Raw genomic sequence first — 115,343 nt, forward strand, 5'->3', positions numbered from 1 at the left:
TTGTGGCTGGTACGTCCAAGCAATTCAACTTGATGGATTTGAATGCTTCGTATTTGCTGGACAAGGACCTCGGTCTGGCAAGCAAATATACAGATCCTGATAAGAGGATTAGCTATCCTTCCCTTCCGCAGCTTGCTTTCAAGCGAAAGAAAAGGATGGAAGCCATTTCTGAAGAAATGAGGGTATTGTATGTGGCACTCACACGGGCCAAAGAGAAGCTGTTCCTGATCGGTACGGTAAAGAGCTTCGAGAAATCCGTGAAGAAATGGAAAAGTACCATGAAAGAGAGCGGATGGCTGCTTCCTGATTATGACCGGGCCGGTGCTTCATCTTATCTTGATTGGATAGGCCCTGCTCTTGTCCGTCATTCTCACTGCATCGAAATCCATGAAGGGGAACTGGGAGGGACCGGGCAAAACGAAGACATACAACTTCACCCTTCCTGCTGGAATGTGACAAAGATTCACAAATCCGACTTGAACCCTGAACAGGATGCCCCTGAGGAAATTGAAGATGACTGGAGAAAAGCAGTCAGGGACGGCAAAAAGGTTGCATCAGAATCTCTTCATAAGGAAGAGGTGTTTGAACGCCTTCTATGGAAATATCCCAATATGCGCGCAGCCAGCCTGCGTTCAAAACAGTCGGTGTCGGAATTGAAACGAATGTATGAAATAAGGGATGAATCCGCAAGTGTCGAGCTGCTCAGACGCCAGCAGAAGCCTGTTTATAACCGCCCTGCTTTCATGCAGGCAAAGGAGCTGTCACCTGCAGAGAAAGGGACGGCCATGCATACGGTCATGCAGCATATTTCATTTGAAGATGGCAAGCCGGATGAAGAGGCAGTCTCATCCCTATTGGAGGAGCTCGTTCAAAAAGAGATCATGACCGAGGAACAGCGAAAGTCCATTTCCGTCAGGAACATCCTTCGGTTCTTTGACAATGAACTGGGTGAGAGAATGGTGAAAGCAGATGAGATCCAAAGGGAGATCCCATTCAGTATGAGTGTTCCGCTGAAAGAAATTTCTGATACGGGTGAAGAGGCTGTGGAGGAAACCATCCTTGTGCAGGGTGTGATAGACTGTGTTTTCAGGGATGAAAACGGCCTTGTTCTCTTGGATTATAAAACAGACGGCATACATGACAGGTATAAAAACGGATTTGAAGAAGCGAAAGAAATACTTGAAAACCGCTACAAAGTGCAAATTGAGCTCTATACAAGAGCACTTGAATCAATATGGAAAGAATCAGTATCCGAAAAATACCTCTACTTCTTTGACGGAGGTCATTTACTGGAGTTGTAGCAGAAAAGCCGCCGCGGGATGGAATCATCCTGTGAGCGGCTTGTTTGATCTTAAATAGGGAACGATAGGAAACAAATACTGGACAGGGAATTGATATGATATGAAGAATAAAACGACGGGAACATGTGAACTTTGTGCACGGCAGCAAGTCGCTGTAACCGTGCACCATTTGACCCCGAAAGAAGTCGGAGGTGCATACATGCCGACTGCGGAAATATGCATTCCATGCCATAAACAAATCCACTCACTCTACACCAATGAAGAACTTGGAGCCAGATTGAATTCTATCGAAGTATTAAGACAGGATGAGAAAATCGGAAAATTCATCAAATGGATCCGCAAGCAGCCGTCATCAAAATTAGTCAAGACGAAAAAAAGCAATGATCGCAGGAATAGGAAGAGGCAGTGAAAAACTGCGGGAGGTTTAAAGGATAAAACAAAAAGCAAAAAGCCTTGGCACAGACTTTTTGCTCCTTAGTTATTTCCTGTTATAGGCTGATCTACGACATTGCAATCAAATGTATTCGTGATACTGAAGACATTATAGCTCAATTGGAATGGACCTGTGTTGAAACCGCCTGAACCGCCAAACGTTTTTGAGGCAGACTTCGGTGAAATGATGGCAGTATCCCCAAATTGAACATTTCCGCCGCCGACGCTCAGAATGGAAACCGGACCAATTATCGCAGGCATAATAAAACATCCTTCTTTAGTAGTCTACACTTTTAATCTATGTGATAAAGTTGAGAGCGTTCATTCATCTTCATTCCCGTTAATACTCAATGAATTCGACCGGTTCTCCTTCTGACGCAGCTTGAGCTTTTTCCTCCTCGATCATCGCTAACTCTTCTTCACTGTATTCCGCCTCACCTTCAAGCTGGCGCACGTGTTTTACCCTTGAGTCCATATAGACATTGCATGTGTTTCCGATGTGTACGACCGAAGAAAAAGCGGTTGCCAGTACGTGCATGCAGTTTACTTTAATGGGCGATAGATTCAATCTGCTCACAGAGATCCTTGGATTTATCGGCGGAAGTTCAACGAGCTGGTTAAATACCTCTGCATCAAACCGTCCTTCACTGCCGAGGAAAAACTCTCTTTCACGCTGCACGGCGAATGCTTTTGTCGTTGAAAAAATGGATTGAGAATCGCCCAGCTGATAGACGGAAGAGAAGGAAAGTGTCTCTCCTCTCAGTTCATTCACCATTGAATATCTTTTGAACATAGACCCGTCAACCTTTCGGAGTGAGTGGAACGAATGGGCCGATTAATAATGACTCTGGGGGAGTATCGAAAGCTGATGCAAGCTGGATGATATCAGCATCCCCGATCAGTACGAGGGAGGCACTGGCAACCCCTTGAATATCGATGTTCCCGACTGATAATTCCCGGTTAATCACTTGTAGGTTCATGATTGTTCATCCCTTCCATATTATCAGGCATTTGAGACATGAATGAAAAGAGGGCGGACTGAATATCCTGCTTGATCTTGGAGAGGATCTTCCCGGTCCACTCTTCATCCGTGTGCTTTCCTTCGATAAAAGGAATATTATTCACATAGAAATCGATCCGCTGCGGCATTTGATTCATGAGATCCTGCTGTATCATGTTGAGATATGAGGGATCGATCGACCGCTGCAGCTGCACTTCATTATCGGAAATAAGTGAGGGGAGATCGTTTTTGATGTATGAAGTCACTTCATCCGTTATCTTATCCTTGTATGGTGTTATCTCCTTTACCGCCTTTTTCTTCCCATTTGGAGCCACGGCGAAGTCCTCGATTTCTTCACTCATCCCCCCGGGGTTCAAGCCGATATTGAGCGTTCCGTCCAATGATTCAACTTTTAATTGATCGAACTTGTATTCTATTTTTTCTACATTTATTTTGGGAGTGTCTTTGACAGTGGTAAGTTCTTCTGTGAGTTTATTGACCTTTTGTTCCAGCGCGACAACTTTCTTATTCAATTGTTCGATATATTGATAGAGCTGTTCCGGGGTCATGTAATATTGTTTCATGCTTCCACCTCTTTCTTTCGCCGCTGGCTAAGCTGTGCCGGGGGTCTGCAAAGGAACGAGTGGAGAGGCGGAAGGCCCCCCGGCTTCTGCTGCTCCTGCCTCTCCACTTTTTTTAGCTGCAGGTGCGGGCTCGGTAAACCCGCCGGTATTATATAGGTAACTCTTTGAATTGATCTGTCCGCAAGCACCGATTTGAAGTACGGAGGAATTTGTCATTCCCCCTATTTTGATGAATCGGATCTGGATGGTTTGCTGAAGGTAGTAATTCATTTGAATCACCCTCACAGGTTAAAGTTAATGCCTTGGTCCATGACTTCATCATCCACCGTATAGGTCAATGAACTTTCGTTATATACCGAAATCCCCCTGCCTGTAACGAAGGAACCGGCTCCGGCAAAGGTTTTTGCAGTTGAAATCGGATTGATTGTAAACACATCCCCAATATGGAACACACCGCTTGATCCGACGCTGACAACTTGAGCTATTCCGACGATTGCGGGCATTGGCACTCACACCTTTAAGACTAGGATAATTATTGTTATTCTATGTGAAAGGAGGAAAATGAGTGATAATCGCCTAAATCGCCGTTCTCATGTACAATGGAATAGTACTAATTGCTGGAGGAAAAAATGAATGAACACATTATCGCCGATTGAACGATCAGAACGTATTGTCAGCCTGGATGTCATAAGGGGAGTTTCCCTTTTGGGCATATTCATCATCAACATGATCTCTTTTCATTCCCCGTTTCTTTATATGGACCCTTACGTGTGGTGGAAGACACCGGATGATGCAGCATTATACCCATGGATCGATGTGTTGGTACAGGCAAGCTTCTATCCTTTGTTTGCCATGCTGTTCGGTTATGGTCTTTCCATTCAACAGGAACGGGCCAGTCAAAAAGGAATGTCTTTTTATTCATTTGGAGTGAGGAGACTTATAGTTTTACTGCTCATTGGTTCCATCCACGCTTTTTTGATTTGGTCGGGAGACATTTTAATCAACTATGCCGTTTTCGGGCTGCTGCTATTATTATTTATGAGAATGACAGGAAAGAGCCTTTTGATGCTCGGGAGCTTACTGCTGCTGATACCTCAATTGTTTTTTAGTATTCTTTTAGTTTTGATGACATATTCTGATCCTGCAGGGGTTGCTCACTATACGAATATCACTGCAGTGCAGGATTCAGTCGCAGCCTACGCTTCAGGCAGCTTCACTGATATTATGAAACAGCGATTCAGTGATTGGTATGCGGTGAACTCACCAGGAAACCTTCTTTTCCTGACACTTTCCATACTGCCGGTCATGATGATCGGTGCAGGTGCCGGAAAATTGAAGCTGCTTGAGAAAGCTGCGGAATTCAAAAGAAGCTGGCTGCTGCTCGGTTCCGGCCTGCTTATCGCCAGTATCGGAATAAAGCTGCTTCCTATATTAATAGAAGCGAATACTGCCTATTCCTACATACAGGATTATTTAGGAGGTCCTTTCTTATCAGTATCTTATGCAATAATCCTGGCTTTATTATTAGAGAATGAAAATGTGAAAAAATGGAGCAGGCCCCTTGCATCTGCCGGCAGGATGTCCCTGTCCAATTATCTTATGCAATCAATCATAGGAACATTGATTTTCTATTCATACGGTTTGGGTCTATATGGGGAAGTGACATTGACGACAGGAACCCTTTTAGCCGCCGGGATCTTCGTCATCCAGATGCTTCTTTCTGAAATCTGGCTGTCAAGATTCAGGTTTGGACCTGCAGAAAAGCTGTGGAGGGTCCTTAGCTATGGAAGAGGTTCTGTGAAAAAGTCGGAAGGTTAAATTACTATTTTACTATTGAAGAAAAGGGGACGGGAAGCGGATGAAGATAACCAGTTTTGAAGTGAATGGAAGATCCACGTACGGTGTTGTGGAAGGAGAAGTCGTTATCGATCTAATAGGTTTGGCAGCGGACCTGGATAAGGAGTTCCCTTCAAGTGTACAAAAGCTCATCGAAGACGGGGAAGGGGCTCTTCACAAAGTGGAAGAGCTTTTAGAACGATGCCGGGAGGGAAACGATTTCGCAGAATACCAGTACTCAGTGGATGAAGTCAACTGGCTGGCCCCGATACCGCATGTGAAAAGGAATATCATGTGCGTGGGCAAGAACTACCGGGAGCACGCCATTGAAATGGGTAGTGAACAAGACATCCCAAAAAATATCATGATCTTCACCAAAGCCACAAATACCGTGACAGGACACAACCAAAGCATACCCCTCCATGAAAATGTAACGGAAGAGCTTGATTATGAAGGTGAGCTTGCCGTCGTAATCGGTAAAAGAGGAAGGGCGATCTCATCTGATGAAGCGATGGATCATATTTTTGGCTACACCATCCTCAATGACCTTACAGCAAGGGATCTCCAGAAGAAACACGGTCAGTTCTTCATAGGCAAAAGCTTGGATTCAAGCTGTCCGATCGGTCCGTATATCGTGACAAAAGAAGAAATAGATGACCCGCATCAGCTGGAAATCCGGACGAGTGTCAATGGTGAGGTACGTCAGTCTTCAAGCACGGAACTCATGATATTTTCCATCCCCGAAATCATCTCCATCCTATCAAAAGGGATGACCCTGGAACCGGGCGATATCATTGCAACGGGTACTCCTGCCGGGGTTGGGAAAGGCTTTAAACCGCCCCGTTTCCTGAAAGCGGGGGACACTGTCGACATCGAAGTCCGCGGAATCGGAATTTTGACAAATCGGTTACAGTGAGTGGTTACATTTTCTGTTACCGCAGTGCTTGTGGTAATATATGATGAGCATTAATATTTTTGCATTGGGAGGTTCACTATGTTTGATAACACACATGCACATATCACGACGTGGGTGATTGCGATCATCCTTTTCTTTGTAGCGGTATGGCTTCATAATGCCGGCAAAGCGAAAGGCATGAAAGTGGTTCACATGATCCTGCGTTTGTTCTATCTTCTCATCATCCTGACAGGTGCTTTGCTGTTCTGGAAACATCAGGGCATCAATCCTGCCTTATACGGGATCAAGGCGCTGGTAGGTGTCTGGGTGATCGGTATGTTTGAAATGATCCTTGTACGGATGAACAAAGGGAAAAGCACAAAAACGTTCTGGATCCTGTTCGTTATTTCCCTCATCATCGTCTTCATCCTCGGATACAGCCTGCCGCTTTAATAGGTCCATGAGAAAAAGTCTGCTTACGCAGGCTTTTTTTATTGGATCAAAGAATATTCGCCAACTTGCGGAAAACGTAGTCTTCAACAGAAATCAAAAGCGTATCCATTGAAGTGAAAAAATAAATATCCAAAACTGTCGAATTGTGGTATTTTTGTAGTATCATGTCTTTTCAGAGTGGGTGTAGAATATGATTACTTCCTTTCAATGCATATATAAAGACGAAAACTCATTAAAGAAATTCATTAAAGAAAATGATTTGGATTTGTTTCCTTCTCTCCTCGTTCAAGCCTTCACAGGTCATTCCTCCATTGACTTCATCACTTCTCTTCAAAAAGAAGTGGCTGCTTCATTACCCCGGGCAACGCTGATCGGCTGCAGTTCAAATGGTCAAATATTCGAAGGCAGGGTGCTGTCTGAGGTAATACTTACATTTACGGCATTCGAGAAGACGGAGCTGAATTCTTTTCTCGTGGATGGCGGACATCAAGGGAAAATGGATGGCGAACAGTTATACGATGAACTGATTCGTTATGATACGAAAGCAGTGATCCTTCTCGTCAGTCATCTCAAAATGGACATACCCGGAATCCTGCAGGGGGTATCCCCGCGCAATGATGAATTCAAAATTGTCGGGGGAGTCTGCGCGGATGATCCCGCAAACAGGCCGTCAATAGTATTTACAGGTGACGAAATATCACAGAGCGGTCTGGCAGCCGTTTCGTTGAATCATTCAGATCTGCATGTTCACTCATATGCCCTTGAACATTGGCAGGAGGTTGGGCCTTCCTTTGAAATAACGAAATCTGAAGGGAATGTCATTTATAAAATAAATGATAAAAAACCACTTCATGTGCTCGAGAGGTATTTGGGAAAGTCGTTCGTAAAGGAACTGCCGGACTCTTCGATCGAATTTCCTTTTCTGTATCAACACGGAAATGAAAAAACTGCTGTCTATGTCATAAATATTTTGCCGCAGGGAGCTATAGAGGTCAGCAGGGAAATGGATGAAGGAGACAGGGTCAACTTCGGATTTGTGAATGTTCAGGAACTGCTGGAGTCCACTGCGAAGCAGTTGAATAAATTGAAGCGTAGTCCGGTCGAGACCCATTATGTGTTCAATTGCATAGCGCGTAAAAGGTATATTCGGGATTTCACTACGCAGGAACTTGCCAAGTTGAATGAAATTTCAGCGGTCACCGGCTTTTTTTCTTATGGTGAGTTTGGATATGATTCATCCAATAAGCCTAAGCTGATTGCACATTCGATGACCTATCTTGGTATATCAGAAGAGGTGAGGGAACCGCTTCAGGACTTCAAACCGGAATTTCATCTGGCCCCTGAGGCTAATGCGATGATGACATTGACAAATTTGATCAATACTGCATCAAGTGACATCAGGGAGCTCACACAAAATATAGAGGTATCAGAAGAATATTACCGTTCTCTTTTCGATAATAATACAGATTTTGTATACAGCACCGACTTGAAGGGGCGGTTCACTTCTCTCAATCCTTCATTTATCAAAACGTTCGGTTACAGTGAAAGTGAGCTCATCGGCAGGAATGCATTGAATTATATAATGCATGTAGACCGGCAGAGGGTAAGAAGACATTTCTATCGCGCAATGGACGGCAGGGAACAGTATTATGATCTTCCCATATCAACCAAGGATGGCAGAATCAATCACTTTCAAATAAAAAATATTCCAATCACCGTAAACGGTCAATGTGTAGGCATATTTGGGATAGGCAAAGACGTCACCCAGCAGCGGCAGTCGGAAAAGAAAATCACCCAGCTGGCATACTTTGATGGGGATACTGATCTGCCGAACAAACAGAAGTTCCGTGAAATCATCGATGAACATATCCAGCGGGCGAAAAAGAAAAAAAGGGAGCTGGCAGTGCTGTTCATGGACATCGACAGATTTAAGATCATCAATGATACACTGGGGCACAGGGCAGGCGACCTCGTAATTAAAGAACTTGCCGGGCGTCTCGGGGGTGCCCTTCCAAAAGGTGCGTACCTCGGACGATTCAGCGGGGATAAATTCACTGTACTTCTATCAAAAAATGTGAATGAGGAAAGCATCTCTTCGTTAACGGACGCTATCTTAAAGACCATTAAAGAACCTTTCTCCTATAACGGCAAGGATTTTTATATGACTGTAAGCATCGGTGTAGGAATCTTCCCGAGAGACGGAGACAAGTCATCAGAAGTATTGCGAAATGCGGATGCAGCGTTGAATCATGCAAAATCGCGAGGTGGGAATAATACAGTATACTTCTCTAGGGATATGAATGAAGAAACGCTGAGAAAAGTGGAAATGGAAGCACAGTTGCGCAAGGCTATTGCAAAAAATGATTTGTATATTGCTTATCAGCCTATCATTGACGTACCGAATGAGACACTGATTGGATGTGAAGCACTTCTCCGGTGGGAGCATGAAGAAATGGGGTCAGTCTCCCCGGCCGAATTCATCCCGCTTGCTGAAGAGGCAGGGTTGATACAGGAACTTGGAAAGTGGGTACTGACGGGAGCCTGTGAGCAGCTGAAAACATGGATGGACACAAGACTGGGGAAATTCTACGTATCGGTGAATGTATCGGCAATCCAATTTCAGCATCCTGCTTTCGTGAGCGATGTAAAGGAAGCGTTAAAAGTTTCAGGACTGCCTCCTGAGTACCTGTGCCTGGAACTGACAGAAACCATCATGCTTCACGATGAATCTTATTCAGTTGAAGTCATGAGGGAACTCTCACAGTTGGGCATAAAACTTGCGATTGATGATTTCGGTACCGGCTATTCATCGTTGAGCTATTTGAAACATTTACCGATTGATATTTTAAAAATTGACAGGTCATTCGTGCGCAATATGAGTGACCATTCCCCGGATGTCGCAATCGTTCAGTCCGTTTCGATGATGGGAAGGGGACTGAACTTGAAAGTGGTGGCTGAAGGGGTGGAAACTACCCAGCAGCTTAAACTGCTAAAGGGATTAGGGTGTGATTATGCTCAAGGGTTCTTAATTGAAAAACCGATGCCTCCCTGCAAAATGGGCGAATTTTTAATGAAGCAGGATTTGGCTGCCGTGCAGGGGAGCTAGCATGGACAAAATAAAAAAATCGTGTTTGCCGCTGTTTGCCGGTGAACACGATTTTTTTACCTTTGCATCATAAATTGAAATTTTCAATTACGATCCGTTTTCCGGTGCTGAGGGTGAATTCAAAGCGGTCCCGCTTCTTTTTGAAATAAGAAAAATGATGCTGGACCGCACATACTTCATCGCCATTGTCAAAATTGATGAAGTTAACACCCTGCTTCATTTTCTGACCACTCAGGAAAACAAGATGATTGTGACAGAATATACAATCATAAAGAGAATAATTTAAGTTGTTTAAGGTAGTGATGAATTGAAGAAAAGCATCGTCAGAAATATCTTCGATTAAATTTTCCAAAGAAAAGAGAATGTTCTTCTTAATCTGGATCCTGTCCCCGTCCAGCATCCTGATGCGTTCATATGGAGTAGCGAGTATGCCGTTTTCCAAAAGCACACCGGTGATCCATGCGTCCTCCCTTAAAAGCCTTATTTCGTGATTGATATAAAATTCAAGCTCGGATTCTTCCTCTGCATCTATTTCAAAGAAAAACCATGTATCTTCATCAACTAGGACGGTTCCTTCTGAAAATGCCCTCTTTTGGGATTTTAGGATGTTTGAACGATATATATTACTCAAATGAATATCCCTCCTTAACTACATTTCTTATCATAATTATCATATTTCATTCATGTGAAGATTGAGTGAGGCAATTAACCATTTATCCTGAAATGCATAAGATAATCTATGTGTCAGAGAGCCCAGTTTGTTTGACCAGAAAGTGAGGATGATCATCATGTGCGGTATTACAGGTTGGATTCATTATAAACGAAATCTTACAAACCAGGAAAATATAGTCGGAAAAATGGCAGAAAAGCTGTCTAAGAGGGGCCCGGATGAGACGAATACCTGGGTCAGTCCACATGCAGTATTTGGTCATAAACGGCTGATCGTGGTGGATCCCGAAGGCGGGAGGCAGCCGATGAGCATTACTCATCAGGGCCATATGTATACGATCTGCTACAACGGCGAGTTATATAATACTGAAGATCTGCGAGCAGTGTTAAGGGGAAAAGGATATACATTCAACGGCCACTCAGATACAGAAGTCTTATTGATTTCCTATATAGAATGGCGTGAAGAATGTGTCAATCATTTAAACGGAATTTTTGCCTTTTCCGTCTGGGACAGTCAAAAGGAACATGTCTTCATCGGAAGGGACCGTATGGGTGTAAAACCGTTATTTTATTCCGAGAAAGACGGTGGTTTTTTATTCGGCTCTGAAATCAAAGCATTGCTTGCCCATCCAGATGTGAAACCGGAAGTTACACACGGGGGCCTCTCGGAAGTCCTTGGCCTCGGTCCGTCCCGCACTCCGGGTGAAGGGGTCTTTAAGGGAGTCAAGGAGCTCCGGCCGGCCCATGCCATGACCTTCTCGAAAGACGGTCTGAAAATCTGGAGGTACTGGAATGTGAAGAGCGAGAAGCACGCGGATTCGTTTGCAGATACGGTGTCCAATGTGCGCTTCTTGTTGTCTGATGCGATAAAACGGCAGCTGGTATCAGACGTTCCACTTTGTTCCTTCCTGTCAGGAGGGGTGGACTCGAGTGCCATTACGGCAATAGCGGCCAATACCTACCGCGATGAAGGGAAGGGCAGGCTTCATACCTATTCGATCGATTACGAAGAAAATGATCAATATTTCACGAAGAGTGACTTTCAGCCTAATTCTGATGCTCCTTGGATCGAGAAAATGTCTTCAGAATTCAATACGATCCACCACAGATGTGTGATCAGCCAGCAGGAACTGAAGGATTACTTGATAGAGGCCGTACATGTCAGGGATCTTCCGGGAATGGCGGATGTGGATTCTTCACTTTTATGGTTCTGTAAAGAAATAAAGGAGGAGTTTACCGTCGGGCTCTCTGGGGAGTGTGCCGATGAGATATTCGGGGGATATCCTTGGTTTCACCGTGAAGATGATTTCAACAGAAGGGGTTTTCCGTGGATGCGTTCTGTCGATGAAAGGCAGGGATTACTGAAGGATGACTGGAAGAAAAAGTTGAACCTTCAGGAATACGTGTTGACGCAATATGATAAGACAGTGGCGGAAACACCTTTATTGGACGGAGAAAATGAAATCGAAACGAAGAGAAGACAGTTATTCTACCTGAATCTGATCTGGTTCATGACGACGCTCTTAGATCGTAAAGACCGTATGAGCATGGGAGCGAGCCTTGAGGTCAGGGTTCCTTTTGCCGATCATAGATTGGTAGAGTATGTATGGAATATCCCTTGGGAAATGAAGATGCATGAGAACAGGGAAAAAGGTATCCTGAGAAAGGCTCTGGAAGGTATTTTGCCAAATGAAGTGCTTTATCGTAAGAAGAGCCCTTATCCAAAGACGCACCATCCTGTCTATACGAAATTGGTGAGTGACTGGCTGGAAGAAATTCTGGCAGACAGATCGAGTGTCCTGTACGAACTTTTCAACGAGCAAAAGCTGAAAGAAATCGTGAAAACAGGCGGCTCTGCTTTCAAGGTCCCCTGGTACGGCCAATTGATGACCGGGCCGCAGTTACTGGCACACCTTGGGCAGATACATGTGTGGTTTAAGGATTATAATATACAGATAGTGGAGTAGAAAAGGTTTCAATGATTCAATGAAAAGACCCGTCCGTGTACACGGACGGGTCTTTATATGAAGAGGCATCAAACCGTATTGCGATGATCCACGTTATTCATGCTGCTGCTGCCAATCGAATTTAACCGGTCCACAAGTTCTGTTCCGAACGGGGAAGGGGCTGAATTCGATTCAAGTACAGTATCTTTCAATTCATAAGCATTCGATCCATGTTCGGTGAAATCAAGACCTGATAACTCTTCTTCCCTGGAGACGCGGATGCTTGAAATTCTGGTGACGGCGAACAGGAAGCCTCCAACGGTGACGGATGTCCACAGAATGACAGCTCCCACTCCAATCATTTGTACCCCAAGCAGGGAGGCGCCGCCGCCGTAGAATAATCCATTCTGGATATCGAATAATCCAACAGCCGCTGTTCCCCAAATTCCGCAGATACCATGTACAGCGATTGCTCCCACCGGGTCATCGATTTTGAACTTCGAATCAAGGATGGTGACAGATTCTACAAGAATGATGCCTGCAATAAGACCGATGATAAGTGACCCTGTCAATGAGACGTTCGCGCACCCCGCGGTGATCCCGACTAAACCGCCCAAGGCTCCGTTCAGAGTAAGCGAGGGATCCACTCTTTTAAACCTGGCCAACGTGTAAAGGGCCGATGAAAGGATGGCTGCTGATGCAGAAAATAATGTAGTGGTGATGACGTGAGGGACAAGTTCCGGGTCTGCTGCCAGGCTGCTCCCGCCGTTAAAGCCGAACCAGCCGAACCATAGGATGAAAACGCCCAGTGCTCCCAGCGGGATATTATGCCCTGGGATGGCATTCGCTTTTCCTTTTGAATATTTGCCTATGCGGGCACCGAGGAACAATACCGTGATCAATGCTCCTACAGCTCCTGTTAAATGAACGACAGTGGATCCGGCAAAATCGACAAATCCCAATTCCGAAATCCATCCTCCGCCCCAGACCCAGTGACCGACAATAGGATAAATCAGTCCTGTCATGACAATGGTAAGCAGGATATAACTTTTTAATTTCATGCGTTCGGCGACTGCACCTGAGATGATCGTTGCACAAGTGGCGGCAAATACGGATTGGAACAAGAAGAAACCGATATCTTCACGGCCGGAGAGGAAAAAACCATCCATACCGGCAAATCCGCCTGCACTTGAACCGAACATCAAGCCAAACCCTATGAAGAAATAGAGAACGGAGGCAATCGAAACCGTCAGGAAATTCTTCATTAAGATATTCAGTGCATTTTTGGCACGGGTAAATCCGGTTTCAACCATTGCGAATCCCGCATGCATGAAGAAAACAAGAAACGCGGCAATCATGACCCACATTGAGTCCAAAGATGCTTGAACGGTATCGGCTGTGGGGGAAGCGGCCATTGCGGAAGTACTAATTCCAAGTGACAGAAGAAGCAATACAGTAATTTTTTTAATCAATGTTATCCCTCCGATTAATAATGAATGATTAATAGAATTGAGCAAATGTAAAGAAATGTTATAAAACGGCTTGTTTTCCGCGTTCTCCAGTACGGATCCTTACCACCTCTTCTACAGGGTAAATAAAGATCTTTCCGTCCCCGACAGTTTCGGTACTGCACTGTTCTACAATCAGGTCGATGATTCCTTCAACCTGATCATCGTCGACGACCATTTCAACTTTTACGCGAGGGACCAGGTTGATTTCGAACTTATTGCCGCGGAAGATCCCCTGCTTCCCTTTTTGCTTGCCGCATCCTGCTGCTTCTGAAACGGTAAGGCCGCTGAATCCCCGCAGACTCAATGCTTCACGTAATGAAATGAATGCTTCTGCCCTGATGATCGCTTCCACTTTTTTCATGGAATTTCCTCCTTAAAGATTACTTATTAATTTGATGTTAGATTTTATAACATCAATTAGTTATGTTATTTATCATATTCAGAAAATAACAAAATATCAAGTACTAATTTTAAGTGAAAACGCTTTTATGTTAAAAAACCTTACATTTATTTTATTGAAGTGAAAAAGATACTTGCAAAACTATAAAACTACCGTCTAAAGATGAACAATTTAGAGACGATTCTAAATAACGCTAATGATTTCCGTGCAAGACTTCGCTTTCCGGGGGCGATTGGTGAGCCTCCTTCGTATTCTCGCGGCAGATCCTGTCCAGCTCCGGCGGCTAGCCCCTTGAGGTCATAAGCTAAACGGACCAAAAAGGCAAAAAACGCCTTTCCGGCCCATTCATCTTATGCTTGTCGGGGCTGAGCAAGCCGCCTCCGCTTTTCTATTGTCCAGCTTTAGGGCTTAGAGGCACATGAATTAAGTCAACACGTCCAAGAAGGCAAAGAACGCCTTCGTGGACGATTCGTCTTATGCCTCACGTCCAAGCTCTTCCGCATTTCTGATTGGAGTCTTCGTCTTGCAATCCAATCAATCCCTGGAAAGTTCAAACATCTACTTATCCTATAAAACTAAAAACCCGAATTAACTTGCCGTTTTAAAGGCGAATTAATTCGGGTTTTACTTAGGATCAAAGACTTTTGTCCCAATCTCGTCACGATTCATGTGCAAATTTGTTTTCGTCGATTTCTTTCTTCCCGGTTACAAAACCTTTCTTTATCCAGACTTTAGAACGCCAGCGTTTCAGCATGATCAATCCCCGCAGCCACTCATCTGCTATGAAGGAGATCCAAATGCCGATAAGCCCCAGGCCAAACCAGATTCCTAGAATATAAGATAGGGTGACACTGACACCCCACATGGACAGAATTCCCATGTAGACAGGGAAGCTGACATCGCCGGCTGCCCTGAGGGAGTTGATGACTACCAGGTTGAAGCTTCTGCCTGGTTCAAGGAAGATGGTTAAATAGATAAGTATTTTCCCGAGCGAAATGATCTGTTCATTGTCAGTGAAAATCCTTAACAGCGGATCTGCGAAGATCGAAAAGAGCCCTGCCATAATGAGAGAAATGATAATGGCAATCTTTAAGCTTTTCAGGCATCTTTCGTATGCATTTTCATATTCCCCTGCACCTATCAAGTGTCCGATCAGGATTTGGGTGCCTTGACTGATTGCCACGCTGAACAAGAAGATGAACATCATAAGGTTCTGTGCGTACACTTTCGTTGTCAGCGCATGTGTGCCGATGCTTGCAATGAAGTAGGTAATGACCATTTGTGAACCATTATAGGATAAATGCTCTCCGGCTGAAGGAATACCGATTCGAAGAAGGTTCTTCACATGCGCAACCGGAAGCTTGAACAGCCTTTTTACTTGCAGAGCGCCGGGGATTCTCTTCATGATTACGACAATACAAACGGTAAGTCCGATCATCCTGGAAGTGATGGTCGAAATGGCCACGCCTTCAACCCCTAATACAGGAATTCCGAAAGGACCGAAAATGAACAGGTAATTACCGATGACGTTAATGATATTCATTCCAATCGTGATATACATGGCATCCTTCGTGAACCCGTAACTCCTCATGACGGCTCCTGCAGTCATGATCAAAGCCTGGATGAAAGCAAAGCCTCCAACAATCTTCAAATAGGAGGAAGCCTCGTCCATCAAGGATCGAGGCAGATCCATGGAAGCGAGAATGGGCTCCGTGAAGAAAACGAGAGAAATACTTAATATCAAACCGAAAATAAGATTCACCGCAAGGGAGACAATTGAAATTTCTCCTGCTGATGTTTCTTCTTTTGCACCTAAGTGCTGCGCCACAAGAATCGCAGTACCTGTGGCGACAAAGCCGAACATTACAATGATAAGGGATAGGATTTGGTTTGAAACTCCGACTGCTGCCACTGAATTATCCGAGTATTGGCTGAGCATCAGTGTATCGGCATTACCCATTAGCATGTGAAGGAAGATTTCAAAGAAGATCGGCCATGTGAGGGCAAACAAGGTCATCTTCTTCTGTGTTTTGTTCATGATCATTACTCCTTGTTATGAAAAGTTCTGAAAAAGAGAGAAGGGGACCAACTCAGTCCAATGAGTCAGTCCCGCTGTATGCAAGGAATCATTATGAAAGCTGAAGGATGGCAAATCCATACTCTTCAAGTTCAACTTCGATGTTTTCTGCTTCCGCAGCAAATTCTTCCCCTGTCCATAGATTCAATATTTTTTTTCCTTTCAAATCAAAAGGAAGGGAGTATGAGGACGGTTCCTCTTTGCAGTTCATCAGGATGAAGAGCGTATCTTCCCCGTTGGATTTAGTGAAAGCGATAAACCCATCATTCAAGTCGGAAGGCAAGAAAGAGAGGTTTCCTTCGTTGGCAAGTAAAGGATGGCTGCGTCTGAGTGAAATATGTTTTTTAACATGGTGGAATAGTTCTTCGTTATGAGCATCCTGTTCCCACGGGAAACATTTTCTGCATCCGGGGTCCTGCTCGCCAGTCATGCCGATTTCATCTCCGTAGTATATACATGGTGTCCCTGGAAAAGAAAGCATAAAGCTGAAAATCTGTTTCAGCTTGCGGATATCTTCCCCGCATTCAGTCAGGATCCTTGGTGTGTCATGACTTCCCACAAGATTGAAGTTCACTTCAGTGACAGTCTTGGGGTACATGTGGATCACGCTGGTTAAATTTTCAATGAATCGGGCAGGCGTTATCGATTGTTTCGCGAACAGGTTGATCATATTGGTGGTGAACGGATAATTCATGACGGCATCGAACTGATCCCCGCGCAGCCAGGGCATAGAATCATGCCATATTTCCCCAAGGATGTACAAATCGGGTTTTACTGCCTTCACTTCTTTCCTGAAGTCCCTCCAGAACTGGTGATCTACTTCGTTTGCGACATCAAGACGCCAGCCGTCAATATCGAATTCCTTCACCCAGTAGCGTCCGACTTCTAATAAATATGACCTTACATCTTTATTTTCTGTGTTCAATTTGGGCATGGAAGCTTCAAATGCAAAAGTATCATAATTAGGGGGAGTGCTTTTCGTATCCAATGGAAATTCCTTTGTGTGAAACCAATTACTGTATGGTGAATCTGCACCTTTTTCAAGGACGTCCTGGAATTGAGGGAAGTAAAATCCGCTGTGATTGAACACGGCATCCAGCATGACCTTCATTCCGTTTTCGTGGCATTTGGCAATCAGTTCCTTTAACGTTTCTTTTGTCCCGAATTGCGGGTCGATTTCGAAATAGTCGATGGTATCGTATTTATGATTTGAAAATGCTTTGAAAATCGGTGTGAAATATATTCCTGATATCCCCAGTTCCTTTAGGTAGGGGATATTCTCGATGACACCTTCTAAATCGCCGCCGAAGAAGTTTGACCTTGAGGGCTCTGCGCTTCCCCATTCAAGTGTTCCTGAAGGGTCATTCTCCCTGTTACCGTTGGCGAATCTCTCAGGGAAAATCTGATACCATACTGTATCTTTCACCCAGTCAGGAGCTTTGAAAACATCGATTGGATTTAAAAAGGGAAAACAGAAGTAATCACCGATATCCAATGATGGATCTTGTGAAAATCCTTTTTCCCCATAGAAGATCTCCTCATTTTCATCATTCAGCATGAAGCCGTAACGGAGGCGCCTGAATGGGGGAGTCAAGGAAGCGAACCAGTAATCGAATAGTTGATCGGTACCTGTCAGGGTCATGTCCTTCTTTTCATAGATCCATTCTCCACTTTCCCAATGATATGGATCTCCATGAAGAAGTGAAGCGGTTTTGATATCATTTTTCTTGGTTCTGATCCTTATGTGAATTTCACTTTCAGTGCAAGCGTATGCATAGTTATCTTTTGGGCGATGATAAATCGCTTCAAGAATCATATGTATCCCCCTTCAGCCGTTTTTATTTCAAGAGTAGTCTACTGGAGTGCTGTTGTCAATAATACAATCCATGGCTGTGGAAGCGTTTTTTATTTTTCTATTAAACTTAAAAATATTAAAAAACTATTGCTAAATGATATTTAATTTGTATAATAGGAAATAGGTTGTGCAATCGCTTTCACAAATATGTGTAAGCGGTATCTTATGTCACTTTTTATACGTATGTGTGCAAACGGTTGTACAATCATGGGATTTTCATTATTTACTTATATTTAGGAGGGGTCAAGATGAAGAAAGCATTATCATTATTAATGGTAGTTATGCTTGTACTGGGGGCGTTGGCTGCTTGTGGTCCTAACCGTGAAGAACAATCTTCAGGTAATAAAGACAGCGAGAAAAAAGCCGATGATGCAAACAAGCCTGAAAAGCTTGTCATCTGGGAAGATGAAAAGAAAGCCGGATGGCTGGATGAAGTTGGTGCCAAGTTCACTGAAGAGACAGGCATCGAGCTTGAAGTGAAAGAAGTAGAAATGGCTTCTAAGATGAAAGAACAATTACGCCTCGATGGTCCGGCAGGTACTGGTCCTGACGTATTGACTCTGCCGCATGACCAGATCGGTGAACTTGCACTTGCAGGTCACATCGCACCTTTAGAGGTCGACGGTGAAATCAAAGACCGTTTTACTGAATCTTCAATGACAGCCGAGAGCTATGATGGAAAACTATATGGTCTGCCAAAGTCTTCTGAAACTCCTGTATTCATCTACAACAAAGAGTTGATGAAGGAAGCACCGAAAACAATGGATGAAGTATATTCATTCTCAAAAGATTTCACTAAAGACGGGAACTACGGTTTCTTGGCACTTTGGGATAACTACTACTTCGCTCATGCGCCTATCGGCGGATTCGGCGGATATGTTTTTGCTGAGAAAGATGGAGCATTAGATCCGAAAGACCTTGGATTGAATAATGAAGGTGCTGTCAATGGTGCTGAATTTATTCAAAAATGGTACTCTGAAGGACTATTCCCTAAAGGTATCGTCGGTGAAAACGGCGGTTCTGCGATGGACGGATTATTCAATGAAGGAAAAGTTGCATCAGTCATGAACGGACCTTGGTCTTTCCAAGGGTATAAAGATGCCGGAATCGATATCGGTGTATCTGCTATGCCTAAACTTCCAAACGGAGACCCGATGAAAACATTCATGGGTGTTAAAGGCTGGCATGTATCAGGCTACTCTGAAAATAAAGAATGGGCTCAAAAGTTCATCGAGTTCATCACTCAGGATGAGTACGCGAAGCTTCGTTTTGAACAAACTCAAGAAGTACCAACGAACCAAGGATTGATCGATGATCCTGCAATTGCAGAAAATGAAGGTGCAAAAGCAGTTGCCGAACAGTCTCAATATGCGGTTCCGATGCCTAATATCCCGGAAATGGGAGAAGTATGGGATCCGATGGCGAAATCCCTCCAAACGCTTGTAACAGGCAAACAAGGTCCTAAAGAAGCTCTTGATGCCGCAGTCAAGCAAATCGAGCAAAACATCGAAACGAATCATTCAAATTAATGAAATCATAGCGGTACCTTCTCAAAAAGGAGAGGGTACTGCTATCCTTTTAATGGCCCATTCAAGGGCTTTAGGAGGGAGAAAAACGTTTCTGCTTCCTAAAGCTCTTGAAGCTTAAGTAAAGATCTTGAAGATAGAAGGGGGACTATAGGATGGAGCAACAATCCTATCAATCTAAACATAGAAAAACAGCGCTGGCCCTGTCCATCATCCCAGGACTCGGTCAGTTATATCATAAGCAATATGCCAAAGGCGGATTTTTCCTGGTCATGACAGCCGCTTTTATCCTGGTGTTCAGGGATTTGATTGGTTACGGCCTGTGGGGGATCACTACCCTCGGCACAGACGTATCGTACGGTGATCACTCTATCTTCTTAATGGTGTACGGTATTCTCGCAATCATTGTATTTTTATTCGGCATCGGCTTCTATCTATTTAATTTGCGCGATGCATATGTAAATGGTGATAAGCGTGACAGGGGCGAACAGCTCAGCACGATCAGGGAACAATACAGGAACCTGATAGATAATGGTTTTCCTTATCTGATCATGTCCCCTGGATTCCTGCTTCTTGTATTCGTGGTCATCTTCCCGATTATCTTCGTGGTACTGCTGGCGTTTACCAACTATGATCTGTATCATTCACCGCCGGCAAAACTTGTAGACTGGGTCGGGATCCAGAACTTTGTGGATATCTTCAAGATTGATATTTGGCGAGAAACATTCTTTACTGTCCTGGCCTGGACGCTTGTCTGGACATTCGGCGCAACGACCTTGCAGGTCGCGCTCGGAATTTTCCTTGCCATCCTTGTGAACCAGAAGGATTTAAAAGGAAAAGCGATCATCCGTACAGTTTTCATTTTACCGTGGGCGATTCCGGCATTCGTTTCCATCCTTGTTTTCGCAGGAATGTTCAATGAATCATTCGGCACAATCAACAGGGACATCCTCGCGTTCCTGGGGATTGGGGACCTGCCCTGGATGACAGAGCCGATGTACACTAGGCTCGCTCTGATATTCATCCAGACATGGCTTGGTTTCCCGTTCATCTTTGCGATGACGACAGGGGTGCTTCAATCGATCCCGGATGAATTATATGAAGCGGCGACCGTGGATGGTGCTTCCGTCATGCAGAAATTCAAGAACATCACACTGCCGCTTGTCTTATTTGCAACGGCACCGATCATCATCACCCAATATACATTCAACTTTAATAACTTTAACGTTATCTACTTGTTCAACGGCGGCGGACCGGCGTTGACGGGACAAAATGCCGGAGGGACGGATATCCTGATTTCATGGATATACAGACTGACGATGACGTCCGCTCAATATTCGAAGGCAGCCGCCATTACATTGCTTCTGTCTATCATCGTCATCACTGCAGCGATCTGGCAGTTTAAACGCACGAAATCATTCCAAGAAGAGGATATGATGTAAAGATGAATATGAAAAAACAGAAACTCATACGTTTGACACTTTCTTATATAGCTATCGGTATTATGTTTGCGATCATCCTTTACCCTGTGGCCTGGATCATCGGCTCATCCTTCAATCCCGGGCAGAGTCTTTCAGGATCTTCAATCATTCCAAAAAATGCGACGCTTGCGCATTACAAGGAATTATTCGATCTCGAACAGAGCAATTACCTGATCTGGTACTGGAATTCCCTGAAAGTCAGCTTATCGACAATGGCTCTCACGGTTCTGCTTGTAAGTCTGACTGCATATTCTTTCTCCCGTTATCGTTTTGCCGGACGGAAGAATGGGCTGATGACATTCCTGATCCTGCAGATGATTCCTAACTTTGCAGCATTGATTGCCATTTTCGTCCTTGCATTGTTAACGGATCTGCTGGATACTCACATCGGATTGATCCTGGTGTATGTAGGCGGACAGATTCCGATGAATACATGGCTGATGAAAGGTTATCTGGATACCATTCCGAAAGAGCTCGATGAATCGGCAAAAATGGACGGTGCGGGGCACTTCAGGATTTTCTTCCAGATTGTCATGCCGCTGGCCAAGCCGATCATCGCGGTCGTCGCACTGTTTTCTTTCATTGCACCATTTGCAGACTTTATCATCGCGAGCATCCTGCTCCGTTCAGAGGAAATGTACACGCTCCCTGTTGCTTTATATGACATGGTCGCGAAGCAATTCGGTGCTGAATTTACGACGTTTGCTGCAGGTTCCGTGCTCATTGCAGTCCCAATCGCATTATTATTCCTTTTCTTCCAGAAATACTTCGTTTCAGGATTGACGGCAGGGGGTACAAAGGGATAATCTTAAAGGCGTTACTAATTACCCGAGGAGGAAGCGGAGATGAAAAGAAGAGTACTTGCTCTCATTTTAGTCCCGTTTCTTCTTTTTTACGCCGTACCCGCAGGTGCAGTTGAAAAAGAAGAACGAAAGTGGCAGGATGAAACAATGTATTTCCTGATGGTGGATCGCTTCAATAATGGAGATACGACCAATGATAAAGAAGTGGACACAAAAGATCCCAAGGCCTATCAGGGAGGGGATTTTCAAGGGATTATCGATCGATTGGATTATATTAAGGACATGGGTTTCACGTCAATCTGGCTGACCCCGGTCTTTGATAACCAGCCTAAAGGATATCATGGGTATTGGATCACTGATTTTTATAAACCGGACGAGCATTTCGGTTCAATGGAAACGTTTAAAAAGCTTGTGGAGGAAGCTCACAAGCGAGATATGAAAGTGGTTTTGGATTTCGTGGTGAACCATGTGAGCCCTGAACATCCGTGGGTGAATGACCCGGCTAAAAAGGACTGGTTTCATGAGAAGCAGCCGATGAACTTTTCCAATAAGGAAAGTCTGCAGAATGCATGGCTATATGACTTGCCGGATTTGAACACTGAAAATCCAGAAGTAAGGGAATACCTTTTCGATGCAGCTAAATGGTGGATAAAGCAGACGGATGTAGACGGTTACCGATTGGATACGGTACGTCATGTGCCGCAGGACTTTTGGAGTGAATTCAGTAAAGAAGTGAAATCCGTAAAAGACGATTTCTATCTGCTCGGTGAAGTCTTTGACCGCGATCCACAGAAGATCGCTGAATATAACGATGTCGGCATTGATGGATTTGTTAATGTCCCGCAAGCCGAAGAAATGCGTTCGGTTTTTAAAAAGCCTGATACGTCAATGGACAGACTCTTTAATTTTTGGAAGTATAATGAAACATACTATGAAAATCCCTATGTAATGGGCACATTTATCGACAATCATGATATGGAACGGTTCACGAGGCTTTTGGTAAAGGAAAATGTGTTCCCCGGTACACGATGGAAGCTTGCTTTGGCGTATATGTACACCACGCCAGGGATACCGATAGTCTATTATGGTTCTGAGATTGCCATAGACGGAGGCGAAGATCCCGATAACCGGAGACTGATGAATTTCCGTGCCGACAAAGAGTTGATCGATTACATCACCACACTCGGCAAGGTTCGCCAGGATTACCCTGCTTTAACAAGGGGATCAGTAGAGCCGTTGTATGAAAAAGATGGAATGGGTATCTATAAACGCACCTATAAAGACCAGACAGTTGTGGTGGCCATCAATAATTCAAGCAAAACACAAACCGTGGAACTGAGCTCAGAAGACCTGGCTGAAAACCAGGAGCTTAAAGGGCTGATCACAAGCGACCTGGTCCGCAGTGATGATAACGGGACCTATAAGGTGGCACTTGACAGGGAAGAAGCGGAAATCTATCTGCTCAAAGCCAAAAGCGGATTGAATATCCCTTACTTATCTGCCCTTGGAGCTGTTTATGTATTATTTTTATTATTTATTTACCTTGTATGGAAACGCGGAAGAAAGAACCGCAAACGATAGACTGAGGGGGCTCTTAACAGGGCCTTTATTCACACCGCTGTATTGGAAGCGCTTTTATTTTGAATGTTACAGCAGAAGGGGGGAGTGACGATGGCTGTTACGATAAAAGATGTAGCGAAGCTTGCGAATGTCGCACCATCCACCGTGTCACGTGTAATCGCAAATAACCCGAGAATCAGTGAAAAGACAAAACAAAAAGTAAGAGAAGCGATGGATCAACTGGGGTATCATCCAAATTTCATCGCCAGAAGCCTTGCGAATCAGTCAACAAGAGTATTGGGGCTGGTCCTTCCGGGTTCTGCAAGTACCTTTTCTCAAAATCCTTTCTTTCCGACAGTCCTGAGGGGATTGAGTGAAGGGGCGCATGAAAAGCAATATGCACTTCAAATGACGACAGGACAGTCTGAAGAAGAAATCTATGAAGGTGTCGTTCAAATGGTCCAAGGTGGAAGAGTGGATGGAATCATACTCCTTTATTCCAAAGTCGAAGACAAAGTGATGAACTATTTAAAAGCACGCAACTTCCCGTTTGTGGTTGTCGGAAAACCTTATAAATACTCTGAAGAAATCACCCACGTAGACAATGATAATTACAGGGCAGCGAAAGAGGTTACGAATTATCTCCTTGGACTGGGCCATGAATGCATCGGTTTCATAGGAGGGAATCTGAACCTGGTCGTTACAGTCGAGCGTTTATTGGGTTATGAAAAAGCGCTCAGGGACGCAGGACTTGGTTTGAAAGATGAATACATCATCCACGAAGAGTTTCTGCGCGAAGGCGGCAGGGAAGCGATCAATGAACTTATGCAGCTCGCACATCCCCCGACTGCACTGGTTGTAGCGGATGATTTAATGGCACTTGGTGTGTTGAATACACTGGATGAAATGGATATTTCCGTTCCAGGCGATATTTCCATAATCAGCTTCAATAACGTGCTTCTGGCGGAAATGTCCCGCCCTCCATTAACGTCGGTTGATATCAATATCTTCAACCTGGGTAATGAAGCCGCAAAGAGTCTGATTCAGAAGCTTGAAAATCCGAACGACCCAATAAAACGGATCATCATCCCGCATGAAATTGTGAAGCGGGCATCATGCAGTAAGAGGGAAGTTGATCATAGAGAAGAGACCGAGGCGTAGTGGCCACGGTCTTTTTTTTGAGTGTAGCTGGTTATAGTCCTTCTTTTAGTAAAAATATGCTGGAAATGGGGTGTGGAAGAGGTTTTAGGGTGGAGTATGAATATAAGGGTGATACCTGGATGTGTGTTTTGTAAGGCGTATTTCGGATTTATGCTCCTAATTTGAAAAATACGTTCCTAATTCCAGATTTACGATCCTGAAATGAAAAATACATTCCTAATCTGAAATTTACGGTCCTGAATTCAAAAATACGTTCCTAATTCCAAATATATGATCTCTTAACAATCATTCTAATCTGGAACAGAAAAGATATCCGCAGACATTTACCACGCACAAAAAAGCCGGGTATATAAAACCCGGCTTCTAAAACTTGAACTATCTCTGTCCCCCGTGACATCTCTTCTAAAGCAGATTATCCGTTCACGACCGTCCCGCCGTTAATATGGATCATCTGGCCGGACACATAAGAGGAATCATCGCTTGCCAGATAGACATAAGCAGGTGCCAGTTCAAATGGCTGACCGGCCCTTCCCATCGGTGTATTGGCACCAAATTGAGATACTTTGTCTGCGTTGAAAGTGGAAGGGATGAGCGGCGTCCAGATCGGACCAGGTGCCACTCCGTTGACCCTGATACCTTTTGATGCGATATTCTCGGCAAGAGACCGGGTGAAACTTACGATTGCCCCTTTCGTGGAGGAGTAATCGATGAGATCTTTATTGCCTTTATAGGCAGTGATTGAAGCAGTGTTGATAATGGATGCGCCCTTTTTAAGATGCGGCAGGGCAGATTTTGTTATATGGAACATTGAAAATACGTTGGTCCTGAAGGTTCTTTCAAGCTGTTCACTGCTGATGTTTTCCAGGCCGTCCTGGGGGTGCTGTTCTGCAGCGTTGTTGACGAGCACGTCCAATTTGCCAAACTGTGAAATCACTTTGTTGATCAGGTCTTTGCAGAATGTCTCACTGCCGATATCGCCTGCCAGGAGCATGCACTGGACGCCTTCTGCTTCCACCAGTTCTTTCGTCTTGTTAGCATCCTCATGTTCATCTAAGTATGAAATGGCGACATGTGCCCCTTCACGTGCGAAGTACCAAGCGACAGAACGCCCGATCCCGCTGTCTCCTCCTGTGATGAGAGCGACTTTCCCATCCAGTTTACCGCTTCCTTTATAATTTTGGTCGGTATGGATCGGCTGGGGATTCATTTCATCGATCGTACCCGGCTGATGATTCTGATGCTGAGGCGGGAAGGTTTGTTTTTCGTTTTGCTGTTGTGACAAACTGAAACACTCCTTTTAATGTTAAGTAAATTAATTATTCTTAGGTTAGTGTTTACCCGATGAGTGCAATTATTAACATCTTTTGCCGGCATTTTTGGAATCTGGCCCTTCAAAAAAACAGACCCGCTCTGGGTCTGTTCCGTGAATCACGAATCCATCATCTTCTCTGCCTTGTAGCCGATCATATTCAGCAGGCCCTTAGGGGAAGAGAATGGAGGGGCATAGCAGGTTTCGATTTCCTGCAGCTGTAAGATTGTCAGTCCGCCTGTAATGGCTGTGGAGAGGACATCAATCTGTTTATCCACTCCTTCGCCTCCGACGACATTTCCTCCAAAGATTTTACCGGTGGAGGGACAGAAATGGACCCTGACATAAACATCCTTGCTGTCCGGGTAATATCCTGCGTGTGATTTCCCTTCATGTACAGCAGTCTTATATTTCATTTTCCGTTCAGTGAGCTCCTTTTCACCCAATCCGGTCGAGCCGATGCTTAAATCAAATACTTTCGCTATCGCACTTCCGAGCATCCCTCCAAAAGAGACCGGACTGCCTGTCAGGTGTTTGGCGATGATATAGGACTGGCGGTGTGCCGGCCAGGCAAGCGGGACCTGTTTAGGGCTGCCGTCGATCCGGTCGAATGATTCGACTACATCACCGACAGCATAAATGGATGGATCATCCGTCTGCATATACTCGTTCACTTTGATGCCGCCAGAATCCCCGATCGTTAGCCCGGCATCCTTTGCGAGTGAATTGTTAGGCCTTATCCCCACTGATAAAAGAATAAAATCAGTTTTAATTCTTTCTCCATTATCAAGCAGGATTTCCCATGCAGAAGTGACTTTATGCAGTCCGTTTTCAACATATAACGTAACACCTTTTCCTTTTACGTGATCCTGGATCTTCAAAGCCGTCTCTTCATCAATGATGTTGAGGACATGGTTTGAACGCTCAACAATACAAGTGTTGATACCGAGGCGGGTGAGGTTTTCGGACATTTCCACGCCGATGAACCCGCCGCCGATGATGGCACCGGCTGCCGGCTTTTCCGTTACCAGGTAGTTTTTTAGCTTATCCATGTCTTCAACCGTCCTCAGAGTAAAGGAAGGGATGGTATCAAGGCCATCTATTTCAGGGACGAATGGGGATGCACCTGTTGCTATGATCAGTGCATCATAGGTTTCTTGATATTCTTGATTCTTAAGAATGTCTATGATGTGAAGGGTTTGCTTTTCCCGGTCAATCTTTACGGCTTCATGCTGCATCCTCACATCGATCTTTTTCTTGGACTGCAGCTTTTCGGGGGTATAAGCAAATAAATCTTCTCGTTCCTCGATTACTTCCCCGAGATAGTAAGGCATCCCGCAGGCTCCGTATGAAAGATAAGAAGTCTTTTCGAGTAAAATGATGTCTGATTTGTCGTCCAGCTTCCTTAGTTGTGAAGCAGTTGTGGCACCACCGCCGACAGCTCCTATAACGATAATTTTCTTATTCATATTTCTCCTCCGTATACGTCTCTAGTATGATTCATAATTAGTGCAGAATATAAAAAAAGTCTAATGAGTATAGTTTACCCATCAGACTATGCAAGATAACAAATCAGCGGAAATTTACAAATTGGACATCAATGGATAAGTCCGCTTCCCTTACAGCTGAAATGATCTTCTGCAGGTCATCTCTGCTCTTTCCGGTGACACGGACCTGGTCATCCTGGACCTGGCTCTTCACCTTGACACCGGAGTTCTTGATGATTGTATTGATTTTCTTCGCGTTTTCTTTATCGATTCCCTGTACGAGCTTTGCGCGCTGGCGCACTGTGCCACCGGATGCACCTTCCAGCTTGCTGTAATCAAGATTTTTAACGGGTACGCTGCGTTTGATCAATTTGCTTAATAAGACATCTTTCAGCTGATTCATTTTGAATTCGTCATCAGATATCAAAACAATTTCTTCCCCGTCCAGTTTGATATCACTTTTGCTTCCTTTGAAATCATATCTGGTCTGGATTTCTTTCAATGCAATTTGGATGCTGTTGCTTACTTCGGACATGTCGACTTTTGATACAATATCGAAAGAGCTTTCTTTTGCCATATGTAGTTCCCTCCATTACTATATTCTTCTAACATTATATCGGAGTCCCTTAGTAATGCACAACTATGATGGAGGATGAATGAAATGAAAAGACCACCTGTTGTCAGGTGGTCGGTTGATTCAAATACAGTCCTTAGAGGTGGTCGGTCTTTTTGGAGTATTGATTCTTTCCGCCTTGGCGGTTTTGTTCCTTCATTTTGTTTTTCTCTTCATGCAGGGCCTGGTTGTCTTTCGCTTTTTTGTCATTATCAGATGTGTGCGGCATAGTATGCACTCCCTTCACTATAAACAGTTTCTCATTTAGTATGACAATTTGAAGGAAGGTTTATGAGTGTCATCGGAGGAAAAATACTGCCAATGTCCCTGTTCCTGTATGAGATCCGATTGCACATCCAATAATATTGATATAAACATCTTTCGGAGAGAACTTTTCTTCAATCATCTTTTTCATTTCGAAGGCAAGCTCTTCATCATCTCCGTGACTGATGGCGATTGTCTGTTTTGAGAGGTCGGAACCGCGTTCTTCCATCAGTTCAAGGATTCGCTTGAGGAGTTTCTTCTTGCCTCTGAGTTTTTCGATCGGTACAAGCTTACCGTCTTCGACGTGAAGAAGGGGTTTAATATTAAGCAGTCCGCCCAAAAAAGCAGAGGCTTTTGAAACACGGCCGCCTTTGGCTAGATAATCAAGATCCTCAACGGTAAAAAGATGTTCCATATGCTCTGCCTGATAGTTGATTGTATCAATGATTTCTTGATGGTCAGCGCCTGCATTCAGGGCTGTCAGGGCACTCTTGACCACAAGGCCGTAGCCGAGGGAAGCGCACTTGGAGTCGATGATGGTAAGGTCAAGCCCGGGATGTTCTTCTTTTACTTGATCACGGATCATCACGGCAGTTTGATACGTTCCAGATAGTTGGGAAGAGAAGGCGACATAGATTCCTTTTTCCCCTTTCTCAGCGATTTCCGTGAACTTCTTCAGGAAGGATTCCGGTGATACTTGAGAGGTTTTAGGCATATGGCCTTCACGGATTTTGTCAAATACCTTTTTGGGTTCGATGCTGATGAGGTCTTCGTAATCCTGTCCTTCAATATGTACTTTAAGTGGGAAAAATTCTATGTTGTCCTGTTTGAAAAATTCTTTTGGCAGGTCGCTTGCACTGTCGGCAAATAATTTTACTGTCATCATTTCTCATCCTTTTATCTTTAACTTATAGCTTTAGTCTAGCTATTTTTTGGTGAAATGACAATCTAATCCTGTCTAATTTCCCATAATAACATTGATTCCATTTATGATTTTCGTGCATGACTTCGCTTTTCGTCGGTAGCCCGTGAGCCTCATGGCATTCTGGCGGCAGATTCCATCCCCGGATCCGGGGTCTATCTCTCGGGTGCCTGATTTGTTTTTTTTGAAGGTTTTATGGAGGTTAGAAGCGTTCATGACTCAATATACGAAAAATATTATCTGTAAATCAGCGAATTGGCTCGATGAGTGTTATGGTGCAGCCAGAGGAAAAGATTGAATCGAAGGAATCTTTTAATTTTGGCTATTATCTTTCGAAAACCAGCCTTTTTCTTTCAATTCCAGACAATAATCTTCGAATTCTGTGGAATAATCTTTGAATTTCCGGATTAATTCCATCACTTAGAAAAAATATCCAAATTATAAGAAGAATGGACCGAAACAAACAAAGAACACCTTTCATGATATTCATGTTATGCTTATCGATTCTGATCTAAGCTCTTCCGCTTTTCAAATGAGCAACTCTTCCAGCAGGAGTCTTCGTCTTGCAATCCAATCAACGCTGGATAGTCTTCCCTGCAAGACAGAAGTGAAACTTTATCCGGAATATGTTACTTACAGATTATTTTTGCAGAAAAACCGTTGAGCAGGTGAATTTGAGGGAGAGTTTAGTTATGATATTTTGTGGAACATATTTAGTAGTAGATACTACACAACAGGGGAGGTCTGTGCATGAATAGGGATAGTGTGCATTTGGAAGTGAAAAAGTTTGTGGTGGTGCTGATCGGTGCGGTTTTGGGAGCGATCGCCATGAACTTCTTCTTGATACCGGCAAACGTTTATGCGAGCGGTTTTACCGGTATGGCACAATTATTATCAAGCATCATCAAAGAATTTACACGGTTTAACGTATCAACCGGTATTTTATTATTCTTATTGAATATTCCTGTAACCATTATCGGATGGTTCAAGGTGGGTAAATCATTTACTGTTTACAGCTTTATCTCTGTATTTCTGACTTCATTTTTCCTCGAAGTCATCCCGGTCATTCATTTATCACCGGATATTTTGCTGAATGCCGTTTTCGGCGGTGTGATTGCAGCTGTCGGGGTCGGTCTTACATTGAAGTGGGGGGCATCAACAGGCGGTATGGATATCATCGCCATGATCCTCTCCCGTATGAAAGATAGGCCGGTCGGCTCTTATTTCTTTGTCATGAATGCTTTCATCATTATCTCTGCCGGCTTTTTATACGGCTGGGAAAAAGCGTTGTATACACTCGTGACGCTGTATGCTTCCACACGTGTCATCGATGCCATCCATACCCGTCATGAGAAATTGACGGCAATGATCATCACAAAGAAATCCCAGGAGCTCCGTGAAGCCATCCACTCGAAATTGATGAGGGGAATTACTACTCTTCCTGCAAAAGGTGCCTTTTCCGGAGAGCAGAAAGAAATGATGATCATTGTCATTTCGCGTTATGAGTTGTATGAGCTGGAGCATACGATAAAAGAAGTCGACCCGAACGCCTTCACAAATATCGTGCAGACGACAGGCATCTTTGGATTCTTCAGGAGAGATTAGTTCAGCAAAAGAAGAAAAGGTTGACCTTCCCGTCTTGGAAGGTCAACCTTTTTTGCTTTATTGAAGAGTATTCAGCTCATCCTGAAGGGCGCGTAATTGGTGTTGTTCTGCTGCATTGCTATTCGCATAGGCAGAAGATAAGGCGTTTTTTGCTTTGTTGATCGATTCTTCTGCATTACCGCCTTGAGATGCTGTCTGCTTCGCAGAATTGACGGCCTGGCGTGCCTGTCGGAATAATGGATTGCTCATCTATATTCCTCCCAAAGAGGAGTCTTCCGCTTTGGATGACAGCTTGTTCGCCTCTGCTTCAGCATATGTCAAGTGGTATGGAATCCGTTCATCATGCTTTTCAACAGCAACTTTACCTTGTTGTACAAATCGTTTGGATTTATTTCTACCCACTGCAACCACCCCTTTTACAAGCTTGAACACAAATTGTGTTCTTTTGTAGTATGGCTTAAGTCGGCCGTGTTTACAGTAAAAAAAATTCCCACTCCTGCCATCAAAGATTAAAGCGCTTTTGCAGGTATACTCCGATTCCATCTTCTTCGTTCGTCAATGTGACATCATTGGCGATTTCTTTAACTTTGTCGATGGCATTCCCCATTGCAATGCCGGTTCCTGCATATTCAAGCATTTCAAAATCGTTGTCTTCATCTCCGAATGCAATGATGCGCTCCTGCGGGATATTCAAAGAGGAAGCAACTTTCTCAATCCCGACAGCTTTATTTAAACCGGATTTAACAATTTCAATGACATGCCAGGGAGCAGCCCACCTGCGGTGATCGATCACTTCTGCATGGACTTTATCAAGATGTGCGCGGATATCCTTCACATCTTCTTCCTCAGCATGGATCAGCATGGAAGTGGGATTCTCAGTGAGAAATTCACGTATATCCCCCGTGGAAATGGACGGGTTGCCCATCATGAAAACATCTATGAGCTTTTCATCATGGTAGTGGAGGTACACATCATCCTTCACTTCAGCGATGATATTGCGGAACGGAAAGTCATGGCAAGCTTCAATAATCTGCTTGGATACATGTAAATCCATCGGGGTATGATAAGTACCCCAATTCTCATCTATAGGGTGATGAGTGAAAGCCCCATTGAAATTGACAATGGGAGTACCTAAATTCAACTGCTTATAATAAATTTCACTTGCACGGTAAGGACGGCCGGTCGCGATCATCACTTCATGACCCTGTTTCCTTGCCTCTGTCAATGTATGAAGAGTTTTAGATGAAATTTTTTTCTCATCGGTCAGAAGTGTACCGTCCAAATCCAATACGATTAAGTGTTTTTCATGTAAAGTCATAACGTATTATCCCCAATTCTTTGAAATGTCGTGAATCAATTCTATTGAAAATACAGGAGCTGATTAATATACAACCTGTAAAATCTAGGATATCATAATAGTGTTATAAGCGTACAGGAGGGAGCAGCTGATCATGATCGTAATTGAGAAGTCGTATATCGAAAATATCCCATATCTGCATTTAGTAAAGGAAGAGGAAAGAAATCAACCTCTGCCATTATGCTTTTTTATACATGGATTCACAAGTGCCAAGGAGCATAATCTTCATTATGCTTATTACCTTGCTGAAAAAGGATTCAGAGTCGTACTGCCGGATTGCCTGGAGCATGGAGAAAGGGCGACAGGTAAAACAGAAGAAGAATTAGGCGGGGTATTCTGGAAAATAGTCTTGAACAGCATCCATGAACTTTCCATACTAAAGAGTCATTTTGAGGAAAAAGGCTTGCTGATTGATAACGGAATTGGCGTTGCGGGAACATCGATGGGCGGCATCGTGACACTGGGAGCGCTGACTCAGTATGATTGGATTTCTTCAGCCGTTTCTCTCATGGGGAACCCATCTTATGTTAAATTTGCAAAGGCTCAGCTTGCTCACTTGAAGTCAGCTGGATATCAGCTGCCGTTCAGTGAGGAAGAAGTGAAGGCGATCCTTGATGAACTGTCAAAATATGATTTGAGCCTCCAGCCGGAAAAGTTGAATGGACGTCCGCTCATGTTCTGGCATGGAAGAAAAGACAAGGTTGTCCCTTTCCATTTGACAGAGGAGTTTTACAAGGCTATTCTTCCTGCCTACGAGGGAAATGAAGATAATATTCTCTTCATTGCTGATGATAAAGCAGATCATAAGGTATCCAGAGAAGGTGTCATGAAGCTGGTGGAATGGTTCGAAAAACATCTTTCGGCTTAACCTTTTGTTTTCAGGCCGTTTCTTTGTTAAGATGAATGGTAGATAAAGATGAGTGAAGGAGAGTGTTACGATGGATCAGGATCTTAAAGATAATTTAATGGGTGCACTTGAACAAGTTGTCGACCCTGAACTGGGAATAGATATCGTCAATTTAGGATTGGTATATGATGTCGATCTAGATGAAGAAGGTAAAGCGACCGTTACCATGACACTAACGTCAATGGGCTGCCCGCTGGCCGGAACGATCGTAGACCAAGTCAAGACCGCTTTAAGCGATATCCCTGAAGTGAAAGAAACAGAAGTAGATATCGTCTGGAATCCGCCATGGAGCAAAGACAAAATGTCACGCTATGCGAAAATCGCTCTGGGTATCACATGATCATAAAAAAGCCCCTTTTCAATATCGATTGAAAAGGGGCTTTTTTCAATTTTAAATAAAAATCACAACGAGTAACCCGACGATCAAGCAATAAAAAGCAAAATATTTCAGGTTTCCTCTGACCATAATATTCATGAACCATTTCAATGAAAAATACGAAGCAATCAATGATCCCAGGAATGCCAGCACGTAAGGAACGGTCATTGATGCTGCAGGTGGAACTTCAATCAGATCCTTGATGCCAAGCAGCATCACTCCAAAGCTGACAGGGATGTATAAAAGGAACGAATAGCGTAAAGCTGTCTCTGCTTTCATTCCGCGGGCCATTGCGGCAACAATTGTTGCACCGGAGCGGCTGATTCCCGGAATCAGTGCGACTGCCTGCGCAAGACCGATGATCAAGGCATCCTTCACGTTCAAGTCTCCGTCATTTTTACTCCCGCGAAGGTTACGGATGAGCCACAGCGCAGTCCCGGTAATAATGAGAGTGATTCCTATCGTCACAACAGAAGATAGATGCTCCTCAATCACATCGCCGAAAACGATTCCGATCACACCTGCTGGAATCGTACCGATGATCAAGTACACGATAAAATGAAAATCGCGTTTGTTCTCCGGTGTTTTTTCTTTAAAGTAGCCTAAACCATTTACAATCAAACGCCAAATATCTTCGCGATATACTAAAAGAACTGCGAAGAGAGATGCAGTATTCACCAATATTTCAAAAGTCAGTCCTGGTTCTTCAATGCCCAGGAAGTGCTGGGCGAGTACGAGATGCCCGCTTGATGAAATCGGGATAGGTTCAGTAAAACCCTGGAAAATCCCTAAGAATAAATATTTCACTATCGTATAAAAATCCATTGTATATCCTCCAAGCCTTATTTCTCCACATTTTTTTATTTAACACCAAACAGGTACAAACTGTAAAGACTTTTTCCGAATGTTAACCAAACCGTAATCTAATGGTTACCTCCAAATGGCATGCATGAACCATCTCCCTATGAAGAAAATAAGAAAGAAGCGATGCTTCAAAACGAGGAGGTATCATGAATGGGACAACCAAGACATTTCAGGGGCGGAGAAAAAGCTCCGAACAATGGGATCTATATCGAAATTGGTGAAACCGGCAGCAATGTAAACAATCCTCAAAAGCTAAAAATGAAAGCGGGAGACCGGTTTCCTGAGAACTCCAACCACAACCGCCATTGGACATATATGAGAAAACCATAACGACAGGCCAGGAGCAAGGATTACCGTTTTGATATAAAGGGAATGAACATACTACATTTTCCTTTCAACCGGTCATCCTTGTTCTTTTTCTTTTTTGTGGATAGGATATATAATAGGTACAAAGGTCAATGAAGGTCAATAGAGGTGTTTAAAGATGAATTATGAATCCATGACACACAGCATTCAAGAAGGCCTTGCTTCTGCAGGGCAGCTCGCAAAAGAGAATAAGCACACTGAGATACGGATTTTACACTTATGGAAAGCGCTGAACCAAACGGGGGATGGCCTGCTTCCCTCCATATATGAAAAGGCAGGGGTAAGGTCGGCGGATTTAAATGATTTCCTGGATAAGCAGCTTAAGGGCATTCCTGAGGTTGAGGGAAGCGGGGTCCAATATGGCATCTATATATCAAGTGAATTGAACCGCCTTTTACAAGACAGTGAAATAGTTCAAAAAAAGTGGGAGGATGATTTCTTATCCATTGAGCACTTGATCCTCGCACTGTCCCAACAAAGGGATCATGCCATCACTGTATATATGAAAGAAAGAGGTATAAACAAAGATAAGCTTTCAGAAATCATCACTTCCGTAAGAGGGGGAAAAAAGGTGAGTACACAAAATCCTGAAGTTACATATGAAGCTCTGAAAAAATATGGAAGGGATCTTGTAGCGGAAGTCAAATCCGGTAAGCTAGATCCCGTCATCGGCCGGGACAGTGAGATCCGCCATGTGATCCGCATCCTTTCGAGAAAAACAAAAAACAATCCTGTTTTGATCGGAGAACCGGGTGTAGGAAAAACAGCCATCGTCGAAGGACTTGCCCAGAGGATTGTCAGAAAGGACGTTCCTGAGGGGCTGAAGGATAAAACTATTTTTGAACTTGATATGAGTTCACTCGTCGCCGGTGCAAAATTCCGCGGAGAATTCGAAGAAAGACTAAAAGCGGTCCTGACGGAAGTGAGGAAGAGCGAAGGAAGGATCCTTTTATTCATCGATGAACTGCACACGATTGTAGGGGCTGGAAAAACAGAAGGTGCCATGGATGCCGGCAACATTTTGAAGCCTATGCTTGCAAGGGGGGAACTCCACTGTATCGGGGCCACAACATTGAACGAATACCGAAAATACATCGAAAAAGATCCGGCGCTTGAACGGCGTTTTCAACAAGTGATGGTACAGGAGCCGGATGTGGAAGACACCGTGTCTATCCTGAGGGGGTTAAAGGAAAGATTCGAAATTCACCATGGAGTCAATATCCACGACCGGGCAATCGTTGCAGCGGCAAAATTGTCGGACAGGTACATTTCCGATCGCTTCCTTCCAGATAAAGCAATAGACCTCGTTGATGAAGCATGTGCCATGATCAGGACTGAAATAGATTCGATGCCAACCGAGCTTGATGAAGTGACAAGGAAAGTCATGCAGCTGGAAATCGAGGAAGCAGCGTTGACAAAGGAAAAAGATGAACAAAGCAAGGAACGCCTTGCACGTATCAGGGAAGAGTTAAGCAATCTGAAAGAAAAAGCCGATGGGATGAAGCTTAAGTGGTTAAAAGAAAAAGAAAGCATTGGGATTGTCCAGGAGAAGAGGGAAGAGCTGGAGAAGCTTAGACGGCAGTTGGAAGAGGCGGAAAGCGATTATGACTTAAACAGGGCAGCAGAACTGCGTCATGGAAAGATACCAGCCATGGAAAAGGAACTGCAAACTGTTGAGCAGGAAATGATGGAAGAACAGGAAGGCAGGCTCCTGAGAGAAGAAGTGACGGAAGAAGAAGTCGCAAACATCGTAGCCAGATGGACGGGGATCCCTATAACCAAACTGGTGGAAGGGGAAAGGGAAAAACTCCTTAAACTGGAAAAAATACTGCATGAACGCGTCATCGGCCAGGATGAAGCAGTCGAGCTTGTCAGTGATGCGGTTATCCGTGCTAGAGCCGGAATCAAGGATCCAAACCGGCCGATCGGCTCTTTCATCTTCCTAGGACCGACCGGAGTCGGGAAGACAGAGCTTGCAAAGACCCTTGCCCATACCCTGTTTGACAGTGAAGAGCAGATGATCCGCATTGATATGTCTGAATATATGGAGAAGCACGCAGTATCAAGACTGGTCGGTGCCCCTCCCGGTTATGTCGGTTATGAAGAAGGCGGCCAGTTGACTGAAGCCATCAGAAGGAAGCCTTACTCGGTCATCCTGCTGGATGAAATCGAAAAGGCCCATCCGGAAGTGTTCAATATTTTACTGCAAATGCTTGATGACGGCCGCATAACCGATTCACAAGGCAGAACCGTCGACTGTAAGAACACTGTCATCATCATGACTTCAAATATAGGCTCCTCACACTTGCTGGAAAGAAATAAAGGGCAGGAAGAAATAGATGAAGATACAAAGGATTTAGTCATGAAGCAGCTCCGAAGCTCTTTCAGGCCGGAATTCCTGAACCGTGTGGATGATATCATACTATTCAAGCCGCTCAGCATCGAAAATGTAAAAGGCATCATCGAAAAGCTTCTCACAGAATTACAGTCCCGCGTGGAGGAACAGCAAATAACCATTAATCTGACAGATAAAGCGAAGGGATTCATTGCAGAATCCGCTTACGACCCCGTCTACGGAGCGCGCCCGTTAAAACGCTATCTCCAAAGGGAAGTTGAAACCAAACTCGCAAGGGAAATGATCGCAGGCAGCATCGGGGCAAACAAAGAAGTCATCATTGATGCAGATGACCAGGGGCTGACACTATCGGTATCCGGTTAAGAATGAGCTTACTGTAATTGCAAATCCAGCAGAATAAAGATGAAATATAAAAAGCAGCCCCAAAAAGGCTGCTTTTTAATGATGATCTTCTACAGGATCGTTCGGGATGATCAAAGTCATCACAAATAGTAAAACTGTGATTACAACTGATAGTACCAAACCTGTCATAAAATGAAATGATAATCCATTCATTGAACTTACAACGTAATTTAACATCTGAGTCAACAAAAACGCCCAGAAAAATGTCCAGAAAAATTTCACGCCAGTCACCTCATTCCTCTATATTCATCCATATGTATATGGGTTGCCACCATTTTCAATCTTTTTTATCATACCACACCTATTTAGAATAATAAATGACGAATATGTGAAAATGTAACCCCTGTCATCCGCTTCCAGTCAGCAAATAACTTGTTTGTATTTTTCCTTTGAAATAGGCGAACTTCCTTTCATAATCTTTATCTTTACATACCATGTAAAGACTCACTATGTAAAAGGAGAATTCCGATGAATCAGCGATTGTTTAAGCTAGATCAAGAGTGGTGCATGATTCATTATCCTGAAAGGCCAAACGGATTTGCCATAATGATTCTCGGTGACCACCATCATTACGTCGATCATAAAACGAGCTTTTGGGATCAGCACGAAGCCAGGAAAAAATGGATAAGAGATTTAACGGCAAAAGGGTATATTGTTTTTTACAGCAACCTTTATGGAGCTAATTGGGGGAGCGAACAGGCAGTAGAATTAGCGGGCAGGCTGTACGAATATGTAAAAAGGCGTGAAATCATCAACAGCAAGATTCATATTCTTGCAGAAGGGATGGGCGCCCTCGTCTTCAAGGAACTCTATCCCAGAATGGAAAAGGAAATAAGAGGAGTGGTCATGCTTACACCCTGTCTTTCTATTTACGAACTGATCAAGCATGAAAAAGAACAAAAATTTTTCTATAAAAAGCTTCTCAAAGAATTAACGGCTTCTCGTGGGATAAAAGAAGAGGACTATGAACAGCTGCTCATACCATCCAACCATGATAATGCAGCATTTAAGGACAGCCCCATTCCCCTTTATATCATTCAATCCTATAATGTTAATCGTTATAAAAATCAATTCTCACTCATAAAAGATATATATAAACATCGTTTAGAGAAAGGGTTGTCAACTGATCTCTTTTACGTTGTACCAGAAAAGAGAGATTCACTTGGAATGAAATTCGCCTCTTACTTCTCTTTACATGAGAAAGTACTATAGTCTTGATTAGGAGTGAGTGATTTGAATCATGCAGTTGTATTTGCTGCACAGCAGTATTTGGGATTTGAACTCTGCCGGGCACTTCTGGAAAAAGGGTGGACTGTAACAGCTGTGGATGATGAGGTGGACACAGGGGATAAATGGATGGAAATCGGGAGAAACGCTAACATTCAATATGTTCCTGTAGAAAAGTGGGATCGGGAACTGCCGATTGAATGCAGGCTGTTTCTCCCTTATTATGACCAAGTCGGAGGCAGGAGTCTGCAATGCCTTTCCCCATCTGTAATCGGTAATATCAAGAGTGGTGAAGACGGACTTCCGGAAATCGTGCGGATTTTCCCGAATCAAACAGAAAGGAATATCGGCAGCAATTCCAGTGATGCAGCTTCCGCCACTTTTTATCTGCCTACACTGTATGGGGGCCATCAGCCATCGCAATTCTTATTTGCACAGCTCCTGGAGGGGAAAAGAGAAAACGAAAGCAAGTACGAGGATGATCCAAGCGGTGCAATATATGTGAAAGATGCAGCGATTTCCATCCTGAAACATTCAGGAAGGCAGGGGACTTTTTCTTTAAGATCCCTTTCTGAAAACAGCTGGGAAGAAGCTCTTTCCTATATAACTGAAGATCCCTTTGCTCCTATTGAGAAAAAACGGTCCATGATAGGGAAACCCATCATTGTCCATCCCTCCAAATGTCATGAATCCATATTGAAAGAGCAGAAATTAGTGATGAACTCTTTCTGAAAGAATGAATGAGAAAAGTTTTTCTTTTATATGGATACGGATGGAGGTAAAATGGACATATTGGTGTAATATTTTTCTAATGATACTTTTTATCAGCGCTGCATTGACTTTAAAGGAGTTGCTGCACATGAGAAAGAAACGAACCTTTTTTATTCTCGCTATTTTAGTACTTTGCTTGAGCGGATGCATGAAAGAGAATGTATCCGATGAATTGGATAATGTAGGTCTCTTAGTCCCGGAAACCGTGAATGATGGTGTTTGGGGAACAAAAGGCTACAAAGGATTATTGAAAATACAATCAAAACACGATGTAGACGTATTTTATAAAGAGAGCATGAACAATGATACATCAATCGAACAGGCGATCAAGCAATACGATCAAGACGGCGTCAACCTTGTTTTTGGACATGGAAGTGAATATGCTGATGTTTTTAACCGTACAGCCAAAGAGTATCCCGATATCCATTTTGTCAGTTTTAATGGAGAGGCAACTGAAAAAAATACAACCAGTTTAGCGTTCAAAGGGTATTCGATGGGATTTTTCGGGGGAATGACAGCGGCCCACCATTCCAAGACGAATAAAATCGGTGTGATCGCCGCCTTTGACTGGCAGCCTGAAGTACAAGGGTTTGTTGACGGCGCTAAACACCAGAATAAAGACATTGAAGTGATTGTTGAATACACAAATCACTGGGATGACAAAGAAAGGGCGCTTGAGCGGTTGGATTCGCTCGTGAAAAAGGATGCCGATGTTGTATATCCTGCCGGGGACGGCTATAATGTAGCTGTTATCGAAGAACTGAAAGAGGAAGGATTATTTGCAATCGGATATGTATCCGATCAATCTGACCTTGGTGAATCAACTGTACTAACAAGTACGGTGCAGCATGCGGATAAGCTGTATGAACTGGTAGCCGATAAGGTTGCCGAGGGTGACCTATCTTCAGGGGTCCTCGAATTTGACTTTAAAGATGGAGCCGTTTCATTAGGTAAATTCAGTCCCCTGATATCAAAGGATTTTCAAAAGTCCATCAATCAGCAAGTCAAAAACTATATCGAAACAGGAAAATTACCAAACGGAAAGGAAGCAAACCAATGAACCAGGACAAATCAATGGAATTTATGCAGCAGATCGCAATGAAGTACTTACCCCAAGCAAAACAGACACTTGATGAGGCAGGCATCGAATTATCCCCGGAAATGATCCAGCCCTTCATGACCCTGTTCACCCAGGTAATGGGAGAAGCATACGAATTAGGGAAAAGAGATGCATTACATAGAGATTAAGGTAAAAAAATGTTAAGAAAATTTTAATCTTACAAAAACCCGAATTAATTTGAATTTCTACCTTCAGATTAGTTCGGGTCTTTTAGTTTTGTCTTATTATTCGTAAATATTTTTGCTAGTACCAGCGGTTGATTGGAGTGCAAGACGAAGACTCCTGCGGGAAGAGTGGCTAATGTGAGACGTGTCTAGCTCCAGCGGCTAGAGGCTCGAGGTCATAAGGTGAGCAAGCCAAAAAGGCAAAAAACGCCTTTCCGGCTTGCTCACCTTATGCTTGTCGCCTCTGGGCAAGCCGCTTCCGCTTTTCTATTTGTCCAGCTCCAGGGCTTAGAGGCACATGTCATAAGTCAACTCGTCCAAGAAGGCAAAAAACGCCTTCATGGCCGATTCGCCTTATGCCACCCGTCTCTGAGCAAAGCCCCTCCGCTTTTCCCACCCGCAGGAGCGAAGGCGACGAGGAGGCTCACGGGCTACCCGCGGAAAGCGAAGTCTTGCACGGAAATCATTAGCGTGGTTTAGAATCAGTACTGAATTCGAAAGTAAGTAGAAAACAAAATATATTGCACAAAGAATCAATATTCGTTAAAATTAGTACCAAGTCATAATAATTGATAATAAACTTATAGTATAGGGAGTAAGAAAATATAAGAAAGCAGGGGATGCCAGTATGAATACAGGAATAATCGGAATTGGGCGTTACCTTCCAGAAAAAGTTTTAACAAACGCTGACTTGGAAAAAATGGTTGATACTTCGGATGAATGGATCCGGACCCGGACAGGAATTGAAGAAAGGCGCGTAGCGGGTGAAGACACAGATACTTCAGACATGGCTTACGGGGCAGCAATGAAGGCGATTGAGGATGCTGAGATCTCACCTGAAGAGCTGGACTTAATCCTCGTTGCCACCGTAACTCCGGATCAGCCTTTCCCTTCGGTTGCCTGCCTTCTTCAGGAAAGATTGGGAGCGAAGAAAGCTGCAGCGATGGATATCAGTGCAGCCTGTGCAGGTTTCATGTATGGGATGATCACGGCAAAACAATTCATCGATAATGGTGCTTACAAGAACGTTCTGGTAGTAGGAGTGGAAAAGCTCTCAAAGATTACTGATTGGGACGATCGAAATACAGCTGTGCTGTTCGGTGATGCAGCAGGAGCTGCGGTACTCGGTCAAGTTCCTGATGGAAAAGGGATTCTTGCCTTCGAACTAGGGGCGGATGGTTCAGGAGCGAAACACTTGTATCAGGAAGAAAACATTGTGATGAACGGCAGGGAAGTGTTCAAATTCGCTGTTCGCCAAATGGGTGAATCCAGTGTGAATGTCATTGAAAAAGCTGGCTTGAAAAAAGAAGATGTAGACTTCCTGATTCCTCATCAGGCAAACATCAGGATCATGGAAGCTGCAAGGCAGCGTCTGGAACTTCCGGTTGAAAAAATGTCCAAAACGGTTAATAAATACGGCAATACATCAGCTGCCTCCATTCCGGTTTCTTTAGTTGAAGATCTACAGGATGGAAGAGTCAAGGAAGGCGATGTAGTAGTCATGGTAGGATTCGGCGGCGGCCTCACCTGGGGCGCGATCGTCATGCGCTGGGGTAAATAAAATGTAATTCTTCTATAAATTGTTTCTAAAGGAGATGGATCGAATGAGTGAAAAACGTGTTGTCATTACTGGTTTAGGTGCGGTTACACCATTAGGGAATGATGTACAATCGACCTGGAGCGGTATTCTGGAAGGAAAGACGGGTATCGGACCGTTAACCAGGCTGAATGCCGATGATTATCCTGCGAAAGTAGCAGCGGAATTGAAGGATTTTGATATCGAACAATATGTAGAACGTAAAGAAGCCCGTAAGATGGACCGATTCACCCACTATGCGGTTGCAGCTTCCATGATGGCAGTCAAAGATGCAAATCTGGAAATCAACGATGAAAATGCTCATCGGGTAGGGGTATGGATCGGATCGGGAATCGGCGGAATGGAAACATTTGAAAACCAGTACGAAACATTTCAAAAGCGCGGATACCGGAGAGTAAGTCCGTTCTTCGTTCCAATGATCATCCCCGATATGGCAACCGGCCAAGTTTCTATCATGCTCGGTGCTAAAGGAGTCAACTCTTGTACGGTTACCGCTTGTGCAACGGGTACAAACTCCATCGGTGATGCTTTCAAGGTCATTCAGCGCGGAGATGCAGACGTCATGATTTCCGGCGGAGCGGAAGCACCGATCACCAAAATGTCTGTTGCAGGATTCTGTGCCAATACAGCACTGTCAACCAACACAGATCCCGAAAAGGCTTCACGTCCATTCGATGCGAACCGTGACGGATTCGTAATGGGAGAAGGGGCTGGGGTTGTCGTATTGGAGGAACTGGAACATGCCTTGAAACGCGGCGCCACAATTTATGCTGAAGTGACGGGCTATGGAAGCACAGGTGATGCCTATCATATCACAGCACCTGCACCAGCAGGGGAAGGCGGGGCGAGAGCGATGAAAATGGCCCTTGAAGATGGAGGGGTTCGTCCGGAAGAGCTTGATTATATCAATGCTCACGGAACAAGTACTCCTTATAATGATAAATATGAAACAATGGCAGTCAAAGAAGTTTTTGGTGAACATGCCTATAAGCTTGCGATGAGTTCCACCAAATCAATGACCGGGCACTTGCTGGGTGCTGCCGGTGGAGTCGAAGCGATCTTTACCGTATTGGCAATGAAAGACAGCATGCTTCCACCGACAATTAACCTGGACACGCCTGATCCAGACTGCGATCTGGACTATGTGGCAAATGAAGCGAGAAAACGTGAAGTGAATGTGGCGATGAGCAACTCGCTGGGATTCGGCGGACACAATGCAACACTTGTCTTCAAGAAATATAAAAATTAACATGACGATACAAAAAGCGTACGGAGATCCCCGTGCGCTTTTTTTAATGGCAATTGTTCAGCTTTGCGTTGTTTCTAAAATCTCTTTTTCTACATATACATCTTAAAAAAAGAGAAAGAGGGATGAATGTGACAATCGCCCCGACTGATGAATGGCTAGAGGATTCACTGGATCATCCGATAAATTATTTAAAAAAGACGAAGCAGGGGAAATCTGACGATAATGAATCTTTGTACCAATATCTTATGAAGCATGGAATGTACCGGCCGTCATCCGGAGCCAAAATGATTTATGAAGCGATGAAGAAAAATAAACTGTGGGATTTGTTTATGAAAATTGAAAAGGTATACAGAAATAGATGGAATGGCCCCGATGTGCCTGTTTATCTCTTGCCTGTTCAGGAAAAAAGAGGCCTTTTTCAATCATCCATGAAGAAGTCCGGAGTGTGTTTCAAGGACGAAATATATTTATTTGTGACTGAACAGGAAGACCTGAAAGAATATGAATCGTTATTTGTTCATGAGTATCATCATTGTGTAAGGATGGACAAAATGAACAAAAAAGATGAAGATTATACCCTTTTGGATTCGATCATATTTGAAGGACTGGCGGAGCATGCCGTGCGGGAGTATTGCGGATATGAATATGTTGCGTCATGGACGAAGGCTTACAATGACAAAGAACTTACTTATTATTATGAAAAGTGGATAGAGCCGAATGTTGATATCACGAGGGCGAACCCGCTGCACGATCAATTGCTCCTCGGCCAGAAAGGATATCCGAAAATGCTTGGATATGCCGCAGGCTATTATCTGGTGGAAAAAGCACGCAAAAATAATAAGTTTGTGACAAAGCTCTTCCTGGGGAAGCCGTCTTCCTACTTCCTGCCGGATAAGAAGGGTTGAGACTCGGATTCAGACAGACACCCGTTTTCGTCATATATCACCCTGTAGGACATAAACTATAGTATAAAAGGACAAGCAAAAAACGAGGGTAGAGGCGGAAGGTATGGTGTTTCGTATGTTCATATTGTTTATTGGTTTTGGACTGGCCGTTTCCGGCGGGGTGAGCCTGATTATCTATCTGAACCTGCTTACAACAGGTATGACAATAATCGAATATTTATTATTTATAAGCACACGGGTAGAATGTTATCTTTTCCTGGTCGGGATTCTCATCATTACCGTAACGATCTACCTGCCTCGCAGGAAAAATAACGACTATCTATAAAAGGTGCCGAATCAGGAATATTTTTACTCCGTTCTGCCTATACTGATTGACAAATAAGATTGTAGCAAAGCGAGGGGTCAATCATGTTATATCTTCATGATGTATGGGTAAATTGGTTCGAAGGCGAAGAAAATGGCTACAATGTGTGTCATTTTCACGAATGGAGAAAAGAAGATGTCATTGAGTTGTTAGATCAAGTCCCTTTAATGAAGGTGGATACTGCACTTTTTCACTACATCGAGAATGATTTATCAGAATTACCTCAACAACTGCTGAATGATGTGTATCAAAAAGCATATTTAAGAAAGAACCATGAGCGGATTCAGCTTGATTATTGCTTTATAGTCACGGATGGGACAGGCATAATGGCGATTGATACGATTGGATATACCGTGCCGATCCGAAAGAGCAGACTAATACCGAGGCAGGAGCAGCTGGTTTATGAAATGGTGGAAGGTCATGAATCCCTTTCATACTCAGTGGATCAGGAACCGAAACCCGAGCACAACTATCATATCCTTTCCCCGAGTCCATTAGTGATGAACGGACTGACAAGGAAGGAAAGACAGTTGAAACAGCTCCTATTCATGGCGCTTGATCAACTCCATAGTTCGAATAATACTGCCGAAATCCGATATTGGTATACGGAATGGGCACCTGAACAATACCGGGTCATTCAGCACATGGAGTTTGAAGACGTATGGAACATGTTATATGAAGAAACAAAATACGGATGGTCGGACAAGCACCTGACCCTATGTGAAAATATGATAAAAGGGCAGCCGTTTTTCGAGAAGTTATGGGAAGTTGAAAACAGGCCAAAAGTGAATTGAATGTAGGGACCTTAAGTCTGCAGCAGGCTTAAGGTTTTTTTATGCAAAAAAACCGGAGCTTGATATCAAGCCCCGGCACATCATCCATCATTTTCTCTTTCGTTCTTTACGGCCAAGTCCCATGGCTCGTTCCATTTTCTTCAGCATCTTGCCCGCTGCACGGTTTGCTTTTTCAGCGCCGCGGTCGAGAATGTCATCTAATTCTTCAGAATCGATCAATTCATTATACCGGTCCTGAATGGGCTTAATGGTGTTAACGACAACTTGAGCCAAGTCGCTTTTGAATTCACCGTATCCTTTACCGTCATATTTGTGCTCCAGTTCTTCTATAGTAGTGCCTTCAAGGATAGAATAAATGGACAGCAGGTTAGAAACACCTGGTTTATTCTCTTTGTCATACTTCACGATACCGTCTGAATCAGTCACCGCGCTTTTGATTTTTTTCTCGATCTGTTTTGGATCATCGAGGAGCGTGATGAAGGATTTTTGATTGGCATCTGATTTACTCATTTTCTTTACCGGGTCCTGAAGCGACATGACGCGGGCGCCGACTTTCGGGATGCGCACTTCAGGGATGGTAAAGATGTCATTGTATTTATTATTGAAGCGCTCTGCAAGGTTACGTGTCAATTCAAGATGTTGTTTTTGATCTTCCCCGACCGGCACCAGGTTCGTTCCGTACAGCAGGATATCCGCAGCCATCAAAGGCGGGTAGGTCAAGAGGCCGGCAGAAACGGCTTCCTTTCCATGAGATTTATCCTTGAACTGTGTCATTCGCTCAAGTTCACCTATATACGTCACACACTGAAGGATCCATCCCGCCTGCGCGTGGGCAGGTACTTCCGATTGAATGAATAATGTGGATTTCTCCGGATCGATTCCGCATGCGATGTAAAGGGCAGCAAGGCTTTTGATATTTTTGCGAAGCTCCGCTTTGTCCTGCTGAACTGTAATGGCGTGCTGATCGACGACGCAGAAGTAGCAGTTATATTCATTCTGTAATTCGGTGAACTGCTTCATCGCCCCGATATAGTTACCAAGCGTAATCGTTCCGCTCGGCTGTATTCCGCTGAAAATTGTCTGCATTTCATTTTCCTCCTATATTTAAACAAAATAAAAACCCACTCGTCCTTTTAATATAGGGACGAATGGGATGATATCCGCGGTGCCACCCTAAGTACTCATTATGATGAGTCAGCTTAGTCCATGCAGTTTGCATGAAGCCCCTGTAACGTGGGACAAGCCCGTTATTCGCTAATCTGCAAGCGCATTTCACAAATAAGGCTCAAAAGTCCATTCCCTAAAAAATGATTACTTGTTCACACCGGCCACAAGCTCTCTTGGAAATCATTTTATAGGTACTATTCTTTATCAACGCCAGAATATATTGATACCACTATTATAGTGAATCCATTCCTTCAATTCAAGTATACAGGAGATAGGACAACGCCAACGAAATGATAAGGAGAATACCACCTATACCAAGAAGGGATCGGGTTACCCGGTATGACCTGATCACTGAAAGTTCCACGTGGGCTTCCTTTGTGTCATCAAGATCATCGAATTGAGAGACGTACTTGCCCTGGGTTGTGCTTCTCCGGAATCTTTTCAGTGAATAAATAATTCCGTTGAAAAAACCTTTCTGAAAGATATATAAGAAGGCACCGAATATAAAATAAATCATTCCTGCAATAAATAGGCTGTTTATTAAGGAGAGCATGTATGTATCACCTTTAGCTAGTGAGACAGTGAGGGAAGCGATTAAGATGATAACTGCAATCAAATAAATATTAACTATACGTTTCATAATACTCCTTTATTCCTTTTTTATAGAAAGTATACACGAAGCCCATCGGTGATTTCAATTGGATTCATATATATACATTCTGGCGGATTGTGTATTCCCTTGATATACATTCATCTCTGAATAGAGCACAATCAGCCAATTATTAGAATCTTGACAACATCTGCTATTGGACTCTCAGATTGCACAAATTTAATAAAGAAACAGAACCCTTTATAAATATAATAGATGAAACTTTTAATCTATTTAAGATATGTAAAGATTGCAGATAGACAAAAAACGGTTTATTGTAACAATTGTAATAGGACAAACACCCTAAAAATGATGCTTAAAACCTTAATACATCAAGGTTTTACTAACATATGACCTACTAATCTGATAATTTTGCAAAAAAACTGTTAAATTAATATTGCAAAAATATCTCTATCATGTATAATAAGTAACAAATCTTCTGAAAATTAGAAGATAAATAAATATGAGATTTACGAGGAGGTCAATTTCAAGATGAAGAAAAAGTTTTCATTCTTGCTGGTTCTTCTTCTGGCTCTTAGCACGTTCCTTGCTGCTTGCGGCGGCAATGACGATGCTAAAGGAGGAGATTCAGGTGAAAAAGGCGGCGACAAGCCTGCTGAAGGTAAGGAACAAGTTCTTAACCTGCTTGAGAGTTCTGAGATCCCATCAATGGACTCTACACTGGCAACTGACTCTGTTTCATTCAACGTAATGAACAACGTATTCGAAGGTCTTTACCGTTTAGGTGAGAACGACGAAGCGAAGCCTGGTATGGCTGAAAACATGGAGAAGAGTGAAGATGGATTAACTTACACATTCAAGCTCCGTGATGCTAACTGGTCAAACGGAGAGCCTGTTACGGCTAACGACTTCGTTTACGCTTGGCAAAAAGCTTTAAACCCTGACACTGGTGCAGAGTATGCGTACATCATGTACGATATCAAAAACGCTGCAAAAGTGAACGCTGGTGAAGTTCCGGTTGAAGAATTAGGTGTTAAAGCCGTTGATGACAAAACGTTGGAAGTACAGCTTGAAGGTCCTGTACCTTACTTCGAAGCATTACTTTCATTCGCAACTTTCTATCCTCAAAACCAAAAATTCGTTGAAGAACAAGGCGATCAATATGGTCTTGAAGCGGGTAACGCATTATACAATGGTCCTTTCACACTTTCTGAGTGGAAGCACGAACAAAGCTTCAAATTATCCAAGAATGATAACTACTGGGATAAAGATACTGTGAAGTTGAAAGAAGTTAACTTCAACATCGTTAAAGATACTGCAACTGCAGTTAACCTTTATGAAACTGAAAAAGCTGACGTAACTGGTCTTTCAGCTGAATTCGTTGACAAGTACAAAGATGATCCTAACTTCAAAACACGTGCGGATACTGCTGTATACTTCCTTCGTCTGAACCAGAAGAACGAAGTAATGGCTAACGTAAATGCACGTAAAGCAATCGATGCTGCATATGACAAGCAAGGTATGGTTGATGTTCTTATGAACAACGGTTCAATCCCTGCTTACTACCTGGTACCAAAAGATTTCGTTTCTGGTCCTGATGGTGCTGAGTACCGTGAAACTGTCGGTGATTTCGGCGGTTACGATACAGAAAAAGCTAAAGAATACTGGGCTAAAGCGAAAGAAGAGCTTGGTAAAGATTCTGTTGAGCTGGAACTATTAAACTATGATTCTGAAAGCTCTAAGAAAATCGGTGAGTTCATTAAAGAACAGCTTGAAACGAACCTTGAAGGTTTGACTGTTTCCATCAAAGCACAGCCGTTCAAGCAGAAGCTTGATTTAGAATCAAAAGGTCAATATGACTTCTCATTCGCTGGATGGGGTCCTGACTATCCAGATCCGATGACATTCATCGACATGTTCGTTACAGATGGAGCTCATAACCAAATGGCTTACTCTAACAAAAAATATGATGAGCTAGTTGAAAAAGCTAAAGGTGAACTTGCAAGTGACCTTGAAGCTCGCTGGCAGGCTATGATCGACGCAGAGAAAATCCTTTTCGAAGATCAAGCAATCAGCCCGATGTACCAAAACGGTACTTCTTATCTAGAGCGTCCATATGTTAAAGGTATCCTTCGCCATTCATTTGGTGCTGATAACTCTTACAAGTGGGCTTCAGTTGAGTAAGTAACAGCTCAATGACAAACCTTAAAAGGGAGAGTGTATGCATGGGCATACGCTCTCCTTTTCCACTGAATGTCGAAAAAAATCTAAAAAGTAAAAATAGATTGAAAATTTGTCGAATAACTATATAATATATTATGTATTGAAAAAATAGACAAAAAGGGGGGCTAAAGAATGGTCAGATATACTATTCAACGACTCGTTTATATGATCATCACTTTGGTTATCATTGCTACCGCTACTTTCTTTCTGATGAAGCTCCTTCCTGGATCTCCACTACAAAATCAAGAAAGGCTGTCTCCGGAACAACAGCAAATCATCTTGGATAAATACGGTCTGAATGACCCGCTTCCTGTGCAGTACGTAAACTACATGGCTGGACTTGCACAAGGTGATTTGGGATTATCATTCCAGTACGACAACCGTCCGGTTACACAAATGATCGGGGAACGTATTGGTCCTTCCGCACTTCTCGGTTTCCAATCAATCGTATTAGGAACAATTGTCGGGTTACTAGTTGGTATCATTGCAGCAATCAAACATAATACTGTGTGGGATTACGGTTCAACCTTCCTGGCAGTACTGGGGATTTCCATCCCTTCATTCGTATTTGCAGGACTTCTCCAATACTATGTTGGGGTTAAGCTTGAATGGTTCCCTGTAGCACTGTGGGGAGAGTATAAGCACACCGTTTTACCTACATTGGCATTAACGGTAGGTGTTGTGGCAACGATTGCACGTTTTATGCGAACTGAAATGCTTGAAATCCTGGGTTCAGATTATATCCTGCTTGCCAAAGCAAAGGGGATATCGAAGACTGGAACTGTCGTAAAGCACGCGGTCCGGAATGCGATGATACCTATCATCACGATTTTAGGGCCAATGACTGTAAGCATTATGACTGGAACACTTGTTATCGAGCGTATTTTCGCTGTCCCAGGTTTGGGGGATCAATTCGTTCGTTCGATTGAAATGAATGACTATACAGTCATAATGGGTGTGACATTATTCTATAGTGCATTATTGATTGCGGTCATCTTCTTAGTGGATATTATGTATGGAATTATCGACCCGCGTATTCGTTTGGCTGGAGGGAAGAAATAATGGAAACAAATAAACGAAAATTAGAACAGCTCAGTCCAGAACTCTTCCAGCAGCAAAAAGCTAATGAGGAAGAAGCAGAAAAAATCTCGCGTCCCACTCTGAACTTTTGGCAGGACGCATGGATTAGACTCCGAAAAAGCAAGGGTGCAATGATTGGGATCGTCATCATGCTGATAATTGCATTTTTTGCCATATTTGGACCTGGAATGAATGACCATAAATTCAGTGATCAAGAAATCCGTCATGCAAAACTCCCGCCTAAAATTGAAGCGCTTTCAGGAATCAGCTGGCTTCCGTTTGACGGTAAGGATGCTGATGGGTTTGATGTTTACGAATCAAGACAAGTAGAAGAAAATTACTGGTTCGGTACAGATGATTTGGGACGAGACCTTTGGACCAGAACATGGAGCGGTACAAGGATATCTTTATATATTGGTATTCTTGCAGCTTTCATTGATTTCTTAATCGGTATTTCCTATGGGGGCATCTCCGGTTACTATGGAGGAAAAGTGGATGACATCATGCAGCGTATCATTGAAATCCTTGTCGGGATTCCAAACTTGATTGTTGTCATTCTATTTATCTTGGTCTTTGAACCAGGGATCTTCTCGATTACAATGGCGATGGTCATAACCGGTTGGACAACTATGGCGAGGATTGTCCGCGGCCAGGTATTACAACTGAAGAATCAGGAATTCGTCCTTGCATCCCGTACTTTGGGAGCAAGCAGTAATCGACTGATTTTCAAACATTTACTTCCAAACGTAATGGGACCTGTCATCATCACCACGATGTTCACAGTTCCTGGTGCAATTTATACTGAAGCATTCTTAAGCTTTATCGGGTTGGGTATCGCACCGCCTAAAGCTTCATTGGGATCATTGGTAAACGACGGTTATAAGTCGATCCAATCATTCCCGCATATGATGCTTGTTCCATCTGTTGTTATCTCGTTGGTCATCTTAAGCTTTAACCTGATGGCAGATGGTCTGAGAGATGCACTCGATCCGAAAATGCGTAAGTAATGGAAGGGAGATAAGAAAATATGTCAAAGAGAATACTAGAAGTTAACAATCTTCATGTCTCCTTCAATACGCATGGAGGAGAAGTAAAAGCGGTACGCGGTGTGGATTTCCACCTGGACAAAGGGGAAACACTTGCCATCGTTGGTGAATCGGGTTCCGGTAAGTCGGTTACGACGAAAGCTGTTATGAGATTAATTCCTAATCCACCTGGATTCATAAAAGATGGCGAAATTAAATTTGAAGGCCGGGACCTTGCCACACTTTCTGAAAAAGCGATGGAAAAGGTAAGGGGTAAGGATATCTCGATGATATTTCAGGATCCTATGACGTCCTTGAATCCTACTATGACAATCGGAAAACAAATCATGGAACCTCTTGTTAAACACCAGAACATGAGCAAAAGTGATGCTAGAAAGAGAGCAATAGAGTTATTGAAATTAGTAGGACTGCCAAGTCCGGAAGCAAGAATTAAACAATACCCGCATCAATTCTCGGGTGGGCAGCGTCAGCGTGTGGTAATTGCAATTGCGTTAGCTTGCAACCCTAAAATTCTCATTGCAGATGAACCGACAACTGCACTCGACGTTACAATTCAAGCACAGATCCTTGAATTGATGAAGGATCTGCAAACAAAAATCGAAACTTCGATCATCTTTATCACCCATGACCTTGGTGTCGTCGCAAATGTCGCCGATCGTGTTGCTGTCATGTACGGAGGACAGATCGTGGAATCCGGAACGGTAGATGAAATCTTCTATGATCCGCGTCATCCTTATACGTGGGGATTGATTGGCTCCATGCCTACGACCGATACAGAAGGGGAACAGGAGTTGGTGGCAATTCCTGGAACACCTCCTGATCTGTTGAATCCTCCTCCTGGGGATGCATTTGCGCTAAGAAGCGAGTATGCAATGAAAATCGATTTCGAGCAGGAACCGCCATACTACAAAGTATCGGACACACATTTAGTTAAATCGTGGCTGATGCATCCAAGTGCACCAAACGTTGAGCCTCCTGAAGCAGTTAAACTGAGACATCGAAAAATGCCGTCTAACTATGCTGAGCCGGTACTAGTTGAGGAGGTCCGTTCATAATGGCTGAAAAGTTACTTGAAATTAAAAACCTAAAACAATACTTCAACCCTGGAAAACCGAATATGGTCAAGGCGGTTGATGATATTTCTTTCGATATTTACAAAGGTGAAACGCTAGGACTTGTTGGAGAATCCGGTTGCGGAAAATCAACAACCGGGCGTACGATCATCCGCCTGTATGATGCCACTGACGGTCAGGTTCTTTTTGAAGGCGACGATGTACACGGTAAGAAGAGCAGATCCCAGTTGAAGAAGTTCAACCGGAAAATGCAGATGATTTTCCAAGACCCTTATGCATCTCTTAACCCACGCCTGAAAGTACAAGATATCATCGCAGAGGGCATCGATATTCACGGACTTGCTTCCTCTAAAGAAGAACGTCTTAGAAAGGTCCATGAACTCCTTGAGACGGTTGGTTTAAACAAGGAGCACGCAGGACGTTATCCGCATGAGTTCTCAGGCGGACAAAGACAGCGTATCGGTATTGCACGTGCCCTTGCAGTAGATCCTGATTTCATCATTGCCGATGAGCCGATCTCTGCACTTGACGTATCGATCCAGGCACAGGTAGTCAATTTGATGCAGCAGCTTCAGAAAGAAAAAGGGTTGACTTATCTGTTCATTGCCCATGACCTGTCAATGGTAAAATACATCAGTGACCGTATCGGGGTAATGTATTTTGGTAAATTAGTAGAATTGGCACCAAGTGATGCTTTGTATAAGAACCCGCTTCACCCTTATACCCAGTCTCTGCTTTCTGCGATTCCACTACCAGATCCAGAGTATGAACGTACACGCAGAAGAAAAGAATACGATCCTGCGGTTCACAATTATACGGAAGAAGATCAGCTTGAAATGCGCGAGGTTGCGCCGGGGCACTTTGTATACTGCTCTGAAAAAGAGTTTGCGCAATATCAGGCACAGTATAAAGCCTGATATATTAAAGCTCCCTTGAAAAGGGGGCTTTTTTTCTTTATTCCACATTCAGAAAACGATAAACTTCTTCTTTTTCAAATGGAAAATACATATTCTGTTTATAAGAAATGTTATTCTGAAAATCCTTTTTGAGGGAGATATATCGTTACAGAAATCAGTCAAACTGATTTCCTCGGAAATTCACCCACTTTAGGTGTATATTCCCTGTTCCTTGAAGTTATTTCCTTGTTAAAATAGTAACAAGTGTTACAATTTTTAGTAGATAGTTATTTTTAAAGAGGAGAGGTTAATGTTGAAATGGAGTAAGCTGGCGACATCTTTCTGTTTGATCACAATGTGTGTATTGCCCATTCAATCAGTAAGTGCCGAATCTAAAGATAGTCAAGCTGAAAGCAGCCATGAAAAAAGGACTCTGACGCTGAGCAAAAAGGAAATTCCTGCTGCACCACCAAGATTTGTATATGATTCAGGTTATACTTTTAAATATCCTGACGCCATCAGGGGAGTATATGTCACGGGACATTCCGCCGGAGGGGAGCGTATCAATAAATTGACAAACCTGGTCGATTCGACGGATCTAAATGCGATGGTAATCGATATTAAGGATGACAATGGGAATCTTACATATGAACCGGAAGCATCTTCCTCATATGCTGATATTGGCCAGCCGTATATTAAGGATCCTAAATCACTGCTTGATAAATTGGAAGAAAAACAAATTTATCCGATTGCCCGGGTCGTTGTATTTAAAGATACTGTCCTGGCAAATAAAAAGCCTGAGTTATCCTATAAAGACGGCGGACAGGTCTGGAAAAACGGACGCGGCGAATCGTTCGTGAATCCATTTCTTAAAGAAGTATGGGATTATAACGTAGGCATCGCAATCGAAGCAGCGAAAATGGGATTCCAGGAAATCCAGTTTGATTATGTACGATTCCCGGAAGGGTTTGAAAAAAGAGACAAGGAACTGGAATATAGTACCGGTGAGTATACAGATAAAGAAAAGGACAATGTCCAAAAACGTGTGCAGGCCGTGACTGATTTTGTTGCCTATGCCGAGGAGAAATTAAAGCCGTATGGAGTAAAAGTATCCGTCGATATCTTCGGATACACAGCCACTCTCCCGGAGGCACCTGGAATCGGCCAGAACTTCTCGAAAATCTCTGAACATGTGGATGTCATATCCTCCATGATCTATCCAAGTCACTGGACGCCATACTTCGGGATTGCAAAGCCGGATCTCCAGCCGTATGAACTTGTGACAGAGTATGCAAAACTAGAAAATAAGAAACTGGCTGAACTTGAGGATCCCCCGATTTCAAGACCGTGGCTTCAAGATTTCACTGCTTCATGGTTAGGAAGCGGAAACTACAAAACATATGGAAAAGCTGAAATCGAAGCTCAAATCAAAGCCCTGAACGACCAGGGTATCAACGAATTCCTGCTATGGGATGCAGGAAACTCCTATACAGAAGGTGTAGACTACACCCCCTGATTTAATCGAAGGATGAGGGGCGTAAGTGTTTTATTCTCAATAAAAAACCGAACCGATTAGCATTTCAGATGTCAAATCGGTTCGGTTTTTTTGCATGTACATCAGAATTTACTCTATTCAGCGGTTGATTGGAGTGAAAGACGTAGACTCCTGCGGGAAGAGTAGCTTATAAGAAAAGCGGAAGGGCTTTGAAGAGAGGCGTGTGTTATAAGACGAATCGGCCAAGAAGGCGCTTTTTGCCTTCTTGGTCGGTTTGACTTATGACATGTGTACGGAAATCAATAGCGGTATTTAAACTCAATACTCACAATGCATGTATTCAAAGGAGGGTCAAGATTGATGGTAGGATATCATTTGACAATCGCGCTGAGATTGTTATGATTAAAATGGTAACATTAACCGCTTTACAACCACATCTCCCCCTTAGCAGGACTCATATCCTGCAAAACCGTTATTAAAATTAATTCCACAGAAAAGACTAACAACTGACATAATCCATTCAATTATGAGAAAAATAGTTTTATCCCGTTAGTCGGAAAAATTCAATTAAAGGAGCAGGTACATGCATTGGTATGAAAAGCTTAATCAATATTTCCCGGTCGAGGAAATGAAATCAAAAGAACATCTCGAAACGCTTCTTAAGGAACGAAGCGAAATATATCATAAAGATGAGGGGCAGCATCACGTATTGATGTATGCTGAACTTGATGAATTCATCTTTATTGATTATCTATTCGTTTCTAAGGATGCACGTGGCCAGGGACTTGGTCATAAACTTCTTGAAAAGCTGAAGACAAAGAATAAACCGATCATCCTTGAGGTAGAACCTGTCGATTACGAAGACACGGATACTGAAAAGCGTTTGAAGTTTTACAAGAGGGAAGGATTCGAGCATGCAGTAAGTATCGGATATGCCAGGAAATCCCTTGCTACAAATGAAGTAAACGCAATGGAAATTTTATATTGGGCACCCAATGAAGAGACAGAGGAATTAATTTTTGATTCCATGAAAAAAACGTACGAACTGATCCATACCTACAAGGACGAGAAATTCTACGGTGCATCCTATCAGCCGGTGGATGAAGTCCTAAAGCGCGACGAAGATCGAGAAGAAGACTTGTTGAAAGATTTATAAAAAACATGGAAATAAACTTTTGCTAACTGTTGATTACGTAAACAAAATACTATTCAGAAAACCTTATTGCGATTCGCAATAAGGTTTTCTAAATGAAAATAGTAAGTTGTAAAAAGAATGTTTATCCCTCTAGAAAAGCGGGTAAATATTATTTAGAAACATAAATATATAGCTTATGTTAAACGAATGTGTAAGAAGTTTGACAAATTCATTAAAAGTATGTTCATCGACTCGCAATTCATGTATAATACATAATAGAGATTTCTTATTTAAACTAATTTTAAATAACGCAGCTGTTTAAATAAAATACTCTATATCATACACTACTAAAAACTATTTAAGGGAGTGTGAATGACGTGGTTACATTATTCACTTCACCTAGTTGTACATCTTGTCGCAAGGCAAAAGCTTGGTTAGAAGAGCACGAGATTCCATATACAGAGCGTAACGTTTTCTCTGAGCCTTTAAGCATTGACGAAATCAAGGAAATCCTCCGCATGACTGAGGATGGTACTGATGAAATCATTTCTACACGTTCCAAGACTTTTCAGAAGCTTAATGTGGATTTAGAAACATTACCACTTCAAGAATTGTTTGAGCTTATCCAAAAGAATCCTGGATTACTTAGACGTCCGATCATCCTGGATGAAAAGCGTTTGCAAGTTGGATATAATGAAGATGAAATTAGACGCTTCCTTCCAAGGAAGGTACGCACTTTTCAACTTCTTGAAGCTCAAAGAATGGTTAATTAATCAATCATTCACATTCCCGCATCTTTTTAAGTCTGCGGGAATATACAATTAAAAGGGGCTGACCCTTAAAGGACGTTTTGTTTCCTTGCGGGTTAGCCTTTTTATTTTTCCACTAATTTTTGCACGGAAACGGTTAGCTGTGACATAACTTAGTAATAAGTATTATCACTTGAATTTTCTGCAAATATTAGCTAAAATGTCAAAAACAATTGATTTAGTTCAATCTGTCCAGATGAAAAATGGGTGTTAATTTAATTCCATTTTACGTACAGATAACATAAAATAGAAGTACAAGGTACAAACTAACTTAAATGTATCTTCTGTCTTCACCAACAGTCTGGCATTTCAGTCAGACAGTCGGGCTTTACAGCTCATGGGGTGTAGTCCCTTCACTAATTTTACGCAAGAAGGGAGAGGTGTTAAATGGAAATCGAACGCATAAATGAAAATACAGTTAAATTCTATATTTCATATGGGGATATAGAGGATAGAGGCTTTGATCGTGAGGAAATCTGGTATAACCGAGAAAGAAGCGAAGAACTTTTCTGGGAAATGATGGATGAAGTTCATCAAGAAGAAGATTTCGGTATCGAGGGTCCCTTATGGATCCAAGTACAGGCTTTGGACAAAGGACTTGAAGTACTTGTCACAAGGGCGCAGGTTTCCAAGGATGGTCAACGTTTTGAATTGCCAATCCCTGAAGATAAATTAAAAGAGCTTCCTGTCGACGAACGGATCGAGGAGCTGCTTGATCAACACTTCCAAATCAAACAGGACCAGGACGAAGATACGGAAGTTGCACTGGATTTCACACTTAAGTTCAGTGATTTCGAAGATTCCATTTCTTTATCGCAGAGATTGAAGGATATATCCGCTGAAAACTTGGATACGAAGTTACTTGCTTTTGAAAATAATTATTACCTTTATATCAAGTTTTCAGAGGAGCACTTCTCAGAAGAAGAAATCGATGACATGTTGAGCATCTTGCTTGAGTACGCAGACGAGTCAAGAATGACCGTTCATCGTCTTGAGGAGTATGGTAAAGTTGTCATCGACCAAAATGTATTCGAAACACTAAGTGCATACTTTTCATAAGCGCGAATACCGGTTTCATCTTGAAATCGGTATTTTTTTATTAAGTGTGATTGAATGGATAAATTAAATTTTTTTAACAAATATCAATGATAAACTACATAATTGTTTATTTTGAGTTCACAGGAAGGTGTAACAAATGAAGAATACGGTGAAAGTGCTCATATTTATCGCAGCCATAAGCCTCAGCTACTTTTACTTTTTGGATCAATATTTTGAAGGTATGATAAAATACGTAAGTTTACTGTTCACGTTTTCAGTCATAATCATAGGTTTTTTAATATTCATTGAGAATCGTCATCCGACTCAAACACTTACTTGGCTCGTCGTCCTTGGTGCTTTCCCTTTTCTTGGTTTTATCTTCTACCTTTTATTCGGAAGGAATTACCGGAAGGAGAAAATGTACAAGAAAAAGCATATCCTTGATAAGGAGACCTACAATAAGTATGAACCAGGCCCGAAGGACATGAATCCGGAGATGTTCGGGTTCTATCAGGAAAAACATGTACAGCTCGCCCAGCGAATCGGGAACAGTGCCATTTCCTTTTCAAGTGAAACGAAAGTATTGACTAATGGGCAGGAAACATTCGGTGAAATATTGCGATGGCTAAAAACAGCCAAGCATCATATCCATATGGAATATTATATCGTCCGCCATGATGATATAGGGAACCAGATAAAAGATGTGTTGATCGAACGTGCCCGGGACGGGGTAAAAGTCCGGTTTCTTTACGATGCTGTAGGGGCATGGCAATTATCAAATGAGTATCTCAGGGAATTAAAAAATGCGGGGATTGAAGTTGTACCGTTCGGCCCGGTGAAGATCCCATTCCTTAATAATAAATTCAATTTCCGAAATCATCGTAAAATCATTGTCATTGATGGAAGCATCGGATTTGTCGGGGGTCTTAACATAGGAGATGAATACCTGGGGAAAAACCCGAGTTTTGGATTCTGGAGGGATACCCACCTATTTGTCAGAGGAGAGGCTGTCCGCACGCTCCAGCTTATTTTCCTTCAGGATTGGTATTATATGACAAATGATGACTTCCTTACTCCGGGTTATCTCAGCCCCGATCCCGTCAGTGAAATACATGACGGAGGGGTACAGATGATAGCAGGAGGTCCGGACAATGAACTTAGTGTACTGAAAAACATTTTCTTTTCAATGATCACTTCCGCACAGGAAAGCGTTTGGGTTGCATCCCCTTACTTCATACCGGATGAAGATATCTTCTCAGCTTTAAAAATTGCCGCGTTGAGCGGAGTGGATGTCAGGCTGCTTGTCCCGCATAAACCTGATAAGCGAATTGTGTTTCATGCCTCCAGGTCATATTTTCCTGAACTATTGGAAGCAGGCGTGAGGATATATGAATATCAAAAGGGATTCATGCACAGTAAAATAGTCATTGTCGACAAAGAGTTAGCTTCAATTGGCACTTCCAATATGGATATGAGGAGCTTTCATTTGAATTTCGAAGTAAATGCCTTCCTGTATAAAACGACGAGCACCCAATCCCTCGTGGACGAATACCTGAATGACCTGGAGCATTCCTTCGAACTTTCACACGACGAATTTCAGAAAAGGCATATGGGATATCGAATACTTGAATCCACCTCCCGTTTGATGTCGCCATTGTTATAATAGAAAGAGGACTGGGACAAAAATGTTTTGTCTGAGTAAAACCCGAACTAATTTGCACAAAATGCGGCAAATTAGTTCGGGTTTTTAATTTGTTAAAAAAACACTTAGGTTTTAGTCTTTTCTAGCGGTTGATTGGAGTGCAAGACGAAGACTCCTGCGGGAAGAGTAGCTTATGTGAGACCTGTCCAGCTCCAGGGCTTAGAGGCACATGTCATAAGTCAAACCGGCCAAGAAGGCAAAGAACGCCTTCGTGACCGATTCGCATTATGCCACCAGCCTCTAAACAAAGCCCTTCCGCTTTTCTTCCCGCAGGCTTGCCGAGGAGACTCACGGGCTACCCGCGGAAAGCGTAGTCTTGCACGGAAATCATTAGCGATATAAAGAACCTATACTGATATTTTCGTCTTTATATGACAATATTTTAGTTTTGTCCCAACCTCTTTTTTGCAGGATTTTTCCAATTCGTGTCGAATAAGATTTGAAGGAGGTGTTCTATGTTAACAGCTATAATGGATCATCAGCATTTTACGGCCATTCACCATTCTAAAGAAGAACTGTTGAATTTAAGGAAAAGTTTAAAAACGTTTACCTGTCCTCACTGTTCATCCCCCTTGATCCTCAAGATCGGTAATATAAAAATCCCGCATTTTGCTCACACTTCAAAGCTCCCATGCATACTTGAAACAAAAAAGGAAACCCCTGACCATATATGGAGCAAAGCCTTGTTATATAAAAGACTGTCGCAGCTATTTCAGGATGTAAAGCTGGAGCATTTTGTAAAAGAGGTTCAGCAGATTCCCGATCTCCTCATCACGGAGAGAGGATATCGGATTGCAATCGAGATTCAATGCAGCACGATTCCACTTTCCGAAATAAAAGAGAGGACAGAAGGTTTTAGAAAAGGGAACATACATCCCATATGGATCTTAACCCAGCCCCTGACTATCGGCACCCCCCTTAAATTAACAAGTTTCCAGCAGGGATTCATCCGTTTTTCAGAGGAACTTCACTTTTACCTGCTTCACTTTGATCCCTCGAATGAATCTTTCACGATCTTTCCGCATCTCACACCAGTAAGCACAAATTCATTTTTCTTCTCAAAAGAAATCGAAATCCCACTTGATACATTCACTATCCCGGTATCCATTCTTCCTCCGGATCAAGCAAATTCCCTTTTTCTAAAGAACTGGAAACGTTACAGGGAAAAATGGATAAATAACAAAATACAGTTCAGTTCCGCCCGCCGTGATCCGTTTCTCTCTGAAGTATATAGAGAAGGTGATACATTCCTTTATTTACCGTTGTTTATCGGCTTACCGGTCATTCCTCACATGACCTTGATCAAAACCCATCCACTTCAGTGGCAATACTACATTTGGAAAGATGTACTCAAAAAATCCCCCTATTTCACTAGAGAGATGATTTATAGTGCCTTCATGCGCAGGCTGGAAAATGGGAGTATTGAAACAAGGAATTTCCCGCTGCATTCGACGGGCAGCAGCATTAAAACATTAATCAATGATTATCTATGCTTATTAGAAAAATTAGAGATCATACAGAAAAAAAGGGGAAAAGGCTATAAGTTAACCGCTAAATGGATCTGTCCAAAAACCTTCATCGACTATCAACAGCACGAACATGATTTATTTCCTAAATTGAAGCATATATTAAAAAAGGACTAATCAAGATTGTTTTCTTGCAGGAATATCCTGCTTGAGAGAGAATGTAACTATAAGGAATAGTCTGTAGATTCAGAATGGAGGATGTATATGTCAAATGACACAGTAACAAAAAGTCTGCCAACCAGAGATCAAGTGGAAGAAAACTTGACTTGGAGGCTGGAAGATATTTTTGAAAGTGATGAAGCCTGGGAGAAAGAATATAAAGAAATCAAAGGAATGATCAATAAAGCCGAAGAATTCAAAGGAACGTTAAGCAGCAGTTCTGATCAACTGTATAAAGCCTTGAGCTTTCAAGATGAAATTATGGAAAGAATGGGCAGGGTCTATACATATTCTCACATGCGCTATGACCAGGATACCACGAATTCACATTATCAGGGGCTGGATGACCGTGCAAAAAGTCTCTATACCCAATTAGGCAGCAAGTTCGCATATCTTGTGCCTGAAATCCTTTCGATCGATGAAGACACACTGAAAGGCTTCCTCAAGGAAAAGGAAAAACTCAAGAAATATAAGCATGCACTGGAAGAGATCAATTTGCAGCGCCCCCACGTGTTATCTGCTGAAGAGGAAGCCCTTTTGGCCCAAGCTTCTGAAGTGTTCAGTGCAGCAAGCAATACGTTCGGGATGCTGAATAATGCAGATTTGGAATTCCCAAGCATTAAGGATGAGGATGGGGAAGAAGTGGATATTACACACGGCCGCTTTATTCGTTTCCTTGAAAGCAGTGACAGACGGGTGCGTGAAGAAGCATTTAAAAAGGTATATGAAACGTATGGGAAATTTGAAAATACATTTGCCTCGACACTCAGCGGTGCTGTAAAGAAAGATAACTTTACAGCAAGTGTCAGAAATTATGATTCTGCGCGGCACGCGGCGTTATCTAATAACAATATTCCTGAGCAGGTGTACGATAACCTTGTAGAAACGGTGAATAAGAATCTTCACCTGCTGCAGCGTTACGTGAAGCTCCGTAAGAAAGTACTCGGACTTGATGAGGTCCACATGTATGATCTTTATACGCCGCTTGTAAAAGAAGTGAAAATGGAAATCGGCTATGAAGAAGCGAAAGAAATGATCCTAAAAGGACTGGAACCGCTGGGTGAAGACTATGCTTCGGTCCTGAAAGACGGATTTGATAACCGCTGGGTGGATGTTGTGGAAAACAAAGGAAAACGAAGCGGTGCATACTCCTCGGGAGCGTACGGCACCAACCCTTATATCCTCATGAATTGGCAGGACAATGTCAACAATCTGTTTACATTGGCACATGAATTCGGGCACAGTGTGCATAGTTATTATACAAGATCCTCACAGCCATATACTTATGGTCACTATTCAATCTTCGTGGCGGAAGTCGCATCAACATGCAATGAAGCATTACTGAATGACTATCTATTGAACACGATAGATGATGAAAAGAAACGCTTATATTTATTAAATCATTATTTGGAAGGGTTCAGGGGCACTGTGTTCCGACAAACAATGTTTGCAGAATTCGAGCACTTGATCCATAAGAAAGCACAGGAAGGGGAAGCTTTGACTTCTGATTTCCTTACAAAAGAATATTACGCACTCAATAAGAAATACTTTGGGGACGAGATCTCCATCGATGAGGAAATCGGTCTTGAGTGGGCTCGCATCCCTCATTTCTATTACAACTATTATGTATATCAATATGCTACCGGGTTCTCGGCAGCCACTGCATTAAGCAAGCAGATCCTTGAAGAGGGGGACACAGCCGTTGAAAGGTATATTGAATTCCTTAAAGCGGGAAGCTCTGATTATCCTATTGAAGTATTGAAAAAGGCAGGAGTCGATATGACGACCTCCAAACCGGTGGAGGAAGCTTGTAAAGTATTTGAAGAAAAACTGAATGAAATGGAAGAATTATTGGAGAAGTTACAATAATGATGAAAAGGGAGGAGCCTGTTTTGGCTCCTCCCATCTTTATGACTTAAATCCCTTGAATCTCTTCCTGTTTCCAACAGTATAGAAAAAAATCAACAGTGATAGGAATAGTATGGGAGCTGTGATGAGAAGCGGGATGAGATTCATCAACCCAAGAATATGAATGATAAAGCTGAACAGGATCAATACGATCAGCAGCACAAATTTCAGACTTAATCTCATCGTGGTACCTCCTCAGAAGGTTTATATCACTATATGACAAGCTGATGAAGTTCATTCATGGATTTTGACAATATTGTGAAATACCATACAAACAACTTGCCAATACAAGTTCATACATGATATATTATCAGTGTGAAGTTGATCACAAGCAAACATATACCCCTTTGTTTGACCGTGAAAAATTTCTCCCATCCCCTTTGTTCGTATAGAAAACCCGATGTTGGAAACAACATCGGGTTTTCCCGTTACTCACGATATTCATTATTCTAAAATAACTAATCAGCGATATATCTCCAAAATGTCCCGTGCTTTGCAGGGATCCTTTTTACTTTCTGCTGCAAAATCCACTTCTTCATTTGTTTTTCTACTTCTTCAATGGACAAATCATATACAACGGCAATTTCCTTGGATGCTACAAAACGGTAATGTTTCATGAATTCATCCAGTGTCGGCAGAGGGTTTTTCTCCGGTTTAATTGTCAGCATCTCTTCAATGATGTGAACGTATACCTCATAAGAATACAATCCGGTAACCTTCAACCCTTCATCTTCGATATTTTCATTAAAAAAGACAAGGGTAGGGATTTCATCGACATCCATTTCTGTCGTGATTTTTACGTCGCATTGAAATGCTTTTGATGCTGAGTAGGAGTGGATATCATTCATAAATTCATTGAGGTCGAGCTTTGCTTCCTCAGCACAATCCTTAAGCACATCGAAATTCGAAATATCCTGTTTTTGAAGGAATAACCGCTCCTGCAGGTATCGTAAAAAACGAATACCCGAATGTTTTCCCTGCAATTCTGCCGCCTTTATTGCAAACGAAGCAATATAGGGTGAATCAATCGGGTTATCGAACCATAAGCTTCCATCACATGACATACCTGACCGGCTTGCGGTTTTCTCCCATTGCTGGGCGAGGTCTTCCTGTTTACGCTTTGTCGCAATATTTAATGATGAAAGCTGACCGCTTAAAATATAACGGATGCGAAAGTACTGGCCGTATTCAATCCTGAGCTTTTTTAAAATAGGTTCTAATGCCCAGCATTCCGGACACAAGGGATCAACAAACATATATATTTCAAGTGGTTTCTTTTCAGCTCCTCCACAAGAATTGAGCGGACTTGAATGATGTAAACTAGTCAACGCTGGTTCTCTCCGGTGTTTCCGTATTGACCATATGATGGGCGGTCAAGACCAGTCTGTGAAAGAAGTCTTCCCGTACCGGACCCTCAAGTTCCACTTCGTCCATTGCATCATGCATACAGCCCAGCCATGCTTTCGCTCTCTCTTCCGTGATCGGAAAAGGGAGATGCCTTGCACGCAGCATAGGATGTCCATGTTCTTCAGTATAAAGAGGTGGTCCGCCTAAATATTGAGTCAGAAATTGCTTCTGTTTACGGGCCGTCTCAGTTAGATCTTCCGGGAAAATAGGTGCAAGCAACTCGTGCTTGGACACTCTATTATAAAATGCATCAACGAGCATGGAGAGTTTCTTTTCGCCGATTAAGTTATAAGGCATTTTAGGTTTCTCGACCATAAGAAGGACTCCTTTTTACTTAGAATGTAAGTTTATTCTAGCAAGCATTCATGTATATCTCAAACAAATCGCCTTGATGGCGCAAGAATCTGTAAAGTTAGTGTTGCCAGAATGATGTACCCTATCCCAATGAGAAAACAAGTGAGAACCGAAAGAAAGCAAACAATAAGAGGCTTAACCAACAGTGTTTTAGTCTAAGTAAAACCCGAACTAATTTGCAAAAGATAGGGCAAATTAGTTCGGGTTTTTAAGTTGTTCAAAGTGCATTTAGAGTTTAGCCCTTTCTAGCGATTGATTGGAGTGCAAGACGAAGACTCCTGCGGGAAGAGTAGCTTATAAGAAAAGCGGAGGGGCTTTGATCAGAGGCGTGTGGCATAAGACGAATCGACCAAGAAGGCGTTCTTTGCCTTCTTGGTCGGTTTGACTTATGACATGTGCCTCTAAGCCCTGCAGCTGGACAGGTGAGATCCCGGAGGCTCACGGGCTACCCGCGGAAAGCGTAGTCTTGCACGGAAATCATTAGCGGTATAAAGAACCTATACTGATATTGTTCGTCTTTGTATGGTAGCTTTTTAGTTTAGTACCAACCTCACTATTTTATGCGTTCACGCATAAAAAGCATTGGTTACTTTCTTAACATAAGCCTTCGTTTCTTTGAAAGGGGGGATACCATTGTACTTATCGACATTCCCCGGGCCTGCGTTATAAGCTGCAAGCGCCAAATCGATGTCGCCGTCATATTTATCCAGCATCTGTCTTAAGTATTTTGTGCCTGCAAAAACATTTTCTTCGGGATCGAAAATATTTGTCACTCCAAGTCCGCTGGCGGTAGAAGGCATCAGCTGCATCAACCCTGAAGCCCCTGCAGGACTCACAGCATCCGGGTTGAAGTTTGACTCTTGGTGAATAACAGCCTGAATCAGCTTTTTCGGGAGCTGGTATTTATCGGCGGCTTTCGTAATAATATCATCTATTGACGGGGGCGTCTTATAATCGTTTTTATTAAGCCCGGTAAGCGAAACGGGTGGTTGTGAAACTGTAAAGGCAGGATGTGTTTCAAACAGGCTCTTTACGGCACCAAGTGTATTCTCAGGCGTCTGCAAATTTCCCTGGCTGTTTGTTAGGGCCTGGGTGAATAGCTGTTGAAACAATTGATTACTCTGCCCCGCAGTGCCTAAAGAGGAAACCGAACCCAATTTATTCATTGCCTGCAGTTCCATCATCGTTTTGATTTGTTGAACATTCATAACTAACGGCTCCTGTCTCATTTAGAGGTGTTTTCTATAATATCGGAAAAGATTCGAGTTATTTTACGATTCTCTCCTTACTTTTTCCCGATAAAAACGTTTGATTTTATTTTCCGTTTCCCTTTTCGGTATATCTTGTTCCTTTAACAAATCAAAAAATATTTTTTTGCCCGTGTCAAAATCCTTAACTTCATATTCGAGTTCGTAGTCTACTTTATCAAAATAAGTACTCTCATCAAAGACGAGCAGACCTTCCTGAAATTCAAGTTCAGCTCTCTTTGTCTTCAAAGAACCGAAGTGAAGGAGCGACGGGATTTCAGTTCCTATATTTAATAGGACATCTTTCACTTCCCCTTCAGGAAAAAGTCCCTGTTTTAAAAGTTCTTCTGCTTGCATGGGAGAAAGGCACTGGTTTGTTTCCAGCAAACCATTTGTGACAGGAGTCTTAAGCGTAAGAGTGGAGTTTCCATCCTTTACCCGGACCCTCAATGCCGACTGCTTCTCCTTCAGTTGAAAGTCGGGAGTATCAAAGTAATGATTTTCCTGCACCCTGAAATCTTTGTTTTTTATTGAAAATTGCTTTATCAGTTGCAAGAATTCTTCCTTTGTTAAAAGGTTCTTGAATTCGATTTCAATCTCTTGTGCCAATGTGAAGCATCCTTTCATTACTTAGTCTTTTTATTATCTCTTTTCAGGAAAGGAACTTCAATGTTTAGATGAATATCCTCTCTTATGATAAAATAAGACTGATTGTTTTAAGGAAGGATGAAATAGCCATGAGAAAAATGATTGAATTTAAGGAAGCGAAATTTGAAAACGGTGTTTTGCACTTACATACTGAACAAAATGAGCTGATTAAAGGGATCAAACCTGCCGGGCAGATCATTGCAGATTCTGACAAATTTGCGTTCGTTTATCTGGCGGAAAATGAAGAAGAATATGTATATTTATACCTGGATGAACCAATATGGGGTCAATTGAAAAAAGCACTGGATGAGAAGTGCCCTGTTATCGCAAAAAGCGAGGAAGAATCGTTCGAATTGGACGGCTTTCACGAAGAGCTTGACTATTTGGTCAGTAATATAGAAGGAAACGGGAATTACGGTGACGAAATGGTTAAGAAGGTTGAAACTGCTTTCATCGATTGATTCCGTCATGAAAATATAAGGAATGTTTCAGGTGGGGTGAGGCAATGAATCATTGGGAAGAATTTTTAGCGCCATATAAGCAAGCAGTGGATGAGCTAAAAGTAAAATTAAAAGGGATGCGGGGAGAATATGAATTTCAGCAGACTCATTCTCCAATTGAATTTGTCACTGGCAGGGTGAAGCCGATCGCCAGTATTTTGGATAAAGCAAATCAAAAGGGAATAGCTCTATCCGATATAGAAAGAGAGATGCAGGATATCGCCGGTCTCAGGATGATGTGTCAATTCGTTGAAGATATACACACTGTGGTGGAACGCCTCCGAGCACGCAGGGATTTCAAAGTGATAGAAGAAAGGGATTATGTGACGCATAAAAAGCCGAGCGGATACAGGTCCTATCATGTCGTTGTAGATTACCCTGTACAGACGATCAAGGGAGAAAAAAACATCCTTGTCGAAATTCAAATTCGTACCCTTTCGATGAATTTTTGGGCGACTATTGAGCATTCTTTGAATTATAAGTACAGCGGACAATTTCCTGAAAGAATACAGATGCGGCTCCAGCGTGCTGCAGAAGCGGCTTTTCGGCTGGACGAGGAAATGAGCCTGATAAGGGAAGAAATCCAGGAAGCGCAGGCGATATTCACCAATAAGATGGAAAAAGATAAAAGGGGAAGCGGCTCGACTGATAAAAGAATTCATAAACAATGAGACGAAGGGGGTCAACCCGAATGAAGTTTGCCATTACATCAAAGGGTGATTCAAAGTCCAATACTTTGATGCATAAAATGAGGACTTATTTACAGGATTTCAATTTGACATATGATGAAGATCAGCCTGATATCGTGATTTCCGTAGGAGGGGACGGGACTCTGCTTTATGCCTTTCACCGCTATCGTTCGAGACTTGATAAAACCGCCTTCGTAGGGGTACATACGGGTCATCTCGGGTTTTATGCAGACTGGGTGCCTGAAGAAATTGAAAAACTGGTCATAGCCATTGCAAAGACTCCTTATCAAGTGATTGAATATCCTCTCCTGGAAACAATCATCCGCTATCAGCATGGCGGTAAGGAGACGCGTTATTTGGCTTTGAATGAATCCACGGTGAAAAGTGTGGAAGGCACTCTCGTCATGGATGTAGAAATCAGGGGACAGCATTTCGAGCGATTCAGGGGGGACGGATTGTGTTTATCCACGCCGTCAGGAAGCACCGCTTATAATAAAGCGCTGGGGGGCGCGATTATACACCCTTCACTGCCAGCTATTCAGTTTGCCGAAATGGCATCAATCAACAACCGGGTATTCAGAACGATCGGTTCGCCGCTTATCCTTCCTGCCCACCATACGTGTATGTTGAAGCCTGTCAATGGTCCCGACTTCCTGGTAACGATCGACCATCTTTCCCTTCTTCATAAAGATGTGAAATCGATCCAATACCGTGTGGCAGACGAGAAAATCCGTTTTGCCCGGTTCCGTCCATTCCCTTTCTGGAAGAGGGTGCATGACTCATTTGTGGCAGATGAGTAAAGGGTATTCCATCGAGTGGAGTGTACCTTCTATATATGAAGGGAAGCTTCTGAGGGAATTTCTTGTAGACCAGAAGGTTTCTAAACGGACCCTGACATCTGTCAAATTCGAAGGCGGGTCGATCTCAGTGAATGACAGGGAAGTAAATGTCCGTCATCCCTTAAAAGAAGACGACAAGGTCAAACTGGTTTTTGCTCCTGAAACAGGAAGTCAAAAGTTACTTCCCGAGGATATTTCTCTGCAAATCATTTATGAGGACGGCGATCTCCTCGTTGTGGAGAAACCATGGGGAATGTATTCAATCCCTACAAAAGAATATCCAACAGGCAGCCTGGCAAACGGGATTGCGGGTTACTACAAAGAGCTTAACCTGGCATCTGCTGTTCATATTGTAACGAGGCTGGACCGTGACACATCCGGATTGGTACTTGTAGCCAAGCATAGGCATGTGCATCACCTCTTCTCCCTGCAGCATCAGGAAAGAGGAGTGAAGAGGACATATGAAGCACTTGTTGAAGGGGTGATGGCCGATACATATGGAATGATCGAGAAGCCCATCGGACGCAAAGAAACGAGTATAATTGAAAGAGAAGTCCGGCAAGACGGACAATATGCCAAGACCGGGTATCAGGTTCTAAGACAGTATCCAGAAGCCGCCCATCTGTCCGTACGTCCCTTTACAGGGAGAACACACCAGATACGCGTACACTTGGCATCAATCGGCCATCCTCTCATAGGGGACGATTTGTACGGCGGCAATGTAAAATGTATAAAGCGCCAGGCACTTCATTGTAAAACCCTTTCTTTTTTTCATCCTATGAAAAAGGAACGGATGGAATTCGAGTGTCCGCTGGCAAATGATATGAGGGAAGCTTTGACAGAATTGGCTTCTCATGAAAATATGGATCCCCTGTGCTAAGCAGCACAGGGGATTTTTTGTAAATAATCAGGGGAAGGTCCTGAACTTTTCTTTTACCAGCGGCATGGTTGACGGGACGCTTATGATTTTCATTTCCGGATACCTGAACGCCGACAATTCCCCTCCGAATACAGCCCCCGTATCAATGTTCACCGTATTATTCATCTTCCTTGGTTTCATGACAGGGGTATGCCCATAGATGATCCATGGCCTGCCTTTGTATTCCATTGCCCAATCCCTTCTTACCGGAGTTCCATCTTCGTTCACTTCGCCTGTTATATCGCCGTAGAGGACGAATGTTTTTACACGATTATTGTTCTTGCCTATATGATTTTCCTTTATCCCGGCGTGTGCAATGATCAATCTTCCTTCATCCAGGACCTGATACAGCGGGGAAGTTTCGTATAACTCAATGAATGAGTCTCTGTACCCGATTCTTTCTTCTTCTGTCAGTGCACTTAATTCTGCTATTGTGGTCTCTAGACCGTGGAGGATCTTCACGTTGTTCCCAAGAAAATACCTGTAAAGCTTATTGCAATGATTCCCTGGGACATAGTAAGCTTCTTTTTCACGGTGCAGGGAAGCGGCGACTGTGATCATTTTTAATGAGTGAGGGCCTCGGTCGGTCAAATCCCCGACAAAAGCAAGTTTTCTTCCTTCGGGATGCCGAGGGAGACCTGATTCCCAATTATAACCGAGTTTTTCAGTCAGCCTGTAAAATTCGTCAAAGCATCCGTGGACATCACCGATTACATCAGTTTTCATAGGGTACCTTCTTTCTCTGAAACGGGAAACTTTTTTCTTTTCATTTCATTCGTTTTGTGACATATTAATGATTCAGTGTTTGAAAAAACGTGAGTATTTATTCATTTTGAGATCATTACCAATATTACCAGATCGAATGCCCCGGTTAATGCAAGACAATTGAAAGAAGATTTGCTAGTATTATTACGACTATATGAGATTAACATATAAAGGAGGGTGAGCCTTAATGGAAGAAGCAGTCAAAGATCAAAACAATGAAAAAGAAAAGCAGGATAAAGAAATGTATGATGAAGAGCTTCTCATTAGAGCCCTCAGGCAGGAAGATCTAGATTTATTCAGGTCTGAATTCACTCAGTTACACTCCTATGATCAGGCAAAATTCTTCTCGAAAGTCGAAGATGAACTGAGGACCAGGCTGTACCATTATCTCTCTCCGGAAGAAATGGCTGAACTATTCGAAAGCCTGGATATAGATGAAGAAGATTATCAGGAAATACTTGCGGAGATGAACCCGTCATATGCTGCCGAAATGTTATCAAACATGTATGCGGATGACGCAGTCGACGTATTGAATGAACTTGATAAGGAACAGGTGGTAAGCTATCTTACCATCATGGATGATGAATCGGCCAAAGAAATTAAAGAGCTCCTTCATTATGAAGAGTACACTGCAGGAAGTATCATGACGACCGAATTTGTCGCCATTTCCCAAAATCAGACGGTCAGATCTGCCATGTATATCCTTAAGAATGAAGCCCCGAATGCAGAAACCATTTATTATATTTATGTAGTAGACGATGATAAGAAGCTCGTGGGGGTTATCTCGTTAAGGGACCTTATCATCAGCCATGATGACGTCATGATATCTGAAATCATGAGTGAAAGGGTCATGTCAGTCGGGGTGAGCGAGGATCAGGAGGCTGTTGCAAGACAAATGAAAGACTATGACTTCCTTGCCTTGCCCGTGGTGGACTTTCAGCATCATCTCCTCGGGATCATCACAGTCGATGATATCATGGATGTCATGGAAGAAGAAGCTTCAGATGACTACTCCAAGCTTGCCGGTATCGCCGACTTGGATTCCATTGACAGAAACCCTTTTAATGCCGCAAAGAAGCGTCTGCCATGGCTGATTGCGTTATTATTTCTCGGTATGATTACAGCGAATCTCATCGGGCGTTTTGAAGCGACGCTCGATAAAGTCGCCATTTTGGCAGTTTTTATCCCGCTTATAGCAGGGATGGCAGGAAACACAGGTACTCAGGCCCTGGCGGTTGCTGTCCGGGGAATCGCTACAGGAGATTTGGAGAAAGAAAACAAGCTCTCCCTTGTCCTGCGTGAAGCAGGTACTGGGCTCATAACAGGAACGACATGCGGGATCGTTGTCAGTCTAATTGTCTATGTGTGGAAAGGTACATTTTTCCTCGGTATGCTGGTCGGGGTTTCCGTCTTCATTTCTTTATTTGTTGCTACGTTGGCAGGAACGCTTGTACCTCTGTTCATGCATAAGTTGAAAGTCGATCCCGCAGTCGCCTCCGGTCCATTCATCACGACGATCAACGATATCATCAGCACCCTGATCTATTTAGGGCTTGCTACGCTATTTTTAAACTACCTTATATAGAAAGAAAAGGGGGAGAGTATGATGGAACAGCATGCTTCTGTAACGTCACTGGTGATTGTGATCATTGTTGCCTTTTTGACGCCGATATTGCTGCATCGTTTTAAATTGAATTTCATCCCTGTGGTCATTGCCGAAATCATCATGGGCCTTGTGATAGGGAAAAGTGGATTTGACCTTGTCCATCAAGATATGTGGCTCGAAACTTTATCCACTTTCGGTTTCATCTTTTTGATGTTTTTAAGTGGATTGGAAATTGATTTCAAGGCATTCTCAAATAGTAAGACCAAAAAAGAAATCCTCCCGAGCGGAAAGGAAGAGCCTAACCGACTGCTGGTGGCAAGCATCATTTTCATCGGCATATTCTTCGTTTCTCTTGGGCTGTCCTATTTATTCGTCCTGTTTGGTCTCATAGAGAATGCTTTCCTTATGACCTTGATTATATCGACAATTTCATTGGGAGTAGTCGTTCCGACCCTGAAGGAAGCACAGATCTCAAAAACCGCCATTGGTCAAATCATCTTATTGATCGCCGTCATAGCAGATCTGGTCACCATGATCCTTCTTGCTGTATTTGTTTCACTGTACGGTGAAGGACATGGCAGCATGTGGCTTCTGCTGGTGCTGTTCGGTGTAGGAGTGCTTCTGTATCTGTTGGGCAAACGTATGAAAAACAACAATTTCATCAAAAGCTTGTCCACGGGAACGGTCCAAATAGGGACACGTGCCGTATTCACGCTGATTATTCTGCTTGTCGCGGTATCTGAAACAGTCGGGGCGGAGAATATCCTGGGGGCCTTCCTTGCAGGTGTATTGGTGTCATTACTCGCTCCAAATCAGGAAATGGTGCAGAAACTGGATTCTTTCGGTTATGGTTTTCTGATACCGATCTTTTTCGTAATGGTCGGGGTTGAACTGGATCTGATGACCTTGCTGAGTGATAAGAAGATGCTTCTTTTGATTCCGCTGCTCCTGCTTGCATTCCTGATTTCAAAGCTTCTGCCGGTGTATTTGTTGAAAAAATGGTACGATACAAAGACGACAATCGCTTCCGCGTTCCTGTTGACATCGACACTCTCCCTGGTAATTGCCGCAGCTAAAATCGCTGAGAGAATGGAGATCATAACACCGCAAATGAGTGGTACGCTGATACTTGTGGCTGTCATTGCCTGTATCATCACACCGATTGTCTTTAAGAAGCTGTTCCCTCGGGAAAGTGCAACTGAAAAGAAACTGAACGTCGTATTTCTTGGGGCAAATCAAATGACATTGCCTGCTTCGAGGGAGCTGCAATCGTCCCTGTATGATTCAACCCTTTATCATACGATTCAGGATAAATCGGATAAAAATATTGCAGACTCATTGTTCAATATCAATGAAATTGAGAATTACGAACTTGATACCCTGGATGGACTTGGTATATTCGAAGCTGATATCCTTGTGATTTCCACAGGGGATGAAGAAGCGAATGCCACACTATCCGTCGCAGCAAAAGAAAGAGGTGTCGAGCGGGTCATCGTTCGTGTCGAAAGCCCTGATCTGCATGAATCACTCAAGGAACAGGAGATTGAGGTTTACTCTGTATTCCTTTCAACAAAAGCGTTATTGAGAGCGATGATTGAATCTCCATCGGTGATGAATATCCTCACGAACCAGGAAATGTCGCTATATGAAATCAAGATGCTCAATAGCCAGTTTGAAGGGATGACATTAAGAAAATTCCCATTTACAGGGGATGTCATTTTCGTCCGTATTTTCAGGGGCAAAGATTCCATTGTCCCTCACGGTGATACAGAACTTCATATGAATGACCGGTTGATCGTTACCGGCTCTAAGGAATATGTAGATGAACTGAAACGTGAACTAGAGTTCTGTGAGTATTGCTAGTCTATAAACAAGGCTCTCCGGTGACACCGGAGGGCCTTTACTTTTTTGTGAATAAAGGATTTTACGTGGTGAATACCTAATTAGTTACATATGCAGAATAATAAGGAGATGATGAGAATGTGGGAAATGAACGTAAAAGACATAAGAAAGAAGCTGGAAGAAAGTTTCGAGGCTTTGACATTCGAAGAGCTGAATGAAAAGCCGGCACCAGGTGAGTGGAGCATTGCCCAAATCGTCCTTCATTTGGCGGGTGCTGAGACACGCTTTATGAAACTCGCTTTGGAAGCTGCAGAAAGTCAGCAGGTAATGGAAGGGGAAGAGGTTGATTTAAGTGTATTTGAAGATAAAAATAAAAAACTCAAGGCACCAATCGATCCGCCGGAAGATCCTCAAACAAGGGAGCAATTATTGACCGCCCTTCATACATCAAGAAGGCTGACTGATCAATTCCTTGAGGGGCATACGGAAGATTCGCTTTCCGGGAAGACTATGGATCATCATCAATTCGGCATCATGCCGGTATGGCAGGTACTCGAGCTTCTCGGAAGGCACGAAGAGCGTCATATCCATCAAATACAAGAGACTAAAAACAAGATATCAATGAAATGAACCTTTTCTTTTTTTGAAGTTTCATGTAGAATTAGTATCAGGTACTAATAACTTGTAATAATAGGAGGATAAATATGACTCTTTCATTAAAAGGCAAAACATATGTTGTCATGGGAGTTGCCAATAAACGCAGTATCGCCTGGGGAATTGCGCGTTCACTTCATCAATCAGGTGCGCGGGTGGTATTTACATATGCTGGAGAACGTTTTGAAAAAGGTGTCAAAGATCTTGCAGGGACATTGGAAGGCGGAGAAGAGTCTCTATTCTTCCCGTGTGATGTAACAAGTGACGAAGACATCGACAAATGCTTCTCTTCAATAAAGGAAGAAGTGGGAGTGATCCATGGCCTTGCGCACTGCATCGCGTTTGCGAATAAAGAAGAGCTTGCCGGGGACTATATGAACACAACAAGGGACGGTTTCCTTCTCGCGCATAATATCAGTTCATATTCCCTCACTGCCGTGGCAAAGGCAGCGAAGGATTTAATGACGGAAGGCGGAAGCATCGTATCGATGACGTATCTGGGCGGCGAACGTGTCATGCAGAACTATAACGTCATGGGAGTAGCAAAGGCCTCTCTTGAAGCAAGTGTTAAATATCTTGCCAGTGACCTTGGCAAACACGGCATCCGTGTCAATGCGATTTCTGCCGGCCCGATCCGCACCCTTTCCGCTAAGGGAGTGGGGGATTTCAACTCCATCCTTAAAGAAATCGAAGAGCGTGCACCGCTGAGACGCAATACAACACAGGAAGAAGTAGGAGATACAGCCGTATTCCTATTCAGCGACCTTTCAAGGGGAATCACAGGGGAAAACCTCCACGTCGATTCCGGGTATCATATCCTTGGGTAATGAAAGTTAAACCCCGCCGGTATTAGTGCCGGCGGGGTTTTTTTCATGTAGATAAGTGTCATACTCGTTAGTGATTATAAGAGTATGGAGTATTTCCATGCTTTACCTCGTGACGGAATTATCGGCAGATTTGAAAGATTAAAGGGTGAAATTGAAAGATTAATGGTAAAAATTCGAAGATAATCGGAATAAATTCGAAGATTAATGAGCCAAAACGAAAGATCCTTCAAACTTGTTTGATAACACCGGTTAGCCAGCTGAAAAGAATAGATCAATGAACGATAATCCTGTATATGTCCTTCAAGCCTCCATCAAACCCCCATCACCATCCATTTTACTCGGTCTTCTGAGTGATTTCCGGCGGTTTTTTATCCCAAAAACGAAACTGACGTGCACCAATTGCATACATATAAAAGTGGAGAAGAATTGGAGGTGTGCTTTATGAAAAAAGATAAGTCATCAAATAAAGAACCGTTGTTATACATTCAACAGCCAAAGCTTCAGGAAGTCAAAGGGAATATGCAAGTGGTCTATCGTTCCTCGAAACGGAAAGAGAAAAAAGAGGCTGATTCGCCAAGCCCGATTGAAAACAAAGCCGTCCATCACAAAGTAGATTCTGAAACAGCAAATCCAGTCCCTGTATCAAAAATTGATAAAGAAGACAGACCGGTCCCTCAGGCTGCCAGGGAGGAATCCCAGTCTTCCATGCAGGCGTTCAGAAGGCTGCCCCCCTTCAAGGAATTGACCCTGGATGAAAAACTTGACTACATTACTGCAAGCATCAACGGAAAAGTGCCATTCCCATGTGAATTCAGTACTGATACTGACACCTATAAAGGGGTGCTTATCTCAATGTGGGAATCAGCAATTAAAATAAAAACCTTCCGCGGTGATGAAGTAGAGGTTGCAAGGGACTCATTAAAATCCATCAAAATGATCGGCTTGCAATAAAAGAAGCCAGACGGGAAATTCCCGGCTGGCTTTAATCTTCGTTACTCTGACTTATCAGTCTTCACATAAGTCGACAAACACATCTTTGATGCATTGAATCGCACAGAAGCAATCAAGGTCAACAGTGATACAGTCCCCTGTTAATTCCCATTCGCTCATCATTGTATCTGCATCTTCAAGATCGTCGCCTCTGCCGCCTCCGCCTGATCCACCGTGGTGATGGTGCTCTGGCTTCACTACTTGCAATGTAGCACAGCAATTATCGAAGATGTCCTTCACCCGGAAAAATGGTGATTTCCAAGGCTTTCCTTTGATGTGTGCTTTGAATGTATCACCGTTCTTCAGATAAAGCTTGAAGATACGTGTATTTACACGGTTAGCAGGGCTGACCATTGTTCCCAGTGGCTCAAGGAAACAGTCATTACGGCATTCGTTGCATTCGTCACCAGCATCTTGAATGTCTTTGATAGCGCGCACAGCTTGACATACACAGCCGAGATCTTTTTTACCAAAATCTCTATCTCTTCCGCAACCCATATAAAGTTCCTCCTTAAAATAAATTTCATTTACATTACTAACATATTGTCAGGTAGGCAATTAGGTAACGGACATCTGCCCTCTTTTAAAAATTTGGGCTTGTATATATTTACTAATATAGAAAGGGCGATGATAAATGGATTTATCATTGGTACAGCTCCTGGCCCTTGGTTTTGCCATCTTCCGGATGACGCATCTGATTGTCTTCGATAAAATAACAGAATGGATGCGGGCTCCCTTTTTTGATGAAGTGAAAGAAGTGGAGGATGGGGTGGAAGAAATATACCTCATACCCAAAACGACCGGATTGAAAGGCTTTATCGGTCAACTGCTATCCTGTTATTGGTGCACAGGAATCTGGGTAAGCTTATTCTTATACGGCGGTTATCTGCTGTTCCCAGTCATATTCGGTCCACTCACCACTTTGTTGGCTGTGGCCGGTGTGGCAGCAATCATTGAAGCTGCCGTACAGTACTGGAATAGAGAATCGGTGTAGGTAATTAGTGGAAACAAGCACGCTTTCTTTTACATATAATGAATCATTCTTATGCAAAAGGAGGCAATGCAATTGAAAAAAACCTCTATGGATAATGTGATTAAATCAACAAATACTGCAACAAATAAAAAGAAAAAAGGCGGCTGCGGCTGCGGTTCGAAATCAAAGAAAAAATAGATTGCTCATTAAGAGCAGTCTTTTTTTTTGACATAAAATCAGACTTTAAGAAAAAAATAAAGAATGATGATAAACAAAAAAGAGGGATCATGTATGAAAAATTATTTACTGGCAGGGATCATCAGTCTCTTAATGATTGCAGGCTGCTCGAACAAAGAGGATGGAGAGGAGAGTAAAATCGCTCTCTTGAAGACAACCGATCCAGAGCCTGTTGAACTGGTGGATCATCCTGAAACGGAAAGCTTCGGCCATGCGATTAAAAAAGAATTGGCCAAGAAGAAGGAACTTTATGATGTAGCAGTGATTCAAAGTAAGGAACAAACACTTGTGGTATACAAAGTGAAGCATTTGCAGCGCTTTAAAATGAAAAAGATTGAAAAGGATATGGAGAAATTACTTGAAGATAAGCATCCAGGTGAAGACTTCATTTTATCAAGTGATTACAAAATCTTTCTGGAAACTGTCCGCTTAAAAGAACAAATCCAGCAGAAAACGATTTCCAAGAAAGAAGCTGAAAAAGAATTCAAGGATATCATCGAGCTTCAGAAGGAAAAGACGTAGGAGGGATTCTCTGTGGGAAAGACACCCAAAACCCCCGAACAGCAGAAGTATGAAAAAATTGAAAAACAATATGAAACGAAAAGGCCGTTGTTGAAAAATGTTATAAAGGCATTTTTGGTAGGCGGAGCCATTTGCCTGATCGGGCAGGCAGTAAGTTATTTCTATATTTATTTTTTTAATTTCACTGAGCAGACTGCCGGGAATCCGACAGTCGCTACTATGGTCTTTTTCGCCATGATTCTGACTGGATTCGGCATCTACGATCACCTCGGACAATTCGGAGGTGCAGGGAGCGCAGTGCCGGTAACAGGATTTGGCAATGCAGTCATATCAGCGGCAATTGAACATAAAACAGAAGGCTATGTCCTTGGTGTAGGCGGGAATATCTTTAAACTGGCTGGTTCTGTCATTGTTTTCGGTGTTTTCTCTGCATTTGTTGTTGCGCTGATAAAGACATTATTAATCCAGTGGGGGTTGATTTGATGCTTAAAGGAGGAAGATCATGGATTTTCGAGAAGCAGCCTGCGATCTTATCAACAGGCGTCGTGGGAGGACCATTCGAAAAACAGGGTAAACTATCTGATGACTTTGACCGCTTTTTTGATGATTTATGGATGGGACAAGACTCATATGAAAAAGCAAACCGCACCCTAATTGAGGATGCAGTGCAGATTGCGCTGGACAAACAAAAACTGCAAAAAGAAGATGTCCAATTTTTCCTGACGGGCGACCTGATCAACCAGATCACTCCCTCAAGTTTTGCTGCACGCACCTTTTCTTTTCCTTACTTTGGATTGTTCGGAGCTTGTTCAACTTCAATGGAAGGGCTTGCACTTGCCGCTTTTCTGGTCAATCATCAAGGGGCGGAAAAAGTAGTGACCGGGGCCTCAAGTCATAATTCTGCAACTGAAAAGCAATTTCGCTATCCGACTGAGTACGGAGGGCAAAAGCCCCCGACTGCACAATGGACCGTAACAGGAGCAGGATATGCAGTAGTCGGCAATGGCACGGATTTCACCTCTCCAGCACCGAGGGTGACATCCGCTACAATTGGGAAAGTCATCGACCTTGGTTTATCAGATCCCTTTAATATGGGGGGGGCAATGGCACCTGCAGCAGCGGATACAATGACGGGCCATTTTCAGGATCTGGGAAGAGACCCTTCTTATTACGATTTAATCGTAACCGGTGATCTTGCAGGCATTGGCAGACAGACGGCGATGGAGCTGATGAAGGAAAACGGATACACCTTGACAGAACAGCAGTATAAGGATTGCGGACTCCTCATTTATGGAGAAGACCAGCCGGTTCAATCGGGGGCAAGCGGACCCGGCTGTTCAGCCGCTGTCCTTTATGGGCATCTGCTGAATGAAATGAAAAAAGGTACGTATAAGAGGATCCTGGTAGTCGCGACCGGCGCCCTGCTGTCGCCCCTTACCTTCCAGCAGGGAGAAACCATTCCTTGTATTGCACATGCCGTTTCCATTGAATTTGTATAGGATAGGGAGGTAGTAAACATGTTAGCGATGTTCTTTTGGTCGTTTGTTATAGGAGGAATCATCTGTGTCATCGGACAGCTATTGTTTGATGTTGCAAAAATGACACCGGCTCATACATTGAGCCTGCTCGTGGTTGCAGGTGCCATTCTTTCGGGTTTTGGGCTATACGAGCCGCTGATCGATTTTGCAGGGGCAGGGGCAACAATCCCGATTACCAGCTTCGGAAATTCCCTTGTGAACGGTGCCATGCAGGAATCACAGGAGCATGGACTTGTAGGTGTATTGACCGGGATGTTTGAAGTAACAAGTTCAGGCATTTCCGCAGCGATCGTCTTTGGTTTCATTGGGGCGCTCCTTTTTAAACCGAAGGGATAGCAGGGGGTGTATGAGATGCCGGAATATTTAGAAGTTGCAGCCAGAAGTTCATTTATCCTTCTTTCACTGTTCTTTATTACAAAGCTTCTTGGGAAAAAACAGCTGTCCAAATTATCATTTTTCGAGTATATAACAGGTATAACCGTCGGGAGTATTGCAGGAACCCTCTCGATGGATCTTGGCCTGCCGCTCAGTGAAGGCCTTATGAGTATCCTGCTTTGGTTTTCATTCCCGCTTGTGTTTTCTTTCATCTCTCTTAAAAGCAGCAAATTCAGGAGATTTGCTGAAGGGAAGCCTTCTGTTTTCATTAAAGATGGACAAATCGATGAAAAAGCACTGCGTAAAGAAAAGTATTCCGTAGATGAATTGCTTGAACAATTGAGGAAGAAAGATGTCTTCAGAGCCGCGGATGTTGAATTTGCCACGCTGGATACGAATGGAGACCTCAGCGTGATGCTGAAAAAAGAAAAACAGCCACTGGTAAAAGAAGATATATTGTCCCTTTTTAAGAGGGCCACACCCCCGCAGGCTGTGATCATTGATGGGGAAATTGATGAAGCAGCCCTGAAGGCGGTTGGGTTTGATAAGCCTTGGCTGTTAAAGGAACTGTTGAAAAGAAAGCTTGACTTCGAGGCAGTATTCCTGGCACAGGCGGACAGTGAAGGGAATTTGACCCTTGATTTGTACAATTGGACAAACACACAACAAAATTGAAAAAAGCCCATACGGAATATCCCTCACTTACATATGTTATAAGTGACTAAAGGTAAAGTGAGGTGAAGCTGAATGCCTTACGGATTTGGATATGGTGGTTATGGTGGCTGCGGATATGGCGGCTATGGCGGCGGCTATGGTTCTACTTTTGTATTGATCGTAGTCTTATTTATCTTGTTGATCATCGTCGGAGCTAGCTTCTGCTAATCATGAAGCAGAATAAAGGCAGAATCCTCTTTAAGAGGGATCCTGTCTTTTTTTCTTGGAATACTCACGCTCTCCATTTTTATACATATGATACTTATAGTTAAAAGGGAGGCGGTTTACTCATGAACAATAATTTCTTTAAAAATCTCGAGCAGAAGACAGGCGTGAATATGAACGAAGTGCTGGAGCTTGCAAACTCACTGCAAAATGCAAATTTCAAGGATGAAGCGACAGTCAGGAAAGTCATCAAACGGGTTTCGAAAATTGCCAACAAACCAGTAAATAAAGAAATGGAAGATAAGATCGTCAAGTCAATCGTAAACGATGGAAAGCAGCTGGATTTTGGGACTATATCCAATATGCTCAACAAAGGGAAGAAATAATTTTTTGAAAGAGAATGGACATAAAAGAACGTTGAGACACGTACTTTATGTTAATTCTCTTTTTATTTTTACCCGGGGTTAAAAAATGGCATCGCGGGTAAACCCATAATAAGGAGGTCATGAATATGGGCTATATCGCTCCAATTCCACACTTTCAATATAAACAATATCAAGAAAGGGAAATGAAGGTGAATAAACACCCATTCCGGTTCTTTCCCGTTCAGCCGGCCAGGGCACTGAAAAATAACCGCGAAGAAACCTTCAGTGAAGAAATGCACATATACGAGGACAATGAACACAAGAAAAATCTGTCAGCCACGAAAAGAAGACCCCAAAAGAACATGATTCCACAGGAATTATTAGCGGAAGTGACAGGAAAAGGGACCTACTTTAACGAATACGTATAAAGTAAAGGACCGCTGTCTGTGTTCACAAACAGTACGAGCCTTGCAGCATTGTACTGAAAGGATGAATGAATTGAAGCTTCAACAGTTTAATGAGAATTGCTATGCTTTCACCGGCGCCGTGAATATCGGTTATTGCCAAAAGGAAGGTAAAGGACTCCTTATAGACACCGGACTGGATGAGTCGGCAATCAAGAAAATCCTGAAAATGGTCAAACAACAAGAACTTCCTCTGGATTACTGCATCATCACTCATGCCCACGCAGACCATTTTGGCGGCGCCGCATACTTGAAGAAAGTAACCGGGATACCGCTTTACTGCCCTCCCATGGAATCAGCCATCATCGAAAATCCGCTTCTCGAACCAATTTATCTATTCAATGGCGCCAATCCGATTAAGGAATTAAGAAATAAATTTCTTGAAGGCCCTTCAGTCAAAGTAGATTTCCATATTGAATCCGGAGAGAATAGGATCGGTCCATTTATGTTCCAGGCTTTGAATCTTCCCGGCCACTCCTATGCCCAGGCAGGCTTGTTGATAGAAGATATCCTATACGCCTCAGACAGTTACTTCGGAACAGAATCTCTGGAAAAACATGTGATCCCATTTATTATCGATGCGGACCAGACCTTGGCAACATTGGAAAAACTCCTTCACATTAAATGCAAAGGAGCAATACCTGGACATGGTCCATATGAGGAAAACTTCAGCGATACCGTACGTATGAATCAAAGAGTCCATGAAGAACGGATCCATACTCTATATCAACTGATTGAAAGCAAAGGAGAAGGTGAAACCCTGGAGAGTCTGACCACACAATTCCTGGCATTACATAAACTTGATGTTAAAAACATGGGTCAGTGGCTGCTGTTCCGCACTTCCGTGACTGCTTATTTAACAAGCCTGGAACGTCAGGGGCGGATAAGGTTTTACGTAAAGGATAATGAACCCAGGGTGGCGATAGCCTGACTGTTGTTTAGTACCCTTGAACCAATAGACTTTCTCCTTCTTTCCATTCTGCAAACATGACTTCTTTATGTGATTGAAATCCATGTTTATTTATTTCTTGTATCAGCCATTCTTCTGGCTGGTGCACGATTTTTAAATTATCATAAACAATTTCACCGTCCACAATCAACGAGAGCGGAAGGCTTACTTGAGTTGGCTGGATATTCAAATCTGACCGCTGTACATTTTCGAACAAAGGTTTCTTAAGGACGCTTAATGTCCCATTTGTTTCTAATAATGCATACTCACATTCCCTTATGGAAAAAATATCCTTTGCCCTTAGTAAATGCTGAAGTTGATTTAAATCTAGATTATTTTTCTTTAACTGCTGGAAATCTATTTTTCCTTTATTGATCACTATTGCCGGAGTCCCTTCCAAAACATGGCGGAGCCTTCTGGATTTCTGTGTAATGAACTCTGTAGCAAATATTAAAAAACCCCAGATGGAAATCGCCGCAAGGATCTGCCAGACACTTACTTCGTTATCATAAAGGGAATTTCCTACCAATTCGCCCAATATCAATGCAGAAATAAAATCAAAGGCAGAAATCTGGGTGATTTGGGTCTTCCCTAAAATTTTCGTTAAAAACAAAAGGGCGAAATAGCCGACAACAAGCTCAACGGCTATTGACATGTACTCCATAATATCCCTCCCCATATATTTCTTCATTATCGTCCAGTGCAAGTACCTTTATACTTGAGTCATTTGTATTTAGATAAAAAAAGATCAATCCTCCCATATAAAGGGTGATTGATCTTTTTTGTCTTGCATGCTTGATTAAGAGATTGTTTTAATCATTGTTCTGTGTGGGATCCCTGCATCCATGAATTCCTCAGAGACAACCTCATAACCTAATCTTTCATAAAAAGGAATCGCATAGGTCTGCGCATTGAGTTTAAGTTTTGAAATGGAGCGCCCTGCAGCGTATTGCTCAATGGCCTGCATGATCTCCCTGCCTGCCCCTTTACCGCGAAGGCTCTTCAACACACAGATACGTTCCACTTTTCCGATCCCGTCCAGCAGACGGAATCTTCCTGCGCCGGCAGGCCGGTCCCCGTCATACAAAATGAAGTGGGTCGATTGATTTTCATGTTCATCGATTTCTTCTTCCAAAGGCACATTCTGTTCCTGCACAAACACGGTTTTCCTTACACTGAAAACTTCTTCAAACTGTGATTCCGATTGAGCGATTTCTACGTTCAACTGCATTAGTCCTTTCCGAGGCGGAATGTTTCATATACTGTCCATGAACCATTCTCCAGCTGATAGAGGAGATGGAAGCGGTCGACCGTTTCTTCGTGATCCACACCCAGCATGCTCAGCGAACCAAAAATATCGGAATGTTCATCGTTTGAAAGTTTTTGTGCAATCGTGATGTGAGGGACGAAAGCGAATTCAGGTTCATCGTCCAATACGTCCTGTTTATGCATGTCATGATGCAGCCCTTCCAGTTCAGGGGTAGGGTCCACTTTGAAATAAATGACATTGTTCACCGGCTGGAATGAGCTGACCTTATAAACCTTCAAGTTAAAAGGGTCATATTTTTTTGCTACGTTCCTTAATTTATCGGCGATATCTTTTATTTGATCATCATCAGCAGAGAACACATTTTTAAGGGTCAAATGCGGCGGAATCAAAGCGTAATGAGGATCGTAGCGTTTACGGTACGAATTTGCTAAATCCTGAAGCTTTTTTGATGGGAAAACGACAACACCATAGTTCATTGTCTTCAAACCTCCTCCAGATACTGTTACTTGTAAAAGCAATTAATATAAATATAGTATAGCAAATTTTTCAAAAATTTAATATAGGACGAACGAAAGGGAACTTCTCCCACTGATAATTCAGCTTTTCTAAAGTGTGGGAGAATTCACTTTCATGGCGTCTTTATGAGCATTTCACCCAAACATCATGGGAAGTGCCCGTTTCAGGTCCGGCTGCCAGTGTTTCCATGTGTGGTCACCTTCGAATTCTTCATAGAAAGTGGTGAATTTCTTTTCGTTGAACAGTTCATGGAGCTGGCGGTTTGGTGTAAGGAAGTCTTTTACTTTCCCATTGGTTGTTTTCACTTCGGTTTCTTTGGTTCCAATTACATGATAAATATTCAAAAGATGGGGATGAGCAAAGTTTTCAACTTCATCCAGTACTTTTTCATTTACAAGCGGTGATTGAAGAATGACCTTTCCAAAGGTATTGGGATATTTCAAGGCGGTCATCAGAGAAACAGTCGCCCCTAATGAATCCCCGATAAGCGCACGTCCCATTCCCATATGATAAGTCGGATAATGCTCATCAAGATAAGGGACAAGTTCATGGGCCAGGAAACGGATATAAGCGTCGTTTTCTTCTCCGTGAGGGTGATACTTTCTTCTTCTATCTTCTACATCTTTATATGGTACGCCTACAATGATCATGTTTTCTATTTCTTTGTTATTCAAAAATTCATCTGCAAGACGCGGGATCCTTCCGAGCTGGAAATAGTCCTTGCCGTCCTGCGCAATCAATATAGAATATTTATAAAGAGGAGAAAAAGTCGCAGGGAGATACACAAGCATCCTTATCTCCTCATTCAGCTCTTTACTAAAGAGGTTCAATTCATTCACAGCACCTCTGTTAACAGTCATACATAACCCTCCTGATTCTCTTCGATAACGTTTACAAAAAGATTGTATCACAATCTTTCATTTAAATCTTTCAAGCAGATTAGGATGAGAAAATTCTAAAAAATGTTATAATTCTACTATGGAAGACAAGTCAGAAAGGGGTACATACAATGCACAAGCCGATTCATTCAAAAGAAGTCACACAGGCAGCACTCCAGAAACTTCAGGACAGGGGAGTCATGATAGAAGATATCGCTGAAATCGTATATGAAATGCAGTTCCCGTACCATTCTGAGTTGGAAATGGAAGATTGTATAGACAGCGTGAAAAAAGTACTTTTGAAAAGGGAAATCCAGCATGCCATTTTAGTCGGGGTGGAATTGGACCAGCTGGCTGAGAAGAAGATGCTTTCAGAACCCCTCCAATCAATCGTCGAAACCGACGAAGGGCTTTTCGGAGTGGATGAAACGATTGCGCTTGGGGCAGCCCTTGGCTATGGAAGTATTGCGGTAACGACCTTCGGCCATTTAGATAAAAATAAGATAGGCATCATACGTGATCTTGATACTAAAAATGGCAAGGGGATTCACACCTTCCTGGATGATATTATCGCAAGTATCGCCGCGAACGCTTCTTCACGGATCGCACACAGCCTTCGGGACAAGGAAGAAAACATTTCAAGCGAAGACAAAAAACAATTTGAGGATGAAGAATTAATCGGATAAGATACCCTGATGTATAACAGTTTGACTGAATGGCCATTCAGGCCATTCAGTCTTTTTTATGTGGACATTCATCTGTTTCCAGTGAATATCCAGAGTATATAATGGAAACGCTTTATACATTTTCCATGCATTTTACAACTGAGAGTAAGGGTGAAATATAGCGCTGAATCTGATGTTGCACGGGATGGATGTGGGATGGAGGGTTTTTTTATGAAAAAAATTATAAGTTTATGTATCCTGTTTGACAAGAATGTTACAGTTTGTGATACAATTGATTACGGGAAAGTAGAAAATTTAATAGGGGGGAACAGATTATGAAAAAACGCAGTTTATTCTTAAGCACTGCCTTGCTTCTTATTCTTTCTGCCGTACTTGCGGCATGCGGAGGCGGAGCTGGCGGTGGAAGTTCCGATGGTGATGAAAAAGTAGACTTCATCGGAATCGCTACAGGAGGAACCGGCGGTACATACTATCCGCTTGGAGGTACCTTCGCAAAAATCATTGAAGATGAAACCGGGATCAAAGCTTCGGCATCCACTTCCGGTGCATCTGCCGAGAACATGGCTTCAATCAAAGATGGTAAAACTGAAATCGCTTTTACACAAACAGATATAGCTTCATATGCTTCAGAAGGTACGCAAATGTTCTCTGATAACAAAGTAGAGAATGCACGCGGTATCGCCACTTTATATCCTGAAACGATCCAAATCGTAACAACTAAGAAATCCGGCATCAAATCGGTTGAAGATCTAAAAGGGAAAGTCGTTTCAGTAGGTGAAGCTGGTTCAGGTACACTTTTGAACGCAGAACAGATCCTTGAAATCCACGGTATGAAACTTGAAGACCTTGAAGCCCGCAACCTATCTTTCGATGATTCTACAACTGGTATCCAGGATGGAACAATCGATGCGGCATTCATCACATCTGGTACCCCTACAGGAGCGGTAGAAGGACTTGCTGCGACTGAAGATATCTCAATCGTACCTGTTGATTCAGCTAAGATTGCAGAACTTATCGAGAAATATCCATACTATGCAGAGGATGAAATCCCTGCCGGTACGTACAGTAAAGTGGATGAAGCCATTACGACCGTCGCTGTACGCGCAATGCTTGTAACAAATGCAGATATCTCTGAAGATGTCATTTATGATGTAACAAAAGCAATTTTTGAAAATACAGATCAGATCACCCATGCTAAAGGAAAGCTGATCAAAGCTGAAAATGGATTAAAAGGTATGGGTATCGAATTGCATCCGGGAGCAAAGAAATATTTTGATGAAAAAGGTATTTCAGCAGAATAATTGATTCACCCCGAGATGAACAAAGGATAGGCCGCTTATCACGGTCTATTCTTTTGTTTTGAAGAAATGGAAAGGGGGAGGAGCGATGAAAAGGAAATACATGTTATGGAGCGCTCTCCTTTTTCTTATTCTCACGTCATTCATTTTTCTTCCCTTACAAACATTCCTGGTGATAGAACCAAGGGAGTACGAAGACAAACCCGCTTATTTCTCGATTAGTAAAGATCAGTCATTTTCAATCCTCTATACCCATTCCATCCACCTGTCAGAGGTAGAGGAAATCTATCGCCAAACACCTGCAAATAACATACGTCAAACAAAACTGTTATACGAAGACACAGCGATCGGAATGCCTTCCGACGCAGAAGGCCGGGAAGTATTCAGCAGAACAAAAGATGGCAGGTATGCCATTTCGAATATGGACAGGGAATTCCCGTTCATCGACATACAGATCGGACAAGTAGTGGCTAATCACCGGCTTGTCTACGACGGTGAAGTATATCCCTTGAAAGAGTATTTCAAAGAGGGGTCCATCGTTAGAATGCATTTTAAAAAAGTATCGCTGTTCAGCCAATGGAAAGGAGTGATTGTTGTTGGAAAAAGATAAAAAATTTGAGTCTCTCACTGCAGAACAACAACAAGAATTATTAGAAAAATATGATCCTGAATCTTCTACGAGAAAATTGGAGAGCGGACTGTTTAAATGGATCATATTTTTTGGTCTATTAGCATTCTCATTATTTCAATTGACGGCATCCATATTTCAATTCATACCAAGGCAATTATTACTGTCGATTCATCTAGGTTTCGCATTATCTCTAGTATTCCTTCTTTTCCCTGCAAGGAAAAAGAACTTGAAACTAAATAAGCTTGCGTGGTATGACGTCGTATTGGCGGCCATTTCCGTCTGTATCGGTGCATATTGGCCGATCATGCAGGATGATATCGTGAGCCGGGTTGGGCTTATGACCAGCCTGGATTTTTACGTCGGACTTGCAGCCATCATATTGGTTCTGGAAGCCACGAGACGTGCCGTGGGGCTGCCGATTATGATAATAGCCTCAGCCTTCCTTTTATACATGTATTATGGAAGGCAGATGCCTGGTTTCCTTGCACATCGCGGCTATGACTGGGATGACATTGTTAAAACGATGTTCTTTACGTCTGAAGGGATCCTCGGTACGCCTTTATACGTATCTGCCACCTTCATTTTCCTCTTCCTGTTATTCGGAGCATTCCTTGTCAAGACAGGAGTAGGTCAATACTTTAATGATCTGGCTGTAGCCATCGCGGGTAAACGTACTGGTGGACCGGCAAAAGTCGCCATCTTCTCGAGTGCCCTTCAAGGAACTATAAGCGGAAGCTCTGTGGCGAACGTCGTGACTTCGGGTTCCTTTACCATTCCTATGATGAAAAAAATGGGATATCGTAAAGAATTCGCCGGTGGTGTAGAAGCTGCAGCATCTACAGGAGGTCAGCTCATGCCTCCTATAATGGGTGCGGCTGCTTTCCTGATGGTTGAATTCATAGGCGGGATTTCTTACTGGGATATTGCGAAAGCCGCAGCTATTCCAGCCGTATTATACTTTACAGGAATTTGGATAATGACTCACTTTGAAGCCAAGCGACTCGGTTTGCGAGGTTTATCAGATGAAGAAATGCCGAACAAAAAAGAGGTATTGAAGAAAATTTATCTTCTGCTTCCGATACTGACTGTCATCATTTTACTCGTTAGTGGAATGAGTGTCATGAGGGCGGCGCTGTGGTCAATCGTTGCCACTATTGCAATCAGTGCCATACGAAAAGATACGAGGATCGGATTCAGGGACGCTGTGGATGCACTCGTCGACGGTGCGCGAACTGCTCTTTCTGTTGCCGTGGCAACAGCCGCCGCGGGGATCATCGTCGGGGTGGTAACAAAGACAGGATTAGGTTTGACGCTTGCCAACGGTCTTGTTGATTTGGCAGCCGACTTAACGAGCTCAGCACAAGGGAAACTGCTTCTGACTCTGTTCTTTACGATGATTGCATCAATTGTTCTGGGGATGGGTTCACCGACTACTGCGAATTATGTCATTACATCCACCATTGCTGCACCTGCCATCATCCTGCTGGGAGCACCGGAACTATCCGCACATTTATTTGTGTTCTACTTTGGGATCATTGCGGACATCACACCGCCGGTTGCGCTTGCAGCATTTGCCGCTGCCGGGGTATCCGGGGGTGAACCGATAAGGACGGGAGTCAACTCCGCAAAACTTGCCATAGCGGCGTTCATCATACCGTATATGTTCGTGCTGTCACCCGAACTGTTGATGATCGATACAACTGTCACTCAATTATTGTGGGTTGTATTTACTGCAGTGACAGGCATGATTGCCATTGGTGCAGGAATGATCGGTTATTGGTTCCGTAGACTCTTTGTGATTGAACGCTTCCTTTGTGTGGCAGCAGGACTGATGCTCATTTATCCTGAAGGGATGACTGATATCTTCGGTTTAGTATCATTCGGAGTTCTGTTGGCAATTCAATTCCTCATTAAAAGGGAAGACAAACGTCCTAAGCAAGCAACTGCATAAATGTAATAAGAGGGTGACCGATAGCGGTCACCCTCTTTTAATAGGGGAAAGGCGCTCTTTATATTTCATCGGCGGATAAGCAGCAAGGATGCAATCGAGCCGGAAAGTACGAAGCTGTTTTCGAAGGAAGCAATAGGCAGTCACAGAATCCATATTCACTTTTTTAATGATGACTTTCCGTTTCGTGGTGTTACAATGGTCGGTCATATAGATAATTTCAATCGGTGACTGTTCAGTGAGTGAACGTGTAAGAAGCTTGTTCATGCTGATCGTCCTTTCTAACGTGATACCAACAGTATATACGAACACTTGTTCTTGTATACATATAGTCTATAAATTTTTCGACAAAATATCCATAAGAATATATTGACATTACTTCAATTCGCGCTATAATAATAAATGTAGTTTAAATCGATCTGTTAGCTCAGCTGGGAGAGCATCACCTTGACAGGGTGGGGGTCGGGGGTTCAAGTCCCTCACAGGTCATCATAAAAAAAGCCGCCGTCCCATTTAATGGGACGGCGGCTTTTTTTGCTGCTCAGTACAAATTTTGCGTATAAAAAAAGCTGCAGGATTGGTGGATCTGCAGCTTCAGGCTCTTATTCGCCACTGGTCAATTCTTCTTCAAAGTAAAAGGTACCAGGATGTTCTTTGACGATATACGAATAGCGTTTCATATTTTTAACGTATTGGGATTTCAAAATCGTGACTGTTTCCCCAGTTTCTTTAATCGTAGCCGAAGATCCATTAGGAAACAAACTTTTAGTGGATTTCATATGACACTTCCTTTCAACTACTTTTATTATACCATATAATAATTCAACTATTGCCGAAAGCAATAATGATATTTAAACATCGAAAGATAAAGCAGTCAGGGGTGTCTTGAATAGTAAGTCGTCTGACTTTAAAAACTGGGCTCATGTTTACTTGCTTATTTTTTAGAATCCTGTTATTCTATAGAAGAATTATTTTTGTCCGGTATACGAGGGAAGAACAAGATTTGATTTTTCACCTGATATCGCAAGAATAGTAATACATTGTGTGCTAAGCACATTAGGAGGCATTTTTCATGGAAAATGGTAAAGTAAAATGGTTTAACGCAGAAAAAGGTTTTGGATTCATCGAAGTAGAAGGTGGAGACGATGTATTCGTACACTTCTCAGCGATCCAAGGTGAAGGTTTCAAATCACTTGACGAAGGTCAAGAAGTTTCTTTCGACATCGAACAAGGTGCTCGTGGACCACAAGCAGCTAACGTTGTTAAGAAATAATTGATTTTAAACTTCCAAAACAGGCTCATCTCTGATGGGTCTGTTTTTTTGTTATGGATAAAAAACTGAATCTTCCCAAAATTATTTCTTTTTGTGTCATTGAAGGATAAAATAAAGATAGAAACCAAAACAAAAGGGGGAATTGAAGTATGAAGATAAACGATTGCACAGCCTTGATATCAGGAGGTGCTTCCGGATTGGGGGAAGCGACTGTTAGGAGGATTGTTGAAAAAGGGGGGAAAGCTTTTATTCTTGACCTCGATGAAGGGAAGGGAATGAAACTTCAGGAGAAAATGGCCGGGAGCGTGGTGTTTCAGAAAGCAGATGTGACCAGTGAAGAAGAGGTTGCCTCAGCGATTCAACGTGCAGTCGATACTTACCAAAGCATCAATATGGTTGTAAACTGTGCGGGGATCGCCCCGCCTTCAAAGGTGGCCGGGAGAAAGGGCGTCCATTCGCTTGCACAGTTTTCTAAAGTGATTGAGATCAATTTAATCGGCACATTCAATGTCTTGCGTCTGGCGGCTCAAAGGATGCAGGAGAATGAAGAAAATGAGCTGGGTGAAAAGGGAGTCATAATAAATACTGCTTCTGTTGCAGCTTTTGATGGACAAATCGGCCAGGCGGCTTACAGTGCATCAAAGGCCGGTGTAGCAGGGATGACGCTTCCCATTGCAAGAGAGCTTGCAAGGGATGGGATCAGGGTGATGACGATTGCTCCGGGCCTCTTCCATACCCCTATGTTCGACTCCTTGCCTGAAGAGGCACGAAACACATTGGGTGAATCAGTCCCTTTTCCCAAAAGGCTCGGAAACCCTTCAGAATACGCACAGCTTGTGGAAGCGATCGTGGAGAATCCGATGCTTAATGGGGAGACGATCAGATTGGATGGGGCCATTCGCATGCAGCCCAAATAACCATTTTATCAGCAGGTACTGAATGGATAGTCATTCAGTTTACATATGCGATTGAAGGGGGAGGAAAACATGAATCACCCATATATGACAGAAGACCATGAGATATTCAGATCATCTCTTCGTAAATTCTTGCAGAAAGAAGCTTATCCTCATTACCAACAGTGGGAGGAGAACAGGCTGGTCCCGAGGTCTTTTTGGAAGCAGATGGGGGACCAGGGGTTTCTATGTCCGGATGTGGATGAAGAATACGGCGGCAGCGGTGTGGATTGGGGCTTCTCTGTCATCATCAATGAAGAATTGGAGCGGGTTGGCTCCGGTTTGATCGGGATAGGACTGCACAATGATATTGTCGTCCCCTATATCAGTGAATATGGTACTGCAGCACAAAAGAAACGATGGCTTCCCTCTTGTACAAGTGGTGATATGATAACGGCAATCGCGATGACTGAACCTGGTGCGGGCTCCGATTTGGCAGGGATCAAAACGACAGCCCGGCTGACAGGTGATCATTACATTGTAAACGGTCAAAAAACTTTTATTACAAACGGTATCCAATCCGACCTTGTTATCATTGCATGTAAAACGGATACCGGAGCTGTCCCCCCTTATAAAGGAATCAGTCTCCTGGCTGTGGAAAGGGATGCAGAGGGTTTTTCCAGGGGGCGGAAGCTTGAGAAAGTCGGACTTCACTGTCAGGATACTGCTGAACTTATTTTTGAAGACTGCATAGTGCCAAAACAAAATCTTATCGGTGAAGAGGGGAAAGGGTTCCACTATCTTATGAAGAAGCTGCAGCAGGAACGACTTGTGGTAGCTATTGCTGCCCAGGTTTCGTCTGAGCATATGTTTGCCCTTACCTTGGATTATATAAAAAGCCGGCAGGCATTTGGTAAATCAATCAGTCAATTTCAGCATATCCAATTCAATATGGCGGATATGGCTGCCGATATCGAGATGGGAAGAGCTTTTCTGGACGGGCTGATTGCAGAACATATGAGAGGGATTGACGTGAACGCTAAAGTTTCCATGGCAAAATTGAAACTTACTGAAATGTCCAGAAGGATTGCAGCAGAATGCATGCAGCTCCACGGTGGATATATGGAAGAGTATGAAATTGCAAGAAGATACAGGGATGTTCCGGTTGCCAGTATTTATGCAGGAACAAATGAAATTATGAAGGTGATCATTGCGAAGAATTTAGGCCTTTAAAGGAGGATGTTTATGAGGGAAGCAGTTATTGTTGAGGGAATCAGGTCGGCTGTCGGAAGGAGAAACGGTGCATTAAAGAACATGAGACCGGATGATCTGGCAGGTGAAATCCTTAAAGGGTTAATGAAAAAATCCGGCATTGATCCTAAATATGTGGATGATGTCATTCTCGGTTGTGTCACCCAATCAGGAGAGCAGGCTGGTGACATTGCAAGAGTTGCAGCCTTGATAGCCGGGTTTCCTATCGAGGTGCCCGGCACAACCATCGACCGTCAATGCGGGTCAGGACAGCAGTCTGTACATTTTGCTGCACAAGCGATCCTCTCCGGGGATATGGATATCGTCATTGCAGGCGGTGTGGAAAATATGTCGAGGGTGCCCATCGCATCCAACTATGGAAAAGCGGGTTTCAGTGAAAAATTAAAACAACAGCATGAAATCATTCACCAGGGTCTATCTGCAGAACGAATAGCAGAAAAATACGCGTTCAGTCGAAAAGAACTCGACCGGTTTGCATACGAAAGTCATCAAAAAGCAATTAACGCCCAAAGTGAAAATCGTTTTAAAGATGAAATCATGCCGATTGAGGTGCAATCCGAGGAAGGAGTTACGTTCTTTTTCCATAAAGATGAAGGGCCGAGGCAGGAGACTACAATTGATATCCTTTCAACATTGAAGCCCGCCTTCAAGGAAGACGGGATCATCCATGCTGGCAACTCGAGCCAAATAAGCGACGGAGCGGCAGCACTCCTGCTTATGAGCAAAGAAAAAGCAGATGAACTTGGCGTGAAAGCCAGATTCAAAGTCCACACCCGTGTCGTTACGGGTTCTGATCCCACTTTAATGTTGACCGGCCCCATACGGGCTACTAAGAAAGCTTTGGATAAATCAGGATTAACGTTAAGCGATATTGATGTATTTGAAGTGAATGAAGCATTCGCACCTGTTGCCCTTGCATGGTTGAAAGAGTTGAACGCCGACCCATCGAAGCTGAACCCGAATGGCGGTGCGATCGCCCTGGGTCATCCACTTGGTGCAAGTGGTGCACGCATCATGATTACGCTGATGCATGAGCTCGAAAGGACAGGTGGGCGCTTCGGCCTGCAGACAATGTGCGAAGGGCATGGAATGGCCAATGCCACGATTATTGAACGACTTGACTAATAGATAAGTATAAAATCCCAATTTTAAGAAAAGTGGACCGAATTGAGGTTCGCTTTTTTATTTAGCTGAACGGTCCATTCTTCTCTGAATGGGAAATTATACACATGGAAAGAATGAGACTATGAATAAAAAAATCAACGTAATGAAAAGTTTTTTTATGAAATTTTAGCATGAAAATTTATTTCGTATTATAATAGTTACGGTGAAAAAAGTTTTTTTAGCAAGGAAAGGAAGGATAATATGGCTAAACAACAAATTGGTGTTGTTGGTGTCGGAGTTATGGGGAAAAGCCTTGCTCTGAATTTTGAAAGCAGAGGATACTCAGTCGCCATTTATGATGTTACCGAGGAAAAAGTAAATGAAATCCTCGAAGAACATAGCGATAAACAATTGACAGGTACAAGCAGTGTAGAAGCTTTTACAGAGTCCCTGGAAAAGCCGAGAAAGATCGTAATGATGGTTCCGGCAGGTGAGATAACGGATAAAGCAATCGATTCCCTGCTGCCCCATCTGGATAAAGGAGATATTCTGATGGATGGCGGGAATACGTACTTTGAAGATACGATCCGCCGCAATAAAGCCCTTGATGAAAAAGGGATCAATTTCATCGGAGCGGGAGTTTCAGGCGGAGAGGAAGGAGCGCTTTATGGCCCTGCTATTATGCCAAGCGGACAGAAAGAGGCATATGACCTCTTTGAACCTTTCCTTACCGCCATTTCAGCAAAGGTAAATGGTGAAGCCTGCAGTACATATATCGGGCCGGATGGATCCGGACATTATGTAAAAATGGTTCATAACGGCATAGAATACAGCGATATGCAGCTTATTTGTGAAGCGTATTACTTAATGAAAAATGTTCTTGGCCTGGATGCACAAGAACTGCATGAGATCTTTAAAGAGTGGAATGAAGGAGAACTGGACAGCTACTTGATTGAGATAACGGCTGATATCTTCACCAAAATCGATGAAGAAACGGGTAAACCGCTGGTTGAGGTCATCCTTGACACCGCTGGCCAAAAGGGAACAGGTAAATGGACCAGTATTTCTGCACTGGACCTTGGCGTGCCTCTTTCAATCATTACGGAATCCGTATTCGCCCGCTTTATTTCAGCCATGAAAGAAGAACGGGTGAAGGCAAGCAAGATACTTAAAGGGCCGGAAAACAGCAAATTCAACGGTATCAAGGAAGAATTCATCGAGAAAATCCGAAAAGCCCTTTACCTAAGTAAGATTTGTTCGTATGCCCAAGGCTTTGCACAATTACAGTCAGCATCCAAGGAGTATAATTGGAACCTTAAGCCGGGGGAGATTGCCATGATCTTCAGAGGGGGATGTATCATCCGTGCAGGTTTCCTGCAGGAAATAAAGAAGGCTTATGACCGTGAGCCCGAATTAACAAACCTGCTGCTGGATCCTTATTTCAAGGAGATTGTGGAAAATTACCAGGAAGATGCGCGTGAAGTAGCAGCAACTGCCATTAAATTGGGCATTCCCGTCCCGGGACTCGCCAGTGCGATTGCTTATTTTGACAGCTATCGTGCGGCATCGCTTCCAGCTAATCTGCTGCAGGCTCAGCGAGATTACTTCGGGGCTCATACCTATCAGAGGGTTGATAAGGAAGGAACATTCCATACGGATTGGTTAAAAAAATAGTCCCATGACCATAAAAGCCGCGGTACAATCATGGTTGTACCGCGGCTTCTTTATGTTTATAGAAAAATCCCTGGAATTGTGAAATTGGATATTTCCGTCCGTTTACTCTTCGCTTGAAGAATCATCTTTTGTATGGTGTTTCTTTTTTTCTTCCCGCTGTTCTTTCTTTAAGTCTTCGAGCGGGATCGGGTCTACATTTTGTTCACTTTCATGCTGGTCGAGAATGCCTTCTTCGTCTTTGTTCACTTGTTCGGGATGATCATTTGATCTCTTGTTCATGGTTTCATCTCCTTTGTTTTTAAAATCCGCTGTTGATTTCCTTGCAAGACTTCGCTTTCCGCGGGCGGCCGGTGAGCATCCCTTGACAATTGGGGTAACTGTCTAGCTGCAGGGCTTAGAGGCACTTGTCATAAGTCAAACCGGCCAAGAAGGCAAAGAACGCCTTCCAGGCCGATTCGCCTTATGCCACAAACCTCTATTCAAAGCCCTTCCGCTTTACGGATAGGATTCTTCGTCCTGCACTCCAATCAACAGCTGGAAATACTTTAATAATAAGCTTGAACGGTGTCGTATAATGGTATGATAAACTTTACCCAACTGAATGAAGAAAAAACGTGATAAATAAAAAAGAACAAACCCGCTTTGGGTTTGTTCTGATAGGATATTATATTTTAACGTCAACTTTGGCGTTTTTCTTCAGGTCTTCTACGTGTTGAACGAGTTTTTCCTGTTTCTTTTGCTGTTCGAGCTGCTGTTTGATTTGCGGCTTGACTTCCTCAAATTTTGGTGCTTTTTGATCTTTGCCTTGCTGGCTAGCGAACTGATCATAGAATTTCTTCATTTCATCTTCAGTCACTTCATCGACTTTTATTTCTTTTTCCACGTAGTTGGTGTATTTGATGTTTTCAGCAACCTGGGTTCTTAATTCTTTCATTGAGAAGCCAGCTTCTTTCATTGCCTTTTCAAATTCTTTTTCGTCCTTGTACTGCTTTTTAACCTGATCAAGCTGTTTGTCTATTTCTTCTTCACTTGCTTTGTACCCTTTCTTGTCAGCTTGCTGCATGAGAAGGGTTTGACCTACAAGACTGTCGATTGTTTGTTTCTTGATTTGTTTGGAAGCTTCTTTAGTGGTTGGGTCTTGTCCCATTTGCTGTAATTGCATTTGAGAGGAAGTAAGAATGTTATTGTAATCCTCACCCTTGAGTTCCTCGTCATTCACGACGGCAACGACCTTGTCTTTGTCCACTTTTTGTTTATCCATTTTCTTTTGCATTTCTTCCATTTGTTTGGCTTGCTCTTGTTGATCCTTGCTTTTTTCTTCGGTTTTTGGTTTATCCTCAGACTGCTTCGCTTTATCTCCATTCCCACAGGCAGCCAAAGCAATCGCCATAATTGTTATCAATAAAGCACTCATTAACTTCTTCATATTATTTTTCTCCTTTCAAAAGAGGGGATTTAAAAAAATCACTTAATGCGCATTTTATATGATTACTAAGTAAAAATAAACCTTTTTGTCTGATTTAATCACTTTGTAACAACCATGAAATACAAGATTTTGTTAGTTTTAACTGGCGCTTAAAGCTTTATTCAGCCGGTCATGAAAAAAAGAGGCTGCTTACGATGGGAGATCCCGTGTAAGCAGCCCGTCAAATATTGGGGACCAAAGAATACTGTCAAACAACCTTCTAATAGGATTATAGGATTTATAAGCAAGTTGCTCAAACGACAAATACTGATGTAATCTGGCTTTACCATACATATTAGCTCTCAATTCTGGGGTGTTCGTGCATTTTTAAAGAAAAAGATAATTATAAGCATATTTGATTTATACCTCATCTAAATTGAAAAAGAGTGCCGATTCCTTCTTGAAAAATCTATTCAATTAAATTATGATGAATAAGAACACAATACTTTGTGTTTTGATTAATTAAGATAACTATATATTGATTAATTCAATGAAATCTGTAAATACGGTGTCTATGAAGACTTAATAGGGAATCTGGTGTAAATCCAGAACTGTCCCCGCAACTGTAAGTGATGACGAACTAAGGAATGTCCACTATCTATATAAGATGGGAAGGCCTTATAGTAGGATGAAGCACGAGTCAGGAGACCTGCCGTATTTATCACGTACAATCTTCTTCGGGAATTGGGAGGATATGCGAGGATAGAATAATAGAGTTTATACATATGTCTGTTATTTCATATCATCGTTATATTCAGGGCCGGTCCAATAGAGGACGGGCCTTTTTATTTTCTCTTACGAAGGCGTATTGTACGGATGGATTAATCAGATACGGGAGGAAAGATTAACATGACTATGATCCAAACAGCAAAAACAACAACAGCCGAGAAACTCTGCCGCAAGCTGCAGGAAGAGTTCCCGCAGCTGGATTTGACAGATTTTCACGAGAAAATAAATGGACTTCTCCAGGTGAAAATGGGACTCTCGTATGATCAACTCTATCATCAATCAATCTTGTCGGCTGTTGAAAGGATATCTGATGAAGCACCGGACTGGACGTATGCGGCTGCTTATCTTTATTTAGAAAAACTCTATCTTGCCAGCAGCCGGTCAAGAGGGCTGGATCCCGCAAAACCTTATCGTTCGTTTTTTGACTTGATACAAGAGCTTATCGATCAAAAACTATACGACCCCCGCCTGCTGGAGGCGTACAGCCGGGATGAGATCAAGCAGCTGGAGTCATTATTGGATCCCTCGAAAGACAAGCTGTTTACCTATATCGGCATTGTTACCCTTACAGAGCGTTACTTGACGAAATCTCATGACGGAAGGGTTTACGAACTTCCCCAAGAGAGATTTATGATTATTGCCATGACCCTTTTGATGGATGAGGCTAAAGGAAAGCGGTTTTCACTGATAAAAGAGGCGTATTGGGCACTTTCCAATCTGTATATGACCGTCGCCACACCTACTTTGGCAAATGCGGGTAAAAGTTACGGTCAGCTTTCCAGCTGTTTCATTGATACGGTAGAGGATGATTTGAGAAGTATCTTTGACAGTAACACGGATGTGTCGACTCTCAGTAAAAATGGAGGCGGTCTTGGCATCTACTTAGGGAAAGTCCGCAGCAGGGGCAGTGATATCAAAGGATTTAAAGGTGTGAGCTCGGGAGTCATTCCCTGGATGAAGCAGCTTAACAATACTGCCGTTTCAGTCGATCAGCTCGGTCAGCGCCAGGGAGCGATTGCCGTCTATCTCGATGTGTGGCACAAGGACATTCATTCTTTCCTCGACGTACGGTTGAACAATGGAGATGAGCGGCAGCGTACACATGATTTGTTTACCGGAGTCTGCCTTCCGGATCTATTTATGGAAGCTGTGGAAAACCGTGACGAATGGCATCTCTTCGACCCCCATGAGGTAAGGAGTGTCATGGGGTTCAGTCTGGAAGACTACTATGATGAAAGAAAAGGGGAAGGGTCTTTCAGGGAGAAGTACATGGAATGTGTGGAGCATTCGGGACTGTCTAAAAGAACAGTTCCTGCAATTGACATTTTTAAGCGGATCATGATTTCCCAGCTGGAAACAGGCACACCTTTCATGTTCTACCGTGATTCCGTTAACCGCCAGAATGCCAATAACCATAAAGGGATGATTTACTGCAGCAATCTCTGTACCGAGATCACCCAGAATATGAGCCCTTCTTATATAGAGGAAGAAAGGGTAGAAGACGGAAGGATCATTACATATAAACATCCCGGTGATTATGTTGTATGTAATCTTGCATCCCTTTCACTGGCTAAAGTTGTCAGGGACAATGTGCTGGCAAGAACCATCAAGACAGCCGTAAGGCTCCTTGATAATGTCATCGACCTTAATGAAATCCCGGTGCTGCAAGCACAATTGACTAACAAGCGTTACAGAGGGATAGGCCTTGGGACGTTTGGCTGGCATCATTTATTAGCCATAAAGGGAATTCGCTGGGAAAGCGATGAAGCAGCGTCTTACTGTGATTCCCTCTATGAAGAGATTGCTTATCACACGATTGAGGCAAGCATCGACCTTGCCAAGGAAAAAGGCGCATATCCTTACTTCCCGGGTTCAGAGTGGGAGACTGGCCTTTATTTTGATAAAAGGGGCTATTGTGATACTCATTGGGACTCATTAAGGAAGAAAGCAGCTGCAACCGGAGTGCGCAACGGGTACCTTATGGCAGTGGCGCCTAACTCGTCCACTTCACTGATCGCCGGATCCACCGCGAGTATAGATCCTTTATTCAGACAGCTCTATTCTGAAGAGAAAAAGGATTATAAAATCCCGGTGACCGCACCGGACCTTTCAGCCGAAACGAAATGGTATTACAAAACGGCTTATTATATTGATCAGCATTGGAGTATAAAACAAAACAGCAAAAGACAGAGGCATATCGACCAGAGTATCTCATTCAATCTCTATGTAAGAAACGACATCAAAGCGAAAGACCTTTTGCTCCTTCATCTTGATGCCTGGAAATCGGGATTGAAGACTACTTATTATGTAAGATCCACATCAGGCTCTGTTCTTGAAGAATGTGAAAGCTGCCACAGTTAAAAAAGGAGGATTTGAAAATGACCATACTGAAAAAAAGAGAACTGCTTGATTCGGAGTCGCCAAATAAATCTACCTCCATCATTAATGGGCGGAGCTCAAATGTCTTAAACTGGGATGATGTGCGATTTTCATGGGCATATCCAAAATATAAAAGAATGCTGGGGAACTTCTGGACTCCCTTTGAAATTAATATGAGCAAGGATATCAATCAATTCGAAACACTCTCACTGAAAGAACAGGATACTTTTCTTAAAGTCATCGGTTTATTGGCGCTCCTTGATAGTGTGCAGACTGACTATGCCGGAAAAGTAGCCGACTTCTTGACGGATTCCAGTTTGAATGCGCTGATGATCATCCTTGCACAGCAGGAAGTCATTCATAATCATTCATACAGTTATGTGCTCTCGAGTATAGTGCCAAAGCAGAAACAGGACGAAGTATTCAATTACTGGAAAACGGAGCCAGTCCTAAAGGAGAGGAACGCGTTCGTTGTGAATGGATATAAGGATTTTGCTAAAGCACCAACTATTGAGAATCTGTTAAAATCGATCATTTATGATGTCATCTTGGAAGGGTTGTTTTTTTACAGCGGGTTTGCGTTCTTTTATAACCTTGCCAGAAATCAAAAAATGGTTGCCACGAGTACGATGATCAATTATATCAATCGTGATGAACAGCTTCATGTCGGCTTGTTCGAAAAGATCTTCAAAGAAATACTGGCGGAATATCCATCTTATCAAACGGGTGAATTGATGGAATTTGGCCGGAAGACATTCTTGAAAGCTGCGAATTTGGAAATCGAATGGGCCCGGGAAATCATCGGGGATGAAATTGACGGGCTGCTGATGACCGAACTTGAGAGCTATATAAAATTCATGGCCAACAAGAGGGCGAAGCAGCTCGGATTTGAACCGCCTTTTGAAGGATATCAGACGAATCCGTTAAAGTGGATCATAGCATACCAGGAAGTGGACCTCGGTAAAACGGATTTCTTTGAGCAGAAATCCAGGCAGTATACAAAAACCACCGATGTGAATGGATTTGATGACTTGTAAAGCACGTTAGTAAACTTTTTCCATTCAGCTCTCTCTATTAAGTTTAAGCATCTCTTTAACGGGAATATAGAAACTACAGTAAAGAGAGGAGAGATTTAACAAATGGCGAATCAATCTACAGACAAAGTGGAAAACAAAGTGGACAACACACTATCACGTATGTCAGAAGATAAAAAAGAGGATATTCTCTCAAACTTCGATCACTTCAAAGAATACTTAGGAAACAAAGTGTCACTGGCAGATAAGCTGGGTATGAATGAGGAACAGCAGGCTAAAGCTGCCCAGAAAGTAGGGGATTATCTTGCTGCGCATGAAGAACCTAAAAACAGGGAAGAAAAACTGCTGTATGAACTGTGGAAAGCAGGTAATGAAGACGAGCAGCATATGCTTTCCCATATGCTGGTAAAACTTGTACATTCAGAATCTTAATCATAAAAAAGGCGCTTCTCAGATGAAGCGCCTTTTTTATGGGTGAAATATAGTGTGCTCGAGAACTCGGGCAGGATGGTTCCAGTGATTCAATCCTGAATCATGACCGTTTCTTCGAGTTCAATGTCTACATTCCCTTTGACCGCCCGTGAGATCATACAAGACTGCTCTGCTTTAACCGCTAATTTTTTTCCGGCAGCCAGTTCTTTTTCCGTACACCCTTTGGATAGGACAAGTATCGGTCGATGAATGATTTTCTTATAGGTGATGACACCTTTCTCAACCTCCACGATTCCTTCAGATTCCATCGTTAAAGAGGCTTTGGGTATCCTGCTTCTTTCAAGCATCGCTGCCAACGTGATGATATAACAGGTTGCTGCCGCACCAAGAAGCATCTCATCAGGATTTGTGCCTGTTCCGGGACCATCCATTTCAGGAGGGATGGAGATTTCAGTGTTAAGGGTGGTGGAGGTCAGTGTCCCGACGTCATTTCTCAGGCCCGGCCAATCTGTCTTGATGTAGAAAGAATGAGTATTCATTTGACCTTACTCCTTTTTAATCTATTATAAGACAAGGATACTCTACTGCATGGAGATTCAACAAGAAAAACGGACTCCATTTTCATGAGGAGTACGTTATAAGCTGGTCCTGACGTTCCAGAGCTCAGGGAAGAATTGATGATCAAGGACCTTCTTCAGATAACTTACCCCGCTTGAGCCGCCGGTCCCTTTTTTATGGCCTATTATTCGTTCCACTGTTTTCATATGACGGAATCGCCACTGCTGCAGCCAATCTTCCAAGTCGATCAATTTTTCCGCCAGTTCATATAAATCCCAATATTTATCAGTGCTGCGGTATACTTCCGTCCAGGCTGCCAATACAGAATCATTCTCTTTATATGGTTTAGTAAAGTCCCTATGTAAAACATCTTCATCAATGGGGAAGCCTGCTTTTGAAAGAGCGTGTATGGATACATCGTACAACGAAGGGGATTTGTATGCTTCTTGCAGATGTGTTAATAATTTAGGATCTTTTTCATAAATCTTTAGCACATGAGGAGTTTTATACCCCAAGGCAAATTCAATCATCCGATACTGATAGGATTGAAATCCTGAAGCCTGTCCCAAGTCATCTCTGAATTGAATGTATTCAGAAGGGGTGAGGGTCGACAATACATCCCACGCATGGATGATCTGCGACTGTATTTTCGATACGCGGGACAGCATTTTGAATGCTGGAGAAAGTTCACCTGCTTCAATGGATGCTATGCTTGTTTTCAGTTCATGCAGGATCAACTTCATCCATAATTCACTGACCTGATGAATGATAATGAACAGCATTTCATCATGGTGGCCGGATAATCGCTTCTGGCTGGATAGCAATGTGTCCAGGTGCAGGTAATCTCCATAGGTCATGTTATTGATGAAATCGGTATTAACACCTTCATTTCCTACAGAATTCGTTTGTTCTTCCTTCTTTGACACGGTCATCTTCCTTTCGAAATAGCCTTAGTTAGTATGTGGAAACGCTTACTATTAAAACTTCTAGATAATCAAGAGAAATCCTTTTTTCAGATGTAATTGAAGCAGCTTGGGAAGCTTGCCTCACCGATATTCAAAACACTTACATGATTGAAATCCTGAACTTGGGGAAAATAGTAGTATCCTTTGTGAAGGAGAATAGAATGATGAAGCTATTGCATTACCCAAAAGAGGTGCTGGTACGCTTCTTTAGAGAGCGTTTCTTTGATCAATCAGCCCAGCTGGCTTACTATTTGCTATTATCTATTTTTCCATTTTTAATTTTTGTGTTTTCGTTAATCAGTTATCTGCCTATATCTGAGACGAACGTACTGCTTTTAATCAAGCCGTTCGCACCGGAGAAATCGTATGCTATCATTCAGGACAATATTGAACGGATCCTCTATAATCAGAGGGGTGACGTGTTATCGATTTCGATCCTTTTCACTTTCTGGCTGGCTTCCATGGCCGTCCAGTCCATGGTCCGGTCATTAAATCAGGCGTATAAGATAGAGAGAACGAAACCTTTCCTCGTCGCTTTACTTTACGATTTATTTTTGACGATGGGATTCATGGTTCTAATTGCTTTTTCCCTGGTCGTCCCGGTCGTTGAAGAATACATACGGCATGCCAGGTTTGTAAGCGGAAAGCTTGAAGGGGAATGGAGCGAAGCATGGGTGATCGGAAAATGGGGTTTGAGCTCGATTTTTATGCTTGTCCTTTTCATTTTTCTTTATCTGGTGGTACCCAGCAGGAGAATTTCGTTTTTACATGTACTTCCGGGAGCCCTTTTGGCCACTTTTGGATGGCAGGGGGTATCATGGTTATATGGGACATACGTAAAACTGAACGATTATACTCAATTTTACGGTCAGCTTGGGAGTGTGATCACGTTAGTGGTTTGGTTTTACATTTCGTCCGCAATCTTATTGATTGGCGGACTATTGAATGGCAGTATCGCTGAAAGAAGCGGCATAAATAAATGACCTGGAGATTCCGATCTCCAGGTCATTCCTTTTAGCGCACAGTGTTTTCTTCTCTCATCATGGAAACTAGTTTTTTTGAAATAGCCAGAAGGATCAGTCCCAATATGATTGCAACTGCACCGATAGTAGCGAAGATTTCCAGATAGCCGAGAGTCGCTGTTAAGGATGCAAGTTGTCCGGCCAGCAGGCTTGCCACCCCGATTGCGGCCATCCATACTCCCATCAAGAGGGAAGCGATTTTTACCGGGGCGACCTTGCTTACCAGTGAAAGTCCCACCGGTGACAGGAACAGCTCCCCCAGTGTATGAAATAAATAGGTAAAAATAATGAACATGATATTAGCACGGCTGACGATGTTTTGTTCGTCGGACCCTGTCTGCATGACTGCAGGTATCAGAATCATGAACCCAAGTCCAAGAAGAATCATCCCAAAGCCCATCTTCGTGGTCATGTTCAGGTCCCCGCGTTTTGATTGGGAAAGCCTTAACCATACCCCGGAAAGGATGGGCGCAAGAATGATGATGAACAACGGGTTGACTGACTGAAACCATGCCACCGGAATTGTATAGCCGAAAATCTCCCGGTCGATGAAGTTTTTTGTATATAGCGTGAATGAACTTCCTGCCTGCTCAAATCCAGCCCAGAAGAAGACGACGAAACATGCGAGTATCAAAATGGCCCTGGTTCGCTGCTTTTCTTTAACAGACAAGGGGGCATCGTGAATTTCGTTCGACTCTTCTGCCAACTGTTTATTCGGTTTCAATCCGATTGATCCAAGATATCTTTTACTTAGCAGGCTGAAGATCAATTGCCCTGTAATCATCCCCAGTGATGAAGCCAGGAATGCCCATTTAAAACCGTAATGCATCGTCCCGTCATTAAGAGGCCTCAAAAACAGGTCTTCAGCAAGGTAACCGGCAATCAACGGGGCAAAGAAAGCGCCCAGGTTTATTCCCATATAAAATATGGTAAATGCAGCATCTTTCCGCTTGTCATGCCTCGGATATAATTCTCCTACAAGGGTCGAGATATTGGGTTTGAAGAAGCCGTTCCCGAGTACCAGCAGTGCGAGCCCAACATATAGCCCAGTCTGCGAGTGGGTGAGGAATATGGTAAAGTCCCCGCAAGCCATTGTAATCCCGCCAATTGTGATGGCTCTCCTTAATCCGATATATCTATCTGTCAGCCAACCGCCCAAAATCGGGGTGAAATAAACCGATCCAGTGTAAATCCCGTATATGGACAGAGCCTGAGCGGGCTCGACGCCAAGTCCGCCGCTTACAAATGCCGTTGTCAGATAGAGGACCAGCAATGCCCTCATACCATAATAGCTGTATCTTTCCCAAAGTTCCGTAAAGAACAGCAGATATAATCCCTTGGGATGTTTCCTGCCTTGCGGCAAAGAATCAAGCGCTGAAGAATTCATCACAATTCACTCCAATCCTTAAAATACAAAATCCTAAATTATATCGTTTGTCTTTCTCAGTCAAAATATGTTCGGGACGGAACGTTTTTTTATATCCAGGCTCTTTTCGCATTGTTGCTTTACACATAAGAAAATACCGGAACTTGGGTATTTTCGGGTTTTCTGCCCGTCTCTTATTGAAGCTTGATATCGAAAAGAGCACGTCCACAATCTATATACAGGCTGGAAGCCTATTTACGGAAGGCAACAATCTTTTAGAAACCAGCCTACATCAATGAGCATTATTTGTAGAAAAGTCAGAAAAGACGATATAATGGTATAAGGTAAAACCTGTAATCATTAAGGGGGAATCAGAATGAATACATATCCGGATACGAAGAAAACGATCGAGTTAATCAAAAAATTGGTTGAAATCCCGAGCCCGTCAGGCAATACGGATAAAATCATGAATTTCGTGGAAGAACATCTTTCCGGCTTGGACATCGAAATGAAAAGGAACCGTAAAGGTGCACTCATCATTAGAATCCCGGGAGAAAATACAGAAAGCCACCGCATGCTGACTGCCCACGTTGATGCACTCGGTGCGATGGTAAAGGAAATCAAAAATGACGGCCGGCTCCGTCTTTCAATGATCGGCGGATTCAGGTGGAATGCGGTCGAAGGAGAATACTGCCAGATTGAAACATCGAGCGGTAAGACATACAGCGGGACGATCCTTATGCATCAAACATCCGTCCATGTGTACAAAAATGCAGGAGAAGCAAAACGCGATGAAACGAATATCGAGGTCCGCATCGATGAAAAAGTCCGAAATGCCAATGAAGTAAGGGAGCTGGGCATAGAAGTGGGAGACTTTGTTTCATTTGATCCAAGGGCTGAAATAACAGACAGCGGCTTTATTAAATCACGTCATCTCGATGATAAAGCAAGTGTCGGCATGCTGCTGCAGCTGATCAGGCAAATCATGAGTCAGGGAATAACGCTGCCGTATACAACCCATTTCCTTATTTCAAATAATGAAGAAATCGGATATGGGGGGAATTCAAACATTCCTCCGGAAACGATTGAATATCTAGCAGTCGATATGGGGGCAATCGGGGATGGACAATCCACCGATGAATATACAGTGTCGATCTGTGCAAAGGATTCAAGCGGCCCATATCATTATGGATTAAGAAAGCATCTCGTGCAGCTGGCAGAGGAAAATGGCATTGATTATAAACTGGATATCTATCCTTACTATGGTTCGGATGCATCTGCTGCAATCAGGGCAGGCTTTGATATCGTGCACGGCCTCATCGGAGCCGGAATCGATGCCTCCCATGCCTATGAGCGCACTCACGAATCATCCATCCTTCACACCGAAAACCTTCTGTGGCACTACGTACAGTCTAAAATGGTCTTTGAATAATTCGTTACAGGCCAAGCCTTCCTAAAGCATTCATTTGCACAGGAAGGCTTTTTGATTGTGATACTTAAAGAACTCACTAAGCAATAGAACTCTTTCCAGCTGTTTGATTGGAGTGCAAGACGTAGACTCCTGCGGGAAGAGTAGCTTATTAGAAAAGCGGAAGGGCTTCGCTCAGAGGCGGGGGGCATGAGACGAATTGGCCACGAAGGCGTTCTTTGCCTTCTTGGCCGGTTTGGCTTATGACCTGTGCCTCTAAGCCCTGCAGCTAGACATGTGAGACCCCGGAGGCGAAGCCGAGGAGGCTCACAGGCTACCCGCGGAAAGCGAAGTCTTGCACGGAAATCAAACAGCGGTATTAAAGCGGATTTTGTTTTAACCCTGACTACAAAGGGAAGAACTGAAATGGGTGTGAAAATGAACAGCAGTCAATTTAGGAGGTATTTCTCTTATCAAAGTCAGAATGATAAGGTAAAATAAATACAATATTATATTTTGAACAATTGTGAGGGAACAAACAATGAATACATACAACCTTTTAGAGAGCATCAAATTAAAAACTGTATATGGAGAATTGCCATCAGAAGTCAAAGACATTTATGTCGACTCCAGAAAAGTGACGGCAGGAAGCGTATTTGTCTGCACAAGGGGCTACACCGTAGACGGTCATGATTTTGCCGGGAAAGCAGTGGAAAGCGGAGCAAAACTGATCATCGCCGAAAAGCAGCTTGATATCGATCTGGAAAAAGCTGCACTTGTCGTGGTGAAAGATTCCTTCAAGGCTTTGGCGCACATAGCGAATAAATACTATGATTATCCTTCGAAAAAATTAAATGTCTTTGGGGTAACCGGTACAAACGGGAAAACGACTGTTACGAATCTGATTTACTCAATCTTGAAGAGGGATCATCAAAAGGCCGCACTCTCCGGCACGATCGGGTTTAATTTGGACGGTGAATTATTGCCCAGCGAGAATACGACATGCGACAATCTCACGAATCAACAAATGTTGGACACGGCAGCCCGAAAGGATATCCAGAACTTCATTCTTGAAGTTTCCTCGCACGGGTTGAGTCTTGGGAGATTATGGGGGATAGACTTTGATATTGTAGCATTTACGAACCTGAGCCATGACCATCTCGATTACCATGAAACAATGGAGCATTACGGTTATGCGAAAGGTTTATTATTTTCACAGCTGGGCAACGACATTGAGAACCCTAAACATGTGGTATTAAATGCCGACGATGAATGGTTTGAGCGCTACAGCTATATGACGCCTCATGAAGTGATCAGTTACGGCCTGGAAGCAAACGCAGATTTCAGGGCAGAGGGCATCACGTATGATAACGACAAGACAACCTTTACCCTGCACTCCCCTGATGGTTCTTTTGATGTGGAAATGAAGCTTCTTGGTAAATTCAATGTCTATAATATCCTTACGGCAATGGCTTGTCTGTATGCCCATGGAATGGAAGTGGAAAAATTGATCGGCATCATCAGGGAATTGCCGCCTGTAAGCGGAAGAATGGAAAAAGTGGAGGTGGAAGCACCGTTATCGGTATATATCGATTATGCACACACCCCTGATGCAATTGAGAAAGCGATTGAATCAGTGCTCCCATTCAAGCAGAATAAAATCATTTTCCTCGTGGGTACGGGAGGGAACCGCGATAAGTCCAAACGGCCTACGATGGCAGAGAAAGCTTCGATGGCAGACTATGTCATCCTGACCACGGATGATCCACGCTACGAAGAATACGATAGTATTCTGGGAGATCTGGAAAAAGGAATGCAGCATGACCAATATGCCTTGATTGGTGATCGGGCGGAAGCCGTCAAGCATGCAATAGAAGTAAGTGAACCGGGGGATATCATCATCTTCGCAGGGAAAGGGCATGAGGATTATCAAATTGTTGAGAACACAAAATATCCTCATAGCGATAAAAATATCGCAATCGGGCAAAGCAAAATAAAATACGCATCGGCACAATAAGTCTGCATGATAAAAGGAACCAGCTTTTGGTTCCTTTTATTTGTTTTTCATAGACGGACCAGCCAGTTTTTGCTACATTTAAAGTATTACTAAATCTGGAAAAGAGAATGAAAAAAATGAAACTATCATTGTATTTGAATGATTATGAAACGGAAAAATTATTTTCGTACCTGAGATGGCTGTTCCTCCTGGTTTCAGTCATGATTTTCTATGTCCCGCCGTTTTCAATAAACATTCCCTCAAAAACAGAGCTGTTTCCTTACCTGCTGACAGCAGGCTGTATTTATATGCTTGTAACGCAGATCGCTCTTTATCGGATGAGGGATAATAAAAAGAATCTTCACTATGTTTTAAAAGCCGGCATCCTGTTTGATTACATTGCCCTTATTTGGCTGATGGCATTGTCAGGGGGAGTACATAGTCCGTTATATCCGATTTCAATTTTATTTGTCCTTCATGCCACCATTTACTGGAGGACAAAAGGGGCTTTCATCTCACTTTTATCATTCAATGCTGCATACATTGCCATGGGCTATATGACAGTTGACTTAAGCCTTTTTGAGCATTATTTCACGGTGATGATGAATGTTTTTTTCCTCTGCATCATCGGCGTGTTCGGTGCATTGATCATGCTGAGGGAACGCTCCCATTTTGTGCAGAAAGAAACTTATCATTTTCTGATGCATCAGGACTATTTGTCGGGGTTATTCAATCACCGTTCCTTTCAGGAAAAGCTGAGGGAAAATGCAGCATCCGGAAAGTCATTCAGTTTACTTCTCGGAGATATTGATGATTTTAAGAAAGTGAATGATGAGTATGGACATCAAAAAGGGGACGAAGTGATCAAAGAAGTCGGTGATATATTGCGTGCTTTCTCATCCGATCATAAAGGGCAGGCATTCCGGTACGGCGGTGAAGAATTTGCATTGCTGTTACCACGTTTTGAAGAAGAACATCTGACCAGCTTCCTTGATAAATTATACGAGGAATTGAGAAATGCACGCTCGCTTCCGATTTCAATGAGTTTCGGCCAGGCGGGTTCTTTTGAGGAAAACGAACCCGGTAAACTTCTTTCGCTTGCAGACAAGCGGCTGTATAAAGCAAAGCAGTCCGGGAAGAAAAGGGTGTGCCTGGAAGGCGGAGAAATGTATTCCGGTGATTTGGACCATGTCATAAAAGAGGCAAAATAAAAGAGAAGGCAGATTGCCTTCTCTTTTATTTTAATACCTATTTTCTTATTAAATGAACATACCTGCAATCGCAGCACTCAATAATGATGCAAGGGCACCGGCGATTACCGCTTTAATTCCAAGACGTGCAATGTCGCCTCTGCGGTTTGGAGCAAGTTTACCAAGCCCCCCAAGCAAGATTCCCAATGAAGAAATGTTAGCGAATCCGCAAAGAGCGAATGAGATGATCGCAACTGTCTTGTCAGAAAGATCGTCAATTTGAGGAGCAAAAGCAGAGTATGCAACAAATTCGTTGATGACAAGCTTTTGACCGATAAAGTTACCGGCAGTAACTGCTTCACTCCAAGGGACACCGATTGCAAAGGCAAGCGGTGAGAACACGTAACCAAGGATCAATTCGATTGATAAGTTATCAGCACCGAACCAGCCGCCGATACCGCCAAGGATTCCATTAATCAGTGCGACCAATGCGATGAACGCAAGTAACATTGCACCGATGTTCAGTGCAAGAGTAAGTCCGACACTGGCACCGTTTGCTGCCGCATCAATGACGTTTGTAGACTCGGAATCCGCTTCCATATCGAATTCTGCGGGTTCAGGCGTATCATCCGTTTCTGGCACAAATAATTTTGCCATGACCAATCCGGCAGGCGCCGCCATGAAACTTGCTGCAAGCAGGAACTCAAGCGGTACACCGAGAAGTGAATAACCAATTAAAACGGAACCGGCAACAGATGCCAATCCTCCGGTCATGACCGCGAATAATTCTGATTCAGTCATCCTGGAAAGATACGGACGAACGACCAATGGTGCTTCAGTTTGACCAACAAAAATGTTTGCTGCAGCGGACATGGACTCGGCTTTTCTCGTGCCGAGAAGCTTTGATAGTCCGCCTCCCAAAATTTTAATGAAGAACTGCATCACTTTTAAATAGTAAAGTACAGAAATTAATGCTGAGAAGAAAATAACTACAGGAAGAACATTAAACGCAAAGACGAATGCGATATTTGACTTCTCTGAATACAATCCTCCGAACAGGAACTCTATCCCTTCGTTCGAATAGTTAATGATTTGATTGACTCCCATTGTCAGCCATTCTAAGCTATTTTGCCCCCAAGATGTTTTAAGGACGAGGAAAGCGAATAATAATTGAATCGCAAGTCCCCCAAGGACCGTCCTGAAATTGATTTTCTTTTTATTGGAAGAAAACAGGAAAGCGATTCCAAGTACGACCAAAATTCCAACAATACCCCATAAATACTGCATTCTTTTCACCTCATAATAATTAAGTAACAAACTTGATGCTTTCGGTTTTTTATTTTACAATTCTTTCAGAAGTCTGACAACCTACAATTACACGTTTTTTTCTAAGATGTACGGACAAGTTCCAAATTAGTATGCGCTATTACAGCGTTTTCATGAAAGGGGATACAAAAATGAAAATAAGAAAAAATTTTATGGAAGGTCTGGAACAAAAAGTATTTATACATGAAAATAAGAAAGAAGAACTGTTTTTGATTGCGATTCCCAGCATCGAATGGTCTTATTTATTTACATATGAAGATGATGATATTCAGGAGAACATATTTCAATCATTGAAAAGGAGAGTTTCTGAGGAAAAAGCAGGGGTGATCGCCAGTCGGATATTGCAGTGGACGAGGGAGATGTGACTTGGGAATCACCCAGAAACGAAGGCAGCTGTTAATTCGTTATGGGGATGTGCTGTCCGGAATTCGGGGATTTCGACATTATCTTTAATACGTTTTTGTGTTGAAGGTCATATTGGGTTAAATATGACCTTTTTTTGTGGTTTTTTAAAAAAACCTTTGAGAATATGGTTCTAATCATCATTTATGGGATTATTCCAAGCCAGTCCAGGGAGGATTTCAGTGATAACGGGGCCGCAGTCTCCTTAATTGTACCCTTAAATAAAATAATTGCGCCCCTTACAAAGGTAATTGCGCCCTTAGCAGATTAATTGCGCCACAAATCATCTTAATTGCGCCACTCGTCAAATAAATCTCTATGCATTAGGTGAAACTGCCATTTACAGTCTGCACGATCCCTTACATGATCATCTAATAGACTCACGTCTCTGCCCCGGCCGTCTCCACTTTAGTATGATTCAGCTCCGGCAGCTAGAGGACACATTACTTAAGCCAAATCGGCCAAGAAGGCAAAGACCGCCTTCCCGTCTAATTCGTCTTAAGCCCCATGCCACTGCACATGCGTACTCCTCTTAAAGTATTGATTTCTGTATGAACAAAGAATATGATGGGAAGGGAAGAATGTCGAGAAAGGATTTTATGAATGAAAAAAGACTTTAAAGATGAGGTCCAGTCAAGACGGACCTTTGCTATCATATCTCACCCTGATGCAGGGAAAACAACGTTGACGGAACAGCTTTTGCTGTTCGGGGGAGCGATCCGTGCCGCCGGGACCGTCAAAGGGAAGAAATCAGGCAAGTTTGCAACATCGGACTGGATGGAAATCGAAAAGCAGAGGGGAATCTCGGTTACCTCCTCTGTAATGGCATTTGATTATGATGACTACCGGGTGAACATCCTGGATACACCCGGGCACCAGGATTTCTCCGAAGATACGTATCGGACATTGATGGCGGTCGACAGTGCAGTGATGATCATCGACTCCGCCAAAGGGATAGAAGCCCAGACCCTTAAGCTGTTCAAAGTCTGCCGTATGAGAGGGATTCCGATCTTCACCTTCATTAACAAGCTCGATCGTCAGGGACGTGAACCGCTTGAATTATTGGAAGAGCTCGAAGAAGTACTTGGAATCCAATCGTATCCTATGAACTGGCCGATCGGTATGGGGAAAGAGTTTCTTGGGATTTACGACCGTTTCCACAACCGGATTGAACAATTCCGTGTTGAAGACGAGGACCGCTTCATTCCTCTTAATGATGAAGGGGAAATCGCCGGTGAACACTCCCTAAAGGATAATAACCTTTATAATCAAACATTGGAAGATGTACTTCTCCTCAATGAGGCAGGAAACGACTTTTCCCGGGAGCAGATTGCGAGCGGTGAGCTTTCGCCTGTGTTCTTTGGAAGCGCACTGACGAACTTTGGGGTTCAGACTTTCCTTGAGACGTATCTACAATTTGCACCGTCGCCTCAGCCCAGAAATTCGGACATTGGGGAAGTGGATCCCGTGAATGAAGAGTTCTCAGGGTTCATCTTTAAGATCCAGGCTAATATGAATCCGGCCCACCGGGATCGAATTGCCTTCCTGCGCATTTGTTCCGGACAGTTTGAAAGAGGGATGTCAGTAAATCTCCCAAGGACCGGGAAAAATATTAAACTGGCTCAATCAACGCAGTTTCTTGCCGACGACCGCAGTACGGTGAATGAAGCAGTCAGCGGGGACATTATCGGAATTTACGATACAGGCACGTATCAAATCGGCGATACCCTTACCGCAGGGAAGAAACCATTCCAGTATGAAAAACTGCCGCAGTTTACACCTGAGCTATTTGTCCGGGTCACCGCAAAAAACGTTATGAAGCAGAAGCACTTCCAAAAAGGGATCCTGCAGCTCGTACAGGAAGGTGCTATCCAATACTATAAAACTAGAACCGAGGATGTCATTCTCGGAGCAGTCGGCCAGCTCCAGTTCGAAGTTTTCGAACACCGGATGAAAAATGAATACAATGTTGACGTCCGAATGGAGCCGATCGGTTCAAAAATCGCCAGATGGATCGAAAATGAGGAAGACGTTAAAGAAACAATGTCCAGCTCAAGAAGTATGCTGGTAAAAGACAGGCACGAAAATCTCGTCTTCTTGTTTGAAAACGACTTTGCCATGAGATGGTTCTCAGATAAGCATCCTGACATAAAGCTATACAGCCTGATGTAATAAAAAATCCTTCAAAGAGAAGTCTTTGAAGGGTTTTTTTTGCTTTCTAAGCTTAATCATTAGTAATGAATAGGTAAAAAGGTCTATGATGGAACCAGGACTATTTTTTTGAAATGGGGTTATCTATTGAATACTGGATGCGCTAATTGCCGTACCACTATGAATTTCTATGAAACTGGTTATCTTTATTTATTTCATGAGGAATGCAATATCAAACCTTTGAGAGAAGCATTACAAAAAGATGATCACACCTATGTTCTCCCATATCATAATATAGAATCACTTTATAAGATTCTTGAGCCATATGCTCATATACTGGTAGAACAAGGATGGACATGCAGTATCTCGAATTCTGATAAACCTGGTGAATATTATTTTGCAGAGG

118 protein-coding genes, 1 tRNA gene, 1 riboswitch and 1 other annotated feature (2 of these 121 running past the window's edge) are annotated in these 115,343 nt (G+C 43.0%); of the genes, 77 read left to right on the forward strand and 42 right to left on the reverse strand.

The genetic code is table 11. The features are described 5' to 3' along the window. Both addA and AS034_RS08585 read left to right on the forward strand, forming a co-directional pair. Positions 1-1,301: the 3' end of a helicase-exonuclease AddAB subunit AddA gene (gene addA / locus AS034_RS08580; protein ID WP_058298719.1), read on the forward strand. The gene continues 2,470 nt to the left of window position 1, outside the view; the window shows 1,301 of its 3,771 coding nt (coding positions 2,471-3,771); its start codon lies off the left edge, out of view; the stop codon is at positions 1,299-1,301. 100 nt (positions 1,302-1,401) lie between these two features. Further along, positions 1,402-1,710, forward strand: coding sequence for a hypothetical protein (locus AS034_RS08585; RefSeq protein ID WP_058298221.1), 309 nt, complete (start codon positions 1,402-1,404; stop codon positions 1,708-1,710). Between the two features lie 65 nt (positions 1,711-1,775). Here the strand turns inward: AS034_RS08585 and AS034_RS08590 are convergent, their stop codons facing one another. The 6 genes from AS034_RS08590 to AS034_RS08615 all read right to left on the reverse strand — a co-directional run bounded on the left by AS034_RS08590 (position 1,776) and on the right by AS034_RS08615 (position 3,820). Beyond that, positions 1,776-1,994, reverse strand: a complete 219-nt coding sequence (locus AS034_RS08590) for a spore germination protein (protein ID WP_032089211.1) — start codon at positions 1,992-1,994, stop codon at positions 1,776-1,778. A gap of 79 nt (positions 1,995-2,073) precedes the next feature. Beyond that, the gene (locus AS034_RS08595; protein WP_052011658.1) at positions 2,074-2,526 is read right to left on the reverse strand and encodes a spore germination protein GerPE; all 453 of its coding nucleotides are present in this window, start codon (positions 2,524-2,526) and stop codon (positions 2,074-2,076) included. A 7-nt stretch (positions 2,527-2,533) separates the two neighbouring features. After that, entirely contained in the window at positions 2,534-2,713 is a 180-nt protein-coding gene (locus AS034_RS08600) for a hypothetical protein (RefSeq protein ID WP_032089210.1), read from the reverse strand. Further along, positions 2,694-3,317: a spore germination protein GerPC gene (gerPC, locus tag AS034_RS08605; protein ID WP_058298222.1), complete on the reverse strand. Its 624-nt coding sequence runs from the start codon at positions 3,315-3,317 to the stop codon at positions 2,694-2,696. Before gerPC ends, AS034_RS08600 begins: the two co-directional genes overlap by 20 nt. 27 nt (positions 3,318-3,344) lie before the next feature. Further along, on the reverse strand, positions 3,345-3,587 hold the full coding sequence (locus AS034_RS08610; protein ID WP_032089208.1) for a spore germination protein GerPB: 243 nt from the start codon (positions 3,585-3,587) through the stop codon (positions 3,345-3,347). Positions 3,588-3,598: 11 nt separating this feature from the next. Continuing rightward, positions 3,599-3,820, reverse strand: coding sequence for a spore germination protein (locus AS034_RS08615; protein WP_032089207.1), 222 nt, complete (start codon positions 3,818-3,820; stop codon positions 3,599-3,601). Between the two features lie 130 nt (positions 3,821-3,950). Between AS034_RS08615 and AS034_RS08620 the strand changes: the two genes are divergently transcribed. The 4 genes from AS034_RS08620 to AS034_RS08635 all read left to right on the forward strand — a co-directional run bounded on the left by AS034_RS08620 (position 3,951) and on the right by AS034_RS08635 (position 9,607). Further along, positions 3,951-5,135 (forward strand): DUF418 domain-containing protein, encoded by a 1,185-nt coding sequence (locus AS034_RS08620; protein WP_058298223.1) that lies wholly within the window; start codon positions 3,951-3,953, stop codon positions 5,133-5,135. Between the two features lie 40 nt (positions 5,136-5,175). Continuing rightward, positions 5,176-6,069, forward strand: a complete 894-nt coding sequence (locus tag AS034_RS08625) for a fumarylacetoacetate hydrolase family protein (protein WP_032089205.1) — start codon at positions 5,176-5,178, stop codon at positions 6,067-6,069. Between the two features lie 78 nt (positions 6,070-6,147). Beyond that, entirely contained in the window at positions 6,148-6,501 is a 354-nt protein-coding gene (locus AS034_RS08630; protein ID WP_058298224.1) for a YisL family protein, read from the forward strand. 190 nt (positions 6,502-6,691) lie between these two features. Further along, a complete protein-coding gene (locus AS034_RS08635; protein ID WP_058298225.1) occupies positions 6,692-9,607 on the forward strand; it encodes a bifunctional diguanylate cyclase/phosphodiesterase in 2,916 nt (971 codons plus the stop codon). A gap of 67 nt (positions 9,608-9,674) precedes the next feature. On the opposite strand, the gene AS034_RS08640 is transcribed toward AS034_RS08635, so the two are convergent. Further along, positions 9,675-10,238 (reverse strand): DUF2777 family protein, encoded by a 564-nt coding sequence (locus tag AS034_RS08640; RefSeq protein WP_058298226.1) that lies wholly within the window; start codon positions 10,236-10,238, stop codon positions 9,675-9,677. A 148-nt stretch (positions 10,239-10,386) separates the two neighbouring features. On the opposite strand from AS034_RS08640, the gene asnB reads away from it, so the two are divergent. Further along, positions 10,387-12,243: an asparagine synthase (glutamine-hydrolyzing) gene (asnB, locus tag AS034_RS08645; protein WP_058298720.1), complete on the forward strand. Its 1,857-nt coding sequence runs from the start codon at positions 10,387-10,389 to the stop codon at positions 12,241-12,243. Between the two features lie 68 nt (positions 12,244-12,311). Here the strand turns inward: asnB and AS034_RS08650 are convergent, their stop codons facing one another. From AS034_RS08650 to AS034_RS08665, 4 genes are all read right to left on the reverse strand, one after another. Beyond that, positions 12,312-13,694, reverse strand: coding sequence for an ammonium transporter (locus AS034_RS08650; RefSeq protein ID WP_141687696.1), 1,383 nt, complete (start codon positions 13,692-13,694; stop codon positions 12,312-12,314). A 58-nt stretch (positions 13,695-13,752) separates the two neighbouring features. Further along, the gene (locus tag AS034_RS08655) at positions 13,753-14,094 is read right to left on the reverse strand and encodes a P-II family nitrogen regulator (protein ID WP_032089200.1); all 342 of its coding nucleotides are present in this window, start codon (positions 14,092-14,094) and stop codon (positions 13,753-13,755) included. Positions 14,095-14,791: 697 nt separating this feature from the next. Continuing rightward, positions 14,792-16,171: an MATE family efflux transporter gene (locus tag AS034_RS08660; protein WP_058298227.1), complete on the reverse strand. Its 1,380-nt coding sequence runs from the start codon at positions 16,169-16,171 to the stop codon at positions 14,792-14,794. A 91-nt stretch (positions 16,172-16,262) separates the two neighbouring features. Next, complete coding sequence (locus AS034_RS08665) at positions 16,263-18,026, reverse strand: alpha-glycosidase (protein WP_058298228.1); 1,764 nt, start codon at positions 18,024-18,026, stop codon at positions 16,263-16,265. A gap of 287 nt (positions 18,027-18,313) precedes the next feature. Between AS034_RS08665 and AS034_RS08670 the strand changes: the two genes are divergently transcribed. From AS034_RS08670 to AS034_RS08690, 5 genes are all read left to right on the forward strand, one after another. Further along, positions 18,314-19,594: an extracellular solute-binding protein gene (locus tag AS034_RS08670; protein ID WP_058298229.1), complete on the forward strand. Its 1,281-nt coding sequence runs from the start codon at positions 18,314-18,316 to the stop codon at positions 19,592-19,594. 152 nt (positions 19,595-19,746) lie between these two features. After that, positions 19,747-21,033: a carbohydrate ABC transporter permease gene (locus AS034_RS08675; RefSeq protein ID WP_058298230.1), complete on the forward strand. Its 1,287-nt coding sequence runs from the start codon at positions 19,747-19,749 to the stop codon at positions 21,031-21,033. A 2-nt stretch (positions 21,034-21,035) separates the two neighbouring features. After that, positions 21,036-21,878, forward strand: a complete 843-nt coding sequence (locus AS034_RS08680; protein ID WP_032089195.1) for a sugar ABC transporter permease — start codon at positions 21,036-21,038, stop codon at positions 21,876-21,878. Between the two features lie 39 nt (positions 21,879-21,917). Beyond that, on the forward strand, positions 21,918-23,456 hold the full coding sequence (locus tag AS034_RS08685; protein WP_058298231.1) for an alpha-amylase family glycosyl hydrolase: 1,539 nt from the start codon (positions 21,918-21,920) through the stop codon (positions 23,454-23,456). A gap of 90 nt (positions 23,457-23,546) precedes the next feature. Then, the gene (locus tag AS034_RS08690) at positions 23,547-24,596 is read left to right on the forward strand and encodes a LacI family DNA-binding transcriptional regulator (protein WP_032089193.1); all 1,050 of its coding nucleotides are present in this window, start codon (positions 23,547-23,549) and stop codon (positions 24,594-24,596) included. A gap of 412 nt (positions 24,597-25,008) precedes the next feature. On the opposite strand, the gene AS034_RS08695 is transcribed toward AS034_RS08690, so the two are convergent. The 5 genes from AS034_RS08695 to AS034_RS08710 all read right to left on the reverse strand — a co-directional run bounded on the left by AS034_RS08695 (position 25,009) and on the right by AS034_RS08710 (position 29,152). Beyond that, complete coding sequence (locus tag AS034_RS08695) at positions 25,009-25,878, reverse strand: SDR family oxidoreductase (RefSeq protein WP_058298232.1); 870 nt, start codon at positions 25,876-25,878, stop codon at positions 25,009-25,011. A gap of 146 nt (positions 25,879-26,024) precedes the next feature. Next, positions 26,025-27,374, reverse strand: coding sequence for a CoA-disulfide reductase (locus AS034_RS08700; protein WP_058298233.1), 1,350 nt, complete (start codon positions 27,372-27,374; stop codon positions 26,025-26,027). Positions 27,375-27,477: 103 nt separating this feature from the next. Then, on the reverse strand, positions 27,478-27,969 hold the full coding sequence (locus AS034_RS08705; RefSeq protein WP_032089190.1) for a YajQ family cyclic di-GMP-binding protein: 492 nt from the start codon (positions 27,967-27,969) through the stop codon (positions 27,478-27,480). Positions 27,970-28,102: 133 nt separating this feature from the next. Further along, a complete protein-coding gene (locus AS034_RS22715) occupies positions 28,103-28,234 on the reverse strand; it encodes a DUF3941 domain-containing protein (RefSeq protein ID WP_098151218.1) in 132 nt (43 codons plus the stop codon). Positions 28,235-28,303: 69 nt separating this feature from the next. Next, positions 28,304-29,152 carry a DegV family protein gene (locus tag AS034_RS08710; RefSeq protein ID WP_032089189.1) on the reverse strand — a complete coding sequence of 283 codons (849 nt, stop codon included), beginning with the start codon at positions 29,150-29,152 and terminating at the stop codon, positions 28,304-28,306. Positions 29,153-29,941: 789 nt separating this feature from the next. Here AS034_RS08710 and AS034_RS08715 point away from each other — a divergent pair. Then, positions 29,942-30,796, forward strand: a complete 855-nt coding sequence (locus tag AS034_RS08715; protein ID WP_058298234.1) for a YitT family protein — start codon at positions 29,942-29,944, stop codon at positions 30,794-30,796. Between the two features lie 57 nt (positions 30,797-30,853). Here the strand turns inward: AS034_RS08715 and AS034_RS08720 are convergent, their stop codons facing one another. From AS034_RS08720 to AS034_RS08730, 3 genes are all read right to left on the reverse strand, one after another. Continuing rightward, positions 30,854-31,045: a DUF3813 domain-containing protein gene (locus tag AS034_RS08720; RefSeq protein WP_032089187.1), complete on the reverse strand. Its 192-nt coding sequence runs from the start codon at positions 31,043-31,045 to the stop codon at positions 30,854-30,856. After that, positions 31,046-31,198 carry a hypothetical protein gene (locus tag AS034_RS22950; RefSeq protein WP_169792806.1) on the reverse strand — a complete coding sequence of 51 codons (153 nt, stop codon included), beginning with the start codon at positions 31,196-31,198 and terminating at the stop codon, positions 31,046-31,048. It lies immediately after the preceding gene. A 100-nt stretch (positions 31,199-31,298) separates the two neighbouring features. Next, on the reverse strand, positions 31,299-32,114 hold the full coding sequence (locus tag AS034_RS08730) for a Cof-type HAD-IIB family hydrolase (RefSeq protein WP_058298235.1): 816 nt from the start codon (positions 32,112-32,114) through the stop codon (positions 31,299-31,301). A 133-nt stretch (positions 32,115-32,247) separates the two neighbouring features. Here AS034_RS08730 and AS034_RS08735 point away from each other — a divergent pair, with 133 nt between their 5' ends. Both AS034_RS08735 and AS034_RS08740 read left to right on the forward strand, forming a co-directional pair. After that, on the forward strand, positions 32,248-33,021 hold the full coding sequence (locus AS034_RS08735) for a prolyl oligopeptidase family serine peptidase (protein ID WP_058298236.1): 774 nt from the start codon (positions 32,248-32,250) through the stop codon (positions 33,019-33,021). Between the two features lie 70 nt (positions 33,022-33,091). Beyond that, entirely contained in the window at positions 33,092-33,400 is a 309-nt protein-coding gene (locus tag AS034_RS08740) for a metal-sulfur cluster assembly factor (protein WP_032089183.1), read from the forward strand. Between the two features lie 51 nt (positions 33,401-33,451). Here the strand turns inward: AS034_RS08740 and AS034_RS08745 are convergent, their stop codons facing one another. Further along, positions 33,452-34,261, reverse strand: a complete 810-nt coding sequence (locus AS034_RS08745; RefSeq protein ID WP_058298237.1) for an undecaprenyl-diphosphate phosphatase — start codon at positions 34,259-34,261, stop codon at positions 33,452-33,454. 189 nt (positions 34,262-34,450) lie between these two features. On the opposite strand from AS034_RS08745, the gene AS034_RS08750 reads away from it, so the two are divergent. Both AS034_RS08750 and clpB read left to right on the forward strand, forming a co-directional pair. Beyond that, positions 34,451-34,630 carry a YjzC family protein gene (locus AS034_RS08750; RefSeq protein WP_032089181.1) on the forward strand — a complete coding sequence of 60 codons (180 nt, stop codon included), beginning with the start codon at positions 34,451-34,453 and terminating at the stop codon, positions 34,628-34,630. Between the two features lie 154 nt (positions 34,631-34,784). Further along, on the forward strand, positions 34,785-37,385 hold the full coding sequence (clpB, locus tag AS034_RS08755) for an ATP-dependent chaperone ClpB (protein ID WP_058298238.1): 2,601 nt from the start codon (positions 34,785-34,787) through the stop codon (positions 37,383-37,385). A gap of 75 nt (positions 37,386-37,460) precedes the next feature. Here the strand turns inward: clpB and AS034_RS08760 are convergent, their stop codons facing one another. Further along, a complete protein-coding gene (locus AS034_RS08760; protein WP_419184977.1) occupies positions 37,461-37,655 on the reverse strand; it encodes a YjzD family protein in 195 nt (64 codons plus the stop codon). A 237-nt stretch (positions 37,656-37,892) separates the two neighbouring features. Here AS034_RS08760 and AS034_RS08765 point away from each other — a divergent pair, with 237 nt between their 5' ends. The 9 genes from AS034_RS08765 to AS034_RS08810 all read left to right on the forward strand — a co-directional run bounded on the left by AS034_RS08765 (position 37,893) and on the right by AS034_RS08810 (position 45,615). Continuing rightward, on the forward strand, positions 37,893-38,636 hold the full coding sequence (locus tag AS034_RS08765) for a hypothetical protein (protein WP_058298239.1): 744 nt from the start codon (positions 37,893-37,895) through the stop codon (positions 38,634-38,636). Between the two features lie 21 nt (positions 38,637-38,657). Beyond that, positions 38,658-39,383, forward strand: a complete 726-nt coding sequence (locus AS034_RS08770; protein WP_058298240.1) for a hypothetical protein — start codon at positions 38,658-38,660, stop codon at positions 39,381-39,383. 127 nt (positions 39,384-39,510) lie between these two features. After that, positions 39,511-40,482, forward strand: a complete 972-nt coding sequence (locus tag AS034_RS08775; protein ID WP_058298241.1) for a BMP family ABC transporter substrate-binding protein — start codon at positions 39,511-39,513, stop codon at positions 40,480-40,482. Beyond that, entirely contained in the window at positions 40,479-40,670 is a 192-nt protein-coding gene (locus tag AS034_RS08780) for a ComZ family protein (protein WP_058298242.1), read from the forward strand. Before AS034_RS08775 ends, AS034_RS08780 begins: the two co-directional genes overlap by 4 nt. Before the next feature lie 664 nt (positions 40,671-41,334). After that, positions 41,335-42,267, forward strand: coding sequence for a beta-ketoacyl-ACP synthase III (locus tag AS034_RS08790; RefSeq protein WP_058298244.1), 933 nt, complete (start codon positions 41,335-41,337; stop codon positions 42,265-42,267). A 43-nt stretch (positions 42,268-42,310) separates the two neighbouring features. Then, positions 42,311-43,552 carry a beta-ketoacyl-ACP synthase II gene (gene fabF, locus AS034_RS08795; protein ID WP_058298245.1) on the forward strand — a complete coding sequence of 414 codons (1,242 nt, stop codon included), beginning with the start codon at positions 42,311-42,313 and terminating at the stop codon, positions 43,550-43,552. Between the two features lie 122 nt (positions 43,553-43,674). Next, complete coding sequence (locus tag AS034_RS08800; RefSeq protein ID WP_058298246.1) at positions 43,675-44,457, forward strand: DUF2268 domain-containing putative Zn-dependent protease; 783 nt, start codon at positions 43,675-43,677, stop codon at positions 44,455-44,457. 103 nt (positions 44,458-44,560) lie between these two features. After that, on the forward strand, positions 44,561-44,782 hold the full coding sequence (locus AS034_RS08805) for a YuzI family membrane protein (protein WP_032089172.1): 222 nt from the start codon (positions 44,561-44,563) through the stop codon (positions 44,780-44,782). Positions 44,783-44,865: 83 nt separating this feature from the next. After that, the gene (locus AS034_RS08810; RefSeq protein ID WP_058298247.1) at positions 44,866-45,615 is read left to right on the forward strand and encodes a YjbA family protein; all 750 of its coding nucleotides are present in this window, start codon (positions 44,866-44,868) and stop codon (positions 45,613-45,615) included. Between the two features lie 87 nt (positions 45,616-45,702). Here the strand turns inward: AS034_RS08810 and trpS are convergent, their stop codons facing one another. Further along, positions 45,703-46,701 carry a tryptophan--tRNA ligase gene (gene trpS, locus AS034_RS08815; protein ID WP_032089170.1) on the reverse strand — a complete coding sequence of 333 codons (999 nt, stop codon included), beginning with the start codon at positions 46,699-46,701 and terminating at the stop codon, positions 45,703-45,705. 51 nt (positions 46,702-46,752) lie between these two features. Next, positions 46,753-46,999 (reverse strand) — a binding site (T-box leader). Between the two features lie 39 nt (positions 47,000-47,038). Then, positions 47,039-47,422: a DUF3899 domain-containing protein gene (locus AS034_RS08820; protein WP_082641656.1), complete on the reverse strand. Its 384-nt coding sequence runs from the start codon at positions 47,420-47,422 to the stop codon at positions 47,039-47,041. Positions 47,423-47,923: 501 nt separating this feature from the next. Here AS034_RS08820 and AS034_RS08825 point away from each other — a divergent pair. The 12 genes from AS034_RS08825 (at position 47,924) to pepF (ending at position 63,443) form a co-directional block, all read left to right on the forward strand. After that, the gene (locus AS034_RS08825; protein ID WP_058298249.1) at positions 47,924-49,576 is read left to right on the forward strand and encodes a peptide ABC transporter substrate-binding protein; all 1,653 of its coding nucleotides are present in this window, start codon (positions 47,924-47,926) and stop codon (positions 49,574-49,576) included. A 171-nt stretch (positions 49,577-49,747) separates the two neighbouring features. Beyond that, the gene (gene opp3b / locus AS034_RS08830; protein WP_032089167.1) at positions 49,748-50,677 is read left to right on the forward strand and encodes an oligopeptide ABC transporter permease; all 930 of its coding nucleotides are present in this window, start codon (positions 49,748-49,750) and stop codon (positions 50,675-50,677) included. Beyond that, positions 50,677-51,702, forward strand: coding sequence for an oligopeptide ABC transporter permease (opp3C, locus tag AS034_RS08835; protein WP_058298250.1), 1,026 nt, complete (start codon positions 50,677-50,679; stop codon positions 51,700-51,702). The genes opp3b and opp3C overlap by 1 nt, the downstream gene beginning before the upstream one ends. A 20-nt stretch (positions 51,703-51,722) precedes the next feature. Next, positions 51,723-52,796, forward strand: a complete 1,074-nt coding sequence (locus AS034_RS08840; protein ID WP_032089165.1) for an ABC transporter ATP-binding protein — start codon at positions 51,723-51,725, stop codon at positions 52,794-52,796. After that, positions 52,796-53,731, forward strand: a complete 936-nt coding sequence (locus tag AS034_RS08845) for an ABC transporter ATP-binding protein (protein ID WP_032089164.1) — start codon at positions 52,796-52,798, stop codon at positions 53,729-53,731. Before AS034_RS08840 ends, AS034_RS08845 begins: the two co-directional genes overlap by 1 nt. 292 nt (positions 53,732-54,023) lie before the next feature. Next, entirely contained in the window at positions 54,024-55,226 is a 1,203-nt protein-coding gene (locus AS034_RS08850) for a putative glycoside hydrolase (protein ID WP_244888138.1), read from the forward strand. 562 nt (positions 55,227-55,788) lie between these two features. Then, positions 55,789-56,361 carry a GNAT family N-acetyltransferase gene (locus tag AS034_RS08855; protein ID WP_058298252.1) on the forward strand — a complete coding sequence of 191 codons (573 nt, stop codon included), beginning with the start codon at positions 55,789-55,791 and terminating at the stop codon, positions 56,359-56,361. Between the two features lie 356 nt (positions 56,362-56,717). After that, on the forward strand, positions 56,718-57,113 hold the full coding sequence (spxA, locus tag AS034_RS08860; RefSeq protein ID WP_032089161.1) for a transcriptional regulator SpxA: 396 nt from the start codon (positions 56,718-56,720) through the stop codon (positions 57,111-57,113). A 423-nt stretch (positions 57,114-57,536) separates the two neighbouring features. After that, positions 57,537-58,208 carry an adaptor protein MecA gene (gene mecA, locus AS034_RS08865; protein WP_058298253.1) on the forward strand — a complete coding sequence of 224 codons (672 nt, stop codon included), beginning with the start codon at positions 57,537-57,539 and terminating at the stop codon, positions 58,206-58,208. Between the two features lie 136 nt (positions 58,209-58,344). Further along, entirely contained in the window at positions 58,345-59,850 is a 1,506-nt protein-coding gene (gene cls / locus AS034_RS08870; protein WP_058298254.1) for a cardiolipin synthase, read from the forward strand. 494 nt (positions 59,851-60,344) lie between these two features. Beyond that, positions 60,345-61,532, forward strand: a complete 1,188-nt coding sequence (locus AS034_RS08875) for a competence protein CoiA (RefSeq protein ID WP_058298255.1) — start codon at positions 60,345-60,347, stop codon at positions 61,530-61,532. Positions 61,533-61,619: 87 nt separating this feature from the next. Next, entirely contained in the window at positions 61,620-63,443 is a 1,824-nt protein-coding gene (pepF, locus tag AS034_RS08880) for an oligoendopeptidase F (protein ID WP_058298256.1), read from the forward strand. 39 nt (positions 63,444-63,482) lie between these two features. On the opposite strand, the gene AS034_RS08885 is transcribed toward pepF, so the two are convergent. The 5 genes from AS034_RS08885 to AS034_RS08905 all read right to left on the reverse strand — a co-directional run bounded on the left by AS034_RS08885 (position 63,483) and on the right by AS034_RS08905 (position 67,099). Then, the gene (locus AS034_RS08885) at positions 63,483-63,665 is read right to left on the reverse strand and encodes a hypothetical protein (protein WP_032089142.1); all 183 of its coding nucleotides are present in this window, start codon (positions 63,663-63,665) and stop codon (positions 63,483-63,485) included. A gap of 275 nt (positions 63,666-63,940) precedes the next feature. Then, a complete protein-coding gene (locus AS034_RS08890; protein ID WP_032089141.1) occupies positions 63,941-64,810 on the reverse strand; it encodes a ClpXP adapter SpxH family protein in 870 nt (289 codons plus the stop codon). Next, positions 64,803-65,204 (reverse strand): globin domain-containing protein, encoded by a 402-nt coding sequence (locus AS034_RS08895; protein WP_032089140.1) that lies wholly within the window; start codon positions 65,202-65,204, stop codon positions 64,803-64,805. Before AS034_RS08895 ends, AS034_RS08890 begins: the two co-directional genes overlap by 8 nt. A 605-nt stretch (positions 65,205-65,809) precedes the next feature. Next, positions 65,810-66,451, reverse strand: a complete 642-nt coding sequence (locus AS034_RS08900; RefSeq protein ID WP_058298257.1) for a lytic transglycosylase domain-containing protein — start codon at positions 66,449-66,451, stop codon at positions 65,810-65,812. A gap of 63 nt (positions 66,452-66,514) precedes the next feature. Further along, positions 66,515-67,099 carry a CYTH domain-containing protein gene (locus tag AS034_RS08905; RefSeq protein WP_176716088.1) on the reverse strand — a complete coding sequence of 195 codons (585 nt, stop codon included), beginning with the start codon at positions 67,097-67,099 and terminating at the stop codon, positions 66,515-66,517. Between the two features lie 128 nt (positions 67,100-67,227). On the opposite strand from AS034_RS08905, the gene AS034_RS08910 reads away from it, so the two are divergent. Genes AS034_RS08910 through AS034_RS08925 form a run of 4 tightly spaced genes read left to right on the forward strand, consistent with a single transcriptional unit; the run spans position 67,228 to position 70,046 of the window. Beyond that, on the forward strand, positions 67,228-67,599 hold the full coding sequence (locus AS034_RS08910) for a UPF0738 family protein (RefSeq protein ID WP_058298259.1): 372 nt from the start codon (positions 67,228-67,230) through the stop codon (positions 67,597-67,599). A gap of 44 nt (positions 67,600-67,643) precedes the next feature. Next, positions 67,644-68,309: a GTP diphosphokinase gene (gene yjbM / locus AS034_RS08915; protein WP_032089136.1), complete on the forward strand. Its 666-nt coding sequence runs from the start codon at positions 67,644-67,646 to the stop codon at positions 68,307-68,309. A gap of 20 nt (positions 68,310-68,329) precedes the next feature. Further along, positions 68,330-69,127 (forward strand): NAD kinase, encoded by a 798-nt coding sequence (locus AS034_RS08920; RefSeq protein WP_032089135.1) that lies wholly within the window; start codon positions 68,330-68,332, stop codon positions 69,125-69,127. Continuing rightward, entirely contained in the window at positions 69,102-70,046 is a 945-nt protein-coding gene (locus tag AS034_RS08925; RefSeq protein ID WP_244888139.1) for an RluA family pseudouridine synthase, read from the forward strand. The genes AS034_RS08920 and AS034_RS08925 overlap by 26 nt, the downstream gene beginning before the upstream one ends. Before the next feature lie 27 nt (positions 70,047-70,073). Here the strand turns inward: AS034_RS08925 and prpE are convergent, their stop codons facing one another. Beyond that, a complete protein-coding gene (gene prpE, locus AS034_RS08930; protein WP_058298260.1) occupies positions 70,074-70,811 on the reverse strand; it encodes a bis(5'-nucleosyl)-tetraphosphatase PrpE in 738 nt (245 codons plus the stop codon). A 226-nt stretch (positions 70,812-71,037) separates the two neighbouring features. Here prpE and mgtE point away from each other — a divergent pair, with 226 nt between their 5' ends. The 5 genes from mgtE (at position 71,038) to AS034_RS08955 (ending at position 76,730) form a co-directional block, all read left to right on the forward strand. Next, positions 71,038-72,435, forward strand: coding sequence for a magnesium transporter (mgtE, locus tag AS034_RS08935; protein WP_058298261.1), 1,398 nt, complete (start codon positions 71,038-71,040; stop codon positions 72,433-72,435). Positions 72,436-72,456: 21 nt separating this feature from the next. Beyond that, positions 72,457-74,319, forward strand: coding sequence for a monovalent cation:proton antiporter family protein (locus tag AS034_RS08940; protein WP_058298262.1), 1,863 nt, complete (start codon positions 72,457-72,459; stop codon positions 74,317-74,319). A gap of 111 nt (positions 74,320-74,430) precedes the next feature. Further along, a complete protein-coding gene (locus tag AS034_RS08945; RefSeq protein ID WP_272867400.1) occupies positions 74,431-74,928 on the forward strand; it encodes a DinB family protein in 498 nt (165 codons plus the stop codon). Positions 74,929-75,002: 74 nt separating this feature from the next. Next, positions 75,003-75,779, forward strand: a complete 777-nt coding sequence (gene fabI / locus AS034_RS08950; protein ID WP_058298264.1) for an enoyl-ACP reductase FabI — start codon at positions 75,003-75,005, stop codon at positions 75,777-75,779. 441 nt (positions 75,780-76,220) lie between these two features. Further along, positions 76,221-76,730: a CotO family spore coat protein gene (locus AS034_RS08955; protein WP_058298265.1), complete on the forward strand. Its 510-nt coding sequence runs from the start codon at positions 76,221-76,223 to the stop codon at positions 76,728-76,730. Positions 76,731-76,784: 54 nt separating this feature from the next. On the opposite strand, the gene AS034_RS08960 is transcribed toward AS034_RS08955, so the two are convergent. Beyond that, the gene (locus AS034_RS08960) at positions 76,785-77,267 is read right to left on the reverse strand and encodes a CotY/CotZ family spore coat protein (protein ID WP_032089127.1); all 483 of its coding nucleotides are present in this window, start codon (positions 77,265-77,267) and stop codon (positions 76,785-76,787) included. Between the two features lie 136 nt (positions 77,268-77,403). Between AS034_RS08960 and AS034_RS08965 the strand changes: the two genes are divergently transcribed. The 10 genes from AS034_RS08965 to AS034_RS09005 all read left to right on the forward strand — a co-directional run bounded on the left by AS034_RS08965 (position 77,404) and on the right by AS034_RS09005 (position 83,053). Continuing rightward, on the forward strand, positions 77,404-77,763 hold the full coding sequence (locus AS034_RS08965; RefSeq protein ID WP_032089126.1) for a DUF1360 domain-containing protein: 360 nt from the start codon (positions 77,404-77,406) through the stop codon (positions 77,761-77,763). 270 nt (positions 77,764-78,033) lie between these two features. Continuing rightward, positions 78,034-78,501 carry a sporulation protein gene (locus tag AS034_RS08970; protein ID WP_032089125.1) on the forward strand — a complete coding sequence of 156 codons (468 nt, stop codon included), beginning with the start codon at positions 78,034-78,036 and terminating at the stop codon, positions 78,499-78,501. A gap of 12 nt (positions 78,502-78,513) precedes the next feature. Continuing rightward, the gene (spoVAC, locus tag AS034_RS08975; protein WP_058298266.1) at positions 78,514-78,984 is read left to right on the forward strand and encodes a stage V sporulation protein AC; all 471 of its coding nucleotides are present in this window, start codon (positions 78,514-78,516) and stop codon (positions 78,982-78,984) included. Further along, entirely contained in the window at positions 78,984-80,000 is a 1,017-nt protein-coding gene (spoVAD, locus tag AS034_RS08980; RefSeq protein WP_058298267.1) for a stage V sporulation protein AD, read from the forward strand. Before spoVAC ends, spoVAD begins: the two co-directional genes overlap by 1 nt. 18 nt (positions 80,001-80,018) lie before the next feature. Then, positions 80,019-80,375, forward strand: a complete 357-nt coding sequence (gene spoVAE / locus AS034_RS08985) for a stage V sporulation protein AE (protein WP_032089122.1) — start codon at positions 80,019-80,021, stop codon at positions 80,373-80,375. A gap of 15 nt (positions 80,376-80,390) precedes the next feature. After that, the gene (locus AS034_RS08990) at positions 80,391-81,089 is read left to right on the forward strand and encodes a DUF421 domain-containing protein (RefSeq protein ID WP_058298268.1); all 699 of its coding nucleotides are present in this window, start codon (positions 80,391-80,393) and stop codon (positions 81,087-81,089) included. A 72-nt stretch (positions 81,090-81,161) separates the two neighbouring features. Then, positions 81,162-81,296 carry a YjcZ family sporulation protein gene (locus AS034_RS22325; RefSeq protein ID WP_074439985.1) on the forward strand — a complete coding sequence of 45 codons (135 nt, stop codon included), beginning with the start codon at positions 81,162-81,164 and terminating at the stop codon, positions 81,294-81,296. A 122-nt stretch (positions 81,297-81,418) separates the two neighbouring features. Further along, the gene (gene spoVIF, locus AS034_RS08995) at positions 81,419-81,679 is read left to right on the forward strand and encodes a sporulation-specific transcription regulator SpoVIF (protein WP_032089120.1); all 261 of its coding nucleotides are present in this window, start codon (positions 81,419-81,421) and stop codon (positions 81,677-81,679) included. 125 nt (positions 81,680-81,804) lie between these two features. Next, positions 81,805-82,086: a hypothetical protein gene (locus AS034_RS09000; RefSeq protein ID WP_058298269.1), complete on the forward strand. Its 282-nt coding sequence runs from the start codon at positions 81,805-81,807 to the stop codon at positions 82,084-82,086. Positions 82,087-82,156: 70 nt separating this feature from the next. Further along, positions 82,157-83,053, forward strand: a complete 897-nt coding sequence (locus tag AS034_RS09005) for an MBL fold metallo-hydrolase (RefSeq protein WP_058298270.1) — start codon at positions 82,157-82,159, stop codon at positions 83,051-83,053. 7 nt (positions 83,054-83,060) lie between these two features. Here AS034_RS09005 and AS034_RS09010 read toward each other — a convergent pair whose 3' ends face one another. From AS034_RS09010 to AS034_RS09025, 4 genes are all read right to left on the reverse strand, one after another. Then, positions 83,061-83,735 (reverse strand): DUF421 domain-containing protein, encoded by a 675-nt coding sequence (locus AS034_RS09010; RefSeq protein WP_176716089.1) that lies wholly within the window; start codon positions 83,733-83,735, stop codon positions 83,061-83,063. A gap of 135 nt (positions 83,736-83,870) precedes the next feature. Beyond that, the gene (locus AS034_RS09015) at positions 83,871-84,296 is read right to left on the reverse strand and encodes a GNAT family N-acetyltransferase (protein WP_058298724.1); all 426 of its coding nucleotides are present in this window, start codon (positions 84,294-84,296) and stop codon (positions 83,871-83,873) included. Between the two features lie 5 nt (positions 84,297-84,301). Beyond that, entirely contained in the window at positions 84,302-84,817 is a 516-nt protein-coding gene (locus AS034_RS09020) for a YjcG family protein (RefSeq protein WP_032089117.1), read from the reverse strand. A 174-nt stretch (positions 84,818-84,991) separates the two neighbouring features. After that, positions 84,992-85,717, reverse strand: a complete 726-nt coding sequence (locus AS034_RS09025) for an alpha/beta hydrolase (RefSeq protein ID WP_032089116.1) — start codon at positions 85,715-85,717, stop codon at positions 84,992-84,994. A gap of 149 nt (positions 85,718-85,866) precedes the next feature. Between AS034_RS09025 and AS034_RS09030 the strand changes: the two genes are divergently transcribed. The 4 genes from AS034_RS09030 (at position 85,867) to AS034_RS09045 (ending at position 90,301) form a co-directional block, all read left to right on the forward strand. Next, complete coding sequence (locus AS034_RS09030; protein ID WP_032089115.1) at positions 85,867-86,421, forward strand: phosphatidylglycerophosphatase A family protein; 555 nt, start codon at positions 85,867-85,869, stop codon at positions 86,419-86,421. A 314-nt stretch (positions 86,422-86,735) separates the two neighbouring features. Beyond that, entirely contained in the window at positions 86,736-87,722 is a 987-nt protein-coding gene (locus AS034_RS09035) for a TAXI family TRAP transporter solute-binding subunit (RefSeq protein ID WP_032089114.1), read from the forward strand. 85 nt (positions 87,723-87,807) lie between these two features. Continuing rightward, entirely contained in the window at positions 87,808-88,329 is a 522-nt protein-coding gene (locus tag AS034_RS09040; protein ID WP_058298271.1) for a DUF1850 domain-containing protein, read from the forward strand. Next, on the forward strand, positions 88,316-90,301 hold the full coding sequence (locus AS034_RS09045) for a TRAP transporter permease (RefSeq protein WP_058298272.1): 1,986 nt from the start codon (positions 88,316-88,318) through the stop codon (positions 90,299-90,301). The genes AS034_RS09040 and AS034_RS09045 overlap by 14 nt, the downstream gene beginning before the upstream one ends. A gap of 27 nt (positions 90,302-90,328) precedes the next feature. Here the strand turns inward: AS034_RS09045 and AS034_RS09050 are convergent, their stop codons facing one another. Beyond that, positions 90,329-90,565: a hypothetical protein gene (locus tag AS034_RS09050; protein WP_058298273.1), complete on the reverse strand. Its 237-nt coding sequence runs from the start codon at positions 90,563-90,565 to the stop codon at positions 90,329-90,331. Between the two features lie 149 nt (positions 90,566-90,714). Between AS034_RS09050 and AS034_RS09055 the strand changes: the two genes are divergently transcribed. After that, a tRNA-Val gene (locus tag AS034_RS09055) sits at positions 90,715-90,787 on the forward strand. A gap of 113 nt (positions 90,788-90,900) precedes the next feature. Here the strand turns inward: AS034_RS09055 and AS034_RS22955 are convergent. After that, positions 90,901-91,077 (reverse strand): hypothetical protein, encoded by a 177-nt coding sequence (locus tag AS034_RS22955; protein ID WP_169792807.1) that lies wholly within the window; start codon positions 91,075-91,077, stop codon positions 90,901-90,903. 293 nt (positions 91,078-91,370) lie between these two features. Between AS034_RS22955 and cspD the strand changes: the two genes are divergently transcribed. The 5 genes from cspD to gndA all read left to right on the forward strand — a co-directional run bounded on the left by cspD (position 91,371) and on the right by gndA (position 96,514). After that, positions 91,371-91,571, forward strand: a complete 201-nt coding sequence (gene cspD, locus AS034_RS09060; RefSeq protein ID WP_032089110.1) for a cold-shock protein CspD — start codon at positions 91,371-91,373, stop codon at positions 91,569-91,571. Positions 91,572-91,720: 149 nt separating this feature from the next. After that, the gene (locus tag AS034_RS09065; protein ID WP_058298274.1) at positions 91,721-92,488 is read left to right on the forward strand and encodes a 3-hydroxyacyl-CoA dehydrogenase; all 768 of its coding nucleotides are present in this window, start codon (positions 91,721-91,723) and stop codon (positions 92,486-92,488) included. Between the two features lie 69 nt (positions 92,489-92,557). Continuing rightward, on the forward strand, positions 92,558-93,697 hold the full coding sequence (locus tag AS034_RS09070; protein WP_058298275.1) for an acyl-CoA dehydrogenase family protein: 1,140 nt from the start codon (positions 92,558-92,560) through the stop codon (positions 93,695-93,697). Between the two features lie 12 nt (positions 93,698-93,709). After that, on the forward strand, positions 93,710-94,861 hold the full coding sequence (locus tag AS034_RS09075; RefSeq protein ID WP_058298276.1) for a thiolase family protein: 1,152 nt from the start codon (positions 93,710-93,712) through the stop codon (positions 94,859-94,861). A 240-nt stretch (positions 94,862-95,101) separates the two neighbouring features. After that, on the forward strand, positions 95,102-96,514 hold the full coding sequence (gene gndA / locus AS034_RS09080; RefSeq protein ID WP_058298277.1) for an NADP-dependent phosphogluconate dehydrogenase: 1,413 nt from the start codon (positions 95,102-95,104) through the stop codon (positions 96,512-96,514). A 102-nt stretch (positions 96,515-96,616) separates the two neighbouring features. On the opposite strand, the gene AS034_RS22960 is transcribed toward gndA, so the two are convergent. Beyond that, a complete protein-coding gene (locus AS034_RS22960; RefSeq protein ID WP_169792808.1) occupies positions 96,617-96,793 on the reverse strand; it encodes a hypothetical protein in 177 nt (58 codons plus the stop codon). 385 nt (positions 96,794-97,178) lie between these two features. Beyond that, positions 97,179-97,940, reverse strand: coding sequence for a SurA N-terminal domain-containing protein (locus AS034_RS09085; protein ID WP_058298278.1), 762 nt, complete (start codon positions 97,938-97,940; stop codon positions 97,179-97,181). A 528-nt stretch (positions 97,941-98,468) separates the two neighbouring features. Then, a riboswitch (cobalamin riboswitch) is annotated at positions 98,469-98,650 on the forward strand. Between the two features lie 184 nt (positions 98,651-98,834). Between AS034_RS09085 and AS034_RS09090 the strand changes: the two genes are divergently transcribed. From AS034_RS09090 to AS034_RS09100, 3 genes are all read left to right on the forward strand, one after another. Continuing rightward, positions 98,835-101,069 (forward strand): ribonucleoside-diphosphate reductase subunit alpha, encoded by a 2,235-nt coding sequence (locus AS034_RS09090; protein WP_058298725.1) that lies wholly within the window; start codon positions 98,835-98,837, stop codon positions 101,067-101,069. A gap of 17 nt (positions 101,070-101,086) precedes the next feature. After that, positions 101,087-102,124: a ribonucleotide-diphosphate reductase subunit beta gene (locus AS034_RS09095; protein ID WP_032089104.1), complete on the forward strand. Its 1,038-nt coding sequence runs from the start codon at positions 101,087-101,089 to the stop codon at positions 102,122-102,124. A 102-nt stretch (positions 102,125-102,226) separates the two neighbouring features. Next, entirely contained in the window at positions 102,227-102,553 is a 327-nt protein-coding gene (locus tag AS034_RS09100; RefSeq protein ID WP_058298279.1) for a DUF3243 domain-containing protein, read from the forward strand. Positions 102,554-102,642: 89 nt separating this feature from the next. Here AS034_RS09100 and AS034_RS09105 read toward each other — a convergent pair whose 3' ends face one another. Both AS034_RS09105 and kynA read right to left on the reverse strand, forming a co-directional pair. Beyond that, on the reverse strand, positions 102,643-103,092 hold the full coding sequence (locus AS034_RS09105) for an OsmC family protein (RefSeq protein ID WP_058298280.1): 450 nt from the start codon (positions 103,090-103,092) through the stop codon (positions 102,643-102,645). 96 nt (positions 103,093-103,188) lie between these two features. Then, positions 103,189-104,037, reverse strand: coding sequence for a tryptophan 2,3-dioxygenase (gene kynA, locus AS034_RS09110; protein ID WP_272867401.1), 849 nt, complete (start codon positions 104,035-104,037; stop codon positions 103,189-103,191). Positions 104,038-104,237: 200 nt separating this feature from the next. Here kynA and AS034_RS09115 point away from each other — a divergent pair, with 200 nt between their 5' ends. Beyond that, positions 104,238-105,059, forward strand: coding sequence for a YihY/virulence factor BrkB family protein (locus AS034_RS09115; protein ID WP_244888140.1), 822 nt, complete (start codon positions 104,238-104,240; stop codon positions 105,057-105,059). Positions 105,060-105,090: 31 nt separating this feature from the next. On the opposite strand, the gene AS034_RS09120 is transcribed toward AS034_RS09115, so the two are convergent. Beyond that, entirely contained in the window at positions 105,091-106,485 is a 1,395-nt protein-coding gene (locus tag AS034_RS09120) for a peptide MFS transporter (protein ID WP_058298282.1), read from the reverse strand. A gap of 355 nt (positions 106,486-106,840) precedes the next feature. Here AS034_RS09120 and AS034_RS09125 point away from each other — a divergent pair, with 355 nt between their 5' ends. The 3 genes from AS034_RS09125 to AS034_RS09135 all read left to right on the forward strand — a co-directional run bounded on the left by AS034_RS09125 (position 106,841) and on the right by AS034_RS09135 (position 111,079). Then, positions 106,841-107,896, forward strand: a complete 1,056-nt coding sequence (locus AS034_RS09125; protein ID WP_058298283.1) for a M42 family metallopeptidase — start codon at positions 106,841-106,843, stop codon at positions 107,894-107,896. 517 nt (positions 107,897-108,413) lie between these two features. Continuing rightward, the gene (locus AS034_RS09130) at positions 108,414-109,889 is read left to right on the forward strand and encodes a UDP-N-acetylmuramoyl-L-alanyl-D-glutamate--2,6-diaminopimelate ligase (RefSeq protein ID WP_058298284.1); all 1,476 of its coding nucleotides are present in this window, start codon (positions 108,414-108,416) and stop codon (positions 109,887-109,889) included. A gap of 116 nt (positions 109,890-110,005) precedes the next feature. Then, complete coding sequence (locus tag AS034_RS09135) at positions 110,006-111,079, forward strand: GGDEF domain-containing protein (protein ID WP_058298285.1); 1,074 nt, start codon at positions 110,006-110,008, stop codon at positions 111,077-111,079. A gap of 48 nt (positions 111,080-111,127) precedes the next feature. Here the strand turns inward: AS034_RS09135 and AS034_RS09140 are convergent, their stop codons facing one another. Next, on the reverse strand, positions 111,128-112,345 hold the full coding sequence (locus AS034_RS09140; protein ID WP_058298286.1) for a NupC/NupG family nucleoside CNT transporter: 1,218 nt from the start codon (positions 112,343-112,345) through the stop codon (positions 111,128-111,130). 170 nt (positions 112,346-112,515) lie between these two features. Here AS034_RS09140 and AS034_RS09145 point away from each other — a divergent pair, with 170 nt between their 5' ends. The 3 genes from AS034_RS09145 to AS034_RS09155 form a co-directional block, all read left to right on the forward strand. Beyond that, positions 112,516-112,749, forward strand: a complete 234-nt coding sequence (locus AS034_RS09145) for a YueH family protein (RefSeq protein WP_058298287.1) — start codon at positions 112,516-112,518, stop codon at positions 112,747-112,749. A 640-nt stretch (positions 112,750-113,389) separates the two neighbouring features. Continuing rightward, positions 113,390-114,958: a peptide chain release factor 3 gene (locus AS034_RS09150; protein ID WP_032089093.1), complete on the forward strand. Its 1,569-nt coding sequence runs from the start codon at positions 113,390-113,392 to the stop codon at positions 114,956-114,958. Between the two features lie 126 nt (positions 114,959-115,084). Further along, on the forward strand, positions 115,085-115,343 hold the beginning of the coding sequence (locus tag AS034_RS09155) for an EAL domain-containing protein (RefSeq protein ID WP_244888141.1). 761 nt of this gene lie beyond the right edge of the window; only the first 259 of its 1,020 coding nucleotides appear in the window; it begins with the start codon at positions 115,085-115,087; its stop codon lies beyond the right edge, outside the window.

It is taken from the genome of [Bacillus] enclensis, assembly GCF_001456935.1.
GTDB classification, from domain to species: Bacteria; Bacillota; Bacilli; order Bacillales; family Bacillaceae_B; genus Rossellomorea; species Rossellomorea enclensis.

What these genes read in the sequence shown, in the direction of transcription:
- AS034_RS08900 (WP_058298257.1), bottom strand. Translation starts at nt 66,451, where the DNA reads ATGAATGTTCAACAAATCAAAACGATGATGGAACTGCAGGCAATGAAT.
- AS034_RS08685 (WP_058298231.1), top strand. Translation starts at nt 21,918, where the DNA reads ATGAAAAGAAGAGTACTTGCTCTCATTTTAGTCCCGTTTCTTCTTTTT.
- AS034_RS08925 (WP_244888139.1), top strand. Translation starts at nt 69,102, where the DNA reads ATGACTCATTTGTGGCAGATGAGTAAAGGGTATTCCATCGAGTGGAGT.
- AS034_RS08790 (WP_058298244.1), top strand. Translation starts at nt 41,335, where the DNA reads ATGAATACAGGAATAATCGGAATTGGGCGTTACCTTCCAGAAAAAGTT.
- fabF (WP_058298245.1), top strand. Translation starts at nt 42,311, where the DNA reads ATGAGTGAAAAACGTGTTGTCATTACTGGTTTAGGTGCGGTTACACCA.
- AS034_RS22960 (WP_169792808.1), bottom strand. Translation starts at nt 96,793, where the DNA reads ATGAACAAGAGATCAAATGATCATCCCGAACAAGTGAACAAAGACGAA.
- spoVAE (WP_032089122.1), top strand. Translation starts at nt 80,019, where the DNA reads ATGTTAGCGATGTTCTTTTGGTCGTTTGTTATAGGAGGAATCATCTGT.
- AS034_RS08730 (WP_058298235.1), bottom strand. Translation starts at nt 32,114, where the DNA reads ATGACTTTACATGAAAAACACTTAATCGTATTGGATTTGGACGGTACA.
- AS034_RS08590 (WP_032089211.1), bottom strand. Translation starts at nt 1,994, where the DNA reads ATGCCTGCGATAATTGGTCCGGTTTCCATTCTGAGCGTCGGCGGCGGA.
- AS034_RS09035 (WP_032089114.1), top strand. Translation starts at nt 86,736, where the DNA reads ATGAAAAAACGCAGTTTATTCTTAAGCACTGCCTTGCTTCTTATTCTT.
- AS034_RS08800 (WP_058298246.1), top strand. Translation starts at nt 43,675, where the DNA reads ATGAATGTGACAATCGCCCCGACTGATGAATGGCTAGAGGATTCACTG.
- cspD (WP_032089110.1), top strand. Translation starts at nt 91,371, where the DNA reads ATGGAAAATGGTAAAGTAAAATGGTTTAACGCAGAAAAAGGTTTTGGA.
- AS034_RS08625 (WP_032089205.1), top strand. Translation starts at nt 5,176, where the DNA reads ATGAAGATAACCAGTTTTGAAGTGAATGGAAGATCCACGTACGGTGTT.
- AS034_RS09065 (WP_058298274.1), top strand. Translation starts at nt 91,721, where the DNA reads ATGAAGATAAACGATTGCACAGCCTTGATATCAGGAGGTGCTTCCGGA.
- AS034_RS08600 (WP_032089210.1), bottom strand. Translation starts at nt 2,713, where the DNA reads ATGAACCTACAAGTGATTAACCGGGAATTATCAGTCGGGAACATCGAT.
- trpS (WP_032089170.1), bottom strand. Translation starts at nt 46,701, where the DNA reads ATGCAGACAATTTTCAGCGGAATACAGCCGAGCGGAACGATTACGCTT.
- opp3b (WP_032089167.1), top strand. Translation starts at nt 49,748, where the DNA reads ATGGTCAGATATACTATTCAACGACTCGTTTATATGATCATCACTTTG.
- AS034_RS09115 (WP_244888140.1), top strand. Translation starts at nt 104,238, where the DNA reads ATGATGAAGCTATTGCATTACCCAAAAGAGGTGCTGGTACGCTTCTTT.
- AS034_RS08700 (WP_058298233.1), bottom strand. Translation starts at nt 27,374, where the DNA reads ATGAATAAGAAAATTATCGTTATAGGAGCTGTCGGCGGTGGTGCCACA.
- AS034_RS08940 (WP_058298262.1), top strand. Translation starts at nt 72,457, where the DNA reads ATGGAACAGCATGCTTCTGTAACGTCACTGGTGATTGTGATCATTGTT.
- cls (WP_058298254.1), top strand. Translation starts at nt 58,345, where the DNA reads ATGAAGAATACGGTGAAAGTGCTCATATTTATCGCAGCCATAAGCCTC.
- clpB (WP_058298238.1), top strand. Translation starts at nt 34,785, where the DNA reads ATGAATTATGAATCCATGACACACAGCATTCAAGAAGGCCTTGCTTCT.
- AS034_RS08960 (WP_032089127.1), bottom strand. Translation starts at nt 77,267, where the DNA reads ATGGGTTGCGGAAGAGATAGAGATTTTGGTAAAAAAGATCTCGGCTGT.
- AS034_RS08895 (WP_032089140.1), bottom strand. Translation starts at nt 65,204, where the DNA reads ATGGTCGAGAAACCTAAAATGCCTTATAACTTAATCGGCGAAAAGAAA.
- AS034_RS08675 (WP_058298230.1), top strand. Translation starts at nt 19,747, where the DNA reads ATGGAGCAACAATCCTATCAATCTAAACATAGAAAAACAGCGCTGGCC.
- AS034_RS08735 (WP_058298236.1), top strand. Translation starts at nt 32,248, where the DNA reads ATGATCGTAATTGAGAAGTCGTATATCGAAAATATCCCATATCTGCAT.
- yjbM (WP_032089136.1), top strand. Translation starts at nt 67,644, where the DNA reads ATGAATCATTGGGAAGAATTTTTAGCGCCATATAAGCAAGCAGTGGAT.
- prpE (WP_058298260.1), bottom strand. Translation starts at nt 70,811, where the DNA reads ATGAAAACTGATGTAATCGGTGATGTCCACGGATGCTTTGACGAATTT.
- AS034_RS08840 (WP_032089165.1), top strand. Translation starts at nt 51,723, where the DNA reads ATGTCAAAGAGAATACTAGAAGTTAACAATCTTCATGTCTCCTTCAAT.
- AS034_RS08680 (WP_032089195.1), top strand. Translation starts at nt 21,036, where the DNA reads ATGAATATGAAAAAACAGAAACTCATACGTTTGACACTTTCTTATATA.
- AS034_RS22325 (WP_074439985.1), top strand. Translation starts at nt 81,162, where the DNA reads ATGCCTTACGGATTTGGATATGGTGGTTATGGTGGCTGCGGATATGGC.
- AS034_RS08740 (WP_032089183.1), top strand. Translation starts at nt 33,092, where the DNA reads ATGGATCAGGATCTTAAAGATAATTTAATGGGTGCACTTGAACAAGTT.
- AS034_RS08920 (WP_032089135.1), top strand. Translation starts at nt 68,330, where the DNA reads ATGAAGTTTGCCATTACATCAAAGGGTGATTCAAAGTCCAATACTTTG.
- AS034_RS08630 (WP_058298224.1), top strand. Translation starts at nt 6,148, where the DNA reads ATGTTTGATAACACACATGCACATATCACGACGTGGGTGATTGCGATC.
- AS034_RS08705 (WP_032089190.1), bottom strand. Translation starts at nt 27,969, where the DNA reads ATGGCAAAAGAAAGCTCTTTCGATATTGTATCAAAAGTCGACATGTCC.
- AS034_RS09150 (WP_032089093.1), top strand. Translation starts at nt 113,390, where the DNA reads ATGAAAAAAGACTTTAAAGATGAGGTCCAGTCAAGACGGACCTTTGCT.
- AS034_RS09095 (WP_032089104.1), top strand. Translation starts at nt 101,087, where the DNA reads ATGACCATACTGAAAAAAAGAGAACTGCTTGATTCGGAGTCGCCAAAT.
- AS034_RS08585 (WP_058298221.1), top strand. Translation starts at nt 1,402, where the DNA reads ATGAAGAATAAAACGACGGGAACATGTGAACTTTGTGCACGGCAGCAA.
- AS034_RS08780 (WP_058298242.1), top strand. Translation starts at nt 40,479, where the DNA reads ATGAACCAGGACAAATCAATGGAATTTATGCAGCAGATCGCAATGAAG.
- AS034_RS08810 (WP_058298247.1), top strand. Translation starts at nt 44,866, where the DNA reads ATGTTATATCTTCATGATGTATGGGTAAATTGGTTCGAAGGCGAAGAA.
- spoVAD (WP_058298267.1), top strand. Translation starts at nt 78,984, where the DNA reads ATGCTTAAAGGAGGAAGATCATGGATTTTCGAGAAGCAGCCTGCGATC.
- AS034_RS08715 (WP_058298234.1), top strand. Translation starts at nt 29,942, where the DNA reads ATGAATAGGGATAGTGTGCATTTGGAAGTGAAAAAGTTTGTGGTGGTG.
- AS034_RS09135 (WP_058298285.1), top strand. Translation starts at nt 110,006, where the DNA reads ATGAAACTATCATTGTATTTGAATGATTATGAAACGGAAAAATTATTT.
- AS034_RS09000 (WP_058298269.1), top strand. Translation starts at nt 81,805, where the DNA reads ATGGGCTATATCGCTCCAATTCCACACTTTCAATATAAACAATATCAA.
- gndA (WP_058298277.1), top strand. Translation starts at nt 95,102, where the DNA reads ATGGCTAAACAACAAATTGGTGTTGTTGGTGTCGGAGTTATGGGGAAA.
- AS034_RS09030 (WP_032089115.1), top strand. Translation starts at nt 85,867, where the DNA reads ATGCACAAGCCGATTCATTCAAAAGAAGTCACACAGGCAGCACTCCAG.
- AS034_RS09090 (WP_058298725.1), top strand. Translation starts at nt 98,835, where the DNA reads ATGATCCAAACAGCAAAAACAACAACAGCCGAGAAACTCTGCCGCAAG.
- AS034_RS09075 (WP_058298276.1), top strand. Translation starts at nt 93,710, where the DNA reads ATGAGGGAAGCAGTTATTGTTGAGGGAATCAGGTCGGCTGTCGGAAGG.
- AS034_RS08875 (WP_058298255.1), top strand. Translation starts at nt 60,345, where the DNA reads ATGTTAACAGCTATAATGGATCATCAGCATTTTACGGCCATTCACCAT.
- fabI (WP_058298264.1), top strand. Translation starts at nt 75,003, where the DNA reads ATGACTCTTTCATTAAAAGGCAAAACATATGTTGTCATGGGAGTTGCC.
- asnB (WP_058298720.1), top strand. Translation starts at nt 10,387, where the DNA reads ATGATCATCATGTGCGGTATTACAGGTTGGATTCATTATAAACGAAAT.
- AS034_RS09130 (WP_058298284.1), top strand. Translation starts at nt 108,414, where the DNA reads ATGAATACATACAACCTTTTAGAGAGCATCAAATTAAAAACTGTATAT.
- gerPC (WP_058298222.1), bottom strand. Translation starts at nt 3,317, where the DNA reads ATGAAACAATATTACATGACCCCGGAACAGCTCTATCAATATATCGAA.
- AS034_RS08820 (WP_082641656.1), bottom strand. Translation starts at nt 47,422, where the DNA reads ATGAAACGTATAGTTAATATTTATTTGATTGCAGTTATCATCTTAATC.
- AS034_RS09145 (WP_058298287.1), top strand. Translation starts at nt 112,516, where the DNA reads ATGAAAATAAGAAAAAATTTTATGGAAGGTCTGGAACAAAAAGTATTT.
- AS034_RS08885 (WP_032089142.1), bottom strand. Translation starts at nt 63,665, where the DNA reads ATGAGATTAAGTCTGAAATTTGTGCTGCTGATCGTATTGATCCTGTTC.
- AS034_RS08750 (WP_032089181.1), top strand. Translation starts at nt 34,451, where the DNA reads ATGGGACAACCAAGACATTTCAGGGGCGGAGAAAAAGCTCCGAACAAT.
- AS034_RS08665 (WP_058298228.1), bottom strand. Translation starts at nt 18,026, where the DNA reads ATGATTCTTGAAGCGATTTATCATCGCCCAAAAGATAACTATGCATAC.
- AS034_RS08945 (WP_272867400.1), top strand. Translation starts at nt 74,431, where the DNA reads ATGAGAATGTGGGAAATGAACGTAAAAGACATAAGAAAGAAGCTGGAA.
- AS034_RS08670 (WP_058298229.1), top strand. Translation starts at nt 18,314, where the DNA reads ATGAAGAAAGCATTATCATTATTAATGGTAGTTATGCTTGTACTGGGG.
- AS034_RS08825 (WP_058298249.1), top strand. Translation starts at nt 47,924, where the DNA reads ATGAAGAAAAAGTTTTCATTCTTGCTGGTTCTTCTTCTGGCTCTTAGC.
- AS034_RS09140 (WP_058298286.1), bottom strand. Translation starts at nt 112,345, where the DNA reads ATGCAGTATTTATGGGGTATTGTTGGAATTTTGGTCGTACTTGGAATC.
- spoVIF (WP_032089120.1), top strand. Translation starts at nt 81,419, where the DNA reads ATGAACAATAATTTCTTTAAAAATCTCGAGCAGAAGACAGGCGTGAAT.
- AS034_RS08775 (WP_058298241.1), top strand. Translation starts at nt 39,511, where the DNA reads ATGAGAAAGAAACGAACCTTTTTTATTCTCGCTATTTTAGTACTTTGC.
- AS034_RS08595 (WP_052011658.1), bottom strand. Translation starts at nt 2,526, where the DNA reads ATGTTCAAAAGATATTCAATGGTGAATGAACTGAGAGGAGAGACACTT.
- AS034_RS09125 (WP_058298283.1), top strand. Translation starts at nt 106,841, where the DNA reads ATGAATACATATCCGGATACGAAGAAAACGATCGAGTTAATCAAAAAA.
- AS034_RS08690 (WP_032089193.1), top strand. Translation starts at nt 23,547, where the DNA reads ATGGCTGTTACGATAAAAGATGTAGCGAAGCTTGCGAATGTCGCACCA.
- AS034_RS22955 (WP_169792807.1), bottom strand. Translation starts at nt 91,077, where the DNA reads ATGAAATCCACTAAAAGTTTGTTTCCTAATGGATCTTCGGCTACGATT.
- AS034_RS08805 (WP_032089172.1), top strand. Translation starts at nt 44,561, where the DNA reads ATGGTGTTTCGTATGTTCATATTGTTTATTGGTTTTGGACTGGCCGTT.
- AS034_RS09120 (WP_058298282.1), bottom strand. Translation starts at nt 106,485, where the DNA reads ATGAATTCTTCAGCGCTTGATTCTTTGCCGCAAGGCAGGAAACATCCC.
- AS034_RS08610 (WP_032089208.1), bottom strand. Translation starts at nt 3,587, where the DNA reads ATGAATTACTACCTTCAGCAAACCATCCAGATCCGATTCATCAAAATA.
- AS034_RS08910 (WP_058298259.1), top strand. Translation starts at nt 67,228, where the DNA reads ATGAGAAAAATGATTGAATTTAAGGAAGCGAAATTTGAAAACGGTGTT.
- AS034_RS08970 (WP_032089125.1), top strand. Translation starts at nt 78,034, where the DNA reads ATGAAAAATTATTTACTGGCAGGGATCATCAGTCTCTTAATGATTGCA.
- AS034_RS09020 (WP_032089117.1), bottom strand. Translation starts at nt 84,817, where the DNA reads ATGAACTATGGTGTTGTCGTTTTCCCATCAAAAAAGCTTCAGGATTTA.
- AS034_RS08765 (WP_058298239.1), top strand. Translation starts at nt 37,893, where the DNA reads ATGAATCAGCGATTGTTTAAGCTAGATCAAGAGTGGTGCATGATTCAT.
- pepF (WP_058298256.1), top strand. Translation starts at nt 61,620, where the DNA reads ATGTCAAATGACACAGTAACAAAAAGTCTGCCAACCAGAGATCAAGTG.
- AS034_RS08655 (WP_032089200.1), bottom strand. Translation starts at nt 14,094, where the DNA reads ATGAAAAAAGTGGAAGCGATCATCAGGGCAGAAGCATTCATTTCATTA.
- AS034_RS08990 (WP_058298268.1), top strand. Translation starts at nt 80,391, where the DNA reads ATGCCGGAATATTTAGAAGTTGCAGCCAGAAGTTCATTTATCCTTCTT.
- AS034_RS08615 (WP_032089207.1), bottom strand. Translation starts at nt 3,820, where the DNA reads ATGCCCGCAATCGTCGGAATAGCTCAAGTTGTCAGCGTCGGATCAAGC.
- AS034_RS09040 (WP_058298271.1), top strand. Translation starts at nt 87,808, where the DNA reads ATGAAAAGGAAATACATGTTATGGAGCGCTCTCCTTTTTCTTATTCTC.
- opp3C (WP_058298250.1), top strand. Translation starts at nt 50,677, where the DNA reads ATGGAAACAAATAAACGAAAATTAGAACAGCTCAGTCCAGAACTCTTC.
- AS034_RS08855 (WP_058298252.1), top strand. Translation starts at nt 55,789, where the DNA reads ATGCATTGGTATGAAAAGCTTAATCAATATTTCCCGGTCGAGGAAATG.
- AS034_RS22715 (WP_098151218.1), bottom strand. Translation starts at nt 28,234, where the DNA reads ATGCCGCACACATCTGATAATGACAAAAAAGCGAAAGACAACCAGGCC.
- AS034_RS08845 (WP_032089164.1), top strand. Translation starts at nt 52,796, where the DNA reads ATGGCTGAAAAGTTACTTGAAATTAAAAACCTAAAACAATACTTCAAC.
- AS034_RS09070 (WP_058298275.1), top strand. Translation starts at nt 92,558, where the DNA reads ATGAATCACCCATATATGACAGAAGACCATGAGATATTCAGATCATCT.
- AS034_RS09050 (WP_058298273.1), bottom strand. Translation starts at nt 90,565, where the DNA reads ATGAACAAGCTTCTTACACGTTCACTCACTGAACAGTCACCGATTGAA.
- AS034_RS08965 (WP_032089126.1), top strand. Translation starts at nt 77,404, where the DNA reads ATGGATTTATCATTGGTACAGCTCCTGGCCCTTGGTTTTGCCATCTTC.
- mgtE (WP_058298261.1), top strand. Translation starts at nt 71,038, where the DNA reads ATGGAAGAAGCAGTCAAAGATCAAAACAATGAAAAAGAAAAGCAGGAT.
- AS034_RS09085 (WP_058298278.1), bottom strand. Translation starts at nt 97,940, where the DNA reads ATGAAGAAGTTAATGAGTGCTTTATTGATAACAATTATGGCGATTGCT.
- AS034_RS09105 (WP_058298280.1), bottom strand. Translation starts at nt 103,092, where the DNA reads ATGAATACTCATTCTTTCTACATCAAGACAGATTGGCCGGGCCTGAGA.
- AS034_RS08620 (WP_058298223.1), top strand. Translation starts at nt 3,951, where the DNA reads ATGAACACATTATCGCCGATTGAACGATCAGAACGTATTGTCAGCCTG.
- AS034_RS08745 (WP_058298237.1), bottom strand. Translation starts at nt 34,261, where the DNA reads ATGGATTTTTATACGATAGTGAAATATTTATTCTTAGGGATTTTCCAG.
- AS034_RS08660 (WP_058298227.1), bottom strand. Translation starts at nt 16,171, where the DNA reads ATGAACAAAACACAGAAGAAGATGACCTTGTTTGCCCTCACATGGCCG.
- AS034_RS08710 (WP_032089189.1), bottom strand. Translation starts at nt 29,152, where the DNA reads ATGACAGTAAAATTATTTGCCGACAGTGCAAGCGACCTGCCAAAAGAA.
- mecA (WP_058298253.1), top strand. Translation starts at nt 57,537, where the DNA reads ATGGAAATCGAACGCATAAATGAAAATACAGTTAAATTCTATATTTCA.
- AS034_RS08635 (WP_058298225.1), top strand. Translation starts at nt 6,692, where the DNA reads ATGATTACTTCCTTTCAATGCATATATAAAGACGAAAACTCATTAAAG.
- AS034_RS08720 (WP_032089187.1), bottom strand. Translation starts at nt 31,045, where the DNA reads ATGAGCAATCCATTATTCCGACAGGCACGCCAGGCCGTCAATTCTGCG.
- AS034_RS09025 (WP_032089116.1), bottom strand. Translation starts at nt 85,717, where the DNA reads ATGACTGTTAACAGAGGTGCTGTGAATGAATTGAACCTCTTTAGTAAA.
- AS034_RS09100 (WP_058298279.1), top strand. Translation starts at nt 102,227, where the DNA reads ATGGCGAATCAATCTACAGACAAAGTGGAAAACAAAGTGGACAACACA.
- AS034_RS09010 (WP_176716089.1), bottom strand. Translation starts at nt 83,735, where the DNA reads ATGGAGTACATGTCAATAGCCGTTGAGCTTGTTGTCGGCTATTTCGCC.
- AS034_RS08955 (WP_058298265.1), top strand. Translation starts at nt 76,221, where the DNA reads ATGAAAAAAGATAAGTCATCAAATAAAGAACCGTTGTTATACATTCAA.